General features: G+C 58.9%; 109 protein-coding genes and 1 pseudogene (1 of these 110 cut by a window edge). 56 read left to right on the top strand and 54 right to left on the bottom strand.

The genetic code is table 11. The features are described 5' to 3' along the window. From ACA049_RS22045 to ACA049_RS22020, 6 genes are all read left to right on the top strand, one after another. Positions 1-922, top strand: the 3' portion of a protein-coding gene (locus ACA049_RS22045; RefSeq protein WP_497329828.1) for an MraY family glycosyltransferase. The gene continues 119 nt to the left of window position 1, outside the view; the window shows 922 of its 1,041 coding nt (coding positions 120-1,041); its start codon lies beyond the left edge, outside the window; it ends in the stop codon at positions 920-922. Positions 923-1,468: 546 nt separating this feature from the next. Then, on the top strand, positions 1,469-2,383 hold the full coding sequence (locus tag ACA049_RS22040) for a glycosyltransferase (protein ID WP_497329826.1): 915 nt from the start codon (positions 1,469-1,471) through the stop codon (positions 2,381-2,383). Beyond that, positions 2,380-3,507, top strand: a complete 1,128-nt coding sequence (locus ACA049_RS22035; protein WP_497329824.1) for a hypothetical protein — start codon at positions 2,380-2,382, stop codon at positions 3,505-3,507. The genes ACA049_RS22040 and ACA049_RS22035 overlap by 4 nt, the downstream gene beginning before the upstream one ends. 305 nt (positions 3,508-3,812) lie before the next feature. Further along, complete coding sequence (locus ACA049_RS22030) at positions 3,813-4,610, top strand: Wzz/FepE/Etk N-terminal domain-containing protein (protein WP_497329822.1); 798 nt, start codon at positions 3,813-3,815, stop codon at positions 4,608-4,610. 53 nt (positions 4,611-4,663) lie between these two features. Continuing rightward, positions 4,664-5,602, top strand: coding sequence for an NAD-dependent epimerase/dehydratase family protein (locus ACA049_RS22025; RefSeq protein WP_497329820.1), 939 nt, complete (start codon positions 4,664-4,666; stop codon positions 5,600-5,602). Between the two features lie 426 nt (positions 5,603-6,028). Then, the gene (locus ACA049_RS22020) at positions 6,029-8,023 is read left to right on the top strand and encodes a polysaccharide biosynthesis protein (RefSeq protein ID WP_497336938.1); all 1,995 of its coding nucleotides are present in this window, start codon (positions 6,029-6,031) and stop codon (positions 8,021-8,023) included. A gap of 301 nt (positions 8,024-8,324) precedes the next feature. Here the strand turns inward: ACA049_RS22020 and ACA049_RS22015 are convergent, their stop codons facing one another. From ACA049_RS22015 to ACA049_RS22005, 3 genes are read right to left on the bottom strand one after another with little or no spacing between them, the layout of a single operon-like run. Continuing rightward, on the bottom strand, positions 8,325-8,705 hold the full coding sequence (locus ACA049_RS22015; protein WP_403103744.1) for a GtrA family protein: 381 nt from the start codon (positions 8,703-8,705) through the stop codon (positions 8,325-8,327). Further along, positions 8,677-9,603 carry a glycosyltransferase family 2 protein gene (locus ACA049_RS22010; protein ID WP_497329818.1) on the bottom strand — a complete coding sequence of 309 codons (927 nt, stop codon included), beginning with the start codon at positions 9,601-9,603 and terminating at the stop codon, positions 8,677-8,679. Before ACA049_RS22010 ends, ACA049_RS22015 begins: the two co-directional genes overlap by 29 nt. A gap of 4 nt (positions 9,604-9,607) precedes the next feature. Beyond that, positions 9,608-11,089: a hypothetical protein gene (locus tag ACA049_RS22005; protein ID WP_497329816.1), complete on the bottom strand. Its 1,482-nt coding sequence runs from the start codon at positions 11,087-11,089 to the stop codon at positions 9,608-9,610. Positions 11,090-11,798: 709 nt separating this feature from the next. On the opposite strand from ACA049_RS22005, the gene ACA049_RS22000 reads away from it, so the two are divergent. From ACA049_RS22000 to fabF, 3 genes are all read left to right on the top strand, one after another. Continuing rightward, positions 11,799-12,134 (top strand): ComEA family DNA-binding protein, encoded by a 336-nt coding sequence (locus ACA049_RS22000; protein ID WP_497329814.1) that lies wholly within the window; start codon positions 11,799-11,801, stop codon positions 12,132-12,134. Positions 12,135-12,327: 193 nt separating this feature from the next. Then, positions 12,328-13,122, top strand: a complete 795-nt coding sequence (locus tag ACA049_RS21995; protein WP_497329812.1) for an SDR family NAD(P)-dependent oxidoreductase — start codon at positions 12,328-12,330, stop codon at positions 13,120-13,122. 32 nt (positions 13,123-13,154) lie between these two features. Further along, the gene (fabF, locus tag ACA049_RS21990) at positions 13,155-14,429 is read left to right on the top strand and encodes a beta-ketoacyl-ACP synthase II (RefSeq protein ID WP_497329810.1); all 1,275 of its coding nucleotides are present in this window, start codon (positions 13,155-13,157) and stop codon (positions 14,427-14,429) included. Here fabF and ACA049_RS21985 read toward each other — a convergent pair. Continuing rightward, on the bottom strand, positions 14,426-14,983 hold the full coding sequence (locus tag ACA049_RS21985) for a TetR/AcrR family transcriptional regulator (protein WP_497329808.1): 558 nt from the start codon (positions 14,981-14,983) through the stop codon (positions 14,426-14,428). The genes fabF and ACA049_RS21985 overlap by 4 nt on opposite strands. A gap of 176 nt (positions 14,984-15,159) precedes the next feature. Between ACA049_RS21985 and ACA049_RS21980 the strand changes: the two genes are divergently transcribed. Both ACA049_RS21980 and ACA049_RS21975 read left to right on the top strand, forming a co-directional pair. Beyond that, positions 15,160-15,813: a GntR family transcriptional regulator gene (locus ACA049_RS21980; RefSeq protein WP_497329806.1), complete on the top strand. Its 654-nt coding sequence runs from the start codon at positions 15,160-15,162 to the stop codon at positions 15,811-15,813. Positions 15,814-15,828: 15 nt separating this feature from the next. After that, complete coding sequence (locus ACA049_RS21975; RefSeq protein ID WP_497329804.1) at positions 15,829-16,680, top strand: urea carboxylase-associated family protein; 852 nt, start codon at positions 15,829-15,831, stop codon at positions 16,678-16,680. Between the two features lie 95 nt (positions 16,681-16,775). Here the strand turns inward: ACA049_RS21975 and ACA049_RS21970 are convergent, their stop codons facing one another. The 3 genes from ACA049_RS21970 to rfbC all read right to left on the bottom strand — a co-directional run bounded on the left by ACA049_RS21970 (position 16,776) and on the right by rfbC (position 19,402). After that, the gene (locus tag ACA049_RS21970) at positions 16,776-16,943 is read right to left on the bottom strand and encodes a DUF2897 family protein (RefSeq protein ID WP_094468421.1); all 168 of its coding nucleotides are present in this window, start codon (positions 16,941-16,943) and stop codon (positions 16,776-16,778) included. A 245-nt stretch (positions 16,944-17,188) separates the two neighbouring features. Next, the gene (gene eat, locus ACA049_RS21965) at positions 17,189-18,553 is read right to left on the bottom strand and encodes an ethanolamine permease (RefSeq protein ID WP_497329802.1); all 1,365 of its coding nucleotides are present in this window, start codon (positions 18,551-18,553) and stop codon (positions 17,189-17,191) included. A 303-nt stretch (positions 18,554-18,856) separates the two neighbouring features. After that, entirely contained in the window at positions 18,857-19,402 is a 546-nt protein-coding gene (gene rfbC, locus ACA049_RS21960) for a dTDP-4-dehydrorhamnose 3,5-epimerase (RefSeq protein ID WP_497329800.1), read from the bottom strand. A 352-nt stretch (positions 19,403-19,754) separates the two neighbouring features. On the opposite strand from rfbC, the gene kdpF reads away from it, so the two are divergent. The 6 genes from kdpF (at position 19,755) to ACA049_RS21930 (ending at position 27,845) form a co-directional block, all read left to right on the top strand. Continuing rightward, a complete protein-coding gene (gene kdpF, locus ACA049_RS21955; protein WP_007899818.1) occupies positions 19,755-19,844 on the top strand; it encodes a K(+)-transporting ATPase subunit F in 90 nt (29 codons plus the stop codon). Between the two features lie 8 nt (positions 19,845-19,852). Further along, positions 19,853-21,547 carry a potassium-transporting ATPase subunit KdpA gene (kdpA, locus tag ACA049_RS21950; RefSeq protein ID WP_497329798.1) on the top strand — a complete coding sequence of 565 codons (1,695 nt, stop codon included), beginning with the start codon at positions 19,853-19,855 and terminating at the stop codon, positions 21,545-21,547. A 10-nt stretch (positions 21,548-21,557) separates the two neighbouring features. Then, positions 21,558-23,615: a potassium-transporting ATPase subunit KdpB gene (gene kdpB, locus ACA049_RS21945; protein WP_497329796.1), complete on the top strand. Its 2,058-nt coding sequence runs from the start codon at positions 21,558-21,560 to the stop codon at positions 23,613-23,615. A gap of 156 nt (positions 23,616-23,771) precedes the next feature. Beyond that, positions 23,772-24,317 carry a potassium-transporting ATPase subunit KdpC gene (gene kdpC / locus ACA049_RS21940; RefSeq protein WP_497329794.1) on the top strand — a complete coding sequence of 182 codons (546 nt, stop codon included), beginning with the start codon at positions 23,772-23,774 and terminating at the stop codon, positions 24,315-24,317. Between the two features lie 141 nt (positions 24,318-24,458). Beyond that, positions 24,459-27,110 (top strand): DUF4118 domain-containing protein, encoded by a 2,652-nt coding sequence (locus tag ACA049_RS21935; protein ID WP_497329792.1) that lies wholly within the window; start codon positions 24,459-24,461, stop codon positions 27,108-27,110. Positions 27,111-27,146: 36 nt separating this feature from the next. Next, positions 27,147-27,845 (top strand): response regulator, encoded by a 699-nt coding sequence (locus ACA049_RS21930; RefSeq protein WP_497336936.1) that lies wholly within the window; start codon positions 27,147-27,149, stop codon positions 27,843-27,845. A gap of 141 nt (positions 27,846-27,986) precedes the next feature. Here ACA049_RS21930 and ACA049_RS21925 read toward each other — a convergent pair whose 3' ends face one another. Continuing rightward, positions 27,987-29,033, bottom strand: a complete 1,047-nt coding sequence (locus ACA049_RS21925; protein WP_497329790.1) for a patatin-like phospholipase family protein — start codon at positions 29,031-29,033, stop codon at positions 27,987-27,989. A gap of 221 nt (positions 29,034-29,254) precedes the next feature. Between ACA049_RS21925 and ACA049_RS21920 the strand changes: the two genes are divergently transcribed. The 3 genes from ACA049_RS21920 (at position 29,255) to ACA049_RS21910 (ending at position 31,370) form a co-directional block, all read left to right on the top strand. Then, positions 29,255-29,533, top strand: a complete 279-nt coding sequence (locus ACA049_RS21920; RefSeq protein WP_034150181.1) for a hypothetical protein — start codon at positions 29,255-29,257, stop codon at positions 29,531-29,533. Between the two features lie 43 nt (positions 29,534-29,576). After that, entirely contained in the window at positions 29,577-30,344 is a 768-nt protein-coding gene (locus ACA049_RS21915; RefSeq protein ID WP_497329788.1) for a CHAD domain-containing protein, read from the top strand. Between the two features lie 228 nt (positions 30,345-30,572). Further along, on the top strand, positions 30,573-31,370 hold the full coding sequence (locus ACA049_RS21910; protein WP_497329786.1) for an acyl-CoA thioesterase: 798 nt from the start codon (positions 30,573-30,575) through the stop codon (positions 31,368-31,370). Here the strand turns inward: ACA049_RS21910 and ACA049_RS21905 are convergent, their stop codons facing one another. From ACA049_RS21905 to ACA049_RS21895, 3 genes are all read right to left on the bottom strand, one after another. Further along, positions 31,371-31,736 carry a terminase gene (locus tag ACA049_RS21905; protein WP_497329784.1) on the bottom strand — a complete coding sequence of 122 codons (366 nt, stop codon included), beginning with the start codon at positions 31,734-31,736 and terminating at the stop codon, positions 31,371-31,373. It lies immediately after the preceding gene. 209 nt (positions 31,737-31,945) lie between these two features. Then, complete coding sequence (locus ACA049_RS21900; RefSeq protein WP_497329782.1) at positions 31,946-33,427, bottom strand: methyl-accepting chemotaxis protein; 1,482 nt, start codon at positions 33,425-33,427, stop codon at positions 31,946-31,948. Positions 33,428-33,636: 209 nt separating this feature from the next. Then, entirely contained in the window at positions 33,637-34,446 is an 810-nt protein-coding gene (locus ACA049_RS21895) for a TatD family hydrolase (RefSeq protein WP_497329780.1), read from the bottom strand. A 235-nt stretch (positions 34,447-34,681) separates the two neighbouring features. On the opposite strand from ACA049_RS21895, the gene ACA049_RS21890 reads away from it, so the two are divergent. From ACA049_RS21890 to ACA049_RS21880, 3 genes are all read left to right on the top strand, one after another. Beyond that, positions 34,682-36,103, top strand: coding sequence for an MltF family protein (locus ACA049_RS21890; protein WP_497329778.1), 1,422 nt, complete (start codon positions 34,682-34,684; stop codon positions 36,101-36,103). A 103-nt stretch (positions 36,104-36,206) separates the two neighbouring features. Then, on the top strand, positions 36,207-36,641 hold the full coding sequence (locus ACA049_RS21885) for a DoxX family protein (protein ID WP_497329776.1): 435 nt from the start codon (positions 36,207-36,209) through the stop codon (positions 36,639-36,641). Positions 36,642-36,889: 248 nt separating this feature from the next. Further along, the gene (locus ACA049_RS21880) at positions 36,890-37,198 is read left to right on the top strand and encodes a class I SAM-dependent methyltransferase (protein ID WP_497329774.1); all 309 of its coding nucleotides are present in this window, start codon (positions 36,890-36,892) and stop codon (positions 37,196-37,198) included. 3 nt (positions 37,199-37,201) lie between these two features. On the opposite strand, the gene greB is transcribed toward ACA049_RS21880, so the two are convergent. Genes greB through ACA049_RS21865 form a run of 3 tightly spaced genes read right to left on the bottom strand, consistent with a single transcriptional unit; the run spans position 37,202 to position 40,921 of the window. Next, positions 37,202-37,699, bottom strand: a complete 498-nt coding sequence (gene greB / locus ACA049_RS21875) for a transcription elongation factor GreB (RefSeq protein ID WP_497329772.1) — start codon at positions 37,697-37,699, stop codon at positions 37,202-37,204. 34 nt (positions 37,700-37,733) lie between these two features. Continuing rightward, positions 37,734-40,238 (bottom strand): ABC transporter permease, encoded by a 2,505-nt coding sequence (locus ACA049_RS21870; protein ID WP_497329770.1) that lies wholly within the window; start codon positions 40,236-40,238, stop codon positions 37,734-37,736. After that, a complete protein-coding gene (locus ACA049_RS21865; protein WP_109633656.1) occupies positions 40,238-40,921 on the bottom strand; it encodes an ABC transporter ATP-binding protein in 684 nt (227 codons plus the stop codon). The genes ACA049_RS21870 and ACA049_RS21865 overlap by 1 nt, the downstream gene beginning before the upstream one ends. Positions 40,922-40,931: 10 nt before the next feature. Between ACA049_RS21865 and ACA049_RS21860 the strand changes: the two genes are divergently transcribed. From ACA049_RS21860 to ACA049_RS21850, 3 genes are all read left to right on the top strand, one after another. Next, entirely contained in the window at positions 40,932-41,537 is a 606-nt protein-coding gene (locus tag ACA049_RS21860; RefSeq protein WP_497329768.1) for an arylesterase, read from the top strand. A gap of 56 nt (positions 41,538-41,593) precedes the next feature. Continuing rightward, entirely contained in the window at positions 41,594-41,887 is a 294-nt protein-coding gene (locus tag ACA049_RS21855) for a hypothetical protein (protein WP_003226812.1), read from the top strand. Between the two features lie 102 nt (positions 41,888-41,989). Next, entirely contained in the window at positions 41,990-42,961 is a 972-nt protein-coding gene (locus tag ACA049_RS21850; protein WP_219095320.1) for a L,D-transpeptidase family protein, read from the top strand. Positions 42,962-43,084: 123 nt separating this feature from the next. Here the strand turns inward: ACA049_RS21850 and oprI are convergent, their stop codons facing one another. Beyond that, the gene (gene oprI / locus ACA049_RS21845) at positions 43,085-43,336 is read right to left on the bottom strand and encodes an outer membrane lipoprotei OprI (protein WP_003172710.1); all 252 of its coding nucleotides are present in this window, start codon (positions 43,334-43,336) and stop codon (positions 43,085-43,087) included. A gap of 641 nt (positions 43,337-43,977) precedes the next feature. Between oprI and ACA049_RS21840 the strand changes: the two genes are divergently transcribed. After that, entirely contained in the window at positions 43,978-44,265 is a 288-nt protein-coding gene (locus ACA049_RS21840) for a GNAT family N-acetyltransferase (RefSeq protein ID WP_109633645.1), read from the top strand. Between the two features lie 71 nt (positions 44,266-44,336). Here ACA049_RS21840 and ACA049_RS21835 read toward each other — a convergent pair whose 3' ends face one another. Next, positions 44,337-45,413 (bottom strand): 3-deoxy-7-phosphoheptulonate synthase, encoded by a 1,077-nt coding sequence (locus ACA049_RS21835; RefSeq protein ID WP_017339811.1) that lies wholly within the window; start codon positions 45,411-45,413, stop codon positions 44,337-44,339. A 161-nt stretch (positions 45,414-45,574) separates the two neighbouring features. Further along, positions 45,575-46,018, bottom strand: coding sequence for a PilZ domain-containing protein (locus ACA049_RS21830; protein WP_497304367.1), 444 nt, complete (start codon positions 46,016-46,018; stop codon positions 45,575-45,577). On the opposite strand from ACA049_RS21830, the gene ACA049_RS21825 reads away from it, so the two are divergent. From ACA049_RS21825 to cysB, 5 genes are all read left to right on the top strand, one after another. After that, positions 46,017-46,403: a thioredoxin family protein gene (locus ACA049_RS21825; protein WP_497329766.1), complete on the top strand. Its 387-nt coding sequence runs from the start codon at positions 46,017-46,019 to the stop codon at positions 46,401-46,403. The genes ACA049_RS21830 and ACA049_RS21825 overlap by 2 nt on opposite strands. Beyond that, positions 46,400-47,356 carry a putative 2-dehydropantoate 2-reductase gene (locus tag ACA049_RS21820; protein ID WP_497329764.1) on the top strand — a complete coding sequence of 319 codons (957 nt, stop codon included), beginning with the start codon at positions 46,400-46,402 and terminating at the stop codon, positions 47,354-47,356. The genes ACA049_RS21825 and ACA049_RS21820 overlap by 4 nt, the downstream gene beginning before the upstream one ends. A 25-nt stretch (positions 47,357-47,381) precedes the next feature. Further along, positions 47,382-48,287, top strand: a complete 906-nt coding sequence (locus ACA049_RS21815) for a 5'-nucleotidase (RefSeq protein WP_461975464.1) — start codon at positions 47,382-47,384, stop codon at positions 48,285-48,287. A gap of 95 nt (positions 48,288-48,382) precedes the next feature. Further along, on the top strand, positions 48,383-48,886 hold the full coding sequence (locus ACA049_RS21810; RefSeq protein ID WP_497329762.1) for a universal stress protein: 504 nt from the start codon (positions 48,383-48,385) through the stop codon (positions 48,884-48,886). A 114-nt stretch (positions 48,887-49,000) separates the two neighbouring features. Then, positions 49,001-49,975: an HTH-type transcriptional regulator CysB gene (gene cysB / locus ACA049_RS21805; protein ID WP_008148549.1), complete on the top strand. Its 975-nt coding sequence runs from the start codon at positions 49,001-49,003 to the stop codon at positions 49,973-49,975. A gap of 5 nt (positions 49,976-49,980) precedes the next feature. Here cysB and ACA049_RS21800 read toward each other — a convergent pair whose 3' ends face one another. Beyond that, a complete protein-coding gene (locus ACA049_RS21800; RefSeq protein WP_497329760.1) occupies positions 49,981-50,463 on the bottom strand; it encodes a GreA/GreB family elongation factor in 483 nt (160 codons plus the stop codon). 2 nt (positions 50,464-50,465) lie between these two features. Beyond that, a complete protein-coding gene (locus ACA049_RS21795; RefSeq protein ID WP_462028088.1) occupies positions 50,466-50,876 on the bottom strand; it encodes a hypothetical protein in 411 nt (136 codons plus the stop codon). Positions 50,877-51,000: 124 nt separating this feature from the next. Between ACA049_RS21795 and earP the strand changes: the two genes are divergently transcribed. Next, a complete protein-coding gene (gene earP, locus ACA049_RS21790) occupies positions 51,001-52,167 on the top strand; it encodes an elongation factor P maturation arginine rhamnosyltransferase EarP (protein WP_497329758.1) in 1,167 nt (388 codons plus the stop codon). Between the two features lie 48 nt (positions 52,168-52,215). After that, the gene (locus ACA049_RS21785) at positions 52,216-52,785 is read left to right on the top strand and encodes an elongation factor P (RefSeq protein WP_007943632.1); all 570 of its coding nucleotides are present in this window, start codon (positions 52,216-52,218) and stop codon (positions 52,783-52,785) included. A gap of 174 nt (positions 52,786-52,959) precedes the next feature. Here the strand turns inward: ACA049_RS21785 and ACA049_RS21780 are convergent, their stop codons facing one another. The 4 genes from ACA049_RS21780 to ACA049_RS21765 form a co-directional block, all read right to left on the bottom strand. Next, on the bottom strand, positions 52,960-53,973 hold the full coding sequence (locus tag ACA049_RS21780) for an alpha/beta hydrolase (RefSeq protein WP_497329756.1): 1,014 nt from the start codon (positions 53,971-53,973) through the stop codon (positions 52,960-52,962). A 33-nt stretch (positions 53,974-54,006) separates the two neighbouring features. After that, complete coding sequence (locus ACA049_RS21775) at positions 54,007-54,426, bottom strand: organic hydroperoxide resistance protein (RefSeq protein WP_010461312.1); 420 nt, start codon at positions 54,424-54,426, stop codon at positions 54,007-54,009. A 347-nt stretch (positions 54,427-54,773) separates the two neighbouring features. Then, positions 54,774-55,235, bottom strand: a complete 462-nt coding sequence (locus ACA049_RS21770) for a MarR family winged helix-turn-helix transcriptional regulator (RefSeq protein WP_094468368.1) — start codon at positions 55,233-55,235, stop codon at positions 54,774-54,776. 69 nt (positions 55,236-55,304) lie between these two features. Next, positions 55,305-56,261 carry a LysR family transcriptional regulator gene (locus ACA049_RS21765; protein ID WP_497329754.1) on the bottom strand — a complete coding sequence of 319 codons (957 nt, stop codon included), beginning with the start codon at positions 56,259-56,261 and terminating at the stop codon, positions 55,305-55,307. A gap of 109 nt (positions 56,262-56,370) precedes the next feature. Between ACA049_RS21765 and ACA049_RS21760 the strand changes: the two genes are divergently transcribed. Continuing rightward, entirely contained in the window at positions 56,371-57,120 is a 750-nt protein-coding gene (locus ACA049_RS21760; protein ID WP_497329752.1) for a sulfite exporter TauE/SafE family protein, read from the top strand. Here the strand turns inward: ACA049_RS21760 and ACA049_RS21755 are convergent. Then, complete coding sequence (locus ACA049_RS21755; protein ID WP_497329750.1) at positions 57,110-57,964, bottom strand: LysR substrate-binding domain-containing protein; 855 nt, start codon at positions 57,962-57,964, stop codon at positions 57,110-57,112. The genes ACA049_RS21760 and ACA049_RS21755 overlap by 11 nt on opposite strands. A gap of 96 nt (positions 57,965-58,060) precedes the next feature. Here ACA049_RS21755 and ACA049_RS21750 point away from each other — a divergent pair, with 96 nt between their 5' ends. Then, positions 58,061-58,276 (top strand): DUF1127 domain-containing protein, encoded by a 216-nt coding sequence (locus ACA049_RS21750; protein WP_497329748.1) that lies wholly within the window; start codon positions 58,061-58,063, stop codon positions 58,274-58,276. 64 nt (positions 58,277-58,340) lie between these two features. Then, positions 58,341-59,570 carry a winged helix-turn-helix domain-containing protein gene (locus ACA049_RS21745; protein WP_497329746.1) on the top strand — a complete coding sequence of 410 codons (1,230 nt, stop codon included), beginning with the start codon at positions 58,341-58,343 and terminating at the stop codon, positions 59,568-59,570. Between the two features lie 88 nt (positions 59,571-59,658). On the opposite strand, the gene ACA049_RS21740 is transcribed toward ACA049_RS21745, so the two are convergent. Next, positions 59,659-61,005 (bottom strand): class II 3-deoxy-7-phosphoheptulonate synthase, encoded by a 1,347-nt coding sequence (locus ACA049_RS21740; RefSeq protein WP_109633622.1) that lies wholly within the window; start codon positions 61,003-61,005, stop codon positions 59,659-59,661. A gap of 149 nt (positions 61,006-61,154) precedes the next feature. On the opposite strand from ACA049_RS21740, the gene ACA049_RS21735 reads away from it, so the two are divergent. Continuing rightward, entirely contained in the window at positions 61,155-61,910 is a 756-nt protein-coding gene (locus tag ACA049_RS21735; protein ID WP_497329744.1) for a spermidine synthase, read from the top strand. Between the two features lie 137 nt (positions 61,911-62,047). Here ACA049_RS21735 and ACA049_RS21730 read toward each other — a convergent pair whose 3' ends face one another. After that, positions 62,048-62,839 (bottom strand): crotonase/enoyl-CoA hydratase family protein, encoded by a 792-nt coding sequence (locus tag ACA049_RS21730; protein WP_497329742.1) that lies wholly within the window; start codon positions 62,837-62,839, stop codon positions 62,048-62,050. A gap of 422 nt (positions 62,840-63,261) precedes the next feature. Here ACA049_RS21730 and ACA049_RS21725 point away from each other — a divergent pair, with 422 nt between their 5' ends. Further along, the gene (locus ACA049_RS21725; RefSeq protein WP_497329740.1) at positions 63,262-64,935 is read left to right on the top strand and encodes a DEAD/DEAH box helicase; all 1,674 of its coding nucleotides are present in this window, start codon (positions 63,262-63,264) and stop codon (positions 64,933-64,935) included. A gap of 215 nt (positions 64,936-65,150) precedes the next feature. Here the strand turns inward: ACA049_RS21725 and ACA049_RS21720 are convergent. After that, positions 65,151-65,919: pseudogene (locus ACA049_RS21720) on the bottom strand (DODA-type extradiol aromatic ring-opening family dioxygenase). Between the two features lie 103 nt (positions 65,920-66,022). Here ACA049_RS21720 and ACA049_RS21715 point away from each other — a divergent pair. Beyond that, the gene (locus ACA049_RS21715) at positions 66,023-66,679 is read left to right on the top strand and encodes a thiopurine S-methyltransferase (RefSeq protein WP_497336934.1); all 657 of its coding nucleotides are present in this window, start codon (positions 66,023-66,025) and stop codon (positions 66,677-66,679) included. Between the two features lie 205 nt (positions 66,680-66,884). Here ACA049_RS21715 and htpX read toward each other — a convergent pair whose 3' ends face one another. Then, positions 66,885-67,772, bottom strand: a complete 888-nt coding sequence (gene htpX, locus ACA049_RS21710; RefSeq protein ID WP_109633611.1) for a protease HtpX — start codon at positions 67,770-67,772, stop codon at positions 66,885-66,887. 316 nt (positions 67,773-68,088) lie between these two features. Continuing rightward, entirely contained in the window at positions 68,089-69,300 is a 1,212-nt protein-coding gene (locus tag ACA049_RS21705; RefSeq protein WP_008030363.1) for a pyridoxal phosphate-dependent aminotransferase, read from the bottom strand. Positions 69,301-69,526: 226 nt separating this feature from the next. Here ACA049_RS21705 and msrB point away from each other — a divergent pair, with 226 nt between their 5' ends. From msrB to ACA049_RS21690, 3 genes are all read left to right on the top strand, one after another. Continuing rightward, positions 69,527-69,922: a peptide-methionine (R)-S-oxide reductase MsrB gene (gene msrB / locus ACA049_RS21700; RefSeq protein WP_497329738.1), complete on the top strand. Its 396-nt coding sequence runs from the start codon at positions 69,527-69,529 to the stop codon at positions 69,920-69,922. Between the two features lie 187 nt (positions 69,923-70,109). Then, positions 70,110-70,595, top strand: a complete 486-nt coding sequence (locus tag ACA049_RS21695) for a glutathione peroxidase (RefSeq protein WP_497329736.1) — start codon at positions 70,110-70,112, stop codon at positions 70,593-70,595. After that, complete coding sequence (locus ACA049_RS21690; protein ID WP_497329734.1) at positions 70,592-71,053, top strand: MarR family winged helix-turn-helix transcriptional regulator; 462 nt, start codon at positions 70,592-70,594, stop codon at positions 71,051-71,053. The genes ACA049_RS21695 and ACA049_RS21690 overlap by 4 nt, the downstream gene beginning before the upstream one ends. On the opposite strand, the gene ACA049_RS21685 is transcribed toward ACA049_RS21690, so the two are convergent. Beyond that, positions 71,037-73,358, bottom strand: a complete 2,322-nt coding sequence (locus ACA049_RS21685) for a hybrid sensor histidine kinase/response regulator (protein WP_497329732.1) — start codon at positions 73,356-73,358, stop codon at positions 71,037-71,039. The genes ACA049_RS21690 and ACA049_RS21685 overlap by 17 nt on opposite strands. 168 nt (positions 73,359-73,526) lie before the next feature. Between ACA049_RS21685 and ACA049_RS21680 the strand changes: the two genes are divergently transcribed. Together ACA049_RS21680 and ACA049_RS21675 are read left to right on the top strand one after the other, a co-directional pair. Then, positions 73,527-74,417 (top strand): ATP-binding protein, encoded by an 891-nt coding sequence (locus ACA049_RS21680; RefSeq protein WP_497329730.1) that lies wholly within the window; start codon positions 73,527-73,529, stop codon positions 74,415-74,417. After that, complete coding sequence (locus ACA049_RS21675; protein WP_094468350.1) at positions 74,414-74,896, top strand: GAF domain-containing protein; 483 nt, start codon at positions 74,414-74,416, stop codon at positions 74,894-74,896. The genes ACA049_RS21680 and ACA049_RS21675 overlap by 4 nt, the downstream gene beginning before the upstream one ends. Here the strand turns inward: ACA049_RS21675 and ACA049_RS21670 are convergent, their stop codons facing one another. From ACA049_RS21670 to ACA049_RS21630, 9 genes are all read right to left on the bottom strand, one after another. Then, complete coding sequence (locus ACA049_RS21670; RefSeq protein WP_497329728.1) at positions 74,897-77,845, bottom strand: HD domain-containing phosphohydrolase; 2,949 nt, start codon at positions 77,843-77,845, stop codon at positions 74,897-74,899. 49 nt (positions 77,846-77,894) lie between these two features. Beyond that, positions 77,895-81,539: a transporter substrate-binding domain-containing protein gene (locus ACA049_RS21665; protein WP_497329726.1), complete on the bottom strand. Its 3,645-nt coding sequence runs from the start codon at positions 81,537-81,539 to the stop codon at positions 77,895-77,897. 10 nt (positions 81,540-81,549) lie between these two features. After that, positions 81,550-82,176, bottom strand: a complete 627-nt coding sequence (locus ACA049_RS21660; RefSeq protein WP_497329724.1) for a response regulator — start codon at positions 82,174-82,176, stop codon at positions 81,550-81,552. A 256-nt stretch (positions 82,177-82,432) separates the two neighbouring features. Then, the gene (locus ACA049_RS21655; protein WP_497336932.1) at positions 82,433-82,825 is read right to left on the bottom strand and encodes a response regulator; all 393 of its coding nucleotides are present in this window, start codon (positions 82,823-82,825) and stop codon (positions 82,433-82,435) included. Between the two features lie 171 nt (positions 82,826-82,996). After that, the gene (locus ACA049_RS21650; RefSeq protein WP_497329722.1) at positions 82,997-84,328 is read right to left on the bottom strand and encodes a deoxyguanosinetriphosphate triphosphohydrolase; all 1,332 of its coding nucleotides are present in this window, start codon (positions 84,326-84,328) and stop codon (positions 82,997-82,999) included. Positions 84,329-84,395: 67 nt separating this feature from the next. Beyond that, a complete protein-coding gene (locus tag ACA049_RS21645) occupies positions 84,396-85,559 on the bottom strand; it encodes an EAL domain-containing protein (RefSeq protein ID WP_497329720.1) in 1,164 nt (387 codons plus the stop codon). 126 nt (positions 85,560-85,685) lie between these two features. Then, complete coding sequence (locus ACA049_RS21640) at positions 85,686-86,027, bottom strand: hypothetical protein (protein WP_497329718.1); 342 nt, start codon at positions 86,025-86,027, stop codon at positions 85,686-85,688. Continuing rightward, positions 86,024-86,413 (bottom strand): phage holin family protein, encoded by a 390-nt coding sequence (locus ACA049_RS21635; protein WP_042932237.1) that lies wholly within the window; start codon positions 86,411-86,413, stop codon positions 86,024-86,026. The genes ACA049_RS21640 and ACA049_RS21635 overlap by 4 nt, the downstream gene beginning before the upstream one ends. 1 nt (position 86,414) lies before the next feature. Then, entirely contained in the window at positions 86,415-86,729 is a 315-nt protein-coding gene (locus ACA049_RS21630; protein WP_109633587.1) for an ElaB/YgaM/YqjD family protein, read from the bottom strand. A gap of 303 nt (positions 86,730-87,032) precedes the next feature. Between ACA049_RS21630 and ACA049_RS21625 the strand changes: the two genes are divergently transcribed. Next, on the top strand, positions 87,033-88,241 hold the full coding sequence (locus tag ACA049_RS21625; protein ID WP_497329716.1) for an ammonium transporter: 1,209 nt from the start codon (positions 87,033-87,035) through the stop codon (positions 88,239-88,241). Between the two features lies 1 nt (position 88,242). On the opposite strand, the gene ACA049_RS21620 is transcribed toward ACA049_RS21625, so the two are convergent. Then, the gene (locus ACA049_RS21620) at positions 88,243-89,955 is read right to left on the bottom strand and encodes a cation:proton antiporter (RefSeq protein ID WP_497329714.1); all 1,713 of its coding nucleotides are present in this window, start codon (positions 89,953-89,955) and stop codon (positions 88,243-88,245) included. Between the two features lie 208 nt (positions 89,956-90,163). On the opposite strand from ACA049_RS21620, the gene ACA049_RS21615 reads away from it, so the two are divergent. The 3 genes from ACA049_RS21615 to ACA049_RS21605 all read left to right on the top strand — a co-directional run bounded on the left by ACA049_RS21615 (position 90,164) and on the right by ACA049_RS21605 (position 91,847). After that, entirely contained in the window at positions 90,164-90,400 is a 237-nt protein-coding gene (locus ACA049_RS21615) for a glutaredoxin family protein (RefSeq protein ID WP_497329712.1), read from the top strand. A 167-nt stretch (positions 90,401-90,567) separates the two neighbouring features. Continuing rightward, the gene (locus ACA049_RS21610) at positions 90,568-90,885 is read left to right on the top strand and encodes a transcriptional regulator (protein WP_109633580.1); all 318 of its coding nucleotides are present in this window, start codon (positions 90,568-90,570) and stop codon (positions 90,883-90,885) included. Between the two features lie 71 nt (positions 90,886-90,956). After that, positions 90,957-91,847: a pseudouridine synthase gene (locus ACA049_RS21605; RefSeq protein ID WP_497329710.1), complete on the top strand. Its 891-nt coding sequence runs from the start codon at positions 90,957-90,959 to the stop codon at positions 91,845-91,847. 69 nt (positions 91,848-91,916) lie between these two features. On the opposite strand, the gene ACA049_RS21600 is transcribed toward ACA049_RS21605, so the two are convergent. Both ACA049_RS21600 and mobA read right to left on the bottom strand, forming a co-directional pair. Beyond that, a complete protein-coding gene (locus ACA049_RS21600; protein ID WP_109633577.1) occupies positions 91,917-92,138 on the bottom strand; it encodes a YgdI/YgdR family lipoprotein in 222 nt (73 codons plus the stop codon). A 76-nt stretch (positions 92,139-92,214) separates the two neighbouring features. Beyond that, positions 92,215-92,817 (bottom strand): molybdenum cofactor guanylyltransferase MobA, encoded by a 603-nt coding sequence (mobA, locus tag ACA049_RS21595; RefSeq protein WP_497329708.1) that lies wholly within the window; start codon positions 92,815-92,817, stop codon positions 92,215-92,217. An 81-nt stretch (positions 92,818-92,898) separates the two neighbouring features. Here mobA and moaB point away from each other — a divergent pair, with 81 nt between their 5' ends. Together moaB and ACA049_RS21585 are read left to right on the top strand one after the other, a co-directional pair. After that, on the top strand, positions 92,899-93,438 hold the full coding sequence (gene moaB / locus ACA049_RS21590; protein WP_497329706.1) for a molybdenum cofactor biosynthesis protein B: 540 nt from the start codon (positions 92,899-92,901) through the stop codon (positions 93,436-93,438). Beyond that, entirely contained in the window at positions 93,422-94,648 is a 1,227-nt protein-coding gene (locus ACA049_RS21585; protein ID WP_497329704.1) for a molybdopterin molybdotransferase MoeA, read from the top strand. Before moaB ends, ACA049_RS21585 begins: the two co-directional genes overlap by 17 nt. Positions 94,649-94,715: 67 nt before the next feature. On the opposite strand, the gene ACA049_RS21580 is transcribed toward ACA049_RS21585, so the two are convergent. Then, on the bottom strand, positions 94,716-95,024 hold the full coding sequence (locus tag ACA049_RS21580) for a hypothetical protein (protein ID WP_497329702.1): 309 nt from the start codon (positions 95,022-95,024) through the stop codon (positions 94,716-94,718). A gap of 323 nt (positions 95,025-95,347) precedes the next feature. Here ACA049_RS21580 and yegS point away from each other — a divergent pair, with 323 nt between their 5' ends. Beyond that, a complete protein-coding gene (yegS, locus tag ACA049_RS21575) occupies positions 95,348-96,265 on the top strand; it encodes a lipid kinase YegS (RefSeq protein ID WP_497329700.1) in 918 nt (305 codons plus the stop codon). Here yegS and ACA049_RS21570 read toward each other — a convergent pair. The 3 genes from ACA049_RS21570 to ACA049_RS21560 all read right to left on the bottom strand — a co-directional run bounded on the left by ACA049_RS21570 (position 96,249) and on the right by ACA049_RS21560 (position 98,691). Then, entirely contained in the window at positions 96,249-96,908 is a 660-nt protein-coding gene (locus ACA049_RS21570) for a response regulator (protein WP_497329698.1), read from the bottom strand. The genes yegS and ACA049_RS21570 overlap by 17 nt on opposite strands. Continuing rightward, positions 96,905-97,798 (bottom strand): sensor histidine kinase, encoded by an 894-nt coding sequence (locus ACA049_RS21565; RefSeq protein WP_497336930.1) that lies wholly within the window; start codon positions 97,796-97,798, stop codon positions 96,905-96,907. Before ACA049_RS21565 ends, ACA049_RS21570 begins: the two co-directional genes overlap by 4 nt. 422 nt (positions 97,799-98,220) lie before the next feature. Continuing rightward, positions 98,221-98,691: a hypothetical protein gene (locus ACA049_RS21560; RefSeq protein ID WP_497329696.1), complete on the bottom strand. Its 471-nt coding sequence runs from the start codon at positions 98,689-98,691 to the stop codon at positions 98,221-98,223. A gap of 462 nt (positions 98,692-99,153) precedes the next feature. Between ACA049_RS21560 and ACA049_RS21555 the strand changes: the two genes are divergently transcribed. Both ACA049_RS21555 and ACA049_RS21550 read left to right on the top strand, forming a co-directional pair. Then, a complete protein-coding gene (locus ACA049_RS21555) occupies positions 99,154-100,089 on the top strand; it encodes a chemotaxis protein CheV (protein WP_131060074.1) in 936 nt (311 codons plus the stop codon). 206 nt (positions 100,090-100,295) lie between these two features. Further along, positions 100,296-101,102, top strand: coding sequence for an MOSC domain-containing protein (locus tag ACA049_RS21550; protein ID WP_497329694.1), 807 nt, complete (start codon positions 100,296-100,298; stop codon positions 101,100-101,102). A gap of 73 nt (positions 101,103-101,175) precedes the next feature. Here the strand turns inward: ACA049_RS21550 and ppnP are convergent, their stop codons facing one another. From ppnP to ACA049_RS21510, 8 genes are all read right to left on the bottom strand, one after another. Then, positions 101,176-101,460, bottom strand: coding sequence for a pyrimidine/purine nucleoside phosphorylase (gene ppnP / locus ACA049_RS21545; protein WP_010461229.1), 285 nt, complete (start codon positions 101,458-101,460; stop codon positions 101,176-101,178). A gap of 61 nt (positions 101,461-101,521) precedes the next feature. After that, a complete protein-coding gene (locus tag ACA049_RS21540) occupies positions 101,522-102,070 on the bottom strand; it encodes a 3'-5' exonuclease (protein WP_497329692.1) in 549 nt (182 codons plus the stop codon). Positions 102,071-102,141: 71 nt separating this feature from the next. Next, positions 102,142-104,103 carry an acetyl/propionyl/methylcrotonyl-CoA carboxylase subunit alpha gene (locus ACA049_RS21535; protein WP_497329690.1) on the bottom strand — a complete coding sequence of 654 codons (1,962 nt, stop codon included), beginning with the start codon at positions 104,101-104,103 and terminating at the stop codon, positions 102,142-102,144. 110 nt (positions 104,104-104,213) lie between these two features. Then, on the bottom strand, positions 104,214-105,011 hold the full coding sequence (locus ACA049_RS21530) for an enoyl-CoA hydratase/isomerase family protein (RefSeq protein WP_497329688.1): 798 nt from the start codon (positions 105,009-105,011) through the stop codon (positions 104,214-104,216). After that, positions 105,008-106,165: a citronellyl-CoA dehydrogenase gene (atuD, locus tag ACA049_RS21525; RefSeq protein ID WP_497329686.1), complete on the bottom strand. Its 1,158-nt coding sequence runs from the start codon at positions 106,163-106,165 to the stop codon at positions 105,008-105,010. The genes ACA049_RS21530 and atuD overlap by 4 nt, the downstream gene beginning before the upstream one ends. A 26-nt stretch (positions 106,166-106,191) precedes the next feature. Next, entirely contained in the window at positions 106,192-107,808 is a 1,617-nt protein-coding gene (gene atuC / locus ACA049_RS21520; protein WP_497329684.1) for a geranyl-CoA carboxylase subunit beta, read from the bottom strand. A 3-nt stretch (positions 107,809-107,811) separates the two neighbouring features. Then, a complete protein-coding gene (locus ACA049_RS21515; RefSeq protein WP_497329682.1) occupies positions 107,812-108,681 on the bottom strand; it encodes an SDR family oxidoreductase in 870 nt (289 codons plus the stop codon). A 12-nt stretch (positions 108,682-108,693) separates the two neighbouring features. Beyond that, positions 108,694-110,496 carry an acyclic terpene utilization AtuA family protein gene (locus tag ACA049_RS21510; RefSeq protein WP_497329680.1) on the bottom strand — a complete coding sequence of 601 codons (1,803 nt, stop codon included), beginning with the start codon at positions 110,494-110,496 and terminating at the stop codon, positions 108,694-108,696. 178 nt (positions 110,497-110,674) lie between these two features. On the opposite strand from ACA049_RS21510, the gene ACA049_RS21505 reads away from it, so the two are divergent. Both ACA049_RS21505 and ACA049_RS21500 read left to right on the top strand, forming a co-directional pair. Further along, the gene (locus tag ACA049_RS21505; protein ID WP_497329678.1) at positions 110,675-111,301 is read left to right on the top strand and encodes a TetR/AcrR family transcriptional regulator; all 627 of its coding nucleotides are present in this window, start codon (positions 110,675-110,677) and stop codon (positions 111,299-111,301) included. Positions 111,302-111,393: 92 nt separating this feature from the next. Next, on the top strand, positions 111,394-112,188 hold the full coding sequence (locus ACA049_RS21500) for a substrate-binding periplasmic protein (protein WP_497329676.1): 795 nt from the start codon (positions 111,394-111,396) through the stop codon (positions 112,186-112,188). Positions 112,189-112,214: the final 26 nt, after the last annotated feature.

The following is a 112,214-nucleotide window of genomic DNA, read 5'->3' as shown; positions in this document are numbered from 1 at the left end:
CTCTGTTCCAACGCCTCGTGGTGGGGGAGTGGCGATTGTTTTGGTATTTCTCTTGAGCCTGCCGTTTTTGGCATGGATGCAGTTAGTGCCGGTCACTACGCTGGTCGCGGTGGGCGGAGCTGGAGCATTGATAGCAGTGATCGGATTTATTGACGATCACGGCCATGTCGCCGCTAGATGGCGCTTATTAGGACATTTCGCTGCCGCTGCCTGGGCGTTGCTCTGGCTAGGTGGTTTACCTGCGGTCGTCATCTTCGGGGTGAGTATCGACCTGGGATGGTTTGGTTACGTTCTGTCTGCGCTGTACCTGGTGTGGATGCTGAATTTGTATAATTTTATGGATGGAATCGATGGCATCGCCAGTATCGAGGCTATCTGCGTATGTATAGGGTCTTGTCTGCTTTATTGGGTAAGTGGTTTTGAGAACATGGTTTGGCTTCCCCTCTCACTCGCTAGCGCTACTGCAGGTTTTTTGTTTTGGAATTTCCCACCCGCGCGAATTTTTATGGGCGACGCCGGAAGCGGGTTTTTAGGCGTTGTACTGGGAGTCATTTCCATTAATTCTGCCTGGGCTTCTTCGCAATTGTTTTGGGCGGTGTTGATTTTGCTCGGCGTGTTCGTAGTAGATGCGACGTTTACTTTAATGCGTCGTTGTTTGCGTGGTGATAAGGTATATGAAGCGCATCGCAGTCATGCTTATCAATTCGCATCGCGGCGTTTTGGTAAGCATTTGCCGGTAGTACTGACGGTCGCTGCTATCAATATGTTTTGGTTGTTTCCAATAGCCCTGAGTGTAGTTTTACTAGGGTTGGACGGTGCACTTGGTCTGATTTTGGCTTACGCCCCTTTAGTTGTTCTAGCGGTGAAATTTCACGCTGGAGAATTGGAAAAAGATGATGGCCTCGGTGCTGGTCGGATCTAACGATTTGATTAGATAAGTCGTACTCGGCAAGCTGTAAATATACTGGCGAGGAAAGAAGAGAGGGGTTGTTTTATTCAATATCAATCCTGGTGAGTTGTTGCTTGGGCTGTCGCGCTGTAAAAGCGCGATAGTTTCAAGTTTTCTTTAGCTAATCGCGGTCTCCACCCAGTTGGGGGTTGGAGATCCGAAGCTTGGCGCCTTTACGAGCATCACTAAGTAACTGTCGCTCAGATTGTCTCGAGCTTGGCAGGATCAAAATTATCCGTAGTCGAAATCAGGACGGATGCTCAGGAGGGGAGATCAGTGCCACCTGGCTGCCAGCACAAGGCAGACGCGCAAGGCGCCGCGGAACGACTAAAAGATCAGCTTTTCGCAGGCCTCCTAGCGGCAAAAAGCGCACACATAAGAAGCCTGGACGGACTGAAGCTGGAGCAAGCAATTGTTTCAAAGGGAGGACCTTCGGTTGACTCTCTGCATGCCATAGTATATAAATTGCGATTATTCAATTAGGCCCTATTTCGGTCGCAACAATGTCCGGAGGACGTATTGGTACCTTTAGTATCCTACATCGTACCTGCTTACAATCATGACCAATACGTACAATGTTGCCTTGATAGTATTTTAGCCGATGTTTATGGCAACAAAGAAATTGTGATCATTGATGACGGTTCTACCGATAACACCGCGAAGGTGATCGAGCAATGGTTGTCACTTCATGCAGAGAACATAAACGTTATCTATAAGAGTCGCCCAAACAAAGGCGTAACGGCGACGATAAATGAACTCACAAGCTTGGCAAACGGTGAATTTCTCAGGTTGGGCGCCAGTGATGACTATTTCTTGTCGGGAGGCAGTCAAAAGCTGGTCGACTATTTATTAAACTTCCCTAATAAATTGGCTGTTATTGGCGACTCCATTGTTGTCGACGAACACGGCAACGTGATTCACGACAGTGGCATGACCGGCTTGCACCGAGCGAACAAGCAAAAATACCTTTCGGATGAAGGTATTATAGCGTCGGTTATCAACGACTGGGCGGTTGCGGGTCCTGTCCCGATGGTGCGTAAAGCATTCGTTACTGGTGGTGAAGGCTGGGACGAGAGACTACGGATTGATGATTGGGACTTTTTTCTCCGGATTGCGGCGCAGGGTGGGCTTGGCTTCATCGATGAGCGCGTATGTGCTTACCGGGTACACAGCACCAATACCTGCCGCACTCCCGACGTTACGTCCAGAATCAGGAATCTTCAAGAGTCCGGAAAAGTAGCTAAACGGCACATCGAAAAATTCCACGGCCCTTATAAGAAAATGCTTCAAGCGCAGTGCCACTTGGTCGATGCGAAGGTCGCATTTTTAAACCGCCAATGGATCAAGACTTCAATTTATATGGCGCGATATTTTGTATTTAGAATTGTGGGGGAGTTGGAAAGCATGAGCAACTCTAAAAAGGGCGGCGCGTGAAAAACTTCCATCGGTCTCCCTCTATATTTTTCTCACTGCCCTTGCTGGGCAGTTGCCTTATTGCGCTGCTTACATTTGAACTGCCTAAGGGTTACGGCGTCGGTATTTCGATATTGATGGTGGTTGCCGCATTGGCCATGGTATTTGATGCGTTATTAGGTGTTCGTTTGCCTGCGCGCCACGCACTACAGCTCGTGCCCTTTGACCGTTCGCCCGAATGCTATTGGGTGAAGGTGTTGGCCTGGTTGGTTCTGCTGGCCTGTGTTCTCGACTTGACGTTATTTCCACTGCCATTACTCCATCCGGAGATATATGCCAACTTCGACGGCGGTCGATCGCATGTTCGACATATCTCTAATATGTGCTGGGTACTCCCCATTGTGGGATGGCTCTGCTATACAGATAAACGCATCAGAATTCTTTTCATTGCTGTAGGACTGGCATTTCCAGTTCTAGTGCTGGACCGTAACCGGCTTTTTACCTCGGTCTATGGATTGGCCATAACGATGGTCTTTTTCTCCAAGCGGCAAATTCCCTGGAAAACCCTTATTGTCAGCTTGCTAGGGGCCCTGCTTCTTTTTGCTAAATTGGGGCAATTTCGTTCGGGGCGCCTTGATTGGGTGGCGTTGCCTTTTAGCGAGTTCTACGCCGCTGCATCTCCCGGATTTAAGTGGATTTTACTCTACATTGGCGCGGGAATTTATAACTTTAGTTCAATTATGGCTAAAGGCTACATCGATTCGGAGTTCTTGATTAATCAATTGGTTCCCGGGGCGGGTGGGGTAGAAACATTGGGTTCTACTATCCCCTTTGATGAGCCAGTCATTAACGTTGGAACTGAATACTTCCCTTTTCTAATGGCGTGGGGGTCGGTGGGCGCGGTGGGCGCGGCATTATTCTTGTACCTGTCACTTGTTGCCTCGGTTCATTTTTTTAGAGTGCGCCCGAATATAATCTCATTTTTGATATTTTTGCGCATCAGTTACTCTTGTGTGATGGCGGGCTTCGCCCCGCAAGCCTACACTTGGACCAATCTGGGCTTCATTGCATTGTGTCTACTGATGCAGGTTTTTACATATCGGGTACCCTTAATGGCAATGTCAAAATATGACAGAAAGAGCTAAAAACTTAGTCTGTTTGGTGGCTACAAGTCATGCCGGGACCTGTTGTGCAAATCGCCACTGTTATTAAGGCGGCATACTTTCCAGGCAGGCGTTGCCTACGAGTGCAGACAAAATTTTCATGGGCGGTTTTAGATGACTCGCCTAGGTCCGACAGCTAGGCCAGCTTGCTCCTGCAGATGTGCAAATTATCCGCGAGCTTATGCTGGTTTAGCATTTTTCCTGTATCTTCTCAGCGGCCTTGAGAAGGGGGCGGGTATCGAGTTCGGACCAGATAGCCTAACTTCAATTTACGCGAGTGATGCTTTATGTACGACCCTGAAGTAAAAAATGATGTGGAAGCTTTTACAATCGTGTCATTACTGAAATTTTTGACACAAGGCTGGAAATTCATTGCTGCCGGCGCTGTTTTGGGCTTGCTTGGGGCTGTCGCCTATTTATCGTTTACCCCATCAGAGTACGAAGCCTCTGCGATAATAAAAATGGGTGAAAACCGCGGGTTGGATGAAGACGGCCTGCCGAGACCTAACCAGATTGAGTCTGCAGTTTTGGTCATCGCGCGGCTGAACACCCCCGCTGCTTATTCGGACGAAGTCCTTCGTGAATGTGGCGTCGATGATGTACCAGGGGCTAAACAGCAGATGACCAAGCTAGCTCGGTACACCGCCGAAGGTCAGCCAGCTTTCCTTGCGGTCAACGTCCGAGGTCAAGGCGCGGAGTTTGCTACAAAATGCGCCGAAAGCATTTTCGAAATGGTTCGCCAGCAACAGGATGTCCTGAGCCAACCCGGCCGGGATCGTCTCTCGCAGTTGATTGCCGATCTTCATAAATCGCGACAAGCTCATTTGGACGCGCTAGGGAGTGGGGGTGGATTGGCAGAGGGGATGGCCAACTACCTCGCGCACCGCGATGCCATCAACAAAATTGAAGCGGATTTGCGCAAATACGAATACGCATTGGGTTACGTGCCCACTCAGCTCGTTTCTCTTTATCCTTCTCCTGAAGCCGTATTTCCTCGACAGACACCTGTGATTCTTTTGGGGCTTATTGCCGGGTTGCTGGTGGGGCTTTTGGCGGCTTGCCTGAGGCGGATTGGCAAAAACTGAAAGCATGCTCCAGTTGCAGAGCTGGCGCATGACAGTTTGGCTAAGGAGGGTGTATGAAGATATTTGTGACGGGAGCCTCCGGGTTTATTGGTCGTAACTTATGCGAGCAACTGTTGGCCGAGAGGCATGAGGTTGTGGCGCTGCATCGCAGACCTCCGCAAGTCGCTTGCGGGGAAGTAGTGCTTGGTGAGCTCGACGACATTGGAGCATGGTCAGACCGCCTGAAAACAGTGGACTGTGTCATTCATCTCGCGGGGCGGGCACATGTAAAAACGGCCCATGATCAAAACCCGCTGGAGGCATTTCGCAAAGTCAATCGTGATGCTTGCATTCGACTCGCCGAAGCTTGCTTGCTGAGTGGTGTACGACGGTTTGTTTTCATTAGCTCCATCGGTGTTAATGGAAATGAAACACAGGGTAGGGCGTTCACTGAGCTGTCACCAGTAGCACCTCACGCTCCTTATGCGATTGCCAAGTACGAAGCTGAGATGGGTCTGGCTGCTCTTTTTAAAGATACGCCTACCGAGTTGGTGATTATTCGTCCACCGCTGGTGTACGGGGCTCACGCGCCGGGGAATTTTCGGCGTCTGTTGAAATTGGTCGCCAGCGGCATGCCGATGCCGTTCGCTGAAGTAACCAACAGTCGCAGTGTTATCGGCGTTGAGAGCCTTTGCAATTTCATCTCGCTCGCGGCACAACATCCGAAAGCGGCGGGGGAATTGTTCCTGGTCGCTGATGAACCAGCAATATCGACTGCTGCCATGGTTCGAGCACTGGCGCGGGGGATGGGCAAACGAAGTATACAGTTGCCTGTTCCACCCCTATTGCTGAAGACATTGTTATCACTGGTAGGCAAGCAAGCGCTTTATCAGCAACTTTGTTGCTCGCTGGAAGTGGACAGCACCAATGCCCAGCAGACACTGGGCTGGATTCCAGATCGTAACATCGAGGCAAGCCTTCAGAAAGCGAGCGCCAGTTACCGAAATTTGTAGCACAGATGATCAATCTCTGGTGAATCGGGGCGAGAACCGACACCGTCGAACAGGTTGCAGGTTGCAGGTTGCAGCGATCCGCAAGGTCAAAGCAGCCGTTGATGTCAAGTGCACGCCATCGCTGCTGGCGCTCAGAACGCGGCGAACGACTACGCTCCGCTTGACGGTGTTCAGAAGCAGCATCCGTTTTGGGTGCTTGCTGAATAGTGTCGGTCATGGCGATTTAGCGATCACATTCCTCGTCCTTGGCGGTGAAGGCCGTGTATTTCCTTGCCCGTTAGATAACCCACGTTGGTCTGGGGGGGCGCACAAATCTGTCAGTAGATCCACATACGTCGTTTTTTCCTGTTACGGCGATGCCTACGTACGTACAATGCACTTCAACGAGTTCAAGCGATGGAGTAGGGCACTTTGGGGCAAGGCTATATGGATAGGCTGAGGATGTTTTTGCTGGGACTTCCGCGTCGGCAGAAGCGGTTAATCCAAGTGTTCACGGACGTGATTCTCGTTTGGGTGGCACTGTGGATGGCGTTCATCGTGCGTTTGGGGATTGATGAGATGATCAATCCTTTCAAAATTCATATATGGCTATTTGTCTGTGCGCCAATTATCGCGATTCCTTTGTTCATACGGTTCGGCATGTACCGAGCCGTCATGCGATATTTCGGCAACGATGCACTTGTTGCCATCATCAAAGCGGTCAGCCTTTCCTCGCTTATCCTGGCTTTGATGGTCTACTGGTACAGCAATCACGAGGCAGTTGTTCCCCGGTCCGTCATTTTCAACTACTGGTGGTTGAGCCTCGTCATCATCGGCGGCCTGCGTCTATGCATGCGCCAGTATTTCATGGGTGACTGGTTCACAGCGACCCAGCACGTTCCGTTCACAAATCGTGACGACGGTTTGACCAAGGTTGCTGTCTACGGCGCGGGTGTAGCGGGTAACCAACTGGTAGCAGCATTGCGTATGGGTCGTGTCATGCGACCGGTTGCATTCATCGATGACGACTCCAGCATTGCCGATCGCTCTATTTCGGGCCTGCATGTCTATAAACCCAAACACATCCAGCAGATGATCGATGTCACTGGTGCGCAAGAGATCCTTCTTGCGCTGCCGTCTTCGACACGCGCTCGGCGCCGTGAAATTCTCAATGTGCTGGAAGGGTTTCCGCTACACGTGCGCAGCGTCCCCAACTTTACTGATTTGGCCAGCGGCCGCGTGAAGGTTGAGGATATTCGGGAAGTCGATATCGCCGACTTGCTAGGTCGCGACTCGGTGCCTGCCCAGCCTGAATTGCTGGAGCGCTGTATCCGCGGCAAAACGGTAATGGTAACGGGGGCTGGCGGCTCGATCGGGTCAGAGTTGTGCCGACAGATTTTCGCCCTGAGACCTACTACGCTGCTGCTGTTCGAACACAGTGAATTTAATCTCTACAGCATCCTGTCCGAACTTGAACAGCGCAGTTCTCGAGAGTCGTCTGCGGTGCAATTGTTACCGATTCTTGGGTCCATCCGTCATAAAGACAAACTTCTGGATGTGATGAAAACCTGGCGTGTCGACACGGTCTACCACGCTGCCGCCTACAAGCATGTGCCAATGGTCGAGCACAACATTGCCGAGGGTGTTCTGAATAACGTAATTGGAACGCTCAACACGGCTCAAGCGGCGCTACAAACGGGTGTGTCGAATTTCGTGCTGATATCGACAGACAAGGCGGTCCGTCCAACAAACGTAATGGGCAGCACCAAGCGTCTCGCCGAGTTGACATTGCAAGCGCTCAGTCGCGAGATTGCGCCCGTATTGTTCGGCGATAAGTCGAACATTTCGCGCGTCAACAAGACACGTTTCACGATGGTTCGTTTCGGTAACGTCCTTGGCTCGTCGGGTTCCGTCATCCCGCTTTTCCACAGCCAGATTAAATCCGGCGGGCCGCTGACGGTCACCCATCCGAAGATCACCCGCTATTTCATGACCATTCCTGAAGCGGCGCAACTGGTAATCCAGGCGGGCTCCATGGGGCAGGGCGGCGACGTATTCGTGCTGGACATGGGCGAGCCGGTGAAAATCGTTGAGCTTGCGGAGAAAATGATCCATTTGTCGGGATTGAGCATTCGTTCGGACAAGAACCCGCATGGCGACATTTCCATTGAGTTCACTGGGTTGCGTCCAGGCGAAAAATTGTATGAAGAGCTGCTGATCGGCGAGAACGTTTCAGCTACCCAACACCCGATGATCATGAGTGCGAATGAAGATCACCTCGCCTGGGACGTGCTGAAAGGTCGCTTGACTGAGTTGCTGGCGGCGGTTGAGAAAGACGACTACTCACGTGTTCGCCAGCTTCTGCGCGAAACCGTCAGCGGCTACACCCCTGACGGTGAGATCGTCGACTGGATTTACCAACAACGTCGCCTCGAACCCTGATTGTTTTACATCTCGCTGTAGGTGCTTGGGGTGTGAGAGGATCGGGAAAGCATTTCTGCATAAGCACCGCAAAAAAATCGTGGTGAACCAAGCTTCTCGCTCAACACAAAGGGCCGGTCATTGACCGGCCTTTTTGTATTCTGGTGGAGGTGACGGTACAGCCCAAGGCCGCGCTGGAATTAAAGTTACGAACATGAAGCTCGAATAAATGACCGTTAGCACTTGGGTTCGGCACATCGAGCTCGTTCAGTCCGAAGCCCGATATGCCGACACTATCACTGGTGTTTTCCCCCGCTCCGCGCTATTTCACGATAAACCGAGCAAGTAAGAACGTGATCGGCAGGGTGATAACTACAACCAGGAGCGGCGCCAGGATGACGGGGATAGAGAGTTGTTCTACAGCAATGTATATCAGGCATAAGCCGCTTAGGTATTGCACGATGTAAACAAGCGGGAACGAAAGAAGCTTTTTAAGGGAGAGGGGCTCGTTGAAGACGTAACGCGCATTGAGAACGTACGAAATCACGATACTTAAGGCATACGACAGAGAGTATGCATAGGTGTATACCATCACCTGAATAAACGCCAGATAGAAAATATATCCAGCGCCTGTATTGATGCAGCCAACGATAAGAAATTTGATGAATTCCAGATTAAAGAATTTCTTCTTCAATAACTGCATGAGGGTGTCTGTTGACCTCATCAAATATCCTCCAAATATATTCGCTCATCACACCAAGCATTACTATGATCAGGCCCAGCAGGAAAGAGACGAGGGTGGCCAGCGTCGCAAACCCGGGCACTTCAACTTTGCCGAACAATGCACTCAGCACCACAACGGTGCCATAAGCGAAGCTTCCCAGCGACACTATCAGGCCTATTGCCGAAATCAGTCTGACCGGAGCGAAGGAAAACGAAAAAATGGAGTCGATAAGCAGTTTCCATTTTTTTCCAAACGTCCACCTGGATTTTCCATGCTCACGAGCCACGCGAACGTAAGGTATTTTTTCGGGGGTGAACCCTAGCCAATACGGAAATAGAGGGAAGTTGATGTGCTTGCCACTGTCTTTAAGATAGGGCAGAAGCTGTCCGTCCATGAGCGCGAGGTCAAAACCATTTTTCGGATAGCTTGCCATGACGAACTTGCGCAAAAGCCTGTAATACACGGCTGAGAATATTTTTGACCCCAGTGGATCTTGTCTGTCTGTGCGCTCGCAGATGATGTACTTGGTACCGTTTTTCCAGCGGCTAACCATCTCCGGGATGAGTTCTGGCGGGTCCTGAAGGTCGGCGGCCAAGAATAGAAAGCAATCCCCAGTGATGTAATTCAGTCCGGTTTTTACCGCACTGATAGCTCCGAAATTACGACTCAGCTTGATCACTTTGGTGCCCGGGCGCGTAATCACGAACTGTCTGAGCAAATTCAGTGAGTTGTCCTGGGAGCCATCGTCGACGAAAATCAGTTCCAGCAGCATGTTTTGTTGTTGGAGTAACTGCTCTATGTACAGAAGCTTGCTGAATAGATCCGGCAAGGAGCCTTCGTTAAAATAGACAGGTACCACAATGGATAGCGTTTTCATCGGATCATACTTCCTGTGTCGATGCGCGCGCGGGTGAACTGGACGTCTGACGCAGCAATGTAAGCAGGCTAATGAAGCAGAGCAGCGTCACAGCGAGAAAAACACCATACATCTGGTGAGAGATCCACGGGCCGGAATACATGTAGAGCATTTGGTCCGGAAATGCCTGGAAGTTACCTGTCCAGGGGCCAACATTGATACTCAACCAGAACCTGGACAGGATCAATGCCATGCCGGCGACGGCATAGGTAAACCACCAGTCGACCTTGCGCTCATCGCCCAACTGGTTCAGTGCCTGGCACGTCAGCATTGCAAGAGCTGGCCAGGCATTGAGGAACTGACGTGACTCGGACCCGATCGACAAGAAGGCAAACAAGGCAATGTAGACGCTGAGGCCCAGGCCTTCGGCTTTTGCCAGTGCAGCGATACGCGGCCAGAGCAAGATGGCGATCATGTAAAACGGACCGTAGTGCATAGCGTGCGCAACGACGTTGATCAACGGGTTCGACAGGGATGCCTGCGTAAACAGGCCTAGATAGCTGGTGATAGTGAGTGGGCCAGGCGTCCGGTCGGAAAATTGAAAGACTATTGCTTTGACCGATACGTACAGGAGGATACCCACTACCACTGGCAGCACCTTGATGTGCCTAGATGCCCGCAGGTAGGCAGGCACGTCGATCATCGGCTTGAGGGCCAGGTAAATATAGGTAATGAACAGAATTATGCTGAGTGGAAGAATCTCGTTCTTGAAAAGGGTTGTGCCTTGGGATTGTCGTAGGCCATTGGCGTATAGATAGGCGGCAAGCGCAATCAGGGAGACAGCAATCAGTAAGGCTAACAGGTGGCTATGCAGAGAGGGCGGGCGGTTGGCGACGCTGGCCCTGCCTAGCATGATCATCGGCAGCGCGCCGTAAAGCATCGTGGGCCATACAAAGCAGCAGAGGAAGCTGAGCACCACCAATAGGGCGAAGCGGTTTTTGATGTAGGCATAGAAAATGCCGAGGCCTAAGACGTAGCCAGAAATATCCGTAAGAGTTGGGTTGTATGACAGGTTGGTGAGCACAGGGTAATTAAAGAACAGTGCACTGAAACCCAAGAAGTAAATAGGCGTTCGCCATTTATAATGTCGGCCGATCAGAATAAGTAATCCGGCTGCTATAATAAGTAGGCCGACATTGAATAAGTAGAAAGCGTGTATTACTCGAGGTGTTGAAGTTATATCATAGCCGAGTAACTTGCTGACGTTATGAATGACGATGGAAGGAAGCATGCGTCCAATATAATACTCGGACACTGTGTTGCTGGTAAGTATCTCTATTGAGTCACGTTGCGCCCAGTCAGCGTAGGCGGCGCCATCCCAGCCGAGGCCATTATTGTGCTGAATTCTTTCGCCGTGATTGAAATTAAAAGAGAGCCAGAACACCATGAACAGGACCCCTACACAGCCCATTAGTGCATGGCGGTCAATTCCAGATAGCTTATTCATTTCGATGTGTTTTCTTGTGGTGCACAGCCTGTAGGCTGCGATACGAAGTTTACCCACCAATAGAGGAGGCGTGTATTGTACTCATTGGGTGTATTGTGCTGTTTTGGATATCATCGGATATTGCCCAAAAACACTGCTTGCTTTTTATGGCACAATGCATTTTTTCAAGAACTGATAACATTATCAGATAGGGTATGACCTAATCAAGTGAGGCAGTGATCAGATACTGTATCTAAAATGAATCTTCGAGAAACTGGCGATGCTATTTCGGTCATGCCATTTTCGGCCGCAAACAGATGAGCTCACAAAAGTTAACCAGGGCTCTCCGGCTCTCCGGCTTTCTGTCGATCCAAAACCATCCACCGCGCGAGCTATTCACTGCTACACCTCTCTCTCACATCAATTCTCGCCGAATTCCGATTTCGTCCCTTCCTCATTTAAAAAATCATCGAAAACGACGCATTCCTTATTGGCGGGTCAGTCAGCGATAGGGGTGGGCGTCGCGCGTCGCTAACGCCTGGGCGATAGCTCCAGCGTTAGCAGCCCTGAGGACGAATCGTCGACTGGATCTACCAGCAGCGCCGCCTCGAACCCTGATTGTTTCACATCCTGCAACAGACACACTTTTGACAGCTCCACCACATCGCCTAAGTTTGGAGAGCAGCTTCGGAAAAGCTGCTTTCTCAATCGATGTTATGGAGCTTCATTTATGCGTACTGGCTATTTCTACTCTCTGGTTTTCGCCCTGTTGACCAGCGCCTCTATTGCTGCCGTCGCCGCGCCTGTGGCAAAGCCGGAGACTGGCAACGCACCTATGGTGCTGGAAGTCGCGCCTAAGGCGTTGTCTGGCAAAGTCGACCTTAATGGCGCTGATGCACCGACACTGCAGCGTGAGCTATCCGGTATCGGAGAGGCAAAAGCCAAGGCGATTGTTGCTTATCGTGACAGTAATGGACCGTTTTCGTCCGTAGACGAGTTGCTGGAAGTGAAGGGGATAGGCAAGGCGATCCTGGATAAGAACCGCGAGAAGCTGGAAGTGAACTAAGCTTTAACATCAACGCAGAGGCCGGTCATTGACCGGCCTTTTTGCATTTTGGCGTTAAGGACGGTGCCGTGTCTTCTATCGGTATCTAAAAAATTACGACTATCATATTGCCTTTGGATTATGCCTATAATAATTCCTGAGTCTGCCAAAGCAGGCGCTCACCTTCCAAATGCATCCTCACAGGAGCACGCTCATGAATTCTGTCCAGTCCCAAGGAACCGCACTCGTCACCGGAGCCTCCTCCGGAATCGGCGCCATCTACGCTGAGCGGTTGGCGGCCCGAGGTTTTGATCTGTTGCTGGTCGCTCGCGACGAGGAACGCTTGCAGGCGGCGGCGAGCAAGTTGCGCGCCGAGCATGGCGTCCAGGTCGAGGTACTCAAGGCAGACCTCACACAAAAAGATGACGTTCTGAAGATTGAACAGCGTCTGCGCAGCGACTCGAGTATCAGCCTGCTGCTGAATAACGCCGGTGTTGCCGCCGATGGTCTGTTGGCGAATTCCGACATGGACCAAATGGAAAAACTGATTCAGCTCAACGTCACCACCGTGACGCGCCTGGCATCAGCAGCGGCCGCCAGTTTTGCAAAGGCAGGTCGTGGCTCGATCATTAACATCGCTTCGGTGGTGGCCTTGTTCCCTGAGCGATTTAATGCGACTTACAGCGCCAGCAAGGCTTATGTGTTAAGTCTGACCCAGTCTTTGAACGCAGAACTGGACGGCACCGGGGTCAAGGTCCAGGCCGTGTTGCCTGGTGTAACACGCACCGAGATCTGGGAGCGTTCCGGTATCGACGCAACACAAATCCCGGCAGATATGGTCATGGAGGCGGGGGAGATGGTCGACGCAGCATTGTCCGGGCTGGACCAAGGGGAGCTGATCACCATTCCATCGTTGCCGAACGCCTCTGATTGGGACGACTTTGTAAAAGCCCGCCTGGTCATGGCTCCGAATCTTTCCAAAAGTACGGCCGCCACGCGCTACAAGTGAGGCGCCCTTAATCGGCTTGAGGTAATTGCGGTATGAGTGATCGTCGAGTGGTTGTAACGGGCATGGGCCTGGTGTCTCCGCTGGGGAGTGGTGTCGAGGCGGTCTGGGCGCGTCTGTTGGCCGGCCGCTCCGGGCTGCGTAACCTGCCTGACGACGTGGTCGCCGATCTGCCGGCCAAGGTCGGTGGCGCAGTGCTCACCGTGGCGGAAGATCCCGAGGCGGGTTTTGACCCGGATCGGGCGACGCCGCCCAAAGAGCAGAAAAAAATGGACCGCTTCATTATGTTTGCCATGGAGGCTGCGCGCCAGGCGCTGGAACAGGCCGGATGGCAAGCGTCGGACGCCAAGGCCCAGGAGCGCACCGCGACGATTATCGGCTCGGGCGTGGGTGGTTTCGGCGCGATTGCCGATGCGGTCCGCACCACTGACAGCCGCGGTCCGCGACGCTTGTCGCCCTTCACCATTCCTTCGTTTCTGGTCAACCTCGCGGCAGGTCATGTGTCGATCCAGCATGGTTTCAAAGGCCCGCTGGGTGCGCCGGTGACGGCGTGCGCGGCCGGGGTCCAGGCGATTGGCGACGCAGCGCGGCTGATTCGTTGTGGTGAAGCGGATATCGCCGTGTGTGGCGGCGCCGAGGCAGCGATCGATCGGGTCAGTCTGGCCGGGTTCGCGGCAGCGCGTGCCTTGTCCAGCGGATACAACGACACCCCGGAGCGCGCCTCACGGCCGTTCGACAGTGGTCGCGACGGATTCGTGATGGGCGAGGGCGCTGGCCTTCTGGTGATCGAATCGCTGGAACATGCCCTTGCCCGTGGCGCTCAACCCTTGGCCGAACTGGTCGGGTATGGCACCAGTGCCGATGCCTATCACCTGACTGCCGGCCCCGAAGATGGCAGCGGTGCGCGCCGGGCGATGTCGCTGGCCTTGGCCCAGGCGGGCATTTCTCCCGCACAGGTGCAGCATCTCAACGCTCATGCAACCTCGACTCCGGTCGGGGACCTTGGGGAGTTGGCCGCCATCAAGTCATTGTTCGGTTCCGACAACAAGATTGCGGTAACGTCCACCAAGTCCGCGACCGGGCATTTACTGGGGGCTGCGGGCGGGATTGAGGCGATCTTCACGCTGTTGGCGATCCGTGATCAGATCGTGCCACCCACTCTCAATCTCGAAAACCCGGATCCGGCGGCGCAGGGTGTGGACATCGTCCACGGCAAGGCGCGCTCGACGGCCATCGAGTACGCCCTGTCCAATGGCTTCGGGTTTGGCGGGGTCAATGCCAGCGTGTTGTTCAAGCGCTGGCAGGATTAATCCTGGGGTTGTTTGAGAAACTCGCGTGTCACGTCGAGGATCCGCTGGGCCAGCTCAGGGTTCTCGACACTGCGCGATAGCAGCAACGCCCCGACCAGGGCGGACATAATGAAGATGCTGCGGTCGGCGGCATCTTCGCCTTCAAGTGTGCCCTGCACTTGTTCAAGCCTTGCATTGAGCACCACATCAGAAGTCGGACTGGGCTGGCCCCTAAGGCCCAGTTCCGATGACATGGTGGGCAGCGGGCAACCTTCATCCGGTGTTGTCTGGTGCCACTCGGACAAATAGGTGTCGATGAACGTTTCCAGCGGGCGATCCTGAGCGAACAGCTCGGCACAGGTAGCGTCGCACTGATCGGCGGCAGCCTGCAGGGCCTTTTCCACCAGTTCGTCCTTGGACTTGAAATGCGAGTAAAAGCCGCCGTGTGTCAAACCCAATGCTTTCATCAGAGGTTGCAGGCCGGTCGCGCCAATTCCGTCACGGCGAAATCGCGCTGAGGCTTCCTTAATGATGCGTTGATGGGTCTGGGCTTTATGGTCCTGCGAGTAACGCATCGGGTATCTCCGCAACAATGCGCCATCTTAACCAATGAAAATGGGATGGTGACTGTACTTCTACTTCTAAAAAGCATGCAGATGAGTCCAACTTCGTCCTGCCGCATCGAATTTTCTGGCACGAATAGTGATTACTTGTCAGCTGAAGATTGTTGAACAATCACGAGGCGATGAGCATGAACAGCGGACTGTCCCTGGCCGACCACATCACATTGGAGTTACGCGCCGACATCATTGGCGGTCGTTTACTGCCCGGCATGGCGTTGGTGGAAAACGACCTAGTGTCTGCCTACAACGCTTCCCGCAACACCATTCGTGAAGCGTTGCACCGCCTGGGCCAGGACGGTCTGACCCGTTACGTGCGCAACAAGGGCGTGATGGTACGCAGGCTAAGCGTTGACGATGTGCGGGATCTGTTCAAGGTTCGCCGTACCCTGGAGCTGCAAGCCATCAGCGTGAGCCAATCATTGCGCGATGACCAATCCGGCTGGATGCTCGAGGCGCTGGAGGCCACCGAGCTGGCCCGGGAACGCGAGGACTGGCGCGCCGTCGGCACCCACAGCCTGGCCTTTCATCAACGCATCGTCGGGTTGCTGCGCAGCCCCTTGTTCGATGAGTTTCTCACCAACGTGGTTGCGCAACTGCGCCTGGCGTTCTGCACCGCGCCGGATGAGTCTCGTTTCCAGGCGCCCTGGCTGGCTCGCGACCGGCAGATCCATGACTTCCTTGTCGAGGACGACAAGCGTGCCGCGGCAGACGCGATGAGCGCTTATCTCGATGACTCTGAACACCTTCTGTTGCAAATGCTTGCCCCAACCCCCCATCACTGATCGAGGATTTGAGCCATGTACAAAGACTATCCGGCGGCCTATCAAGTCAGCAAAGGCTCGGCCTTGCAGGTGGACAAAGCCTTTTACGAAGGGATCCGCGACGCGAAGGAGGGCCGTACGCTGATCGAACAGTTCGAAGTGCCGATCCGTACCGGGCGCGCTTGGAACGTGCCGGCCGGGCATGTGTTTCGCGTGACAACGCCAGTCGGCCCGCAAGTCGGCGACTTCAATGTCTGGAATGCCCACGACCCGCGCGAGCGGCTATGGGCGGCGCGCACCCGGCAGCTGCAGGGCGCCCATGTCAGCACCCATGACCGGCTCTGGTCCAACCTGCCTTTTCTGCGGCCGCTGGTGACCATCACCGACGACAGCCTGGCCAGTTACGGCATCGACGAACATGGCGGTCGTTTGCACGATCTGCTCGGCACTCGCTGCGATCCCTATGTGAACAAAATGCTCACCGGCGAGGATTTTCACCATCACTGCCATTCCAACCTGACGCGCGCCGTGTTGCCCCATGGTCTGACCGAGTTCGACGTGCATGACGTGCTGAACATTTTCCAGTGCACCGGCCTGAACCACGACGACATGTATTTCATGAAAGCCTGTCCGGCGCAGAAGGGCGATTACCTGGAGTTCTTCGCCGAGATCGATTTGCTGTGTGCGTTATCGACCTGTCCGGGAGGGGATCTGTCGCTGGCGATGTGGGGCCCGGATGCGCAGGATCCGCTGAGCGTCTGTCGCCCGCTCGGGGTAGAGATTTATCGGTTGGAGGATTCGTTGCTCAAGGGCTGGAGCCAGCCGGAACGTGCCGCGTACAAAGGGCTGCATGGCCTGCACATTGCCAAGGCAGACTGGGAAAAATAATCGGTACGTAGGAGCGAGGCTTGCCCGCGAAGGCGTCCCTGAGATCGCCTTCGCGGGCAAGCCTCGCTCCTACAGAAGCTGATCAGCAGTTTTTTTTAGCGGTCCTGCGCATCCTTGGCATCCGCTTCCGCGTTGCGTTCCGCGACGCGTTTACGTTGCTCTTCGGTCAGATCGACCTTGTTGGCGGTGTCTCGCAGCATCATCAAACCACCAACGATCGAGCCGATTGCAACGACCAGAATCAACCAGGCATACCAGGGCATAGGGCTCTCCTTGAGGGCAGGCCGATTGGCGGGTTTCGCCAATCGATCGTGCATACCACTTTGAGCGATTTCATTTCGCAGTGGTTCCATTCTAGGCCTCATATCCCCAATCTACCCGCCAATCGTGTAGGAGACTTGTAGGAGCTGTCGAGTGAAACGAGGCTGCGATCTTTTGATCTTGATCTTTTTAAAAGCAAGATCAAAAGATCGCAGCCTCGTTTCACTCGACAGCTCCTACAAAGGTCTTACAGCCCGGTCAACATCGCATCCGCCGGTGCATCGGCGCGCAGTTGCGCCGTGAGCATGAAGTACACGAAACCCACCGCCATGAAGCCAACGAAGATCAACCCGATCAGTGTGTTGAACCAGGCCATCGCCACCAGGCACACCACCGCCAGCAGCAACGCAATCATCGGCACCAACGGATAGCACGGCGCGCGGAAGGTGCGCTCCAGGTTCGGCTCGGTTTTACGTAGTTTGAACAGACTGAGCATGCTCATGATGTACATCACGATTGCGCCGAACACCGCCATGGTGATCATCGCCGCAGTCAGTGTCATGCCGCCGAGGTTGATCAGGCCGTCGCTGTAGATCGCCGCGATACCAATCACGCCGCCGGCAATGATTGCCCGGTGTGGCGTCTGGAAGCGCGACAGTTTGGCCAGCGACGCCGGCAGGTAACCGGCGCGGGCGAGGGCGAAGAACTGTCGCGAGTAGCCGAGGATGATCCCGTGAAAACTCGCCACCAGGCCGAACAGGCCGATCCACACCAACATGTGCAACCAGCCCGAGCTTTCGCCGACCACGGCTTTCATGGCCTGTGGCAGCGGGTCGTTGATGTTCGACAAGGTACGCCAGTCGCCAACGCCGCCGGCAAAGAACATCACGCCCATCGCCAGCAATACCAGGGTCAGGATGCCGCTGATGTAGGCCTTCGGGATCGTGCGTTTCGGGTCCTTGGCTTCTTCGGCGGCCATCGCTGCGCCTTCGATGGCCAGAAAAAACCAGATCGCAAACGGGATCGCGGCGAACATCCCGGCAATTGCAGGTGCGCCAAACACATCGGAGCCGGCCCAGCCATTCAGGGCAAAGTTACTGAAGCTGAATGCCGGGGCGACCACGCCCATGAACACCAGAAGTTCCGCCACGGCCAATACGCAGACAATCAACTCGAAGGTGGCGGCCAGTTTCACGCCGAGAATGTTCAGGCCCATGAACACGATGTAAGCGCCGACCGCTGCGTGTTTCGGGTCTAGAGCCGGGAATTGCACATTCAGGTACGCACCAATTGCCAAGGCAATCGCCGGTGGCGCGAAGACGAATTCAATCAGCGTCGCCAGTCCGGCGATCAATCCGCCTTTCTCGCCAAAGGCGCGCCGGCTGTAGGCAAAGGGACCTCCGGCATGGGGAATCGCCGTCGTCAGCTCGGTGAAACTGAAGATGAAGCAGGTGTACATCGTGGCGACCATGAATGAGGTCACCAGAAAACCGAGTGTGCCCGCCACGCCCCAGCCGTAACTCCAGCCGAAGTATTCACCGGAAATCACCAGCCCGACCGCGATGCCCCACAGGTGCAACGTGCCCAGCGTGGGTTTTAGTTGTGTGTTCATGCGTTTGCTCCCTGAACCGTTTGGACAGCTTCGGGGAGGGCGTCTGCAGTGGACGTGCCAGTGTTGTGATAGCAGTCGTAAAGCGTAAAAAGGTGTCGTATCGGGGATGTTCGCTGCTGGAAGGGCAGATTTTGTGCATCAGTTAGGGGCGTTGTTGCCTGTGATGCCGCCTTCGCGAGCAAGCCCGCTCCACAGGGGAAGGGGGTTATCCGGGCTGGCGCGTTTCAACTGTAAGAGCGAGGCTGCTCGCCAAGAAGCAGGCAAACCTTAAATTAAGGCGCCTGACAAACACAGGTCCAAGGTTCAGGAAAAAACCTCGGCATCCTTGAAGAATTCCGCAGCCTGATCCTTCCCGGATAGCCGCGGAGCTTCGTCCAGTTGCCAATCGATGGCCAGGTCCGGGTCATCCCAGCGGATGCTGCGTTCGGCAGACGGGGTGTAGTAGTCAGTGGTTTTGTAGAGAAACTCGGCGAATTCGCTCAACACCACAAAACCATGCGCGAAACCTTCCGGCACCCAGAGCTGGCGATGATTTTCGGCGGACAAGCGCACCGCAACCCATTTGCCGAAGTGCGGCGAGCTGCGACGGATGTCTACGGCGACGTCAAGTACTTCGCCAGCGGTCACGCGAACCAGTTTGCCTTGTGTGTTTTCCAACTGGTAATGCAGCCCGCGCAATACGCCTTTTAGAGAGCGCGAATGGTTGTCCTGAACGAATCGGGTATCCAGACCAGTCGCCAGTTGAAAGGCCTTGGCATTGAAGCTCTCGTAAAAAAAGCCTCGATCGTCACCAAAAACCTTCGGTTCGATAATCAGAACACCGGGTAAATCGGTGGTGACAATATTCATGGTTTTTCCTGCAAAGGATTTCGGGGGCCGACATTCTTGCTCAAACTGCAACCGGATGCGAGCGGCAGAGGTGGTTAGTTGGTCGGGCAGTTGATGCCGCCATTCGGTGATCTCCCATCGTGGGCAAGCCATGCACCTCTATTCATTCCGGGCGCCCAATCAGCCGACAAAATCAGTCAGAGGAAAGTCTTGTCCGCGAAGCCGCTCGTGCAAACACCGCTGTAACAAAGCCATAAACCCACTCTTTACGCTTTCTTTATGCCCAGCCAACCCCCTCGATCTCGTTCCTTTACAGCCTCCCTGCCGACAATGACTCCACACGCGGCAATACGCCGTAACACGGAGAACTTCCATGAGCGTTCTGGACGGGGTGTCACTGCTATTGGCAGTGGGGCTGTTCATTTATCTGTTGGTTGCGCTGTTGCGCGCGGACCGGAACTAGGAGCGGCTATGCACAGTTATGACTATTGGCTGATCCTGGCCTTCTTCGCCGTGGTGCTGATACCGGCACCGTTTCTCGGACGGTTCTACTACAAGGTCATGGAAGGGCAGCGCACTTGGCTGACGCCGATCCTCGGACCGGTCGAGCGTGGCTGTTATCGGGTGGCCGGCGTCGATCCGCAGGTCGAGCAGAGTTGGCAGAAATACACCCTGGCCTTGCTCGCCTTCAACCTTGCGGGCTTCTTGCTGTTGTTCGTGATCCTGTTGTTCCAGGACCACTTGCCGCTGAACCCGCAAAACCTGCCGGGCCAGGAGTGGACGCTGGCGTTCAACACCGCTGTCAGTTTCATGACCAACACCAACTGGCAGGCCTATAGCGGCGAAGCGTCGCTCAGCTACCTGAGTCAGATGGTCGGCCTCACCGTGCAGAACTTCGTCAGCGCCGCCACGGGCCTGGCGGTATTGGTTGCGCTGTGCCGCGGTATCGGTCGCAAATCGACCAAGACCCTCGGCAATTTCTGGGTCGACATGACCCGCGCTACCCTCTACGGCCTGTTGCCGCTGTGCCTGCTGCTGGCGCTGTACCTGGTCTGGCAGGGCGTGCCGCAAACCTTCGCGCAATACGTGAATGCTGTGACCATGCAGGGTGTCGATCAGGTGATTCCGCTCGGCCCGGCTGCCAGCCAGATTGCGATCAAGCAACTGGGCACCAACGGCGGTGGCTTCTTCGGCGTCAACTCGGCGCACCCGTTCGAGAACCCGACGGCGTGGAGCAACCTGTTCGAGATGGCCTCGATCATCTTGATCCCGGTCGCCCTGGTGTTCACCTTCGGCCATTACGTGAAAGACCTGCGTCAGAGCCGCGCGATCATCGCCTGCATGCTGGCGCTGTTCTTGATCGGCGGCGCGACTTCGCTGTGGGCCGAGTACCAACCGAACCCGACTTTGAACAACGTCGCCGTCGAACAGACCGCGCCGCTGGAAGGCAAGGAAGCGCGCTTCGGCACCACCGCCACCGTGCTGTGGTCGGTGACCACCACGGCGGCGTCCAACGGCTCGGTCAATGGGATGCACGACAGCCTCAATCCGCTGAGCGGCATGGTCGCGATGGTCAACATGATGGTCGGTGAAGTGATCTTCGGCGGCGTCGGTGCCGGGCTCTACGGCATGTTGCTCAACGTGTTGATCGCGGTGTTCCTCGCCGGCCTGATGATCGGTCGCACGCCGGAATACCTCGGCAAGAAACTGCAGGCCAAAGAAGTGCAATTGCTGGTGGTGACCTTGCTGGTGATGCCGGTCGGCGTGCTGGTGCTTGGCGCGATTGCTGCGAGCCTGCCCGGTCCGGTCGCGGCGGTGAGTAACCCCGGCGCCCACGGTTTCAGCCAGTTGCTGTACGCCTACACCTCGGCCAGTGCCAACAACGGTTCGGCGTTCGGCGGTTTCGGTGCCAACACCGCGTTCCACAACCTGATGCTCGGTCTGGGCATGTTGATCGGTCGCTTCGGTTACATCCTCCCGGTACTGGCGTTGGCCGGCAGCCTGGCGATGAAGAAGACCGCGCCGATCGGCCAGAACAGCTTCCCGACCCATGGCCCGCTGTTCGTGACCCTGCTGACCGTGACCATTTTGCTGGTGGGTGGCTTGACCTTCTTGCCGACGCTGGCGCTGGGCCCGATTGCTGAACACTTGAGCATGGGCTTCTGAGGATCTGATGATGAATATGCCCGTAACCAAAACCGTCGTCGCCAAGGCGCCGGAACAACCGAAAACCGCGATCTCGGCCCTGTGGCGTCCGGCGCTGGTGCAAGCCTTCGTGAAGCTCGACCCGCGGCAATTGCAGCGTGCGCCGGTGATGCTGGTGGTCGAACTGACCGCGATCCTGACCACCGTGCTGTGCTTCATTCCCGACAGTGCCGTGCCGACCTTCGTCGCTGCGCAAATCGCGTTGTGGCTGTGGTTCACCGTGCTGTTCGCCAACTTCGCCGAAGCGTTGGCCGAAGGTCGCGGCAAGGCCCGCGCCGACAGCCTCAAGGCTGGCAGTGAAGGCCTGAGCGCCCGGCGCAAAACCAGCAACGGCGTGTTCCAGGTGGTGCCCGCCACCAGCCTGCGCAAAGGCGATGTGGTGCGCGTCGAAGCCGGGGAAATGATTCCGGGTGACGGCGAGGTCATCGAAGGCATTGCAGCCGTCAACGAAGCGGCGATTACCGGTGAATCCGCACCGGTGATTCGCGAATCCGGGGGCGACCGTTCGGCCGTCACCGGCAACACCCGCCTGGTCTCTGACTGGCTGCTGGTGCGCATCACCGCCAACCCGGGCGAGTCGACCTTGGACCGCATGATCGCCCTGGTCGAAGGTGCCAAACGGCAGAAAACTCCGAACGAAGTGGCGCTCGACATCCTGCTGATCGGCCTGACTCTGATCTTCCTGCTGGTGGTGGTGACCCTGCAGCCGTTCGCCCACTTCGCCAATGGCAGCCTGCCGCTGGTGTTCCTCGTGGCGTTATTGGTCACGCTGATTCCGACCACCATTGGCGGTCTGTTATCGGCCATCGGTATCGCCGGGATGGACCGTCTGGTGCGCCTGAACGTGATCGCCAAGTCCGGTCGCGCCGTGGAAGCGGCGGGGGACGTGCACGTCCTGCTGCTGGACAAGACCGGCACCATCACCTTCGGTAACCGTCGCTGCACCGCTGTTTATGCAGCGCCCGGCGTCACCGCGAAGGAGCTGGCCGAAGGTGCGTTGTTCGCTTCGCTTGCCGACGACACCGCTGAAGGCAAGTCCATCGTCGAATACCTGCGCGGGATTCACCCGCAACCTGAGCCGTCCGCCGAGGTGTTGACCGCTGTGCCCTTCAGCGCTGAAACCCGTTTGTCCGGCGTCGACTATCAAGGCCGCGTGTACCGTAAAGGCGCGGTGGATTCGCTGCTGGCTTTCGTCGGTCTGAAACGTGCCGATCTTGCACCGGCCCTGTCCCGGGAAATCGACAAGATTGCGCAGAGCGGCGGCACACCGTTGCTGGTCTGCGCCGAGGGTAAATTGCTCGGTGCGATTCATCTCAAGGACGTGGTCAAGCCCGGTATCCGCGAGCGTTTCGCCGAGCTGCGCAAACTGGGGATCCGCACGGTCATGGTGACTGGCGACAACCCGCTGACTGCCGCAGCGATTGCTGCCGAAGCGGGTGTCGATGACGTGCTGGCCGAGGCCACGCCAGAGAAAAAACTGGCACGCATTCGCCACGAGCAGAACGACGGTCGCCTGGTCGCCATGTGCGGCGACGGCGCCAACGACGCCCCGGCTCTGGCCCAGGCAGACGTGGGCATGGCGATGAACGATGGCACGCAAGCCGCGCGCGAGGCGGCGAACATGGTCGACCTCGACAGCGACCCGACCAAGCTGCTGGACGTGGTGCAAATCGGCAAGGAATTGCTGGTGACCCGCGGTGCGCTGACGACGTTCTCCATCGCCAACGACGTGGCCAAATACTTCGCGATCCTGCCGGCGCTGTTTGCTTCGATCTACCCGCAACTGGGCGTGTTGAACGTCATGCAATTGACCAGTCCGCAGAGCGCGATTCTCTCGGCAATCGTGTTCAACGCCTTGATCATTGTGGTGCTGATCCCGCTGGCACTGCGTGGGGTGCGAGTGCAGGCGGCGAGTGCGGCGGCGTTGCTGCGACGCAATTTGCTGATCTATGGGTTGGGCGGGATTCTGGTGCCGTTCGTGGGCATCAAGGCCATCGATATGCTGTTGACGGCGTTGCATCTGGTCTGACCCTGAGCGGTGTGCCAGGCACGCCGCCTTCGCGAGCAAGCCCGCTCCCATAGGGGAATGCATTTCAAATGTGGGAGCGGGCTTGCTCGCGAAGGACTCGACACGGTCCACCAGAATGAACGCGGTACTTGTTTTTTTGAATTCGAGGATTTTGAAATGTCCACAATGATACGTCCGGCACTGAGCCTGCTCGTGCTGATGACCCTGATCACCGGCGTCGCTTACCCTTTGGTCGTCACCGGTGTCGCCCAGGTCGCGTTCCCGGATCAAGCCAATGGCAGCCTGGTGCGCGACGCCGACGGCAAAGTCCGCGGCTCATCGCTGATTGCCCAGGATTTCGTCGGTGATGCCTGGTTCCATCCACGGCCATCGGCCGGCGCGTTTGCCACTGTGTCGAGCGGCGCCAGCAACCTTTCGCCGAGTAATCCGGCGTTGGCGACGCGGGTGATTGACGATGCCAACAAACTGTTGGTGCCGGGCCAGGGGCCAGTGCCTTTGGCGATGGTGACCACCTCCGGCAGCGGGCTTGATCCGCACTTGCCACCGGCAGCGATTGCCTATCAACTGGCGCGTGTCGCGGCGGCGCGTAATTTGCCGGTGTCTACGCTTCAGCAACTGATGGATGCGCATGTCGAGCAACCGCTCGTTGGCCCGCCAGTGGTTAATGTGCTGGCGTTGAACATTGCGCTGGAAAACCTGTAAATCGGTGGTGCCGCCAATCGCCAGCAGGCTGGCTCCCACAGGGGATCTTCAGTGTCCACAAATCCAATGTGGGAGCTAGCCTGCTAGCGATGGCGACAGAACAATCACCACATCAACACCTGAATAAAGTGAGCTTCAAGCATGAGTGACTCCGGCCGCGCCGACGCGCTGTTAGCAGACCTGCCCCGCGATGGCCGTGGCCGGCTCAAGGTTTTCCTCGGCGCCGCGCCCGGTGTCGGCAAGACCTACGCCATGCTGCAAGCGGCCCACACCCAATTGCGCCAAGGCGTGAAAGTCATCGCCGGCGTGGTCGAGACCCACGGTCGCGCCGAGACCGAAGCGCTGCTCGGCGGCTTGCCGCAACAGCCGTTGGTGCGCTCGGAATACCGGGGCGTGATGCTCGAAGAAATGGACCTCGACGGCCTGCTCGCGGCCCAGCCGAAACTGGTGCTGGTGGACGAACTGGCCCACAGCAATGCCCCCGGCAGCCGTCACGCCAAGCGCTGGCAAGACATCCAGGAACTGCTCGCCGCCGGCATCGACGTGTTCACCACGGTCAACGTTCAGCACCTCGAAAGCCTCAACGATCAAGTGCGCGGGATCACCGGCGTACAGGTTCGCGAAACCCTGCCGGACTGGGTGCTGCAAGAAGCCTACGAACTGCTGCTGATCGACCTGCCGCCACGCGAACTGCTTGAGCGTCTGCGCGACGGCAAGGTCTATGTGCCGGAACAGGCGCGGGCGGCCATCGATGCCTTCTTCACCCAGACCAACCTCACGGCCCTGCGCGAACTGGCCATGCAAACCGCCGCGGCGCAGGTCGATAATGACCTGGCCCAGGGTTATCGCCAGCTCGGCCAAGCGGCGCCAGCGGTGCGCGGACGATTGTTGGTCGGCGTCGATGGCGATGCTCAGGCTGAACGCCTGGTTCGTCACGCCAGCCGTGTCGCCCAGCGTCGACATCTGCCATGGAGTCTGGTGCACGTGGACAACGGCAGCGTGCGCGACGAGCAATCGCGCCTGCGCCTGCAAAGCGCCCAGCAACTGGCCGAGCGCCTCGGCGGCGAAGTGGTGTTGCTGCGGGCGGGCGAAGTCGCCAAGACCTTGATTCAGCACGCCGCCGAACGCCGTGCCAGCCTGGTGCTGGTCGGTCAATCGCGCCAACGTCTGCGTCGGCGGTTGTTCGGTGGCGGTCTGGCGTCACGCTTGCTGCGCGATGCGCGTGGGCTGGAAATCAACGTCCTCGACAGCGATCACGAACAGCATCAGCCACGTCAACGATCGTCTCACTCGCTGGTCTGGTTCGACTACGCGTTGGCGGTGGTGGCGACGGTTTTGGCCAGTGCGTTGGCCTGGGCAGTGGCGAGCGTTTTGCCGCTGCCGAACATCTCGCTGGTATTCCTTGCTGCCGTGTTGCTGGTGGCGGTGCGCAGCAGTCTCGGCCCGGCGCTGGCCTGTGCGGCGCTGTCGTTTCTGACCTACGACTTTCTGTTCATTCCGCCAAATTTCTCGTTCAGCATCCAGCGCGAAGAAGACGTGCTGACCTTGCTGTTCTTCCTGCTGATGGCGGCCCTCACCGGTAACCTCGCGGCGCGGCAACGGCGGCAATTGCAGGCGCTGCGCGATACCCAGGAAGAGACCACCGAACTGCTCGACCTGTCACGCAAACTCACCGCTGCCACCGACCGCCAGGCCGTGGTCAGCGCCGCAGCCCAGCACCTCAACGGCTGGAGCGATCTGCAATTGTGCCTGCTCAACCAAGACGGCCAGGGCGGCTGGAAGGTCGAAACCGGTGGTCCGCTGGAGTTTTCCGAAGCCGAACGCGCCGCCGCCGATTGGGCCTGGCAACACGACCAGCCGGCGGGTGCGGGCACGGGCACGCTGCCGTTCGGGCGTTGGTGGTGGTGGCCGTTATCGGTGGAGGACGGACCGTTGGCGCTGCTCGGGGTGTGTGCCAAAGAAGGCCAGACCTTGAGCGGTCAGCGTCGGCGTTTGTTGACGGCGTTGAGTCAGCCGCTGGCTCAGGCGTTGGCACGCGCGCAACTGGCCGAAGACCTGGAAGCGGCGCGCCTGCATGGCGAAACCGAGCAACTGCGCAGCGCCTTGCTGGCGTCGGTGTCCCACGATTTGCGCACGCCGCTGACGTCCATGCGCGGTAGCATCGACAGCTTGCTGGCCCTCGGTGAAGCCATCCCGCTGGAGGATCGCCGCGAATTGCTCGAAGGCACCCGCGATGAAGCCGAGCGCCTCGACCGTTACATCCAAAACCTGCTGGACATGACCCGCCTCGGTCACGGCGCGTTGAAGCTGGCGCGCGACTGGGTGTCGCCGGCTGACATCGTCGGCAGTTCACTCAATCGCCTGCGCGCGGTGCTGGCGCCGTTGCAAGTCAGCACCGAAGTACCGGCCGAGTTGCCGCTGCTGTACGTGCATGCCGCGCTGATCGAGCAGGCGCTGGTCAACGTGCTGGAAAACGCTGCGCGTTTTTCACCGGCTCACGGTCGATTGCAATTGCGCGCCGGGGCCGACGACAGCGAACTGTTTTTCTCGGTCAGCGATGAGGGCCCAGGGATTCCGGAGGAGGAGCGGGCGAAGATTTTCGACATGTTCTACACCGCCGCCCGCGGTGATCGGGGCGGGCAGGGCACGGGGTTGGGGCTGGCGATCTGTCAGGGCATGGTCGGCGCCCATGGCGGTCGGATCAGCGTCGCCGACGGCATCGAGGGGCGCGGCACCTGCATCACACTGCACTTGCCCTTGCAGGAACAGCCGGGCTTTGAAAGTGAAGCCTGATACCCTTTGGACATCTCCATGCCGCGACCGGAAACCATGAGCCAGACCGCGACCATTTTGGTCATCGACGACGAACCGCAGATCCGCAAATTCCTGCGCATCAGCCTCACTTCCCAGGGCTACAAAGTGCTGGAGGCTGGCACTGGCAACGAAGGCCTGGCCCAGGCGGCGCTGAACAAACCCGACTTGCTGGTGCTCGATCTCGGCCTGCCGGACATGGACGGCCAGCAAGTGCTGCGCGAGTTTCGCGAATGGTCGACGGTGCCGGTGCTGGTGCTCTCGGTGCGTGCCAGCGAAGGGCAGAAGGTGCAAGCGCTCGATGGCGGCGCCAACGACTACGTGACGAAGCCGTTTGGTATTCAGGAGTTCCTCGCCCGGGTGCGGGCCTTGTTGCGTCAGGCGCCGGTTGGCGAAGCTCAGCAGGCGGCATTGACGTTCGGCCCGCTGACCGTGGACCTGGCGTATCGCCGAGTGCTGCTCGACGGCACCGAAGTCGCGCTGACCCGCAAGGAGTATGCGGTGCTGGCGCAATTGGCGCGGCATCCCGGGCGGGTGATCACGCAGCAGCAACTGCTGAAAGATATCTGGGGGCCGACGCATACCGAGGACAGTCATTACCTGCGGATTGTGGTGGGGCATTTGCGCCAGAAACTGGCGGATGATCCGACTCAGCCCAGGTTCATCGTGACCGAGGCGGGGGTTGGGTATCGGTTGTTGAGTGAAAGCAGTTTCTAGATTTTTGGTGTCCGGACTATTGTCTTCGCGGGCAAGCCTCGCTCCTACAGGATTTGAGTCGTTCACAAAGCTCGCGAACGATTCAAATCCTGTAGGAGCGAGGCTTGCCCGCGAAGAGGCCGGATCAATCACCCGAGAACTTCAAGAATCCCGAGTCTGCTCATTCTCATACCGATCCAGCGTATCCCGAGCAATCTCCCGTCCCAGCGCGATCAACTCCGGCGCCTTGTAAAACTCGAAAAACCGACACACCCGTTTCGGCACGTTGATCAGGATATCCGGCGGATATCCGGCAATCTTGTACTGCGCCAACGACGTCTGCATCACCTCGAAACTTTGGTTGATCAGGTCCAGCAAGGACGCCGGCCCGACGTTGTCGATGATGAACGAACCTGTGGCGGACTTCGGCGCACCCTCGCGTTCAGGGGCGGCCGCCGGTTGCTGGGCTTCGGGTTCGGCGGATTCGATCCAGGGGTTGATATCGGCCGCTTCGGCCATCAAGGCTTCCTTTTCCAGCAGCAGCAATTGTTCCGCCTGTTTGCGGCGGAACGGCAGTTTCGATCCCAGCGAATTGATCAGGCTGTCGAACCGGGTCTTGAACGCCGCCGGGCGCTGGATCACCGGCAGTTGATAGTGGCGCTGGTTGGTGGAGTTAAGGTTGACTGCGATGATCAGGTCGCAATGACTCGACACCACAGGCACGATCGGCAAAGGGTTGAGGATGCCGCCGTCCACCAGCATGCGATTGCCCTGCATCACCGGGGTGAACAGGCTGGGAATCGCCGCCGACGCACGCATGGCCTGGTGCAGGCAACCTTCCTGGAACCAGATTTCCTGCTGGTTGGTCAGGTCAGTGGCCACCGCCGTGTAGGGAATGCGCAGGTCTTCGATATTGATCTCGCCGACGATCTTGCGGATCTGCCCGAAGACTTTTTCCCCGCGAATCGCGCCCAAGCGGAAACTGACGTCCACCAGACGCAAGACGTCGAGGTAGTCCAGGCTTTCGATCCAGTCGCGATAATCGTCGAGTTTGCCGGCGGCGTAGATTCCGCCGACCACGGCGCCCATCGAGCAACCCGCAATGCAGGCGATGTCGTAGCCGCGCCGTTCGATTTCTTCAATGACACCGATATGGGCATAGCCCCGTGCTCCGCCTGAGCCCAGCACCAGTGCGACACGCTTTTTCATGAATCGCCCTCGTCTGACAAGGTTCAACAATGCACCCATCGAGGGGCGCGCTTCAATCGCTAAGGTCGCTCGGTGGGGCAAACACGTCGTTTTTTCGACACTCTATGGCGGCACATGGGTATTCTCGCAAGCGCCAAAGTTTGCGCGGCGGACCAAGGCACTTTTCACGTGCCAGACCGTCTTACCTGCACGACTGTTTACCTATTCTTGAGGTGTGAGTGATGAAAGCCTGGATCTGTGTGCCTTTGATTGCCCTGGCGCTCGCCGGTTGTGCCGGCAAAACCGCTTACCGTGACAGCTGCGGTAGCAACCTCGATGCGGCATGGCATGAACTGGACCTGGCCAAGGCCGAAGGTTTCGCCGGCACCGTCAGCTACTCCAAGGCCTTGTCGTTGTTGACGGCGGCCAAGACCCAGCAGCAATTCGAAGGCTTCGAGGGCTGCACCAAGAAGGCCGAGAAGGCGCGCTTCTATATTCGTGAGTCACGCGCTGGTCGTTGAGGCATGATCTAGGCTTACGGAAATTCGCTTCAGGGAGCAAACGATGTCTGCCTTGGTTGATCGGTTGGTGGCTCATGTTCTGGGTCTGGAAGTTCGTCTGCTGGCGTGCCAGGCGCGTTTGAGTGCGCGCACCGACCCGGAAGCGCTGCACGACCTGCGCACCACGGTTCGCCGTTTGCGCAGTCTGTTGCGCCCGCTACGCGGGCTCCCCGGGGTCGAGCAGCTGGAAGCGGCGGCGTCCCGGGTGGGCGAGTTGACCACGCCGTTGCGCGATCGCGAGGTGCTGGCGGCGTACTTGCTCAAGCACGATCAACCCGAGGCGGCGCAACGGCGCATGGCGCAGATGTCTGCGGCGTATCCGGTGGTGGCGACCAGCCCCGAAGTGACGCAGTTGTTGATGATCCTCGATGCTTTTCCGCGTTTTATCCGTGCCTCCCAACGCCAGGGTTTGCTCAAGGGCTTGCGCAAACGCATCGAAAAACGCCTCGCCAAACAATGGAAGAAGCTGGATGAGGCCCTGCACGATCCTGCCCACGATCGCCATCGCTTGCGCCTGCTGATCAAGCGTGTGCGCTATGGCATCGACGCCTATCCCGAACTGGATCGATTGCCTGAAGCGGCGATGCCGCGCTTGAAGTCTGCGCAAGGTGCCCTGGGCGAATGGCATGACTGTTTTCAATGGCTGGCCAAGGCTGAACAGGAACCCGATCTGCAACCTTGCGTCGCGGTCTGGAAAACCACCATGGCCAAGGCCGAAGGTCGCGCCGATCGCGTCCTCGACAAACTCAGCGCCACCTGCTTCAAATCCTGACCCCCCTAAATCCCTGTAGGAGCTGTCGAGTGAAACGAGGCTGCGATCTTTTGACTTTGATTTTTTAAAAACAAGATCAAAAGATCGCAGCCTCGTTTCACTCGACAGCTCCTACAGGGGGCCGTGTGTATCCGGCTTATCTGTCAGTCTATTTGGCCGGAATAAGCGCTGTGCCGCTTTCGTCGGCTGGTTAAGATCACAACAACTTTTTTGTGTCTCGAGGTCTTCATGCGCTTTTCCGATCTGCTCGATGCCGTCCGCAGCCAGCCGCTGGAGCTGTCTATCCCGGCCGAATGGGCGCAGGGGCGTGCCAGTTTCGGTGGCCTGGTGGCCGCGTTGCAATACGAAGCCATGCGCGCAAAAGTCCCGGCGGACCGACCGGTGCGTTCGCTGGCGATCACCTTCGTCGGGCCGGTCGAACCCGAAGTGCCGGTCAGTTTTGAGGTCGATGTGCTGCGCGAAGGCAAAGCCGTCAGCCAGGTGCTGGGCCGGGCGATGCAGAAGGGCCAGGTGGTGACGTTGGTCCAGGGCAGCTTCGGTGCCTCACGACCTTCCGAAGTCGCGGTCGCGGCCGAGCCTGCACCTGAAATGAAACACTGGGACGAGTGCCAGGAACTGCCGTACATCAAAGGCGTACTCCCGGAATTCATGCGGCATCTGGCGATGCGCTGGAGTGTCGGCGGTCTGCCGTTCACCGGCAACAAATCCCGCGAGATGGGCGGCTGGGTGCGTTTGCGTGGGGACGTGAAGGAAGAGGCGGTCAGTGAGGCGCATATTCTGGCGCTGGTGGACGCCTGGCCACCGGCCCTGTTGCCGCACCTGAACAAGCCCGCGATGGGCAGCACGCTGACCTGGACCATCGAATTCGTCCAGCCGTTGCTTGAATTGAGCACGCTGGACTGGTGCAAATACCTGGTTGAAATCGAGCATGGCGCCGACGGCTACGGTCACGCAGCGGCGAAACTGTGGCGCGCGGACGGTCAGCTGATCGCCATGAGCCGCCAAACGGTAACGATTTTCGCCTGATCAGTGACGACTGTGGCGCTCACGCCAGGCGCGCCACCAGCCGCCGCTGAGGAAGAATCGCGGGAAGGTCAGGAACTGCTCGACCAGCAAGCGCGAGAGCGCATCTTTGCGATCACTGAACGGCTCGGAGGCTTGCGCCTCCAGGCTGTGGCCATGGCGCTGCAAGCCCAGCGCGGCGATCACGCCAATGACGCCGATGGCGAAGTTCGCAAAACTCAGGCCGAACACCCCCGAGACAATCAGCAAAAACGCCACGATAAACAGCGGCACCGCAATCAGGTGTAGCACCAGGTTAGTCGGGTGCTGGTGATTGCCGGGGTACGCGCGCCATTGCCAGGCGGGAAGGTTGGGGTGACGTTTGCCCATGATGCTGATCCTCGATCCATGTTGAACACATGATTGAAGAATAGGCTTGGCTTATGCGGGCGGCGAATCAAGGTTGGCTATCGGAGTGATAGCGGCCATGGTCGGGATTGATTGGGACCGGTCTGACGCCTTCGCGGGCAAGCCTCGCGCCTACAACATCAAAAGCATCGCCAACCCTTGTAGGAGCGAGGCTTGCCCGCGAAGGGGCCTTACAGCTTGAGCTGCCCTATGGCCTTATTCAATTCCCCAGCCAACGCCGCCAGCTCATTACTGGTAGTCGCCGAATCCACCGTCTGCTGCACCGTGTTCTCGGTCACATCGCGAATACTCACTACCGCCCGGTTCATCTCTTCCGCAACCTGACTTTGCTGCTCGGCCGCCACCGCAATCTGCGTATTGCTTTCGCGCATCTGCGCCACTGCGCTGGTGATATGCGCCAACGCTGCGCCAGCCTCTTGGGCCTGTTGCACGCAATCGTCGGCCTTGAACGAGCTTTCCTGCATGAAGTCCACCGCGTCTCGGGTCCCAGCCTGCAACGCGGAAACCATCAAAGTGATTTCATCGGTGGACGTCTGCACACGCTTGGCCAGGTTGCGCACTTCATCGGCGACCACTGCAAAGCCGCGGCCCATTTCGCCGGCACGCGCCGCTTCAATCGCGGCATTCAGCGCCAGCAGATTGGTCTGCTCGGCAATGCTGTGAATCACGCCGACCACGCCGTTGATTTTCTGACTGTCCTCGGCAAGGCGCTGGATCATTTCGGCCGTCTGCTGCACGCCGCTGGACAACCCGGCGATGGATTTTTGCACCCGACTGACCACTTCCTGCCCGCTGCCGGCCAAGGTGTCGGCGGTTTGCGAGAGGTCGCGGGTCGCGCCGGCGTGCTGGGCGATGTGATAGACGGTGGCGGTCATTTCGTTGATCGCCGTGGCGGCCTGATCGGTTTCACTTTGCTGGCCGAGCATGCCGTGACGTACTTCATTCATGCTCGAGGCCAGCCGCGCCGCGCCGACATCCAGTTGCCGGGCGGTGCTGGCGACGGTGTTGACCACTCGCTGGTAACCGGCCTGCATCGCGTTGAAGGCGTTGGCCATCTGCCCGACTTCGTCCTTGCCGGCCAGCGGCACACGGGCTGACAGGTCGCCGGTTTTCTCAACGTGGAGCATCACATCTTTCAAGGTGTTGAGCTGACTCAGCAGGAAGCGGATCAACAGTTGCGACGCACCGAGCATCGCCAGCATCAGGATGAACACCGCCACCGCGTAATTGGCGAAACGTTCGCTGAACACCTGGCTCAGGCTCGGGCCATAAGCGATTACCGCGACCTGTTGACCGTCGGGACGAGCAAGCACCTCGGCGCCCATCAACGGGTTGTCGCCGAACAGCGGCATGACGTTGATTCCGACCCAGCCATTGGCATCGGCGAGTTCCAGCACCGGCTGCTCATTCAGCAACGGCGCCTGCCCGCGACTGAAGGTCAGCAGGTTCTCGGCCTTGGGCAGCGGTTGTCCTGCAGGCCAGGCATTGAGCAAGCGAGCCTGGGCCTGAGCCGACGCTTGAGCCGCGTGGCTGCGGGCCTGTTGCTCGAGCTGCACGGCGTACAGCACCAGCAAGAGGGTGGTGAAGAAGGCGACCGCATTGACCGCCCAGAATTTGTATTTCAGCGAGATATTGCTAAGCCAGGCACCCATGGAGGTTTTCTCTGATAGCGGAAACAGCATTGGCAAGGTGCCAGCATTGTGCCGCTATGCAGGGATTCTGGACTTGATGTGGATCAAAGGACGACCACACATTCAATGTGGGAGCGGGCTTGCTCGCGAAAGCGGTGAATCAGTCGACATCTACATTGACTGTTCCACCGCCTTCGCGAGCAAGCCCGCTCCCACAGGGGGATTTGTGATTATTGGGAGATGGAGGGCAGGCCGTAGAACGCCCGTGCACAGGCAGTGGTGTGGGCAGCCAGATTCTCTTCCGTTTCGCCTCGATGCAACGCCACCTCGCGCAGCACTTCCGTCAAATACGCCGGTTCATTGCGACCGTTTTTCGGCTTGGGCCGCAAGCTGCGCGGCAGCAGATACGGCGCATCGCTCTCCAGCATCAAGCGTCCGCGCTTGATCTCTTTCACCAGCGGATGCAGGTGCGTGCCCCGGCGCTCGTCGCAGATCCAGCCGGTGATGCCGATGTGCAAATCCAGATCGAGGTAACTGAACAGCGCCTTCTTTTCCCCGGTGAAGCAATGCACCACCGCGGCCGGCAGTTGATCGCGGTAATCACGGAGGATTTCCAGCAGCCGCTGACTGGCATCGCGCTCGTGGAGGAATACCGGCAATTGCAGGTCGACCGCCAGCGCCAGGTGTTCTTCGAGGACTTTTTCCTGCTGTGGGCGCGGCGAGAAATCGCGATTGAAATCCAGCCCGCATTCGCCCACCGCCACCACATTGGGTTCCTTGAGCAAACTGTGCAGTTGCCGAGCGCTATCAGTGTTCCAGTCGCTGGCCGAATGAGGGTGAATGCCCGCGGTGGCGAACAGCCGCTGAGCTGATTCGTCGAGCTGCCGGCACAGTTCCAGCGCCTGCTCGCTGCCTTCGACACTGGTGCCGGTCAGGACCAATTGGCAGACCCCCGCGGCGTACGCGCGATCGAGTACGGCCTGGTGTTTATCCGAAAAACTGGGGTTGGTCAGGTTGACGCCGATATCGATGAGTTGCATGGTGCTACCTCGGACCAAAGGCCGGAAAGCATATCAGAGCTGTAGATTTATAAGAAAAGCCAAGAACTACAACGGGTTAAAGCTGTCTGTTGATGCCGCGAGACAAGCCGGGGTGGTGAATGTGCCATCAGTGTGCCACTCTTTCGCGCTTTGCCAGCGCTCAAGGCGCTCTGTTTCTGTCGTTCGATTTCATGAAAAATCGTGAGGTCGGCCCAGTATTCTTTCCGGAGAGTGGATGACACGTCCCTCGATGTTGCTACTGCTGTGTTGTTCGTTGCTGCTGCCGATGCCGGCGGTCGCACGTCTGGCCGGCCCGCTGCAAGCCGTGCCGGCGGCCAAGGTCCGTGACCTGGCGGAGATTCGCAGCAGCCGTGTATTGCGGGTGCTGGTCAACCAGAGCCGCAACAGCTCCGGCGAAGTCCAGGGGCAGGCCATCGGTGTCGAATACCACCGCCTGCGCGCCTTCGAGCAATACCTCAACGGTCACGCCCGTGACTGTCAGGAAATCACTCTCAAGATCATTCCCAAAGGCAAGGATCAACTGCTCGGTGCCTTGCAGCGCGGGGAGGGTGACCTGGTGGCGCCGGGGGAACTGCTCGATTTGCAACCGGGCCATGCCGTCAGCAGCAGCGAACCGATTGCCAGCAACATCCCGCTGGTGCTGGTGGGGATCAAGGGAGAACGCCGTTACACCCGCGTCGAACAACTCTCGGGTAAAACCCTGGCGCTGCCCACCGGCAGTGCGGCCGGGGACGCGGTCAGTCAGATCAATTCAAAGCTCGCCCTGCACAAACTGGCGCCGGTGAAGATCGAATGGGTCGACCCCAGTCTGGCGGTCGAGGATGTGCTGGAAATGGTCCAGGGCGGGATCTTTCACCTGACCATCGTCGAGCAACCGATTGCCGAGCGCTGGGGCAAGATCCTGCCTAAGTTGCGCTTCGATAAACAAGTGCCGATCAGTGAGCCGGGCGAGGAGTTCTGGTTCGTGCGCCGCGACGCCTCGATGCTGCGCGCGAGCATTGACCGCTTCCTGACCACCTACAAGAAACCGTCGGACCAGGACGCAGCGTTCCTGCGCATCTATCGACGCCTGTATCAAGTGCACTATCCCTTGGCCAAGGCCGACCGGCAGCGTCTGGAAAAACTTCGTCCGGTGCTGCAAAAGCACGCGGATGCCCAAGGCATGGACTGGCTGAACCTGGCGGCGCTGGCCTTTAAAGAGTCGGCCCTGCAACCCAATGCCCGCAGCGGCAGCGGCCCCACTGGACTGATGCAGATCACTCCGTCCGCCGCCCAACGCGTTGGGGTCAACAACATTCAGAACCTCGACGCCAATGTTCAGGCCGGCGCCAAGTACCTGGCGATGATCCGACGCAAGTTTTTCGCCAGCCCCAAACTCAACGAGCGTGAGCGCATGGCGTTTGTGCTGGCGGCCTACAACATGGGGCCGGAACGGGTTCAGGGCATGCGCGCCGAAGCCCGGCGGCGCGGCTTGAATCCCAATCAGTGGTTCTTCCAGGTCGAGCGCATCGCCATGGAGCAGGTGGGAATGGGCGCCGTCAGCTATGTTAATAGCGTGAACAAGTATTACTTGGCGTTCGATCGTGAAAGGGAGTCGTTGGAGCCCCAGGGGCAGAAAGTCGCCTCACGCAAATGATCGACTAAACTGATCGTTATGTCGCAAAAAATGCGCTTTTAACATTTGGTTTATCGATTAATATAGCGGCCAACCAACACACAATCACAATGGATGACACAGCATGAGCTCACTGATCAACAAGGTACTGTTTACCCGCGCTGGCTACGGCTTGACGGTTCTGCGGATCTTCGTCGGCATCATCTTCGCTGCTCACGGCGCGCAGAAACTCTTTGGCATGTTCGGTGGTTACGGCATTGCCGGCACCGCGCAGTACATGGAAAGCCTGGGTCTGGCACCGGGTCACCTGATGGCGATTCTGTCCGGTGGTACCGAGTTCTTCGGCGGTCTGGCACTGATCATCGGTCTGCTGGCACGTCCGGCAGCGCTGGGTCTGACCTTTCTGTCGCTGGTCGCCATTTTCACCGTGCACATCAGCCATGGCCTGTTCATGTCCAACAACGGTTATGAATTCGCCCTGGCCTTGCTCGGCGGCAGCATCGCGGTACTGATCGAGGGCGCCGGCAAACTGTCGGTAGACCGCGCGATCGCTGACTGACCGCTCTGGCTCAACGAAAAGGCCCGCATTGCGCGGGCCTTTTTTGTTGCGCGTCATTCTTGACACTGTCCGGTCAGCTTCTCTAGGATGCTGCTCATGCGCCGATTTAAACAGCTACTTGCGGGGCGCCAGGTGACTTATCCAGTTGCCGATAGAAGCTTGAAACAGGCTTCGAAATACCGCTAAAGCGCTGGTTCGGTGTTGCCTCTCACCTGCCATGCAGACTTTTGAGGCAGAGACACGACCCAATGAATGCACTAAGCCCCGTTGTACGCCCCGCGCCGATCACGGCACACCTCACCCAGCGCAATCCAAAAATCCTGCTTGGCGGAAAACATCAGCCGACGCTCCTGCGTTATCTCGATGGCTGGCCACGTCGTACCGGCGGCCCCGCAGCGTTCCTGATCCAGTTTGTCGAAGACGGTGAATCACTGGCGCGATTTGCCAGCGACAGTTTTGATCTGGCGGTGATTCAATCGCCCAGCATTGAAGACGCGCCGCAAGTGATCAAGCAACTGACCCGGGTTGCCCGGCAAGGTCTGATTACACGCCGCTGAGGCTTAGAGATACTCGATCGCAACGATGTACACGCACTGCTCACCGGTCGGTGTCTGGACCCGAACCTCGGCGTCCAGCGCCTTGCCAATGAGCGCACGAGCGAGCGGCGAGTCGATGCTGATCAGGCCCAGTTTCAAATCCAGCTCATCCGGCCCGACAATGCGGTAGCGTGATTCTTTGCCGTCTTCATCCTCGATGGTGACCCAGGCGCCGAAGTAAACCTTGTTCGGGTCGCTGGGCTTCTCGCTGACAACCTTCAGTGCTTCGAGCCGTTTGGTGAGAAAGCGCACGCGACTGTCGATTTCGCGCAGCATCTTTTTGCCGTAGGTGTATTCGGCGTTCTCCGAGCGATCACCCTGGGCCGCCGCCTCGCTGACCGATTGCGTCACCTGAGGCCGACGGACATGCCAGAGATCATGGAACTCGGCCCGCATCCGCGCTTCACCTTCGGGGGTGATCAGCGCGGTGCCAGCGGTGCGGGGAGGGCGATAACGGCTCATGGCAACTTCTTGTGAGGGAAAGGCCTTGAGTCTATCAACCCTCGCGCAACACTGTCAGGGGGCTGGCGTTCAGCGCACGACGGGTACCGAACACACCGGCGGCGCCGATCAGCACCGCGCCAATCAACGGCAACACCAACAGCCACGGATGCGGATGCCACGGCAGGTCGAAGGCATAGCGGTAGAGCACCAGGCTCACCAATTCCGAACCGAGTGCCGCCAACAATCCGCTGACTGCGCCGAGCAAACCGAACTCGATCCGCCGCGCCTTGACCAGCAACTGCCGTTCGGCCCCCAGCGCTCGCAGCAACGCACCCTGGCGAATGCGTTCATCGAGGGTCGCCTGCAAGCCCGAGAACAACACCGCCATCCCCGCCGCCAAGACAAACAACAGCACATACTCCACCGCCAGCGTCACCTGAGCGAGGATGCTGCGCAGCTGCTCCAGCAAGGCTTCGACTTGCAGGATGGTCACCGCCGGGAACGCGCGGGACAGGTCGACAATTTGCTGATCGTGACCCGCCGCCAGATAGAAACTGGTCAGGTAGGTCGCCGGCAAATCCTTCAACGTGCCGGGCTGGAAAATCATGAAGAAGTTCGGCTGGAAATTGTCCCAGTTGATCTCCCGCAGACTGGTGACCTTCGCTTCGCGATTGACCCCGCCGACGGTAAAGACCATGTGATCGCCGAGTTTGAGCTTCAGGCTCTCGGCAACCTTGCCTTCCACCGACACGCCAGGAATGTCATCGGCTGGCTGTTCGCTCCACCAGTTGCCCGCCGTGAGTTTGTTGCCCGCCGGCAGGTCCGCCGCCCAGGTCAGGCTCAAGTCGCGCTGGATCGCCCGGTCACCCGCCGAATCCTTGCTGACGATCTCCTGAACTGGCTCGCCGTTAATGCTGATCAGTCGTCCTGGCACCACCGGGTACAGCGGCGCCGATTGGGCGGACAGTTCGATCAGGCGATCGGTGAAGGCCTGTTTGTCGGCGGGCAGAATGTTCAGGGCGAAATAGTTCGGCGCATTTTTCGGCAGCTGGTTCTGCCAAGTGTCGAGCAATTCGCCACGCAGCAATGCGATCAGCGCCATGGACAACAGGATCAAGCCGAAGGCCAGGGCTTGCCCCGCTGCCGCCAGGGGATGACGCAGCAATTGACCCAGCCCGAGGCGCCAGGGCAATGAAGCGCGCGCCAGCATCCGCCGCAGGCTTTTGAGCAGCAGCAACAGCAGGCCGCCGAGGATGACCGCCGCGATCACGCCGCCACCGAGTAGGGCGAAGGTCAGCACCAGGTCGAGGCTCAGACGCCACATGATCAGACCGAGGGCGCCCAAGGCGGCGCCATAGACCATCCAGGTGCTGGACGGAATCGGCAGCATGTCCCGACGCAAAACCCGCAGCGGTGGCACTCGACCGAGAGCGGCCAGGGGTGGCAGGGCAAAACCGGCCAAGGCCACCAGTCCGGTGCCGATCCCGGCGATGGCGGGAAACAGGCCGCCCGGAGGCACATCGGTCGGCAACAAATCATGCAGCAACGCGAACAATCCCAGCTGTGCGAGCCAGCCGAGGAGGGCGCCGCCGAGGCTGGCGAGCAGGCCGAGCACCGTCAGTTGCAAACTGAACAGCACCATGGTTTCCCGGCGCGACAGGCCCAGGCAACGCAGCAAGGCACTGGCATCGAAGCGGCGGGTGGCGAAGCGCGTCGCCGACAGCGCCACAGCCACGCCGGACAGCAGAACCGCCACCAGACTGGCCATGTTCAAGTAACGCTCGGCCTTGCCCAGGGCGCCGCCGATCTGCCGGTTACCGTCGCGAGCATCCTGTATGCGCTGGTTGGCAGCCAGGCCGGGTTTGATCAGTTGACGGTAGGTTTCCAGCGCCTCGGCTTTGCCGCGCCAAAGTTCGCGGTAACTGACCCGGCTGCCCGGTTGCACCACGCCGGTCGCAGCGAGGTCGCTGAGGTTGATCAGCACCCGCGGTGTCAAGCTGTAGAAATTGCCGGCACGGTCCGGTTCGTAGGTCAGGACGCGCGCCAGTTTCAGAGTGCGCAGGCCGACATCGATGCTGTCGCCGATCTTCAGGTCGAGCGCGGTCAGCAGTCGCGCTTCGACCCAGGCTTCACCCGGTTTTGGTCCACCACCCGTTTCCTCCGGGGCGAAGGGGGCCGGCGCGCTTTTCAGTTCGCCTCGCAGTGGATAAACGTCGTCGGCTGCCTTGATGCTGGACAGCTGAATGCCGTTGTCGGTGGCGATGACACTGGAGAACTCCACCACTTGAGCGTGTTCGAGTCCCAGTTCCGTGCCGCTTTTGATCTGTTCCGGCCGCGCGGGAGAGCTGCCTTCAAGCAACAGGTCGGCGCCGAGAAACTCAGTGGCGCGCAACATCATGGCGCCATTCAGACGGGCGCCGAAGTAGCCGATGGCGGTACTCGCCGCCACGGCGACCACCAGGGCGAAGAACAACACGCGCAGCTCACCGGCACGGGCATCGCGCAGGAGTTGGCGGATGGCAAGGCTGAACAGGCGCAACAGCGGCAGGCGTGCCATCAAGGCTCCAGAGGGGCGACCAGCAGGCCGGCTTCAAGGCGGATCAGGCGCCGGCAGCGATGTGCCAGGCGTTCGTCGTGGGTCACCAGCACCAGGGTCGTGCCGCGTTCCTGGTTGAGTTCGAACAGCAAGTCGCTGATGCGCTCGCCGGTGTGGCTGTCGAGGTTGCCGGTGGGTTCGTCGGCGAACAGCACATCGGGTTCGGCGGCAAACGCACGGGCAATCGCCACGCGCTGTTGTTCGCCACCGGAGAGCTGGCGCGGCGAGTGGGTCAGGCGCTGGCCGAGGCCGACGCGCTGGAGCAATTGAGTCGCACGCTCGCGGGCGTCTTTGCGGCCATCAAGTTCCAGCGGCAGCATGACGTTTTCCAGCGCGTTGAGGCTGTCGAGCAGTTGAAAGGACTGAAACACAAAACCCACATGCTCGGCCCGAATGCGCGCGCGCTGGTCTTCATCGAGATTGCTCAGGCCCTGGCCGGCGAGGGTGACTTCACCGCTGCTCGGCAGGTCGAGGCCGGCGAGCAGGCCCAGGAGGGTGGATTTGCCGGAACCGGAGGCGCCGACGATGGCCAGGCTGTCACCCTTGTTCAGTTCCAGGCTGAGTTCGTGCAGGATAGTCAGTTCACCTTCCGCGCTGGGAACCACTTTGCTGAGGTTCTTCGCGGTGAGAATGCTTGCGCCCATGGAGAATCCGATGCGAGTGTGGTTTTTGAGTGCTGGCCTGGCCTTGATGTGCATGGCCCAGAACGCAGCGGCGGGTACAGTCCTGATCGTTGGCGATAGTATCAGCGCCGGTTTCGGCCTGGATACCCGCTTGGGGTGGGTCTCGTTGCTTGAGCAACGGCTCAAGCGCGAAGGTTTCGACGATAAGGTGGTCAACGCCTCCATCAGTGGCGACACCAGTGCCGGAGGCCAGGCGCGCCTGCCCGCGCTGCTTGCAGAGCATAAGCCTGAGCTGGTGATCCTCGAGTTGGGAGGCAATGACGGCCTGCGCGGAATGCCCCCAGCTAATTTGCAACAAAACCTTGCGTCGATGATCGACAGCTCCAGGAACAGTGGCGCCAAGGTGCTTTTGCTCGGCATGCAGTTGCCACCCAACTACGGCGTTCGTTACACCGAGGCCTTTGCGAAGGTCTATAGCGCGCTGGCCGAGGAGAAAAACATCCCGCTGGTGCCGTTTTTTCTCGACGGCGTGGGCGGCCATCCTGACCTGATGCAGGCCGACGGATTGCACCCGGCTGCGGGCGCTCAGGACAAGTTGCTGGAAAATGTCTGGCCGACACTGAAACCGCTGCTTTGACGCTTTTCTAGCGGCGGTGTTTCGGCTAAGGTGGCGCCCCCGATTTGGAGCCCCCGATGCCGCGTCCTGCCTGGTCCCTTTTTGCCTACCAACTGATCGAGCCTGACGAACAGCTGGATCTGTTCGCCTGCCAGGAAGTGCGGGTGCATCTGGTGACTCGTCAGCTGGAACTGGGCGGTTCGGCCGATCGAACCTTGTGCGGCAGCCTGCTGCCCGCGCAACCGCGCTGGTCGAGTGTCGACCGCCGGGTATTCCAGGACCAGCGCCTGTGTTCGCTGTGCCGGGCCATCCTCGAATCGCAGAAACGCGGCACCTCGCCGATCTGGCCAGAATTGCGATTCGAGCTGTAAAGCGTCAAAGATAGCTTGCTATCGGCCAACTCCCCGAAATTCCGGAGGCCGGTGTACAATCGCGTTTTTATACCCTTGTCGATCATGCGAAGGATTTTCCGGATGTTGCCGCGTTTTCCTGCCGTCACCCGCTGCCTGTCTCTTGCCGCCCTTTGTGTGGCGGGCCCCGTAGCCGCATTGGAGCTGCCCCTGCCACCGCCCGGTGAAGACATCGTCGGCCAGGTGCAAGTGATCAAGGCCAAGTACGAAGACACCTTCGCCGACCTCGGCACCACTTACGATCTGGGTTACTCGGAGATGGTTGCGGCCAACCCTGGCGTCGATCCATGGTTGCCGGGCGCAGGCACCGAGATCGTCCTGCCGACGCGCTTCATCCTGCCGCCGGGCCCGCGTGAAGGTATTGTCATCAACCTGGCCGAGTACCGCCTCTACTACTACCCGAAAGGCCGGAACGTGGTGTACACCTTCCCGCTGGGTATCGGTCGTGAAGGCTGGGGCTCGCCGATTGCCCACACCAGCATCATTGCCAAGACGCCGAACCCGACCTGGACCCCTCCAGCGTCGATCAAGGCCGAACACGCCGCTGATGGCGATCCGCTGCCGAACGTTGTGCCGGCCGGCCCGGATAACCCGCTGGGGCCGTTCAAGTTCACACTCGGCACGCCGGGCTACCTGATCCACGGTTCGAACAAGAAGTTCGGCATCGGCATGCGCACCAGCCACGGCTGCTTCCGCATGTTCAACAACAACGTGCTGGAAATGGCGGGCATGGTGCCGGTCGGTACGTCGGTACGCATCCTCAGCGATCCGTACAAATTCGGCGTCAGTGGCGGCAAGGTGTATCTGGAAGCGCACACCCCACTGGACGACAAGGGCAACCCTTCTGTGGTCGACAAGCACACAGCGGTGATCAACGCGATGCTCAAGCGTGAGGACATCACCAATAACCTGCGCATGAACTGGGACGTGGTCCGCGACGTCGTTGCCGCCGAAGATGGCCTGCCGGTGGAAATCGGCGTGCCGAACACTTCCGCGCCGATGGTGACGAGTGCGCCGATCGACCCACTGCAGTAAGGCTTGAAAAGAACCCGCCGACGCAGGCCGCGCCGGCGGGTTTTTTATTGCCGGCAGGAAACACCAGGCAATAAAAAAGCCGACCCATAAATGGGTCGGCTTGATAACAATCCCGAAGGACTATTACTTGCGGCTAGCTTTTTCCAGCATGCGCAGAGCACGCTCGTTAGCTTCGTCAGCAGTCTGTTGTGCTTTTTGAGCAGCAGCCAGAGCTTCATCAGCTTTACGGTAAGCTTCGTCTGCACGAGCCTGGGAGCGAGCAGCTGCGTCTTCAGTAGCAGTCAGACGTGCTTCGGTTTCTTTCGATACGCTGCTGCAACCGGTAGCCAGAACTGCGGCCAGAGCCAGAGCAGAGAATTTCAGAACGTTGTTCATCGTGTTCCCCTTCAAGGACTTTCTATTAAGTAGCTGTCTCCTCAGAGTGAGGAAATAGCCGGCGTACATACTACCCATTACTTCTAGTAAGTAAACTGACGTGTAGCAAGAAGCAAAAAAATTGTAGGCGTTGATTCTTTTTCGAGCAACTTTTAACTGCATTGTTTAAAAAATATCCAGCTGGGAGGCCCGAGCTGAGCGAGCCGCCGAAAAAAAGTTCCGTGCACTCACCGCTGTTTTTCTCAATCTTGGCTAAAGTCTGTCTATATGGATTCGTCCATACTTTTGTTCGGATTCTGCGCCGTGGCTCTCATAATCTTTATCCATCTTGATGGTGACTTTAAGAGCGCGCGTTCGTCTTAAGTCTCAACATCCGGCAATGTTCAGGCTATCGACCCGCGGATATCTTCGGTCGAGCCGTCCCTGCGTCACCCGGAGCAGCACCCGCCACCTGAGCGCAATGACGAGCGTACCTTGAGCATTTCTGCCAATGGTGCCTACTATTTGATACGTGCCAGGTTGCGCGAGATCGGTGCAGCTCTTCTCGTTGTCCATTCAGGCACGGGGTGGCGTAGATGTTCCTTCGCCGGAAAAACATCGGTAAGGTAGGGGTCAGAATTCAAGACCCGCGAGGAGTAGTGATGAGCGAGGCGTTGTCCATCCACCATGACCAGGCTGGTCATCAGTTCGAGACCAGTGTGGACGGTCATCGTGCCTACCTGACCTATATGGATCTGGGGAAACAGACCCTGGATATCTATCGCACCTTCGTGCCCAACGCGTTGCGTGGTCGCGGCATCGCGGCGGCATTGACCGAGCAGGCGCTGCAGTACGCTGAAGAAATGGGTTACACCGTCATTCCATCGTGCTCCTACGTCGAGCGCTACATGGAGCGCCACCAGCGGCATGCTGCCAAGCTGAGCCAGTAACGCTCGAAGAAACGAACGCATAAAAAAACGCCGGGTTTAAGCCCGGCGTTTTTTTGTCTGGCAAAACGTGATCAGGTGCGAGCGCGTTTCGGCAGTACATCCTTGAGCTTGGCGTGCATGCTGCGCAAGGTGTTTTCGGTCGCAGACCAGTCGATGCAGGCATCGGTGATCGACACGCCGTATTGCAGGTCGGCGAGGTCTTTCGGGATAGCCTGGCAGCCCCAGTTCAGGTGACTCTCGACCATCAGGCCGATGATCGACTGGTTGCCTTCGAGGATCTGGTTGGCGACGTTCTCCATCACCAGCGGTTGCAGGGCCGGGTCCTTGTTGGAGTTGGCGTGGCTGCAATCGACCATGATGTTCGGCTTGATCTTCGCCTTGTTCAGCGCTTGCTCGCAGAGCGCGACGCTGACCGAATCGTAGTTCGGCTTGCCGTTGCCGCCGCGCAATACCACGTGACCGTAGGCGTTGCCCTTGGTGGTGACGATCGACACGCCACCTTCCTGGTTGATGCCCAGGAAACGGTGCGGGCTGGAAACCGACTGCAGGGCGTTGATCGCCACCGTCAGGCCGCCATCGGTGCCGTTCTTGAAGCCGACGGCCGAGGACAGGCCGGAGGCCATTTCACGGTGAGTCTGGGATTCGGTGGTGCGCGCGCCGATGGCCGACCAGCTGATCAGGTCCTGCAAGTATTGCGGGGAGATCGGATCGAGGGCTTCGGTGGCGGTCGGCAGGCCCATCTCGGCCAGGTCCAGCAGCAACTGACGACCGATGTGCAGACCGTCCTGAATCTTGAAGGAGTCGTCCAGGTACGGGTCGTTGATCAAGCCTTTCCAGCCGACCGTGGTGCGTGGCTTCTCGAAATACACGCGCATGACCAGATACAGGGTATCGGACACTTCGGCGGCGAGCACTTTCAGGCGCTCGGCGTATTCGTGGGCCGCCTTGATGTCGTGGATCGAGCAAGGCCCGATCACGACGAACAGGCGGTGGTCGGTGCCATCAAGAATGTTGCGAATGACTTCGCGACCCTTGGTGACGGTGCGCAGGGCAGCATCGCTCAGAGGGATATCACGCTTGAGCTGATCGGGAGTGATCAGGGTCTCGTTGGAGGCGACGTTTAGGTCGTTGATCGGTAAATCAGCCATCGTTTACTCGTCAGGTCACGGGTGCCGGCCGCCAGCGAACCCGCGCGGCGGAGCACAGCAAATTAAGCGCGTCGGGGAGCCGAACCTTAGCGCGTTACGCGCCTGCTCGACAATGGGCAGACACCGGTTTTAGAGGCATTCTCACTAATTGGGAACGTCGCCTAACCCAGCGCAGGCTGTGCAAATGCCTTGCGAACCGTGTCGTGAGAGAACTCGTCGGCATGCTGTTGGACCCAGTCGAGGGCCAGGGCCTGAATATCTTGCAGGTCTTCGTGTGCGTCACGCAGGCGGCAATAACGTTCGATCTGGCAAACCTGCTCGCCCATTCGCGCACTGAACAGCATCTGTTCGTCGACGAAGGCAATGCCCACCAGATAGCCGCGCTTGCGTCGCAGGCACCAGGCCACATAGCCCAGATAGCGCAAATCCGGATTCAAGGTTGGCATGCGCACTTCCAGCGCCGTACCGTGGCGCCAGGCGCGGTGGTAATTGCAAGCCATGCCGCCGAGGCTGATAGTGTGCAGCCGTTGCCGCGAAATGCACTCATGCTTGAGCAACGTTAATTCGACGGGCACATCGTCAGGGTGAGGTAGAAAACGTCCCATGAACACAGACTCCATGTGTCGGCCATTTGACATTGTTTCCCCCAGTATAGTGGTCGAATTGGAACTGACCGATTTCGACGCCGACCAACGGCTGCTGACGATGAGCGGTGTGTCGCTGGTGATTTTCACCAGTGTCGGCTGTGCCAGTTGCCGATTTGCCCGTGAGCAATTGCCACGGCTCGAACTGGCGATCGACCGGCTGTGCTGGATCGATGCCGGGGACAATGGCGGTGTGGTCGAGCGTTATCAGGTTTTTCATTTGCCGGCGCTGTTTGTGGTGCGCGACGGCGAATTTTTCGGGCCAGTACAGTCGCGCCTGACCAGCACCGGGCTCAACGAAGCCGTGCGCCAGGCGCTCAGTCGACATGCAGAGGAGTTGCCATGATGGGGGCAGTTGCCAAACCGACCATCGGTATTATCGGAACCGGCGCGATCGGCGGGTTCTACGGGGTGATGCTGGCGCGAGCCTGTTTTGATGTGCACTTTTTGTTGCGCAGTGAATTTGCAGCGGTGGCCGAACGCGGGTTGCAAGTCGACAGCGCGGTGCACGGTGCGCTGACATTGAATCCGGTCCAGGCCTATTCGTCGGCCGAAGACATGCCGCCTTGTGACTGGTTGCTGGTCGGTGCGAAAACCACCAGCAACGCGGACCTGGCGCCCGCCATCATCCAGGCCGCCGCGCCGAATGCCAAAGTCCTGCTCCTGCAAAATGGCCTGGACGTCGAAGACAGCTTGCGTGAGTTGCTTCCCGATTCCCTGCACTTGCTCGGCGGGCTGTGTTTTATCTGCGTCCATCGCGAAGGGCCTGGCGTCATTACCCATCAAGCACTCGGTGCGGTGAATGTCGGCTACCACAGCGGTCCGGCAGCCGATCAACCGACGCGAATGGCGATTGTCGAGGAGGGCGCCGGATTGTTCCGCGCGGCCGGCATCGACTCCCAGGCCATGCCGAACCTGCACCAGGCACGCTGGCAAAAACTGGTTTGGAATATCCCTTACAACGGCCTCTCGGTTCTGCTCGGGGCCAGCACCACGCCGTTAATGGCCGATGTCGACAGCCGGGAACTGATACAGGCGCTGATGGCCGAAGTGGTTCAGGGGGGCATCGCCTGCGGTCACGACATTCCGGCCGGGTATGCCGAACATCTGTTCAAGGTGACCGAGAAAATGCCCGACTATTGGCCGAGCATGTACCACGATTTCCTGCACAAACGACCGCTGGAATTGCAGGCGATTTATGCGCGGCCTCTGGCGGCGGCCAAAGCGGCGGGGTGTGAATTGCCGCGAATCGAAGCCTTGTATCGCAGCTTGAGTTTTATCGATCGACGCAACACATAAGTCGATCAACCTGAGGGGGAAGGGCATGGCAAAGACGATTGACGACAAACTGGTGCTGGCGATTTCGTCGCGAGCGCTGTTCGACCTGAGCGAAAGTCACAAGGTCTATCTGTCGAGCGGCGTCGAGGCCTACCGGCAATATCAGATTGAACACGAAGACGAAATCCTCGAGCCCGGGGATGCGTTTCCCTTGGTGGAAAAACTCCTGAACCTGAACGCGAGCCTCGGTCGCGCCCGGGTCGAGGTGATCCTGGTGTCGCGCAACAGCGCTGACACCGGCCTGCGCGTATTCAACTCGATTGATCATTACGGCCTGGCGATTTCCCGTGCGGCGTTTGTCGGCGGACGCAGTCCCTATCCGTACCTCAAGGCCTTTGGCTGCGATCTGTTTCTCTCCACCCACGCCGAAGACGTGCGCAGCGCGCTGGACGCCGGGTTCGCCGCAGCCACCATTTTGTCGGGCGGTGCCAGCCGTGCAGCCAGCGATGAATTGCGCATTGCGTTCGACGGTGATGCGGTGCTGTTTTCCGACGAGTCCGAGCGTATCTATCAGTCCGGCGGCCTGGAAGCGTTTCAGGCCAGCGAGCGTGAATCGGCCCGGGAGCCTTTGCGCGGAGGGCCGTTCAAAGGCTTCCTCGCCGCCCTGAATCTGTTGCAACGCGAGTTTCCCGATGACGCTTGTCCGATCCGCACCGCCCTGGTGACGGCACGGTCGGCGCCGGCCCATGAGCGGGTGATCCGTACGCTGCGCGAGTGGGATATTCGACTGGACGAGTCGCTGTTTCTGGGCGGCCTGACCAAGTCGGCGTTTCTCGAAGCGTTTGCCGCCGACGTGTTTTTCGACGATCAGGCCGGCCATTGCGAGCTGGCTCGCGAAGTGGTCGCCACCGGTCACGTGCCGCATGGCATAAGCAACGAGCAAAAGGTTTAAGCCCACGGTTCAACGCGTTACGCGGGCCGTCGTACTCGCCTAGGCACTGCTAAGCTGAATCAAATCTCCGCCATGTTGGCACGCGAGGAGGTCATATGATTCGTTCGATGCTGTATGCCACTGACCTCGGTCTGTATGCACCGTTGGTGATGCAGCATGCCCTGGCGTTGGCGCGGACATTCAATGCCGACTTGTATGTGGTGCACGCGGTTGAACCGATGGGCCTGTTTGCCGAATCGGTGCTTCAGAGTTATCTCGACGAGCAGGCCTTGAACGAGTTTCACAGTCAGGGCCTGAGTACGGTGATCGCCAATATCGAGCAGCGGGTACTCGACAGCTTTCGTGAAGAGTTGGGGGATGAAGGGGAGCAGGACCTGGAGCGGATTCAAGCGGTGCGGGTGCTGCAAGGCGACCCGTCGCAGGTGATTCTCGACCAGGCGCAGAAACTCTCCGTGGATTTGTTGATCGTAGGTAGTCATAGCCATGGTGCTGGCGCGGAAACGCCTCTGGGCAGGACCGCTGCGCGGGTGTTGCAACTGTCTCGGGTACCGGTTTATCTGGTGCCACTAGTTGAACGTCGTCGCCAAGGGGATCGCTAGAACACGAATAGTGGCAATTTGACAAAAAAGTTCTAGATTTATTCTTCAAACCATTAATATAGTTATATACCGTCGCTGATGCCCGTGGCGTCTACCTTGCTTTGAGGGATTCATATGAAGCTTCAACAACTGCGCTACATCTGGGAAGTGGCGCACCACGACCTCAACGTTTCCGCTACAGCCCAAAGCCTTTACACCTCGCAACCGGGCATCAGTAAACAGATCCGCCTGCTGGAAGACGAATTGGGCGTCGAGGTTTTTGCCCGCAGCGGCAAGCACCTGACCCGCGTCACTCCGGCCGGCGAGCGCATCATCACCACCGCCGGTGAGATCCTGCGCAAGGTTGAAAGCATCAAGCAGATCGCCCAGGAATTCTCCAACGAGAAGAAAGGCACCCTGTCGATCGCCACCACGCACACTCAGGCACGTTATGCCTTGCCGCCGGTGATCAGCAATTTCATCAAGCAGTACCCGGATGTTGCCCTGCACATGCACCAGGGTTCGCCGATGCAAATCGCCGAAATGGCCGCTGACGGCACCGTGGATTTCGCCATCGCCACCGAAGCGCTGGAATTGTTCGGTGACCTGGTGATGATGCCGTGCTACCGCTGGAACCGCTGCGTGGTCGTGCCCCAGGGTCATCCGCTGACCAAGCTGTCAAAGCTGACCCTCGAAGCCTTGGCCGAATACCCGATCGTGACCTACGTGTTCGGTTTCACCGGCCGTTCAAAACTCGACGAAGCCTTCAGCCATCGTGGCCTGACACCGAAAGTGGTGTTCACCGCCGCCGACGCCGACGTGATCAAGACTTATGTTCGCCTGGGACTGGGCGTGGGCATCGTGGCGAAAATGGCGGTCGATGCCAAACTCGACAGCGACCTGGTCATGCTCGATGCCAGCGACTTGTTCGAATCCAGCATCACCAAAATCGGTTTCCGTCGCGGCACCTTCCTGCGTGGTTTCATGTGCGACTTCATCGAGAAGTTCGCGCCGCACCTGACCCGTGAAGTCATGGCCAAGGCCATTCAGTGCCACAACAAGCAGGAACTGGAAGAGCTGTTCGACGGCGTCGAACTGCCGGTCCATTAATCCGCTTAAATCACCTCGGTGACAGCAAACTGTTGCCGAGCGCCCGCCACCAGAATCTCCACTTCGTCCCCTTCGAACTTGCCCAGCAGGCTTTTGCCCAGCGGCGAGCGAGGGGTGATGACGGTGATCATTTGACCCACCATGTCGACTTTCAGACCCGCCGCGTCCGGGGCCAGAAATAGCCATTGCTCACGACCCTTTTCGTCCTCCAGACCGAGCAGGGCGCCGACTTCGATGCCGCGTTGTTCGTCATAAGGACGCAAGGTCAGGTTCTGGCACAGCGTCAGTGACTGCCTGATTTCTTCCACGCGTTTGGCCTGTCCGGCCGCGAGATAAGACGCCTCCAGGCCCAGGGTGTCGTACTTGTTTTCGGCGATGTTTTCTTCGTGGGTCGCGGTTTCGTAAGCGGTCTGCGCGGCACGCTCGGCGATGTCGAGATCGATCCGAAGCTTGTCGATAATCAACTGGTGGACGGTTTGCTTATTCATGATCAGTCGCAGAATTGCAGGACGTTGGCGCGGCTTTTTTCGCTCGGCGCGGTCTGGTCCTGTTGCAGCCAGAACTGGCATTTCGGATTGGACAGATTGCGGCTGGTGCTGCGAGCCTGATCCATTCGTTGTTGCTGCTCGTTCTTGCGCAGGTTCTCTTCGTACTGTTCGAACAGCGGGCTCTGCGGCGGGATGTCCGGCACCGGTTGCACCACCACCGGCGGCTTGGCCAGTTGCTCCACCGCGGCGGCGACGGGCGCGAGTTGCTCGCTGAACAGCAGGCGCGAGGCGAGCCAGCAAGTCAGCGCGATTGCGAGGAATCCAAGCCACAGACCGAGGGCAATGCTGCCGGTCAATTGCAGCGCATTGAGCTGAATCGGCAACGGGCGGCGCGGGTTGGGACGGTAGGGCATGGCTGCCTCCTGGCGGGTGGTCGCGGGCGAGTGGCGATTGTCGCACGAAGATTAATCGCCGTCGGCTCTTCTGCGCGAGGTAATTTATGCGGACAATCGGCGCCTTTGCCAACGGGAGCCTGGAATGCCTGAATTGCCTCAAGTGCCTCAAGTGAAAAACCGCTGGCGCTGGGATATTTTTTGCACCGTGGTCGACAACTTTGGCGACATCGGCGTGACCTGGCGCCTGGCCCGACAGCTGGTGGCCGAACATGCCGTGACGGTGCGCTTGTGGGTCGATGACCTGCGGGCCTTCGAACGTATCTGTCCTGAGATCGACATCAGCGCCGCGCAGCAATGGCAGCAGGGTGTCGAGGTGCGTCAGTGGGCCGCTGAATGGCAACCCGCTGAAGCTGCCGATGTCGTGATCGCTGCGTTCGCCTGCCAGTTGCCGAGCGCCTACATGGACGCCATGGCCTCGCGGGAAAAGCCGCCGCTGTGGATGAACCTCGACTACTTGAGCGCCGAAGACTGGGTGATCGGCTGTCACGGTTTGCCGTCGGTGAAGTACAAGAGCGTGCAGAAGTACTTCTTCTTTCCGGGATTTCAGAAAGGCACGGGTGGCTTGCTGCGTGAAAGTGGATTGCTTGACCGTCGCAGGCAGTTTCAGCAAAACCCCGAAGCCCAGCGAGAATTCCTGCAAGGCCTGGGGATTGATCGTGCACCGAACGCTCAACTGATCTCGTTGTTTGCTTACGAAAATAGCGGATTGGCCAGTTGGCTGGACGTGATGGCCGCCGATTCGAATCCCACGCATCTACTGGTGCCCGAAAGCCGGATTCTCGGGGATGTCGAGCGCTGGCTCGGCGTCGGTCAACTGACGGCCGGCGCGTTACACGTGCGCGGCGAACTGACCGTGCAAGTCCTGCCGTTCGTCCGACAGGATCAGTACGACCACCTGCTCTGGTGCTGCGATTTCAACGCCGTGCGCGGCGAAGATTCCTTTGTCCGCGCGCAATGGGCAGGGCGGCCGCTGCTCTGGCACATCTATCAGCAGGACGAAGATATCCATCTGGACAAGCTCGACGCCTTCCTCACGCTGTACACCCAAGGCCTGTCCGAGCCTGCCCGAGAGGCGATCAGCGGTCTTTGGCGTGCGTGGAATGCAGGCCTTAATATGTCCGACCACTGGCTGGCCACCCGCAAACACTGGCCGGAGCTGCAAAAACACGCCGAGGCGTGGTGTCTGGAACAGGCCTTGCAGGCCGATCTTGCCGCAGCGCTGGTACAGTTTTATGTAAATTGGATATGATACGCGGCCTAGATTTTTGTAAATCCCATCCAAATTCGGATATTCGCAATGAAAACTGGTAAAGAACTGAAACCCGGTACCGTGATCCGTCTCGAAAACGATCCTTGGCTGGTTCAGAAAGCTGAATTCACCAAATCCGGTCGTAACAGCGCGATCATGAAGACCAAGCTGAAAAACCTGCTGACCGGTTACAAGACCGAGATCGTTTACAGCGCCGACGACAAACTGGACGACGTAATCCTCGACCGCAAAGAAGCGACCCTGTCCTTCATCAGCGGCGACACCTACACGTTCATGGACACCACCGACTACACCATGTACGAGCTGAACGCTGAAGACATCGAAGCCGTTCTGCCTTTCGTTGAAGAAGGCATGACCGATGTTTGCGAAGCGATCTTCTTCGAAGAGCGTCTGGTTTCCGTAGAGCTGCCGACCACCATCGTGCGTCAGGTTGACTACACCGAAGGTTCCGCTCGCGGCGACACTTCCGGCAAGGTGATGAAGCCTGCCAAACTGAAGAACGGTACCGAGCTGTCGGTTGCTGATTTCATCGAAATCGGCGACATGATCGAGATCGATACCCGCGAAGGCGGTTCCTACAAAGGCCGTGCTAAATAAGCACCGCTTGAGGAATGAAAAAGCCCGACCATTGAGTCGGGCTTTTTTGTGGCTGTCTGAAACACACTGTCCCTGTAGGAGCGAGGCTTGCCCGCGAAGGCGTCGTGTCAGTCGACAATGATGTTGAATGACAGGCCGCCTTCGCGGCAAGCCTCGCTCCTACAGGGGGCGGTGTTATTTCAAATACTGCTTCAATTCTTCAGAGGCCTGCAGCATCGCGGAGCGTACTGCTGGAACCTGGCTCACCACGTTGAGCAAACCGTAGTCATGGATCATGCCGTTGTAACGAACCGACGTAACCGGCACGCCAGCCTCATCCAGCTTGCGCGCATAAGCTTCACCCTCATCGCGCAACACATCGGCACCGGCCGTCTGCACCAGCGCAGGCGGCAAGCCTTTCAATTGCGCGGTGGTGGCCCGCAGCGGTGAGGCGTAGATCTCGTTACGCTGCTTGGCGTCGGTGGTGTAGTTGTCCCAGAACCACTTCATCATGTTTCTGGTGAGGAAGTGCCCCTCGGCAAACTGGTTATACGACGCTGTTTCGAAGTTCGCATCGGTCACCGGCCACAGCAATACCTGGAACTTGATCGCCGGCGTGCCCTTGTCTTTAGCCATCAGCGCAACCACGGCCGCCATGTTGCCACCGACGCTGTTGCCGGCCACGGCCAGGCGTTTACCGTCGACGTTGATCTCTTTACCGTGCTCGGCCACCCATTTCGTCGCCGCGTATGCCTGATTGATCGCCACCGGGTAATGCGCTTCCGGCGACGGGGTGTAATTGACGAACACCGCCGCCGCACCCGAGCCCGTCACCAGGTCGCGAACCAGACGTTCGTGGGTCGGGAAGTCTCCCAGCACCCAGCCTCCGCCGTGGAAGAACATGAACACCGGCAGCTCGCCTTTGACCCCGGCCGGCCGGACGATGGTCAGGCTGAGCGGTTGGCCGTCGACTTGAATGGTCTTCTCGCTGACATCGGCTTTTGGCAGTGTCAGTTTCACCCCGGCTTGAGCACCCACCAATACGGCGCGGGCTTCTTTGGGAGTGAGTTGCTCCATCGGTTTGCCAGTGCCGGCATTCAGCACATCGAGGAACGCCTGGGTGTTGTGTTCAACCCCATCGCCTGCAAACGCGTTGCTGATGGATAAAGCGAGAAGGGTACCGGTCAAGACTTTGCTGAAAGTGTTCATGTTCGTTTCCTGTTCGGGCCGGGTAGTCAGCGGTTAGACGGTCACGTGCAGACGCACATCGACGTTGCCACGGGTCGCGTTCGAGTACGGGCAGACTTGGTGGGCCGCCTCGACCAGGCTTTGCGCGTCGGCTTGTTCAAGGCCCGGTAGGCTGATGTGCAAGTCGATGTCCAGACCGAAGCCGCCAGGGATTTGGCCGATGCCGACATGGGCGGTGATCGACGCGTCGTTCGGGATGCTGCGTTTGGTCTGGCTGGCGACGAATTTCAGCGCGCCGATGAAGCAGGCGGAGTAGCCGGCTGCAAACAGTTGCTCAGGGTTGGTCGCTGCGCCGCCGGCACCACCGAGTTCTTTCGGGGTAGCGAGTTTGACGTCGAGGATGTTGTCACTGGAAACCGCACGACCGTCACGGCCGCCAGTGGAGGTTGCGATTGCGGTGTAGAGAGTTTGCATGGTGTTAGCCTCGTTCGGGTCTGATTTGTTTGCGCTAAATGTTTGCGCGCTAAGTAAGTGCGAGATGAATGTATCGCGCGAATATTTAGCGCGCAAGATAAATTTTTGAAAAAGTTTTGGATTGGAAGGAAGCGCGGGTTGGAGGTATTGATTTAGAGCAGTCGCGGCAGGATTTTTCAGCGGAAATTTTTTTCGAAGGAAGAAACGGGGGTCGGCAGTAACACTGCAAAATAAATGTGGGAGCGGGCTTGCTCGCGAAAGCGATGGATCAGGCAACATTTTTGTCGACTGACGCACCGCCTTCGCGAGCAAGCCCGCTCCCACAGGGGATCTAAGTGGTTTGAAGGTTAAAGGCTGTCTTGGAGATGGCTGCGCAGCGCTTGCAGCTCCGCTTGAAGTTTCTGCAGCCGCTCAAGTGTCATTCCGCTTGCACCGAGGATGCATTGGGGAATACCACGCGCCTTCTCCCGCAATGCGCGCCCCTGTTCGGTCAGCTCGACAATCACCACCCGTTCATCCTCACGGCTGCGAGTGCGGCTGAGCAATCCCTCGGCCTCCAGGCGTTTGAGCAAGGGTGTCAGTGAGCCGGGGTCTGTCAGCAGTCGCGTGCTGATTTCGCCTACAGTCAGCCCGTCACGCTCCCACAACACCATCATCGCCAGATACTGCGGGTAGGTCAGGCCCAGCGCTTGCAGCAGCGGCTTGTACACCTTGGTCATCAGCAGCGAGGTGGAATGCAGGGCGAAGCAAGCCTGATTATCCAGCAGCAGGTCATCGCAGTTATCCGGGGTGTTGCGCTCGGTGGTCATTTCAAAGCCTTGGTCAGTGATCGTCATGAATCTAGCGGACGAATCTTTAATGCACCAGACAATTCTGGACTAGTGCCGGTCCAGGGTGTTTTGCAGCGCCAGGTCCCACGGTGGAATGGGGCTGAAGCGGGTTTTCAGGTATTCCAGAAGCAGGCGGCTGCGCGAATTGGGTTGTTGCGACAGTCGCAACGCATAGATGCCGGTGGATTCCGCGGGGGGCAGGCCGTTTTCACAAAACAGCGGCAGTAGCTCGCCGCGTAACAGGTACTCGCTGGCCAGCCAGGACGGCAAATGCGCGATGCCCAGTCCGGCCAATGCACCGCAGGCCAGTGCCTCGGCATTGTTGGCACTCATGCGGATGCGCGCCGGGCGATGCAAGTGCATGTGCCCGTCGCGTTCAAAGCGCCAGGCGAAAGGTGGCGCCAGGCCGTCCCAGTCGAGGCCGTCATGTTCGATCAACTGCGCGGGTTCGGTCGGGACGCCACGACGTTTCAGGTACTCGGGGCTGGCGCAGGCAATGCGCACCATACTCGCCAGCGGCGTGGCCACCAGCCTTGTGTCGGCCATTTGCCCGGCGCGCAGCACCAGGTCAACCTTGCCCAGATTCAACCCCTGCATGTCGACAAAACTGTCGATCAAATGCAATTGCACGTCGAGGCCGGGGTAGAGCATCAGGAAGTCGGCAATCACCGGCGCCAGATGCCGTCGGCCGAACGCCGCTGGCGCATCGATGCGGATCAAGCCTTCCGGCGCGCTGCTCAGGGACACCGCTTCAGCCCGAGCCAAGCGCAATTCCGTCACAATCCGCCGCGCCCGCTCGGCAAACGCAAGGCCTGCGGGCGTCGCGCGCACGGCGTGGGTGCTGCGGATGAAGAGCTGGCTACCGACCGCACTTTCCAGGCTGTCGATGCGCCGCGCCACGGCCGAAGGCGTCAGCGGATGCCGGCGGGACGCAGCGGAAAAGCTTCCGGTTTCCAGCACATCGAGGAACAGTCCGAGTTGTTCGGTCAATTGATTGGGGTTCATGGTGTGTCAGCGCTTATGCGAAGTTGGCATAGCCATTGTGCGTTGCTGTGCGTTTCCCCGCCAGCGTCGACTGCGTAGGATGATCAGCCTGACAAAAGGAAAATCACCTGTGATTGAGTTCTTGATGTATCTGGTCTTCGGCGCAGCCCTGGGAACACTCGGCGGGCTGTTCGGTATTGGCGGTGGCTTGATCGCGATTCCGTTGCTGGGTGTGCTGTTCGGTCTCGATCAGCAAATTGCCCAAGGCACGGCGTTGGTCATGGTCGTGCCTAACGTAATGCTGGCGCTGTGGCGGTACCACCAACGCAATCGCATCGAAATGCGTCATGCGCTGCCCTTGGCGGCGATGGGGTTTTGCTTCGCCTGGATCGGATCGATCTGGGCGGTGGGCATCGACGCGCAAACCATGCGCGTGGGCTTTGTCGCGTTCCTGATTGCCCTGACGGCCTACAACCTGGTGCGCATGTTTACCGCCAACGCGCCGGCCTCTGCTCAGATGCGTTATTCCTGGCCATGGCTGGGTGTGCTGGGCGCGGCATCCGGAACCATGGGCGGGCTGTTCGGAGTGGGCGGGGCAGTAGTGGCGACGCCGGTGCTGACCAGCGTGTTCGGCACCACCCAAGTAGTAGCCCAAGGCTTGTCGCTGGCCCTGGCACTGCCCAGCACCGGCGTCACACTGGTGACGTACGCGGTGCATCATCAAGTGGACTGGATGATCGGTTTGCCATTGGCCGTCGGCGGTTTGATGAGCATCAGCTGGGGCGTGAAGATCGCCCACGCCATGCCGGAGCGGCTATTGCGCGGGTTGTTCTGCGGCTTCCTGGTACTGTGCGCGGTGATGCTTGCTTTTAAAGTTTGAAGCCTTCGACGATGTGTTCGGCCAGGCACTCGGTGATCGGTGACGGGTTGTGCAGGTTGCGCACCAGCATGATGCTGGCTTCCGGCAGCAGCGGCAGGTCCTCGGCAGCACCGAGGATGCGCATGTCCGGTGTGATCAGGCTTTCCAGTTGCGCAGTCACCGCGAGGCCCGCACTGACCACGGCCATCAACGCCGACAGGCTGGAACTGTTGTAGGCAATGCGGTAATCGCGGCCCATCGCGTCCAGCGCATTGCACGCCCACAGCCTGCAGAAACAATCACTGTTGAACATCGCCAGGGGCAGCGGCGTCTGCTCATGGGCGCTGAAGCATTGCGCTTCGGCCCAGACGAAACGTTCCTTGCGCAGCAACTGGCCGATCTCGCTGCCCGGCTCACGGGTGACGATGGACAAGTCCAGGTCCTGGCGTTGCAACAATTGTTTTGATGATTCGCAGTGAACCTCGATCTGGATCAGCGGATAGAACTTGGCGAAGCGCGACAGGATCCCCGGCAGAAAACGCATCACGTAGTCGTCAGGCGTGCCGATGCGCACGGTGCCGACCATGTGCGGCTCGCGCAGGGTATTGAAGACTTCGCTGTGGAGTTTGAGGATGCGCCGCGCGTAACCCAGCAATACCTGGCCTTCGGCGGTCAGTTTGACCTGTCGTCCGTCTCGTTCGAACAGTTGGCGCTGCAACACGTCTTCTTCCAGACGCTTCATCTGCATGCTCACCGCAGACTGCGTGCGGTTGACTATTTCACCGGCGCGGGTAAAACCGCCTTGGTCGGCGATGGCGACAAAGGTGCGCAGCACGTCAGTATCGATACTTGGGTACGCCGACATCCATCAATCTCCGAGATGGTTACCATCAGAAACATTCGTTGGATTGATCTTAGCGCTGAGGCGAGACTTGAGCCATCCCTAAAGGAGGGCAACAAGATGAAAGGTAATAACGAACATATAACGGAAGAAAAATTCTCAATCCACGCGGTATCCGATCTGCTGCACAAGTTTAGTCGCTGGTACGAACTTCACCGTGAACGTGAACTGCTGGCAAGCTTGAGCGACGAAGCACTGAAAGACATCGGCGTGAGTCGTGCAGATGTGGAACATGAATCGGTTCGGCCGTTCTGGGATGATCCGATGCATAAATGATGAGGCCATCGCTACACAACTCCCTTCCCGGTGAGGTAGGTTGCGAGCAGACAAGGAGATGCTCATGCCCGCAACAGTGTCCTTTACCCTCAAACAGGCTCGACGTCTGGCGCTGGCCGCCCAAGGGTTCAACGGGCGGCAACCGCCAGCGGCGATCAAACCGGTTCAGCTCAACCGGCTGATCGAACGCCTGGGCATTCTGCAGATCGATTCGGTCAATGCGTTGGTGCGTTCGCACTACCTTCCCTTGTTTTCCCGTCTTGGTAACTACTCATCCGATTTGCTCGATCAGGCCGCCTGGAGTCAGGGCCGTCGGCGCACGTTGTTCGAGTATTGGGGCCATGAAGCGTCGTTGCTGCCCCTGTCGATGTACCCCTTGATGCGTTGGCGCATGCAGCGTGCGACGCGCGGCGAAGACATCTATCAGCAATTGGCGCGTTTCGGTCGTGAGCAACAGGACACGATTCGCCGGGTGCTGGCCTCGGTTCAGGAACTCGGTGCACTGGGGGCCGGAAGCCTGTCGACCCGTCAGGAGCGGGCCGGGCCATGGTGGGACTGGAGCGCTGAAAAACATGCGCTGGAATGGTTGTTCGCCGCCGGTGAAGTGACCGTCGCCGGCCGCCGTGGATTCGAGCGGCTTTACGATCTGCCGGAACGGGTGATTCCTTCGGCCATCCTGCAACAGCCATTGCTCAGTGAGGCCGAGGCCCAGCGTGGGCTATTGCTGCATGCCGCGACGGCGTTGGGTGTCGGCACGGAAAAGGATCTGCGCGATTATTTTCGTCTGAACCCGGCAGACAGCCGGCCGCGTCTGGCGGAATTGGTAGAGGCGGGTGAACTGCTGACCTGCGAGGTTCAGGGCTGGCGGCGACCGGCCTATTGCTTGCCCGAGCCAAAAGTGCCGCGCAAGGTCGGGTCCAGTGCGCTGTTGTCGCCGTTTGATTCGCTGATCTGGGAGCGCAGCCGTACCGAGCGATTGTTCGATTTCCGTTATCGATTGGAGATCTACACGCCGCAAGATAAACGGGTGTACGGCTATTACGTTTTGCCGTTTTTGCACAATGAACGGATTGCCGCGCGTGTTGATTTGCGCGCCGAGCGAGCGCTGGGACGGCTGGCGGTGCACGCCGTGCATGAGGAAGAGCCGGGGCTGGACGAGGCGGGGATGCTGGCGCTGGCGCTCAATCTGCGGCAGATGGCGGATTGGCTGGGGCTTGATCAGGTCCAGTTGAATTGCCCGCGGGCGAGTGCGGTGCGGTTGCGGGTGGCATTGGCGCAGATTGGCGGTGATTGAGCTGGCCTCATCGCGGGCAAACCTCGCTCCTACAGACACAACGCAATTCTGTAGGAGCGAGGCTTGCCCGCGAAGGGCGCGAAGCGATTTACCGGCGGACTTGTTTCAAGGTCTCGGCAATCAAAAACGCCAACTCCAGCGACTGATCCGCATTCATCCGCGGGTCGCAATGGGTGTGGTATCGATCCGACAACCCGTCTTCAGTAATCGGCCGCGCGCCGCCGATGCACTCGGTCACGTTCTGCCCGGTCATCTCGATGTGGATACCGCCGGCGTAACTGCCTTCCGCTTCGTGAACCTGGAAGAACTGCTTCACTTCACCGAGGATCTGCGCGAAGTCGCGGGTCTTGTAGCCGCTGCTGGCCTTGATGGTGTTGCCGTGCATCGGGTCGGAGCTCCAGAGCACTTGCTTGCCTTCACGCTGCACCGCGCGGATCAACGCCGGCAAGTGATCGCCGACCTTGTTCGCGCCCATGCGTGCGATCAGGTTCAAGCGGCCCGGATCGTTGTCCGGGTTGAGCACGTCGATCAGGCGAATCAGGTCTTCGGGGTTCATGCTCGGGCCGACCTTGACCCCGATCGGGTTGTTCACGCCCCGAAGGAATTCGACGTGAGCGCCGTCGAGCTGACGGGTGCGATCACCGATCCACAGCATGTGCGCCGAGCAATCGTAGTAATCGTTGGTCAGGCTGTCGCGGCGCACGAAGGCTTCTTCGTAGTTCAGCAGCAAGGCTTCGTGGGCGGTGAAGAAACTGGTCTCGCGCAGTTGCGGCGAACTGTCCATGCCACAGGCGCGCATGAAGGCCAGGGTTTCATCGATGCGATCGGCCAGGTGGCTGTATTTTTCCGCCAGTGCCGAGTTGGCGATGAAATCCAGGTTCCACTTGTGCACCTGATGCAGGTCGGCAAAACCGCCCTGGGCGAAAGCACGCAGCAGGTTCAGGGTGGCGGTGGACTGGTGATAGGACTGGAGCAAGCGCTCCGGGTCCGGCACGCGGCTTTTTTCGTCGAAGCCGATGCCGTTGACGATGTCGCCACGGTAGGCCGGCAGGGTCACACCATCGATGGTTTCGTCGTTGGCCGAGCGCGGCTTGGCGAACTGGCCGGCCATGCGCCCGACCTTGACCACCGGGCAACCGGCGGCGAAGGTCATGACGATCGCCATTTGCAGCAGGACTTTAAAGGTGTCGCGAATTTTTGCGGCGGAGAACTCGGCAAAGCTTTCGGCGCAGTCGCCGCCTTGCAACAGAAACGCACGGCCCTGGGTGACCTGGGCAAACTGACGGCGCAACTCCCGGGCCTCACCGGCAAACACCAGCGGCGGATAGCTGGCCAGTGTTTGCTCGACCTGCAGCAAATGCGCCGCGTCGGGGTAGTGGGGTTGTTGCTGGATCGGCAGGGCGCGCCAGCTGTCAGGGCTCCAGGGTTGGCTCATCACGGTCTCGGTTGTTTTACGCTCGGGCGTTCATGTTATCAGCAAATTAGTGCGTGACCTGTTCCGCTTGCTTCGCGGACAATCGCGCCTTTGCCGCTTCATGTTGCGGTTTATCGCGTTGCCGGGCCTGGCGACGATCAGGAGACGAAATGACTGAGGAGCGCGTCGAGCATCTGCTCGCCGAGGTACAGGATGAGTTCGGCGTGATTCGCGTGCTGGAAGTGGCCGATTACCGTTTTCTCGAGTTCGGTGATGCCATCGAACAGAGCTGCGTGTTCACGGCTGACCCAAGCTGGCTCGAGTACGATTACACCCGGGCGATGCTGATTGGCGCGCTGTGCCACGAACAGCCGGAAAGCGCGCTGTTTCTCGGCCTCGGCGCCGGCACGCTGACCCAGGCGTGCCTGGAGTTTCTGCCGCTTGAAGATGTCGAAGCCATCGAGCTGCGCCCCGACGTACCGCGTCTCGCCATCGAATACCTGGGGCTGGATGACGATCCGCGGCTGTACATTCGCGTCGGCGATGCGCTGGAATTGCTCGAAACCGCTGAACCGGCAGACCTGATTTTCGTCGACCTTTATACCGATGTCGGTCCGGGTGTCGGGCATCTGGCCTGGAGCTTCCTGGAAAACTGTCAGAAACGCTTGAATCCGGGCGGCTGGCTGGTGATCAATCAGTGGGCCACCGACGACGGCAAGCCATTGGGCGCGGCGTTGTTGCGCGGGCTCTATCACCGGCATTACTGGGAGCTGCCGGTGAAGGAGGGCAACGTGATTTTGATCGTGCCTTCGGAGCTGGATCAGGAGCTGGACATGGACGGATTGACCGCCCGGGCCGAAGGGCTGGCGCCGCGGCTGGGGTATTCGTTGCAGTCGCTGATCAAGGCGATTCGCCCCGCAACATAAGTCGTTGTCTGTGCGGGCCTCTTCGCGGGCAAGCCTCGCTCCTAAAGGTTTTGTGTTGTTCACATTGCCGACGAACGGCACAAAACCTGTAGGAGCGTGGCTTGCCCGCGAAAGCGATATCGCTCACGACATACCTCTCAAACTCCTTTGAACACGCCCGGTCGCTTCTCGACCATCGACCGCACACCTTCCCGGGCATCCTCACTCGCCAGCAACTTCTTCACCAACGGCGGCAACCCCAGCGCCGCCGCCGTTTCTCCTTCGTAACGCGCCTGTCGGGCCGACATCAACGTCGCCTGAACCCCCAGCGGCGCCTGCCGGGCAATCCGTTCTGCCAATTCAATCGCCCGCGGCAGCAGATCCTCGCTGGCCATGACTTCCTGCACCAACCCCAGGTGCAACGCGTCATGCGCATCGAATTCATCGCCGGTCAGCAGCCAGCGCATCGCATTGCCCCAGCCGGCGACTTGATGCAGGCGCAACGTGGCGCCACCGAAGGGGAAGATCCCGCGCTGCACTTCCTTCTGGGCAAATCGGGTATTACTGGCGCAAAGGTTGATGTCGGCGGCCAGCATCAGCTCGATGCCGATGGTCAGGCAGTAGCCTTGGGCGGCGACAATCACCGGTTTGCTCACCCGGGGCCCGGCAAACACGCCCCACGGATCGCAACCGCCGGGCGGTGCCTGCCAGCCATCAGCCAGGGCGGCGCTGGCATTGATCAGGTCGAGCCCGGCGGTGAAATGCTCACCGTGTCCGAACACCACTGCCACGCGCGCCTCGCTGTCGGCCTCGAACTCGCCATAGGCCAGGCTGAGCGCGTTGAGCAGGTCGAGGTCAAAGGCATTGCGCTTGGCCACCCGATCCAGGCCGATCAACAGGACATGACCGCGTTGTTCACGGGTGACACGACTGGAGCCGGGCTGATTCATGGAGCATTTCCTCGGGCGGGAAGGGAAGTGTCAGACCGCGGGTCTGCGTCACATCGGTGAACCGTTTTAGCGCCATCGCCAGCAGGGCCGGGCCTTTGAAAAATAGACCGTTGCACGATTATCCGCAAAGCCTGTGACACAACGGTGTATACGTCAGTTTTCCGACAAATAATGCTCCCTTTTTGGGCGAATTCCGGTATAGTGCGCGCCGGCCTTTAACCGGGCCGCGTTTAGGTAGCGCAATTTCCCGAAGTCAGCTTCGGCTGCACGTCCGCACAGCGGACTCTCCCTTGACGAATCTTTTTCATTCATTCGTTTTCGCAAATCCCCGCCGACAAAGCAGCCAGGGCGACTCTTGAGTCTTACACGGCATGCGCAGCTTTGGAGCATGGGTCTTTGCGGATGCACTTAGAGGCAGACCCATGACCCAGGAAACCGGCGGCTTCGCCGCTTTTAATCTTAATCCGAATATTCTTGCAGCCGTCATCGCGACTGGCTACGAAGAGCCTTCGGCTATTCAGCAGCAATCGATCCCGATCATCATGGCCGGCCACGACATGATTGGCCAGGCGCAAACCGGTACCGGTAAAACCGCCGCGTTCGCCCTGCCTATCCTGCATTGCATCGATCCTGCCAAGCGCGAGCCGCAAGCCCTGATCCTGGCGCCAACCCGTGAGTTGGCGCTGCAAGTAGCAACCGCTTTCGAAACCTACGCCAAGCAAATGCCAGGCGTTACCGTTGTGGCCGTTTACGGCGGCGCCCCGATGGGCCCACAACTGAAAGCAATCCGTAATGGCGCGCAGATCGTTGTCGCCACCCCGGGCCGTCTGTGCGACCACCTGCGTCGTGACGAAAAAGTCCTGTCGACCGTGAACCACCTGGTTCTCGACGAAGCGGACGAGATGCTCAAGCTGGGCTTCATGGACGACCTCGAAGTTATCTTCAAGGCTCTGCCAGCGACCCGTCAGACCGTACTGTTCTCGGCCACCCTGCCACAGTCGATCCGTGCCATTGCCGAACGCCACCTGCGCGATCCGCAACACGTGAAGATCCAGACCAAGACTCAGACCGTTACCGCGATCGAACAGGCTCACCTGTTGGTTCACGCTGACCAGAAGACCTCGGCTGTATTGAGCCTGCTGGAAGTCGAAGACTTCGACGCCCTGATCATGTTCGTGCGCACCAAGCAAGCGACCCTGGACCTGGCCAGCGCCCTGGAAGCCAAAGGCTACAAAGCCGCTGCGCTGAACGGTGACATTGCTCAGAACCAGCGTGAGCGCGTGATCGACTCCCTCAAGGATGGCCGTCTGGACATCGTTGTGGCGACCGACGTTGCTGCTCGTGGCCTGGACGTTCCGCGCATCACTCACGTGTTCAACGTTGACATGCCGTACGATCCAGAGTCCTACGTTCACCGTATCGGCCGTACTGGCCGTGCCGGTCGCGAAGGTCGTGCACTGCTGTTGGTGACTCCGCGTGAGCGCCGCATGCTGCAAGTGATCGAGCGTGTAACCGGTCAGAAAGTTGCTGAAGTCCGCCTGCCGGATGCTCAGGCTGTTCTCGATGCCCGCATCAAGAAACTGACCAACAGCCTGTCGCCACTGGTCGGTGATGCCGAATCGACTCACGGTGAACTGCTGGATCGCCTGACTGCCGACATCGGTTGCACCCCGCGTGCATTGGCCGCTGCTCTGCTGCGCAAGGCAACCAACGCTCAGGCGTTGACCCTGGCCGCGATCGAGAAAGAACGTCCACTGGTGCCGAACAACGCACCGCGTGGCGATCGTCCAGAGCGTACCGGTGATCGTCCGGACCGTGGTGATCGTGAGCGTCGTGCTCCGGTTCCATTGGCTGAAGGTCGTGCTCGTTGCCGTACCGCGCTGGGTGCCCGTGATGGTATCGCTGCCAAGAACCTGCTGGGCGCTATCCTCAACGAAGGTGGTCTGGCTCGCGAAGCAATCGGTCGCATCCAGGTCCGTGACAGCTTTAGCCTCGTCGAGCTGCCGGAAGATGGTCTGGAGCGTCTGCTGACCAAGCTGAAGGACACTCGCGTTGCCGGTAAGCAGTTGAAGCTGCGTCGCTATCGCGAAGATTGATCCGCTTTCGGGCTGATTGATCGAACATAAAAAATCCCCGACTGGTTCGGGGATTTTTTTGGTCTGCTGTTTGTGCCTGGCCCGGGGACCGAGTTGCGCCCTTCGCGAGCAAGCCCGCTCCCACAGGGGATCTCTGTCAATCACAGATAGTGTGTTCACTGAAGATCTACTGTGGGAGCGGGCTTGCTCGCGAAGGGCACGACTCGGTCTGTCTGTCAGCCGAAGCGGTAAATGTCCATCCCCAGCGCACCCATTGTAAAACCCTGATGGGCAACGCTGAACTCCCCCCCCAGCCCCGCGAGCAAAGTACAACGGCAGCAAATGCTCATCGCTGGGATGGTTGCGCACGGCGTTCGGCGCCTGCTGACGATAATCGTGCAGCGCGGCTTCATCGTTGGCCGCGAGTTTTTCAATCATCCAGTCGCGAAATGTTTTGGCCCACGGCTCGACGCTTTCCGGGCCGGCGTGCCAGTCCAGTTCGCGCAGGTTGTGGGTGATGCTGCCAGAGCCGATCAGCAACACGCCGTGTTCGCGCAGGCTGGCGAGGGCATGGCCGACCCGGGTTTGCAGGGCAGGGCCGCCACGGGTGGGTAGCGAGACTTGCACCACCGGGATGTCAGCCTGCGGGTACATCAATGACAACGGCACCCACACCCCGTGATCGAACGGCCGCTTGGTATCGATGCGCGCAGGCAGGTTGTCGGCCTGCAGCAACTCGACCACCTCGCCAGCCAGTTGCGGATCGCCGGGCGCCGGGTATTGCACCTCGAACAAGGCCTTTGGAAAGCCACCGAAGTCATGCCACGTGTCAGGCTGGGGGTTGCCGCTGACCAGCAGCTCATTGCTTTCCCAATGTGCAGACACAATCACAATGGCTTTCGGTTTCGGCAATTCTGCAGCGAGCCGCGCGAGGGCGGGCCCGCTGGCACCCGGTTCCAGTGCCAACATGGGCGAGCCATGGGATATGTACAGGCTGGGGAACATGAATGAGCTCCTGAGGGGTAAGATGGCAGCATCTTCAGTCAGATCATTGATCTAAATCTAATATAAGTTTTAGGGTCTTTTGATCGAATTTTCGGGATTAATTATGCAGCCGGAGTTTTGGCACAAGCGGTGGACGTCGAATCAGATCGGCTTTCACCTGCCGGAAGTGAATCCATATCTGCAACGGTACTGGCCGCAGCTGGGCCTGGAGGAGGGCGCGCGCGTACTGGTGCCGTTATGTGGGAAAAGCCTGGACCTGCTGTGGCTGGCGAAATGTGGTCACGAGGTGTTGGGCATCGAGCTGTCGGAAAAGGCCGTGGAAGATTTCTTTCACGAACACCAATTTGACCCGGATGTCAGCGACCAAGGGCCCTTCACGGTCTATCGTGCGGGTTCGATCGAGATCTGGTGTGGTGATTTCTTCGCATTGACCGCCGGCGATGTCGCCGATTGCAGCGCGCTGTACGACCGCGCTGCCTTGATCGCCCTGCCGCCAACCATGCGCGAGCAATACGCCGAGCACCTGAAGCGGATTGTGCCGAAGGATTCGCTGGGAATTTTGATTACCCTGGATTACGACCAGGCGCAAATGGATGGCCCGCCGTTTGCCGTGCTGGATGACGAAGTACAACGGCTGTTCGGGGCGACCTGGGCACTGAAGATACTGGAAGACCAGGACGTGCTGGGCGAGAGCTGGAAGTTTGTCGAGAACGGTGTCACGCGGCTTGAAGAGCGGGTGTATCGGGTTTCCAGTCATTAAGGTGTGTTGAGTTTGCTGGCTCTTCGCGGGCAAGCCTAGCTCCTACAGATATTGTGTCGTTCACATAATTGGCGAGTGACACAAGACCCGTAGGAGCGAGGCTTGCCCGCGAAGAGTCCCTGATGAACACCACGCCAACTAGAAGCTAAAAAAAAGGCCCGCATTCACTGCGGGCCTTTTCTTTTAATGCGTAGTGCGAGAGCTATCAGCCCCGACGACGCAACGCGTCAATACGCTCTTCCAGCGGCGGGTGGCTCATGAACATGCGAGCGAACCCTTGTTTGATGCCACCGTTGATGCCAAAGGCATTCAGCGTATCCGGCATGTGCACCGGCAGACCCTGTTCTGCACGAAGGCGTTGCAAGGCGCCAATCATTGCACTGGTGCCTGCCAGGCGTGCACCGGCTTCGTCTGCGCGGAACTCACGTTTGCGCGAGAACCACATGACGATGGAGCTGGCCAGGATACCCAGGACCAGTTCGGCGACGATGGTCGCCACGTAGTAGGCGATGCCCTGGCCTTCTTCGTTCTTGAAGATCACCTTGTCGACAAAGTTGCCGATGATCCGTGCGAAGAACATCACGAAGGTGTTCACCACGCCCTGGATCAACGCCAGGGTGACCATGTCGCCATTGGCCACGTGGCCGATTTCGTGGGCCAGGACAGCCTTCACTTCATCCGGCGAAAAACGCTCGAGCAGACCCTGGCTAACCGCGACCAGCGCGTCGTTCTTGTTCCAGCCCGTGGCGAACGCGTTGGCCTCGTAGGCCGGGAAAATCCCGACTTCGGGCATCTTGATCCCGGCTTCGCGGGACAGTTGCTCAACGGTTTGCAACAGCCATTGCTCGTGGCGTGTGCGCGGCTGGCTGATGATTTGGGTGCTGGTGCTCATCTTCGCCATCCATTTGGAGATGAACAGCGAGAACAGGGAACCGGCGAAACCAAAGACCGCACAGAAAATCAGCAGCTGATTGAGGTTGAGATCAACCCCGTTGGCCGCCATGAACCCGTTGAAGCCGAAAAGGCTCAGGGTGATGCTGGCAATCAGCACGACCGCCAGGTTAGTGGCCAAAAACAGCAGGATGCGCATCATGGTTGTAGAAATCTCCTCATGCTAAAGATGTAGCGTACTGCGGGGTATATAAGGTGCTGCACCGGGCTATTCAACCGAGTGACTATTTCAAACTGTGTCCTACGGCAACAGTCTAGCTGCTTGCAGGGCATTTCCGACGGGGACGCCGGACGCGTTTGACAGCCGATTCGCGTCACAGGCCCCGTCTTTGTTAGACGCGGCCACGAAACGAAGCATGAGTCAGCGATGCAGGCAGCGAAGTCTGACGGGGTGCAAAGATGTGTTGCTGAATTAATCACCGTGCGACAGATACGCGCGTCGCACGGTGAAGTTCAGTTTACTGGCGGTAGGATTTGAGGAAGTTGCCGATACGGCCGATGGCCATGTCCAGGTCGTCGACCCGTGGCAACGTCACGACACGGAAGTGATCCGGCCACGGCCAGTTGAAGGCCGTGCCTTGCACCACCAGCAGCTTCTCCGAGAGCAGCAGGTCGAGTACGAACTTCTCGTCGTTGTGGATCGGGCAGACTTTCGGGTCGATCCGCGGGAACGCATACAACGCCCCCATCGGCTTGACGCAGCTCACGCCGGGAATGTCGTTGAGCAGTTCCCAGGTGCGATTGCGCTGTTCCAGCAAGCGACCTTGCGGCAGCACCAGGTCATTGATGCTCTGATAACCGCCGAGTGCGGTCTGGATCGCGTGCTGGCTCGGCACGTTGGCGCACAGGCGCATGTTGGCCAGCATGTCGATGCCTTCGATGTAGCTCTGGGCGTGGTGTTTCGGGCCGGAAATGGCGATCCAGCCGGAACGGAAACCGGCAACGCGATAGGACTTGGACAGACCGTTGAAGGTCAGGCACAGCAGGTCTGGTGCCAGGGACGCGGTGCAGATGTGCACGGCATCGTCGTAGAGGATCTTGTCGTAGATCTCGTCGGAGAACACCACCAGGTTGTGCTGGCGAGCCAGTTCGAGCATGCCCAGCAGCACTTCTTTCGAGTACACGGCGCCGGTCGGGTTGTTCGGGTTGATGATCACCAGCGCCTTGGTGTTCGGGGTGATCTTGGCCTTGATGTCGGCCAGGTCCGGCCACCAGTTGGCTTGCTCGTCGCACAGGTAATGCACCGGGTTGCCGCCGGACAGGCTCACGGCGGCGGTCCACAGCGGATAGTCCGGGGCCGGCACCAGCACTTCGTCGCCATTGTTGAGCAGGGCCTGCATCGACATCACGATCAGCTCGGAAACGCCGTTGCCTAGGTAGATGTCTTCAATGCCGACGCCTTCCACCTGCTTTTGCTGGTAGTACTGCATGACGGCCTTGCGCGCGCTGAACAGGCCTTTGGAGTCGCTATAGCCTTGAGCGGTCGGCAGGTTGCGGATCACGTCCTGGAGGATTTCGTCCGGCGCTTCGAAACCAAAGGGCGCCGGGTTGCCGATGTTCAGCTTGAGGATGCGATGGCCTTCCTCTTCCAGGCGTTTGGCGTGCTTGAGCACTGGGCCGCGAATGTCGTAGCAGACGTTGGCGAGCTTGTTCGATTTGCTGACCTGCATGGCGATGTGTTCCCGAAAATGAACGATCCAGGCGGCGTATGAACGACCGCACTGGGAATCCTGCGTATTCACACAGGCCTGACGCCTTGAGAGGCAGCACTCATAAATCCGTTTGAATGCGCGTGGTCTGGCTGCCAGACTGGCGTTTGACGAGGCGCAATCATACGTGCCGCCCGATCCGTGGAAAAGGTTCAGATCGGGCTTTTTCAGCTGCTGAGGTGTGACGATGGAAAAGTTGGATAAAACCCTGGAAGAATGGAAGGCGATGCTCGATCCAGAGCAGTACAACGTTTGCCGTCTCAAGGGCACCGAACGGCCGTTCTCCGGCAAATACAACGACACCAAGACTGACGGCGTCTACCACTGCATCTGCTGCAGCGAGCCGCTGTTCGACTCCAAGACAAAGTTCGACTCTGGTTGCGGCTGGCCAAGCTTCTATGCGCCGATCGGCGACAGTGCGATGGTCGAGATCCGTGACGTCAGCCACGGCATGATCCGCACCGAAGTGGTCTGCGCCAAATGCGACGCGCACCTGGGGCACGTGTTCCCGGATGGCCCGCCACCGACCGGCTTGCGCTATTGCATCAACTCGGTATGCCTGGACCTCGTTCCGCGCGAGTAATGCGAGCCCTGTAGGAGCGAAGCTTGCTCGCGAAGGCGTCTTAACATGCAACACAGATGTTGACCGACCTGACGCCTTCGCGAGCAAGCTTCGCTCCTACAGATGTTCGGCGTTCAATAATTTAAATTGCACACAATTCAATTGCTCGCTATGTTCGTTGCTCGTTCCTTCCTATCGAGCCCGACCCATGAGCGACAATCTGCTGACCATCCCGGTAACCACCATCAAAGGTGAACAAAAAAACCTGGCCGATTACGCCGGCAAAGCCATCCTGGTGGTCAACACCGCCAGCAAATGCGGTTTCACCCCGCAATACAAAGGCCTCGAAGAGTTGTGGCAGACCTACAAGGACCAGGGCCTTGTGGTACTCGGTTTCCCCTGCAATCAGTTCGGCAAGCAGGAACCGGGTAACGAAGGGGCAATTTCCGAGTTCTGCGAGTTGAACTTCGGTGTCAGCTTTCCGCTGTTCAAGAAGATTGACGTCAATGGTGCCGGCGCCCATCCGCTGTTCGTGCAGTTGAAAAAACGTGCACCGGGCGTGCTGGGTTCCCAAGGCATCAAGTGGAACTTCACCAAGTTCCTGATCGGCAAGGACGGCCAGTTGGTCAAGCGCTTCGCTCCGGCCACCAAGCCGCAGGACTTGAGCCGCGAGATCGAAGCCCTGCTCAAATGATCACCTTGTCAGTCGATTCCCTGAAGCTCGACAGCCAGCTCTGCTTCAAGCTGTACGCGGCCTCGCGAGCGGTGATTCGTGCCTACAAGCCGATGCTCGATCAGCTTGGCCTGACCTATCCGCAATACCTGGCGATGCTGGTGTTGTGGGAGTGGCAGGAAGCGGCGCCGGAGCAGCCGACGGTCAAGGCACTGGGCGAGCGTCTGGCGCTGGACTCCGGCACCCTGACGCCGTTGCTCAAGCGTCTTGAGCAGCTGCAACTGGTGCAGCGCCAGCGTTCGGCGCGTGATGAGCGAGAGGTGCATCTGAGTCTTTCGCCAACCGGCAAGGCCTTGCGTGATCAGGTCGGTCCGCTCAAGGCCCGATTGCTGTGCGACAGCGGCGTGGACCTGGATCGCCTGAATGATCTGCGCGACGGTCTCGATCACCTGCTGGGGCAAATCAAGGGACTGTCGTAGTCGGTATCCACAGGTCGAGCAGGGCGGCCAGTTCTTCTCGGCGAAAGGGTTTGGCCAGATAGTCGCTCATGCCCGCCACACGACAGCGTTCGCGTTCCTCGGACATGGCGTTGGCGGTCAAGGCAACGATGGGCAACTGTGGCCAGCGCCCGCTGCGACGGATTTGCCGACTCGCTTCATAGCCATCCATCACCGGCATGTTGCAGTCCATCAGTACCAGATCGAATTCGCTGTGCTCAAGCTGATCCAGGGCTTCGGCACCGTGAGCGGCGACGATCACCTCGCAACCGAGTTTGCCGAGCATGCCCTTGGCCACCAATTGATTGACCGGGTTGTCCTCGACCAGCAGGACACGTCCGCGCCGTTGCGGCGTGAGAGCTTCGACCCGGGCACCGTTGATCAGGTTGGTTTCCGGCTGCAAGACCCGGCGCAATGTCTGGTAAAGCGCATTACGCGCCAAAGGGCGTGCCTGTTGTTGCAGGGGCGCCAGGGCGCTCGCCTCCTCGCTGGGCATGAAGCTGCCATAGGCGGTCACCAGCAGGATCGGGGCGTCGAGGGTAGGGCGCAGGCCGAACAGGCATTCGGGACAGTCGGTAATCAGCACGTCCGGGTCGAGGCCGATGAACGAGTCATCGATGGAGCGCTGTTGATAGTCGAGGCCCCAGCCGGGCAACAGGTTTTTCAACAGTTCCGCCAGGCCGCTGTTGGCAGCAGTGATCGCGATGACCTTGCCCGGTAAAGGCTGTGGGGGCATGGCCCGGGTATGGCAGGGTAACGGCAGGTCGGCGCAGAACTGGCTGCCGAAACCCGCTTCCGAACTGATGGTCAGCCGCCCCTGCATGGCTTCGCAGAGGTTATAAGTCAGCGCCAGCCCCAACCCGGTGCCGCCAAACTGCCGGGTGATGCCGGCACCGGCCTGCGTAAAGGGCTGGAAGATTTTGACCTGAGCATCCTGGGCAATCCCGATGCCGGTGTCGCAGACTTCGATTCTGACGCCATCTTCAAACGTTGAAAGACGCACATCGACCCGACCGAAACGGGTGAACTTGAGGGCGTTGGACAACAGGTTGCTGACGATCTGCCGGACCCGGGTCGGGTCCCCCAGCACCAACGCCGGAAAGTGCGGATCGATCAGGCAAGTCAACTCGACGCTGGGCGCGGCGTTCTGCGAGAGCAGGTTGGCGGTGTCTTCGATCAGCGACCCGAGGTCGAACGGAATGTGTTCGAGTTCGAGCTGGCCGGCATCGAATTTCGACAGGTCGAGAATATCGTTGAGCAGTTCCACCAGGACTTTGCCCGAGTCATGGGCGATGGACAGCTGTTGCTGTTGTTCGGCATTGAGCGGGCCGTCCAGCGAGAGCGCGATCATGCCCAGCAGGCCGTTGAGCGGCGTGCGGATTTCATGGCTCATGTTGGCGAGGAACACCGAGCGGGCCTCGGCCATATCGAGGGCGGTACTGCGTGCGACTTCCAGCTCCTGGTTGGATTGACTCAGCCTGGCATTGATCGCCTTGAGCTCTGCGGTACGGGCCGAGACGATGTTTTCCAGTTGCCCGAGATAGTCGGTCAAGCGGTTTTCAGCGTTGCGTCGCTGCTGGATTTCGGTGGCGATGTTTTCAAACTGCTGGTTGGCTACTTTGACCAGGACACCGATTTCATCGTTTTCATGCCCGCTCGGGTATTCCAGCCACGTCGGTTCCACACTGCGCGGATCACGTCCGCTGAGTTCGCGGATGACCCGCACCAGCGGTTTCGTCAGCATCACGTAGAACAGCGCCAGCAGGATGCCGGTCAGAATCAGGCTGCGCGCGAAGCCGTTGAGCAGCGTCACCTCGGCCCGGCGCAGGAAGCGGCTGCCGAAGGCATAGGTATCGACTTCCAGGCGCAAGGTGCCGAGGGATTCGTCCGGCAAGTGGTCGAGGTAGAGGCGGTCTTCGAACTGGCGGTTGGCCCCGAACAGGAAGTCGCTGATCATCCGGTAGCTGTTTTGCTGGGTCGGGCGTTTGACGTTGGCCAAAACGGTTCCGTTGTTGTCAATCAGTTGCGCACCGACGATCGCTGGTGAGCGCAACAGGCCCATGGTCAGTTCCTTGGCGAGTTCGGCGTCGATGTTATAGGCGATGCGGGACGCGGGGTTATGGCTGATTTCCAGCAAAGACATGATTTCGCGGTTGATGGAGGCGTCTTCGCTGGCATAATCGATGCCGATTTGCAGCAGACTGAGCAGCGTGCCCAGAATAAAACCGACCAGCACAGTCAACCTGGCTTGCTTGTACGACAGCCGGTGGGTGAATTTGATATCCATGGGGTGTTGAACCACTTCCGTTTCCCTTCGCTGCTCAAGCATAGTCGATCATGCATGGATACCGATGTTCGCGCGAGCCCTTGTGCAACAAGGGATAAACCGGATACCGAACGCTGTGCCGCGTCGCTGTAATGCCATCATCACTGTGAACGAGCCCGAGGAGAAGACGTGGATTCCCGATTGAATGCTTTTCTTGAACGCGCCGATGCCGTCCTGGCCCGTATCGAACCGCTCTTGCCTGCACATCGGCAAGCCATCGACTGGACTCAATGCCTGGCTGCACGCTGGCAACGCGAGGGCCGTAGCGGTTTTCTGCTGCCGCTGCACGTCAGCCTCGACACACGGTTGTCCGACCTGATCGGTGTCGACCGACAAGTGGAGCAGCTGGGGCGCAATACCCAGCAGTTCCTCGACGGTATGCCTGCCAACCACGCGTTGCTCTGGGGTTCGCGCGGCACCGGCAAATCGTCGCTGGTGCGCGCCTTGCTGGCCGAACACGCCAAGGCCGGCCTGCGGCTGATCGAGATCGAGCGCGATCACCTGGCGGACCTGCCGCGGGTGGTCGAACAGATCGCCAGGCTGCCTCAACGGTTCGTGCTGTTCTGCGATGACCTGTCGTTTGAGTCGGGCGAAGGCGACTATCGCGTGCTCAAGAGCGTGCTCGACGGTTCTCTCGAACAGGCGCCGGATAACGTTTTGCTGTACGCCACCTCCAACCGTCGCCACCTGGTGCCGGAGAAGGAAAGCGATAACGAAAACTGGAAACGGGTCGATGGCGAACTGCATCCCAGCGAGGCGGTGGAAGACAAGATCGCGCTGTCGGACCGTTTTGGATTGTGGCTGTCGTTCTATCCGTTTACTCAAGAGCACTTCCTTGATGTCGTCGAGCACTGGATCGGTCAATTGGCCGAAAAATCCGGCCTTGAGTGGCAGCGCGACGAAGAACTGGACATCCTCGCCGTGCGCTGGGCAACCGGCCGTGGCAATCGCAATGGACGCTGCGCGTATCAATTTGCCCGCTATTGGGTGGGGCTGAAGCTGTTGGAGCACAAAGCATGATCGATTTACAGAAGAGCGGCCAAGGCCTGGACGGTTACGGCATGTTATGGGCGCAGCTGGAGTCGTTGCTGGCGGACGAGCGCGACTTCATCGCCAACGCCGCGCAATTTTCGGCGTTCCTGTACAGCCAGCTCGACGACCTGAACTGGGCCGGGTTCTACCTCAATCGCAACGAAGAACTGGTGCTCGGCCCGTTTCAGGGACAGATCGCCTGTGTGCGCATTCCGTTCGGTCGCGGTGTGTGCGGGACGGCGGCGGCGACCTTGCAGACCCAACTGGTCGAAGACGTACATGCGTTCCCCGGGCACATTGCTTGCGACAGCGCATCGAACAGCGAGCTGGTCGTGCCGCTGGTCAAGGACGGTCGCCTGATCGGCGTGCTGGACCTCGACAGCCCGAGCCTGGCGCGGTTTACCGCTGACGATCAGGCCGGTATCGAGCAACTGGCGGCGATTTTCCTGCGTCTGACCGATTGCTGATCACGCCGTCAAGCCGGCCTTGACCAGCAGGCTTGACGGGTCGACTGCATCGATTTGTCGAGGGTCGAGGAATCGGTCGGCGTACTCCAGATAGATTCCGGCGTTGATGAACAGGCCAAACAACTCCGGATCGATATGGGCGTCACGGCACATGGTGGCCATGATGCCCAGCGCTTCGCTCAAGGTTTTAGCTTTCTTGTAGGGGCGGTCGGCGGCGGTCAGCGCCTCGAAAATATCGGCAATCGCCATCATCCGCGCCGGCAGGCTCATTTCTTCGCGCTTCAACTGTTTGGGATAACCAGTGCCGTCCATTTTCTCGTGATGGCCGCCGGCGATTTCCGCGACGTTGTTGAGGTGGCCGGGGAAGGGCAGGTGGCTGAGCATCAGGATCGTCTGCACCATGTGATGATTGATGATGTAACGCTCCTCGCGGGTCAACGTGCCTCGGGCGATGCACAGGTTGTAAAGCTCACCCCGGTTGTATTTGTAGCGCGGCACATCGAGCTTGAAACCCCAGGGATTGTCTTCCGGGATCAACTCGCTTTCGGCGCGTTCGAACAAGTGCTCGGGCTTGTCTGCCAACAGCGGCTCGCTGACCGGCAAGGTCGGTGCCGGGGTTCGTGCCTGGCGGCGATTCTCTTCCCAGGACACGCCGAGTCGATCATCCAGGGTTCGGGTCCAGGTGCGCTGGGCGATGCTGCGCAGACGTTGCAGGTCGGCCTCGGCCATGGCCTCTGCGCCCAGATTGCAGCGGGCGACGAAGGTGAAATCATCATCCAGCCCGGCCAGGTTGGCATTGCGCAACTCGGCCAGGTGCTGCTCGTCACCGCCCAGGGCGATGGCCTGCCAATAGTTGATCCAGGCATCGCGTTTGAGGACTTCGAAACGGGTGCGGATTTCGTGGATGCGGTCGTTCAGGGTCTCAAGCTTGGTAGCTTTATCGACCACGTACTCAGGCGTCGTGACCTTTCCGCAGTCGTGCAGCCAGGCCGCAATGTGCAGTGCTTCCCACTCATCTTCGGTGGGTTGGTAATCGCTGAAGGCCGGGGCCTGACTGGCCGCCGCCGCGTGGGCAAGCATCAGGGTCAGCTCCGGTACTCGCTGGCAGTGACCGCCGGTGTAAGGGCTCTTGGCATCGATCGCGCCGGCCAACAGCTGAATGAAGGCGTCCAGCAGTTGTTTCTGTTTGGCTTGCAGACGCTGGCTCTCAATGCACACGGCGGCCGCGCCGGAAACAGCCTGGAGAAACGCGATACGGTCCGGGCGCAGTTTTTCCAGGTCGCGTTGTGTACCGCTGTCGGCCAATAACAGGGTCAGCAGGCCCACGGTTTCGTTGTGACGATTGTGCAGCCGTATGCCGATCAGGTGCACTCGGGGGCATTCCAGCGCGAGCATCACCTTCTGCAAATCCCCGGCCTGTTCGAAACCCAGGTTGGTGACGACATTGTCGGCATTCGACAACTGCTGCAACCACTGCGGACTCTGCGGATCCTGAAGTTCGTGCCCCTGAACACCGAACGGGGGCAATGCCTGTGTCGCGCCATTGATGACCAGGCCTTGGGGCTCCATGCGATCGCTGTCTCGTTCGCGCAGGTAAATCAGACCCGCCTGGGCTTGCCCGATCTTCACGGTTTCAAACAACACCCGTTGCAGCAACGGCGCGAAGCGGGTCTCGGCGCTCAAGCTATCGGTGATCTGGAAAAAACTGCCCAGGGTGTCTTTCATCCGCGCCATCGACACGCTCAATTGATCAATCTCAAGCACCGGCGAACTGTGGCCGGTCGGAAAGTTGAAATCGAAACTGCGCACCGCATCGGCTTCTTGCACCAGCGAGCGCAGCGGCTTGACCAGGACTCTGGAGGTTAACCATCCCACGGGCAGGCACAGCAACAATGTCGCCAGGGTAATCAATGCACCTTGCCAACGCATGCGGTAGGCATCGGCGAGCAATTCGTCCTCTGGCACCAGCAACGCCAGTTGCAGCCCCTGGGGTCCGCCCTCCGAAATGCTGCTGCGTGCCACGATCCATTGCCGACCGGCGGCGTCCAGGCGATTGCCGGCGGGAGGGGTGGTGAGCAGGGCAGCGAGGCCGGGGCTCAGGTCGGCAACCTTGTTCAAGTGCGCGGTCTGGTCGTCGACGATCAGTTTGCTGCTATCGGGGTAGGCAATGGCATTGCCCTGGGCATCGAACAGCACGATTTCGGTATGCGGCGTCACCACATGCTTGGCCAGGGTCGCCGACAGTTCGGCCAGCGTCAGGTCGGCACCCATCACCGCGTTTTCACCACTGCGCCGGGCCAGGGTGGTGCCGACGTTGTGAGTGGAGAAGAAAACGTAGGGTTCGGTGGTGATCTGGTCCACGTCAACCCGCGCGCTGGTGAACCAGGCGCGGGTACGCGGATCGTAGGTTTCGTCAGGATTGTCCTGGCGGCTGATGAGTGCCAGGGACTGATCAAAAAACAGTGATTGAGAGCGGATCTGACCACTGCTGCCGTCGTGTTCGATGCTCCAGACTTGAAACGCCGCTGCCTCCGGGGCTTTCAATCCGGTTCTCAGGGCAGCGGTCCGCAGGGGGCGAACCATGAAAAAGTCGCCGTTGCCGTACCCCAGGTATAACGATGCCAGGTTGGGGTTGTCATTGAGGGACTGGCTAAAGGGCTGGAGCAACGCCAGGCGTTGCTCCAGGTCCGGTGCCCGGGTCGCCGGGTAGTCCGCCAGCAGGCTCAGCAGATGGCGAATCGGTTCATACGTGCCTTGCAGGTCCAGGCGGACATCCTGCTCGATGCGGTTGAAGAGCTTTTCACTGCTGGACAGAATGATCTGCGTGGTCTGTCCGTAATTGAAAATGCCCAGCACCACACCGGTCAGCAGTAACAGGAAGGTAAACATCACACTGATATGGATGTGCAGGGGGAACCGGCGTTGATCCGGGCGCAGTGGGTTGGGCATTGCGGGTCTCTCCATGATGTTTAACACACTGCTCAGCGTCCAAGCATAGTTAAGGCTCCATCATTCTGCTTCTGTCGTTGTGACCAATCTGTTGCTCCAACGCCTGCTCCAGTTCGAGCATCGCGCGTTCCATGGCTTTGGTGCGTTTGACGACTTCGTCAGGGTGGAACACTTCATGGCAGGCGTTTTCCAGCGCTTCGCAGCTGTCGATCAATCGGCCTGCCTGGACGATTCGCGCAGCACCCTTGATTTTGTGGGCCACGTCGATGAATGACTGTGGGTCCTGTGAGGGGGATAACGCCAGCAACTCCTGACGGTCCAGACGGTTGCTGTTCAGTAGTTCGGACAACAAACGCTGGTCCAGCGTCGGGTTGCCGCCCGTCAACAGATGCAGCCCTTCAAGGCTGAAGGCCGGGGCGCAGACCGTCGGCGCAATGCCTGCAACCCATTGGCTCAGGGCTGTCAGGCTGAGGGGTTTAAACAGGCAATCGTCCATTCCGGCTTGTTTGCAGCGTTGAATTTCTTCGGGCTGTGCGTTGGCGGTGAACCCCAGCACGGTACAAGGCTGGCGCTGCGTTTGCTGTTCATGTTGGCGAATGGAGCGAGCCAGTTCGTAGCCATCCATGATCGGCATGTTGCAATCGACGATCACCAAATCGAAAAACCCGTCCTTCCAGGCCTTCAATCCCGCTTGGCCATCCGCTGCGGCACTGAAGCGATGCCCCAGGAATTCCAGTTGCTGGCACATCAGCAGGCGATTGGCGGGGTGGTCGTCCACCACCAGGACGTTCAGCGCAAGCGCGGTTGCGGGCAGGGGCGGTTCAACATTCTTCGTCACCCGCTCGGGTAGCAGCGTTGCAAGGTTCAGCGAGACCTGGACCTGAGTGCCGACACCGGCCTGGCTGCTCAATTGCAGACTGCCGCCCATCATCTCGCACAGATTGCGGCTGATCACCAGGCCCAGCCCCGCACCGCCTCTGGCGGACTGCCCGGAATGTTCGGCCTGGGCGAAAGGCTCAAACAAGCGACGTTGATCCTGCTCACTGATCCCGACACCGCTGTCCTGAACCTGCAACTGCAACAGGACCCGCTCGGGTTCGTCGGTCGGATGCAGTTCGACCACAATTCTGACCTGACCCTGTTCGGTGAACTTGATGGCGTTGCTGACGAGGTTGGACAGCACCTGCTTGAAGCGCATCGGGTCCAGGAGGACATCGGTGGGCGGTTCTGCAGGATTGAAGTCCAGCCGCAGGCGAAGATTTTTCTGACGCGCCAGTCCGTCGAAGATCCGCACCACCGAGGCCACGGTTTCTCTCAGGTTGACGCGTTCCGGGCTCAGGCTCAGGCGACCGGATTCAATACGCGCAATATCAAGAATGTCGCCGATCAGGTTCAGCAGGTCTTTCGCCGAGTGGTAGGCCACGTCAATGGCGGGGCGATCCGGGTGGCGGTGATCGATACGCTTGAGGGTCAGTTCGAGCATGCCGATGATGGCGTTCATCGGAGTACGGATTTCATGGCTCATGGTCGCCAGAAAGGTGCTTTTCGCTCGGTTGGCTTCATCCGCCCGCTCTTTCGCGGCACGCAGGTCATCGAACAGCTGTCGCCGCTCGCTGATGTCGATCCAGCCCCCAATGATGCCTTGCACTTCACCGCTGGAATCCCGGTAGGGCAGTATCCAGTGATAAATCGTCAGCATGCGGCCACCGATATGCAATGGCCGGTCGAGAATCAACGGCGTACCTTCGGCCACGACGCGCTGGTAGTCCGCCTGATATTCCTGAGCCTCAAATGAGTTGCTCATGCTGCCCTGCACGACGTTTTTACCAATTACGTCTTCGCGTCTGGCGCTGAAGGCCTCCAGGTAACTGTCATTGCAGCTTTGCAACAAACCCTGGCGGTCACGCACGTAGATGGGATGAGGCGTTCCGTTGACCAGCGATCGCATGAATTCGAGTTGGTCGTTCAAGGCGAGCTCGGCGGCCAGCCGCTGATTGATCTGGCGACGCATGTAGGCGTTCCAGGTCACGGAAATCAACAGCAGCAAACCGATACCGAGAACAATCTGATAGAACACCCGGTGAAAGTTGCGCCAGGTACTTTGCGAGGCCGATGAGTAGCCTCGCCAGCGGCTGTTGATGATGCCCAGTTCTTCCGGCGCGATGCTCAGCAGAGCCTTGTCGAGGATCGAACCCAGCTCTTTGGCATCGCGCCCGGTCGCCAGAGAGAACGCGGCTTGCCGGGTGCCGATGGTGGTGCTGATTTGCAGGGAGTGTTCGAAAATTCGCGATGAGATGAAATAGTTGGCAATCACCAGTGAGCCCACGGCACCTTCGGCTTGACCCTCGGCAAGCAATTCCACGGCACTGAAAGTGTCCGGCGTTTCGATCAGATGGATGAGCGGGAACTCGCGGCGCAGATAGTCCGCCATGGGATTGCCTTGGGCGATGGCCAAACGCTTGTCCGTCAGCTGCGTCAGGTTTGACGGGCTGTCGGCCGCTTTGCGAGTCAACAGGACAACCGAGTTTTCCAGATAAGGGCGGCTGAAGTTCAGCAGCGTTTCACGTTGTGCACTGGGGAGCAGCGCGGCGATCAGGTCGGCCTGATTACGGTTGACCTGCTCGATCATCTCGTCATCGTTGCGGCTGCGGTGGATCTCGAAACGCAAACCGGTGCGCAATCTGATCAGCTCGAGCAAGTCGGCGGAGACACCGCGAAAGTTGCCGTCGCTGTCGAAAAACGTCAGCGGCGCCAACGCTTCGTTGACCACGACGCGTACCACCGGATGAAGCGCCAGCCAGCGTTCTTCACGGTCGGTGAGTTGCAGTTTCTGATCGGTGAGAAGAATGTCACTGCCCGCACTCCAGCGTTTGGCGATGTTTTCGCGCTCGCTGCCAGGGGTCGCCTTGAGGATGGCGTTGATGATACCGAGCAGATCCGGGTTGTCCTTATGCACGGCAAAGCTGAAGCCGTGGGCCTCGTGTTTGCCGAAGTTGGCCATGCGAATGTTGTTCAGGTAGCCCTTGTTGATCATGTAATGGGTGGAAATGGTATCGCCAAGAAAAACATCGGCCTGGTCGAACGCCACCGCATTGATTGCGTTCTGGTAGGAAGGAAAGGAGGTGATGATCGCTTTCGGGTACAGGGCTCTGACTTCGTCCAGCGGTAGATAGTGATACACCATGCTCAGCCGCAGGCCGGCGAGGCCATCGCTCAGGGATCTGGTTTCGCCTTCTCGTGTCACCAGGACCGGCTGGTCCACGGCATAGGGGGTGGACAGCACGATGTCGGCGTTGCGCGCTTCAAAACCATTGGCGCTGCCGAGCATGTCCACTTCGCCTGATTCCAGTGCTTCGATCGCGTCTCCCCGGGAAGCGTAGCGCTGAACCTTCACCGGCAATCCGGTGGCCTTGCCAAGGATGCCCGCATAATCAGCGGTGAAGCCTTCGTAGTCGCGGCCGCTGAGGGTCAGGTCGAAAGGCGGATAGTCGGGGGCCGAGGTGCCCAGTATCAGTTCACGCTTGTTGTTGAGCCATTGTTGTTGTGATTTATCCAGTTGGACTTCCATGTGTCCGGTCGTTGAACGACTGAGCAGGGTGTACTGCTCGCTCGCCGTCTGTGCCGCGTGCACTGAAGTGTTCAGGCATGCACCCGCGGTCAGCAGTATCAAATAATCCTTAATGCAACTGGGCATCCTGTCTCTCTCACACTAACGCGTTGCGTTTTGCCATATCGATGAGTTCAACCAGTGATTTGGCTTTGAGTTTTTGCATAAGGCGTTTTTTATAAGTGCTGACTGTCTTGTTGCTCAGGAACATGCCTTTAGCAATTTCCTTGTTAGTGCGACCTTGGGCGAAAAGTTGCAATACCATCAACTCTCGGTCGTTGACTGACTTGAATAATTCCAGGTCGGCGTATCGCTCATCGTCGGCGCGAACAGGATTCAAGGCCTGGCTGGGGAAATAGTTGTAACCTGAAAGTACTGCCTTGATTGCGCTTACCAGCTCGCTAAGATCTTCCTGTTTGCAGACATACCCTGACGCGCCGGATTGCATGCAGCGAATACCGAAAAGTGTCGGACACTGGGCAGTCAAAACCAGTGTTTTCAGGGGGGTACTCATTGCGTTGAAGCGGGAGAGAACTTCCAGCCCATCCAGTTTGGGGATGCTGATGTCGAGAATGACCAGGTCGGGCATGCATTCACGAACCATCTGCATGGCGTCGACCCCATTATCAGTTTCGCCGGCGACTTTGTAACCCTCATGTTCAAGCAACATTCGGACGGCAAGACGGATGACGGGGTGATCGTCGACAATAAAAACGGAGTTCATAATCAAATCCCATACGCGCTCAGATAAAGCGCGCACCTTAGCTCAGATAGTTAAGAGGGGCATGAACTGACAGGGCTGTAGTGGCAATATAGGACAAATCCTACGGCGGAAGAAGAATCGGACTACGGATCAACTAGGTTTTGCATGAGGACCTGAGAAAGTGTTGTATGTGTGTCTGGAGGGCCATAGAGGTTGGTTTATGGTTTTTTACTTCTGTTTTAAATGATTAGGTTAGTGTGTGGTTGTTGCGGTGTTTCTATAATGAAGCCAAGGTCAATAATTTTCTAAAGTCTGATTGTTTCAGGGGCTTTATCAAGTAACCCAACAAGGGCAACCCGTGTTCGCCGGCCATTCTTGCAAGACCGTCCAGTTCAATGGGCGTCAGACTGCTTAGCAATATTGCTTGCCGGATCATTCCCCGCTCGCTGGCGAATTCGATCAAATCAAGGCCGGGAAGGTCGGGCAGGCATTGGTCGCACAGAAGGATGTCGAAGGGTTGCGATGCATTGAGCATTTGCTTCAAGGCGGCTTCGGCACTGTCAGAGGCGGTGAGTTGCGTGAAGCCGTAACTCTCAAGCAGGTATTGGGTTGCCCTGAGCTGAAAGGGATGGTCTTCCACCAGCAGGATGCGCCAATCGTTTACAGACATAGGATTTTTCATGCTTCATCTGTGGAGCAGAGGGAGCGTGATTATTTCGCGATCAGACGGTTCAATCGATCAGTCGGCTCTGCACAAGGTGTAGGGCGATTCTGTTGACGCTGTGATTGAAACGAAAAAGGCGCAGAAATCGATCAGCCGGTGAGGCTGATCGATGCGTTTTCATCCGAGGCTTGAACGACCGGTCATTTCCAGGGCCATTTGACTGGCATAGCTGTCAGTCATCCCGGCGATGAAGTCGATCATCCTCAGGAACGAGGTGTGCAAGGGGCCGTGTGGATCGGGCGCATTGTTGCCCAGCAGGTCGAGGATGCGCCGGCTCTTGAAGGACGGCGTTCGCCCGTTGTGTTGTTCCAGTGCGGCGCCACAGAACGCGTTGAGCAGGATCTCGAGCGTGGTGTAGGCGCCGATTTCGTGCAGCGTCTTGCGCTTGTCCTGGAAAATCTTTTTGCGCGCCATGTCTTTGGCATTCAACACGCAGCGTTTGGCCGGACCATGCATGTGCTCCACCAGATCGCCGGGCAGTGTGCCCGCCAGCAGCGAGTCCTGCTGCTCGACGAAGGCCCGGGCGGCGGCATTGGTCAGGTGTTCGATGGCCTTGCCCCGCAGGATCGCCAGTTTGCGCCGACGCGAATCCAGTGGGCCCAGCTGGCGATAGGTTTCCGGAAGATCATCGCCTACAAGGTCGAGTAACAGAGACTCGACCTCGGCGTATTCCAGCAGGTCCATTTCCAGGCCATCTTCCAGGTCGATCAGCGCGTAACAGATGTCGTCGGCGGCCTCCATCAGGTACACCAGCGGGTGACGCGCCCAGCGCTGGTCCTCCAGTTGCGGCAGGCCGAGTTTCAGGGCGATCTGCTCCAACAGCGGGAGTTCGCTCTGATAGCAACCGAACTTGTGCTTCTTGTAGCCCAATGAATCAGCGTGCTTCGCCGTCCACGGATACTTCAGATAGGTGCCCAGCGTGGCGTAGGTCAGTCGGGTGCCGCCGTCGAATTGATGGTACTCAAGCTGGGTGAGTACCCGGAAGCCTTGAGCATTGCCTTCGAAATTCAGGAAGTCATTGCGTTCGACCTCGCTCATGGCGTCCAGCCAGCCACGACCGGCAGCCTGCTGGAACCAGTGACGGATCGCGTCTTCACCGGAATGCCCGAAGGGTGGATTGCCGATGTCGTGGGCCAGGCAAGCCGATTGCACCACCATCCCCAGGTCGCTCGGTTCGCACCAGTCGGGCAGGGCGCCGCGAATGGTTTCACCGACGCGCATGCCCAATGAACGGCCCACGCAGCTGACTTCCAGCGAGTGGGTCAGGCGCGTGTGAATGTGATCGTTGCTGGATACCGGATGAACCTGAGTCTTGCGCCCGAGGCGGCGAAAAGCACCCGAGAAAATGATGCGGTCGTGGTCTTTGTGAAAAGGGCTGCGGCCGAGTTCTTCCGGGCTGTGCAGAGGCTTTCCGAGGCGTTCGCGGGTAAGCAGGGTTTGCCAATCCAAGGCTGGACTCTCCGTCAGGTGACTGAGCCTCTAGCTTCCGGGTTCAGGCCTGCGCCTGCAAGCGGAACTAGAGCCCGGCAGCGTCGATGTCGATGAGCAACAGTCGCTCGCCGTTGTCGAAAAATTGCCCGGCGGTGAGGCAGTACTGATTGCTGGTGGCATCGCGGTAGGTCGTGGACAGTGTCAGGCGTCGCTCGTCCCAGCCCTCTGCCAACAAGTGATAGAAGTAGGGCCGCCACGACCAGTTATGACCCAGGTAGCGGTTATCGGCTTCCCAGCCGTTGTTGCGCCATTCCAGATTGGGCGTCAACTGGGTGCCGTGCCGATCGCATTGATAGAAGCGCAACAGCCAGGGAAACGCCTGCAGTTGTGGCAACGCGCTCAGTGGCGCACGCGCCAGGGCCCAGGCTTGCAGGATGGTCATCAGTTCGCAGAGTTGCTGGCGCATGATCATCAGTCGACTGCGTTCGGCCAGTTTCTGCTGAACATAGCGCTGGCGCAGTTGCGCGAAACGTTCGATAAAAGCGTCGGTGGCAAAGAAATCCGCCTGCGCCCGGGCAAACAGAAACCCCTGTACATAACGCGAACCGCACTCCAGGGCGAAATTCAGTTGAGCTTCGGTTTCCACCCCTTCGGCAATGATCCAGCATCCGGTTTTCTCGGCCATTTGCGCCAGGGCTTTCACCACGTCGCTACTGGGACCGCCCAACGCCGCGGCCTGGAACAATCGCATATCGAGCTTGAGAATGTCCGGTTGCAGGGCCAGCACGCGATCAAGTTGCGAATAACCGGCACCGAAATCATCGATGGCGATCCGTGCCCCGGCGTGTCGATAGCGTGCCACGACTTCGGCCAGGCGCTGGATATCGCCCCCCAGTTCGGTGATCTCGAAAACGATGCGTTGTGGATCGACATGGTGCCGGAGCAATTGCTTGAGGCTCGGCAGCGCCTGATTCGGGCGCAAGCGATTGATCCAGCGCGGCGATATGTTCAGGCTCAGAAACCAGTCCGAAGGCGCTTCATGCAGACGGCTCAGGGCGTTGTCGCGAATCTGGCGATCAAGACGACGAAGGGCGATGGCGGGCGTTCGCGAGTCGGCGAACAGCGGCCCGACAGAGGCCAGTTGACCGTCGGCCTGACGCAGTCGACCCAGCGCTTCCACCCCCGCAATACGGCCCGTGGCGGTATCGATAAACGGCTGAAAGCAGGCGAGCGGTTGCCCGTCGATCACGAGGCCTCCTTAGTAAGGTCTTGTTTTTGGATTAACCTGCATTCCGGGTAGGCGCACAGGATTGAACCTCTCGATAAAGAGGTTAATCCCGGTGGTGTTGCAAGAATGCAGCCAGATAGTGGCTATTCAGTCTTTGCGCGAAGTGCCCTGCATGACCAGTTTGATCAGGGGCCCGAGCGTTGTGCCCAGGCGAACCAGTCGAGTCAGGCTGCTGGTACCGCCGCTCTTGGCGCCTTTACCGGTCAGAAAACCGAGCAGCGTCACAGCCGCCATGCCCCAGAGCGGGGCGTGCTTGATGCCAAAGCCATTGTGCAGGTTTTGCGTCATCCCGCGGACTCGCTGCAAGGGTTGCAGCAGTTGCGCGGACTCGTGACGAATTTCCTGGCGATGCATTTCCATGCGCAGGCGAATCAGTGCCTTGCGCATTTCGGTGCGCGAGCTGTTATGGGGCAGTTCAGGCAGGCTCATGGCAGCAGACGCTCCCTATCGTTGGCCAATTCTTCCAGCGTGCCGTGGAAGGGCGAGGACTCATCGAAAATCGCCGCTTTGAGGCGCATGGCACAGAAAACTGCAGCCAGGGTGTAGAACACGCAAAGCCCGATGATTGCTGGCAGACGGTAGGTGTCCCAAAACAGGATCAGCACCAGTGTCGACAACCCCACCAGCAACAACAACGCAAAGACCAGCGCCAGGCCTGCAAACAGCAACAGGCTTACGGTGCGCGCTTTTTGTTCCTGCAACTCGATGCCGAACAGTTCGACATGGCTGTGCAACAGTCCAAGAAAAGCGGCACCCAGGCGCCGCGATGAAGAGCTTGTGCCCGTCGCGGACGAGCTGGATTCACCGATAGACATATCAGCGCCGAGTGGCCAGCAGGCCAATCAGAAAGCCGACGCCCGCCGCGATCCCGACCGATTGCCATGGATTGGTCTGAACATAATCTTCGGCAGCGGTAACGGCGGCCTGGCCGCGTTCGCGCAGGGAATCTTCGGTCAGTTTCAGGGTTTCGCGGGCACGCAGCAGACTGTCGTGGATCTGGCTGCGCAGCTCATCAGCCTGATCGCCCGCCAGGGTGGCGGTGTGTTCCAGCAACCGCTCGGTGTCGCTGACCAATGTCTGAAAATCGTTCATCAGGATTTCTTGAGCAGTCTTTGCTTTGATGCTGGCCATTAGTGATCTCCGTAAGTGGCTTCTGAAGCGTTCGAGTATGAGCCTTGTGTGAAGGTTCAGTACAAATGACTGGTACAACTTTTGCTACGTCATGGTGCATCAGCCCGCGCCGTTGCGCTGTTGCCGGGCATGATTTCAGGAAAATCCTGATTCAAACAATTAAAACTCGCGTCAGGGTTTCGACCTTGTGCGCCAAAGCGGTTCATCGGGATCAATGCCCTGATCCTGACGAGCCGCAACTTGGTGCGTAAACGGCCTGCGCGAACCGCTTTGGTGCTTTTTAGCCTTCAGGTCTGCCACCCCATGGAAAATCTGCAAAGCGCTGTGGATAGTCTGGTCCATAGCTCCAATACGTTGTTCATCCTTATCGGTGCGGTCATGGTCCTGGCCATGCACGCCGGTTTTGCCTTTCTCGAAGTCGGTACGGTTCGACAAAAGAACCAGGTCAACGCCTTGTCGAAGATCCTCAGCGACTTCGCCATTTCGGCCTTGGCCTACTTCTTTATAGGCTATTGGATTTCCTACGGGGTCACCTTCATGCAACCGGCGGCGGTGATCAACGCCGATCATGGCTACGGGCTGGTGAAGTTTTTCTTCCTGCTGACTTTTGCTGCGGCGATTCCGGCGATCATTTCCGGAGGCATTGCCGAGCGGGCCAGGTTCGTCCCGCAGTTGTGTGCGACGGCGCTGATCGTCGCGTTCATTTATCCCTTCTTCGAAGGCATGATCTGGAACGGCAACTATGGGCTGCAAGCCTGGTTGCTGGAACAATTTGGTGCCAGCTTCCATGACTTCGCGGGCTCGGTCGTGGTCCATGCCATGGGCGGATGGCTGGCGCTTGCGGCGGTGTTGTTGCTCGGGCCAAGGCAGGGGCGTTATCGCGAAGGGCGCCTGGTGGCGTTCGCTCCGTCGAGCATTCCCTTTTTGGCATTGGGTTCGTGGATCCTGATCGTCGGCTGGTTCGGCTTCAACGTCATGAGCGCACAAACGCTGCAAGGCGTCAGCGGATTGGTCGCGGTGAACTCGCTGATGGCCATGGTCGGCGGCACCGTGGCAGCGCTGATCGTCGGGCGCAACGACCCGGGGTTTCTGCATAACGGCCCGCTGGCCGGGTTGGTGGCGATCTGCGCCGGTTCCGACCTGATGCACCCGGTGGGCGCCCTGATTACCGGCGTGATCGCCGGGACCTTGTTTGTCTGGTGCTTCACCGCGGCTCAGGTCAAATGGCGCATCGACGATGTGCTGGGTGTCTGGCCGTTGCATGGCTTGTGCGGTGTCTGGGGTGGAATCGCCTGCGGCATATTCGGTCAGAGCGCATTGGGTGGTTTGGGTGGGGTGAGCCTGATCAGCCAGTTGATCGGCACCTCGTTGGGGGTGATCGTGGCGCTGCTCGGCGGTTTTGTGGTGTATGGCGCGATCAAGGCGTTGCACGGTCTGCGCCTCAGCCAGGAAGAGGAGTATTACGGAGCGGACTTGTCGGTGCACAAGATCGGCGCCGTAAGCCAGGACTGACTCACTTTTCTTCATCGTCGCTCCCGGGATAAAAACCGTGCAGCAGGCGATAGCGGTCATGTCGTATCTGGTCGGCCCGCTCCTGTACCTGATGCGCGGGTAAACCCAGCATGATCAGGGCGTGGGAGGCGAGCATCAGGCTCGACTCCAGCAGTTCGGGCACGACTTCGCTGGCGCCGGCCGCTTTCAACTCGGCCAGTTGGCTGTCGTCCCGAGTCCGTACCAGGATCGGAATGGTTGAGTTCAATCGGCGCGCCTCCTGGAGAATCAGGAGCGCGATGTCGGTCTGGTCCACGGCAATCACCAACAGCTTGGCGCGCGCCAGGCCTACCGCCATCAGCAGTTCACCGCGCCGAGAGTCACCGTAATGCACACAGCTTTCACCCACGGCGGCTTCCTGGACCCGCACCGGGTCGGTGTCCAGTGCCAGGTAAGGTTGCAACGCGTTGCGTAGCGCGCGGCCGATGGACTGACCCACGCGACCGTACCCACAGATCACGACGTGGTTGTGCAAGTCGGCGTTGAGCGCGCTGATTTCTGCCAGTTTGACTTCTTCGTTGGGGTTGCGATGTAGCCGTGTTGCAAGGTGGGGCGCCGCGCGCAGCAGCAAAGGGGTTACCAGCATCGAGCAGAATGTCGCGGCCAGCAAAAGACCTCCAAAGTCCGCGGGCATCAGCTTGTTTTGTTGCATCAGCGCCATCAGCGCAAAGCAGAACTCGCCACCTTGAGCCAATGCCAGGCCGCTGCGCCACGCGGTTTCGCCATCGCTGCCGCGCCATTTGACCAGCAGCGCGACCACGGTGCCCTTGATCAGCAGTAGCCCAAGCGTCAGGCCGAGGATCATCAGGCCGTGGCTGGCAAACAGCTGCAAGTCGATCAGCATGCCGATGCTGACGAAAAACAGCCCGAGCAGGATGTCGCGGAACGGGCGAATGTCCGCCTCGATCTGATGCCGATAGTGGCTTTCCCCCAGCAGCATGCCGGCGAGAAATGCACCCAGGGCAGGGGAGAGGCCGAGCAGGTGAGTCAGCCACGCTGTCAGCAAAACAATGACCAACGCCAGCAGCACGAACAGCTCCGGGGAGCGGGCGGCGGCCACCTCATGAAACAGACGGGGCAGCAACCAGCGACTGGCCAGCAGCAGGCCGCCGAACAGCACCAGGGTCTTGCCCAGCGTCAACGGCAATGCCCAATACCAGGCTTGATCGCTATTACCGGCGAACACCGGCACCAAGGTCAGCAGCAGCACCGCCACCACATCCTGGAACAGCAGCACGGCGATGGCATTCTGGCCGTGGCTGCTGAAAATCTCGCCGAGGCTGCTCAGCTCTTTGCTGACAATGGCTGTGGAAGACAGTGAAAGACCGGCACCGAGTAACAACGCAGGCGTTGTCGCCATGCCGAGCAACATCAACAAGCCGCCCAGCACTATCCCGGTACCCAGGACTTGCAGACTGCCAAGACCGAACACCACCTGACGCAATGCAATCATTTTCGAGAGGGAAAACTCCAGCCCAAGGGAGAACAGCAGGAACACCACGCCCAGCTCGGCAAGGTCTGGCAACTCTTCGCTTTCATTCACCCAGTTGAACGCGGTCGGCCCGATCATCAGCCCTACGCACAGATAGCCCAGCACCGGTGGTAAACGCAGGCGCTGGAACAGTGCAATCACCACCAGGGAGGAGGCAAGGATGATCAAGAGGTTGGCGAACACGAATAACTCCGGAGATGGGGGCTGGCTACTCAAGCGTAGAGGTAAAAATAAACCGAGCATCGCGTAAATGGCGTCTGAAGCGACTGATATGCATCAGGGTTTTGCCGCCGCTACCGCGAATTGTGTTCCAGGGCAGAAAATTCAACGGCTCGACGGCTTTTCGGGGCAGGCCTAGAATAGGTTCTTAAATTTTTTAGGTTGAGCGCTCATGCTTCCTGAATGTCAGCTGTTCGGCACCCTGGGGTGCCATCTCTGTGAAGTGGCCGAAGCCATGCTGATGGAGTTTGTCGAACGTGGTCTGCTGGTGGAACTGGTGGATATCGCTGACGATGAAATGTGGTTTGAAGCTTACAGTTTGCGTATTCCGGTGCTACGGCGGCGTGATACCGGCGCTGAGCTGGGCTGGCCCTTCAGTGCCGACCAGGTGGTAGCGTTCCTGCGTTAATCAGTTTTTCGGTAGCGATGTCCCGTCTGTCGATCTTTGCGATTTATCCCCTTGGCTTAACCAATGCTCTTCGGATACTGTATGCGCATACAGTTATTCGTAATGTTGCCGTTTTCTTCTGGTTTTCAGGTTTGAGCAGGCAGTTCCGGGCGTAAGAGGGATACATCGTGGTCAATGTCGAACAATTGAAAAACAGCGTGAACCGGATGTCGGTCGATGTTGTGCGCGAGGCGGTCCTCGAATTGCGTCTGGATGGTCTGGTCCTGGAAGGGAAAACCCCTTTCAACAAACTGCATTTCAATACCTGTTTTGCCGAAATCGAAGCGTTGTTCCAGCGCGCGGGTTATCACCGGCAGCTGGATGTCGTGGGCTATCAGGGCTTGCTGTATGCGCTTTATGATCCGGGTCGCTGGGAAGCGGTCGATGTGTTGCGCTGGCTCAAGGAGTTCACCGAGGCGGCGGCGCGCGCGCAGATACCGGCTTGAGGATTCTCTTCTAGGTTCGTTCCGGCCACTGTTGGATAATGCTGCCCTGTACTGAGGGTCAGAGCTTTCGAATGTCCACTTCATCTTTTTCTGCTGCACACAATCAGGCCAGCACGCTCTACTTGCCGCCGGGTTCGTGGCAGACCGTACTCGATTGCCTGTGCGAACACTTCAGCGCGATCGGTCGTGAGCAATGGCTGGACAGAATTGCTCGCGGTCGCGTGCTTGACGGGCAAGGTCAACCGATTGCCATGGACCTGCGTTACAAGGAAGGCCTGCGGATTCATTACTTTCGTGAGGTGCCGGACGAGAAACCGATCCCGGTGGTCGAGTCGATCCTGTACGCAGACGACCACCTGGTGGTGGCAGACAAGCCGCATTTCCTGCCCGTGACGCCTGCTGGCGAATACGTGGAGCAGACGTTGTTAAGACGGTTGATCCGTCGACTGGATAACCCGCATCTGGTGCCATTACACCGCATCGACCGGCATACCGCGGGACTGGTGCTGTTTTCCGCGAACCCTGAGAGTCGCTCGGCTTACCAGTCATTATTTCCTACACGCCAAATCGAAAAACGCTACGAAGCAATCGCCCGCGCATTGCCTGAACTCACCTTCCCACTGGTTCATAAAAGTCGGCTGGTCGATGGCGAGCCGTTCTTTCGCATGCAGGAAGGTCCAGGCGTCAGCAACACCGAGACGGCCATCGAGGTTCGTGAGAAAAACGGCGATCTCTGGCGTTATGGACTTTATCCGGTGACCGGCAAAAAACATCAGTTGCGGGTGCACATGACCGCTTTGGGCGCCAGTATCTGCAACGACCCGTTCTACCCGCAGGTGCTCAAGGATGTCGAAGACGACTATGCCAATCCCTTGAAGCTGCTGGCTCAGGGTTTGCGGTTTGTCGATCCCGTCACAGGCCAGCAACGTGAATTCGAGAGCACCATCACCCTGCAATGGTGATCACTGTGCCTCAGACACGAAAAAGCCCGCTATAAGCGGGCTTTTCTGTATCCGGTAGTGCCGTAAAGATTACAACTCTTTAACGGTACGAACCTGATCCTTGTTGATGCGGGTTTGCTTGCCGTCCAGCTGTTCGAACTCGTAGAAACCCGATTCGTCATCGTATTTTGGCGCGTCGACGGCCTGGATTTCGCGACCGTCATTCAAGGTGATCACTGTAGGCGATGCGCAACCGGCGAGGGTCGCGAGGCCCAGTGCGAGCATGAAAGTGGCGAGGGTCCGTTGAGTCATGAGTGTGTCTCCGAATATGAATTCTTTTGGTTACTGTGCTTGAGACGTATACAACGCGCGCAAGTTCCTTCTCGTGTCAGTCTGACACAGTGTGGTGTGTGCTTAACAGCTCTGGCGTGTTGAGGTTGGCCAGCCGAGGGTCGTTGTCGGGGCATTGCAGGGCGGTTGCGCCCAGTTTGCGCATGAGTCGACCCGGGCTGCGCTCGCCGTCGTGCCATGCCTGTTCGAAATCCGCCAAGAGTGCTACGGGGATGATGCACAGCAGCGGTTCCCAATGCTCGTCATGGCGCAGCATCAACGGTTTGTCCGGATGCTGGCGGGCAGTTTCGCGCATGCTGTGGAGCAGGGCTGCATCGATGCGCGGCACGTCGCACGGCAACACCAGCAGATAGGGGTGGCGGGCGGCCTTGAGGCCTGCGCGAATACCGGCCAAGGGTCCCGGGAAGTCGCCTTCATCGTCATGGACCAGTTGATCGGCGTAAGGCGCGTATTTTTCCAGGTTCCTGTTGCAGGAGATGATCAGGTCATCGCTCAGCTCGCGGGTCTTGCGATGCAGGTGCGCGATCAGCGGCTCGCCATGCCACTCCAGCAAACCCTTGTCCTGACCGCCCATGCGTTGGCCGCGGCCACCTGCCAGGAGCAGAATGGAGCAGGGCGGCAATTGTGTATTCAAGGTCATGGCAAGTCTCCATGGGGGCGGCGAAAAAACGAGGCGCTGTGATATAACACCGGGCTGTTTATCCTACAACTGGACGAGCCTATGAAAGCCAAGGCTGATGTACCTTTCGCGCCGCTCAATATTGCGGTGTTGACGGTCAGCGATACCCGAACCCTGGAAACCGATACGTCAGGACAGATGTTCGTCGACCGTTTGAGCGCTGCCGGTCATAACCTGGCCGCTCGGGTTTTGCTTAAAGATGATCTCTACAAAATTCGTGCGCAAGTCGCCAACTGGATCGCCGAAGATGTCGTGCAGGTCGTGTTGATCACTGGCGGTACCGGCTTCACAGGGCGCGACAGCACGCCGGAAGCGGTGAGTTGCCTGCTGGACAAGCAAGTCGATGGTTTTGGGGAGTTGTTCCGACAGATTTCGGTCGCGGACATCGGCACGTCGACTGTTCAGTCCCGGGCCCTGGCAGGATTGGCCAATGGCACGCTGGTCTGCTGCTTGCCAGGTTCGACCAACGCTGTGCGCACCGGCTGGGATGGCATCCTCGCCGAACAACTGGATTCGCGGCACCGTCCGTGCAATTTCGTCGCCCACCTGAAACAGGCGGCACCCTGTGAATCCCGTGGGTAAGCCCGGCAAAACCGGCAGCCTGATGGCTGTCGAGGTGGCGCTGGCACGTTTGCTGGAAATGGCTGAGGCATCCACGATACGTGAGCGTGAGTGCTTGCCGTTGGCGCAGGTTCAAGGTCGCATACTGGCCGATGACCTGGTCTCGACGCTTGATCTGCCGCCTTGGCCGAACAGTGCCATGGACGGTTATGCCTTGCGTATCGGTGACTGGACGGGAGAGCCGTTGCTGGTCAGCCAGAAAATTTTTGCTGGCCAGGCGCCCGAACCGTTGAAGCCAGGTACCTGCGCCCGGATCTTTACCGGCGCGCCCGTGCCGGCGGGTGCCGATGGCGTCGAGATGCAGGAGAACGCCGAGGTCCTGGCGGATGAACGCGTCCGTTTTACCGAGACGATGACCTCGGGTCAAAATATTCGCCCTCAAGGCCAGGAAACCACTATCGGCGAGCTTGTTTTGCCGGCTGGCACGCGCCTCGGACCTATCGAGCAGGGCCTGGCGGCGTCGCTGGGATGCGCTGAGCTGAACGTGGTTCGCAAGATTTGTGTTGCGGTCCTGTCAACCGGAGATGAGTTGATAGAGCCGGGCCAGCCCCTTGGGCCGGGACAGATATACAACAGTAATCGTGTGTTGCTGTGCAGTTGGTTGCAGCGCTTGGGCTGTGAAGTGATCGATGCCGGAATTCTTCCAGATGATTTACCGACCACTCGTGCCCGTCTTGGCGAATTGAAGGATGTCGACTTGATCCTTTCTACCGGCGGCGTGTCTGTGGGAGAGGCCGATTTCCTGGGCATTGCCTTGCGCGAAGAGGGCGAGTTGACCTTGTGGAAACTCGCCATCAAACCGGGTAAGCCGCTGACGTTCGGGCATTTTCGCGGCGTCCCTGTGATCGGCTTGCCCGGCAACCCGGCATCGACGCTGGTTACGTTCGCCTTGTTGGCCAGACCCTATCTCTTGCGCCGCCAAGGTGTGAAAGAGGTTGAGCCGTTGAAGTTCCAGGTGCCGGCAGGGTTCGACTGGCCCAAGGCCGGTAATCGCCGAGAGTATTTGCGTGGGCGCCTGGAGAATGGTCGGGCAATCATCTACAAGAACCAGAGTTCTGGGGTGCTTCGCAGTGCCGCCTGGGCTGATGGCCTGGTTGAAGTGCTGGAAGACCGCACGCTGATCGAAGGTGATTACGTTAACTTCATTCCGTTGAGTGAAGTCCTGAGCTGATCCCGTCGACAGTCTTGCCACGCAAGCCCGGGCGATCGCGCCGGGGGCTTGCGTGCATGGCTAGCGTTTAACGCGCCAGAAGTGAAACGACCTGATCGAAGCGGCTGTTGGCGACCCAGCCCAACAGCCCCAGGACAACGGCTGTTCCACCTGCGGAATAGGCCAGCCGGTGTTTGATGGATTTAACATCACCACGGACCTCTTCCATGTCTCTTCGGATGTATTTGAGGTGTGTCTCGAGTTCAATGACGCGAGGTTCCATATCAACTCCTGCGGCGGGTTTTGCGCTGTTATTGAATTCAGCCTGATGAGTGGCGCGACTTTCTGCCAATGGCGCGACCTGACTGACCGGTAACCTCATGTCATGACTTTGCATGGACTAAAACGCTCCTTGCACTGAAGCCCTTTGGGTGGTCAGCACTATCGTTGATTGCGCTTTGTGTGGCCCTTGAAGAGGGTCTACTCATGGTTTGCACATCCCTGTGTGTTTAATGTTGATGACTGATGCTGCGGACACCAAGGTGTACCAATCGCCAAGGTTGGTCAATTGAGCCGATTCCGCACATCTTGTAAGAAAATATCCCGCCCTGTAGGACCGCAAGGCATCGCGCCTCAAAAAAATTCAAATCCATGCGACTTTTATAGGGGCTGGTGAGGTCAACATCTCCCATACGGATTCCAAACACGGGAGCGACAATAATGAGTGAGCGCAAGGCGCTGTTGATTCTGCATGGCAAGCAGGCACTCAACGAGGAGGTCCGTGCGGCCGTCGACGTCAAACGCCAGCAGGGCTGGGAGTTGGCGGTCCGAGTGACCTGGGAGGCAGGGGACGCGCAGCGGCTGGTGGAAGAAGCGCTGAGCGCTGGCTATACGCAACTCATTGCCGGTGGCGGTGATGGCACCTTGCGCGATATCGCCGAAGCCATGGCTGCACAGTCGACGCAGGCCAGTCTGGTGCTGATGCCGCTGGGCACCGCCAATGATTTTGCCCGCGCCGCCGGTGTGCCGCTGGAACCCGCTCTGGCGCTGGACCTTCTGGAAGCAACCCCGCACGCGATTGATCTGGGGGAAGTGGGCGGACAGGTCTTTTTGAACATGGCCACCGGCGGCTTTGGTAGCCAGGTCACGGCGAACACCTCGGAAGACTTGAAAAAAGTCCTCGGCGGCGCAGCTTATCTGTTCACCGGCCTATCGCGCTTCAGCGAGTTGCACGCTGCCTACGGCGAGTTGCAGGGGCCGGACTTTCATTGGAGCGGTGAGCTGTTGGCCTTGGGGATCGGCAACGGTCGGCAGGCGGGCGGTGGTCATGTGCTGTGCCCGGAGGCGCTGGCTGACGATGGTCTGCTGGATATCAGCATTTTGCCTGCGCCGCAGGAAGTGGTCAGTACCTTGAAAACGCTGCTGGCCGATGGCTTCGGCATCGACAACATGTTTGTGCGAGCGCGCCTGCCCTGGGTCGAGATCAAGGTCTCGGAGGGCCTCTATATCAATCTGGATGGCGAGCCTATTGAGGGTGAGAGCCTGCGATTCTCGGCGCGTCCAGCGGCATTGCGCGTGCATTTGCCGCAGGACTCGCCGCTGCTGAGCGCTTCGAAAACGGCTAGTCGTCCAGACTGATGATTTGCTCGCGCACGGCAAACAGAACCAGGCCTGCCACGTCGTAGATCTGCAAGCGCTTCATGATCTGCGAGCGGTGGGTTTCAACGGTTTTGATACTGAGACCCAGGCCATTGGCGATTTCCCGGGTGGATTTGCCACGAACAATCAGTCGCAGGATTTCCAGCTGACGGGCCGTCAGGTTGTGCGAATCTGGAGGCTCTGGCTGGTGTTTCTGGTTGCGGATAAGCGCCTGGTTGATGACGGTGTGGGCAATGGCCGGGCTCAGGTAGCGTTCATTGTTGCGCAAGGCATCCAGGGCATGTTCCAGCTCGGTGGCCGTGGTGTCCTTGAGCAAATAGCCATGAGCACCGGACTCAAGCGCCTGCATGATGAGGGCAGGGTCGGTGTGCATCGACAGGATCAGCACCTTGCTTTGCGGGCGTACCCGCTTGAGCCGTTGCAAGGCTTCAAGGCCGCCGGTCTCCTTCATGGAGATATCCAGCAGAACAATGTCAGGCGCCAGCTTCTCGACCATCTCGAGTAACTGCGAGCCGTCATTGGCCTCGCCAATGACCGCGTAGCCGGGAATATCCAGCACCAGAGCGCGCACGCCTGCCCTGATAAGCGAGTGGTCATCCACCAGAAGTAAGTTACAAGTCAATGCAAAACCTTATTCGTACTGGCCCGTTCGAGCGCACGGGGCGCCCACGGAAAGAGTGCTTCGATTTGAGTGCCTTTGCCCGGCTCGCTGGTCACGGCCAGGGTACCGCCCAGCTGATCGACCCGTTCCACCATTCCGGCCATCCCGCGCTGGCCCTCGCGACCGGGGTCGGCTGCCGGCGCGAACCCCAGGCCATCATCGCTGATCAACAGCGTCAAACCCTGGGGCATGCGTTGCAGCCGGATCAACAAGTTATTGGCTTCGGCGTGGCGCAAAATATTAGTCACCGCTTCCTGGGTAATTCGAAAGGCCGCCACTGCCATTTCTTCCGGTATGCCGGTCAAGCGTTGATGGCATTCCAGGCTCCAGTGTATCGAGGTATTGGCCAGGGTCTTGAGCAAATGTGCACGCAAACTGGCCTCCAGTCCGAGACTGGCCAACTGCCTGGGATTGAGAATGGCGGAGACATCACGAACCTTGTTCAGGGTTTCATCCAGTGTGTCGCAGAGTACCGAACACTGGCCTTGCATGTCTTCAGGCATCCGGCGTCTGAGCCATTCACTTTGAAGTTTTGCAGCGGTCAGTAATTGGCCGATGTCGTCATGCAATTCTCGACTGAGTCGGTGACGTTCATTTTCCTGCACTTCCAGCAAACGGTCGGCCAGCTCTTGCGGCTGAAATTTTATCGACTTGCGAGAGAGGCAATGTTGCACCCAGATGCAGGCGAGTGCCGCCAGATTGAGTACCAGCAGGCTCACCGGCAGTGGAACAGACAGGCTGAAGGCCAGCAAGCTGCCCAAGGCCGAACTGGTGCACAGCACAAGCGTGAACCGTCGCGCGTTTTTTTGGGAGGGTGGCCACACGGTAATTGACTTGAGACTGGCGTACATAGCGGATGGAGCCAATGGATGTTCGCTGCGGGCAGACCGGCCATAGAGGTTGACGGGTCTCTGTCTGAAAATCTGTAGTGACTCGTCTCAAGCAGTGCGGTCCAGGGTTGAAACTACAGCCTTTCAACTTATTGGGCTGTGTTCATCTGAAATCACTTTGCCATTAATTGGCGTCAACTAATGGTCGGCATAATACCACTTAAGATACCGTTGGTCGCGTTTGCTATATATGTCTATTCGGTCAGGAATTAAAGCTCTGGACGATAGTTCCACAATGGAAAAAGTTTTACGAAGTGGATTGTTATTTGAATCGAACTGTCGTTGACAGGTATGAAATATTCAATTGCGACATGAGCGCACTCAAGTTAATGAGCGGCATCATGGCAATAAGAATACGCAACACGGCAGTGCTATCTGGCGAATTAAGCCTGGTGCTCCGAATAGGAAACGAGCGTGAACGGTTTGGAATTAACCGGCAGCTGAAAATGACTTTGTCCAACCTGGAACGCAAAAGCTTCGATCAGGGAAGTCTGTTCACTGTCATCCAGGCTGAGTTGGCCGGTGGTCTGATCGATGAGCTCGAGTTGCCAGGCCATCAGCGTAAAGCAGTCTTTCAGTGCACCCAAGGCTTGATCGTGCAGTTCCATGTGGCTTTGGGCGTGGTTCAGCAAACCATGAATGTGCAGCGAAAATTCAGACACCGCTTCCAGTGCCAGGGCGTCGGCTTTGCTGGCCAGTTTGAGCAGGCTGCTGAGCATGCAATCGATTGCGTCTCTGTCATTGCTGATCAACTGCAGGTGGCTAAGGCACTCCTCCGATTTGGCCAGAAGTGTTTCAGCCTCGACGAGGAACTCCGGGAAGCGCTGAGCCCACTGTTTAGGGTCGTTCGCCATGCTTATCTCCACAACGTCATGTCAAATGAGGGGATGTCGTGTGTGTCGACGAAGATTCCCAACGTCCAGACGCTGCCGTGCCGGCATGAGATCGCGCTCCGGCAGGCCTGGGCGCAGGCTGGGGAACTCGAGAGGGTGGATGGCCACTTACCTGCGATCGCACACAAAAGCCTGACTCCGTTCATGCAATGAGAATGGCGTCACATTAATGGCTATTGGATATTGCGAATATCAGGTTGGGCCTGATTGTTACTAGGGGAATCCCTTACACAGGGGAACCTTACGTGCAAACCGAGGTCGCGCCGCAGGTGATGGAGCAGATGAAATCACGGCGCCAGTAAAGCATGATGTTAATGTGACATCAATGCCTGATCGTGGCATTTTGTCTCAGGGTCAAGGTCTGGCAAAAACAGCCGATAACCCTCTTTAGTGAATTCATCAGTACAAGCCCAGGAGTCATTAATGGCCGGCATTCTCGACACGGTAGACCAACGCACGCAACTGGTGGGTGAGAATCGCCTGGAAATTCTCATGTTCCGGCTGGCCGGTCGTCAATTGTTCGCGATCAACGTCTTCAAAGTGCAGGAAGTGTTGCAACTGCCGAAGCTGACCCTGATGCCCCAGCGCCATCCGTTTGTCTGCGGCGTGGTCAACCTGCGTGGCCAGACCTTGCCGGTGATCGACCTGTCCCAGGCAATCGGCATGCGTCCGCTGGTGCCAAGCCCTACCAGCACGATCATTGTCACCGAGTACAACCGTTCGGTGCAGGCGTTCCTGGTCGGCGGCGTGGACCGCATCGTCAACATGAACTGGGAAGCCATTCTGCCGCCGCCGACCAGCGCCGGCCGCCAGCATTACCTGACTGCCATCAGCAAGGTCGACGATCAGTTGGTGGAAATCATCGACGTCGAAAAAGTCCTGGCCGAAATCGTGCCTTACAACGCCAAGGTCTCGCGTGAAAAACTCGACGACCCGGTGCTTGAACGCGCCCGTGGCCGTGAAGTGCTGCTCGTGGACGACTCCAACGTAGCCCTTTCGCAATTACGCGACACCCTGGGCCAGCTGGGCGTGAAGATGCACATCGCCAGCGACGGCTTGAAGGCACTGAACATGCTCAAGGCCTGGGCCGATACGGGCGTGTCGATGACCGACAAACTGCTGATGGTCTTTACCGACGCGGAAATGCCGGAAATGGACGGCTATCGCCTGACCACCGAAATCCGTAACGACCCGCGCCTGCGCGGCCTCTACGTGGTGCTGCACACGTCGCTGTCGGGCAGCTTCAACGACTCGATGGTCAAGAAAGTCGGCTGCGACAATTTCCTCTCCAAGTTCCAGCCGGACAAACTCGTCGACGTCGTGCGCCAGCGCCTGATGCTTGACGAAGTGCCCGCCTGATAAAGATGTAAAGGCTGCACGCGATCTACCTGTGGGAGCGGGCTTGCTCGCGAATGCGATTTAACATTCAGCATTCATGTCGACTGTCCCGCCGCCTTCGCGAGCAAGCCCGCTCCCACAATGTATGCAGTGTCCAATGCTCAGCCCTTTGATTCGGCGATCAAGCTCGTATAGGGTGGCGTTTTTTGCCCATCAGGGAGCTGGCCATGTTGCGTCTGAGCGCGCTTTACCGTTATCCGTTGAAATCCGGCAAGGGCGAGCCCCTGCAACAGGTCAGCCTCGACAAACTGGGTCTGGACGGTGATCGACGCTGGATGCTCGTGGACGAGGCCAGCGGGCGTTTCCTGACCCAGCGTGCGGTGGGGCAGATGAGTCAGTTGTCGGCGTTGTGGAATGCCGACGGCGGCTTGACCCTCAGTGCGCCCGGGCGCTCACCCATCGACATTGCCTTGCCAGGCAGCGCCGCTGAACTGCGCGGTGTGACGATCTTCAAAGACAGTCTGCGCGTGCCCGATGCCGGTGATGAGGCCGGCGCCTGGGTAAGCGAGTTCATCGGAAAGCCCACGCGACTGGTACAAATTCCTCTGGATCGCGCGCGCACCACGCAAGCGGGCTACGGCCGTGACGACGATCAAGTGGCGTTCGCCGATGGCTTTCCGCTGCTGCTGATCGGGCAGGCGTCGCTGGAAGACCTCTCGCAAAAGGTCGGGCGTCCGCTGGAAATGCTGCGCTTTCGACCGAATCTGGTGATCGAGGGCAGCGAGGCGTTTGCCGAAGACAGCTGGAAGCGTATCCGCATCGGCGATGTCGAGTTCCGCGTGGTCAAGTCCTGTTCGCGCTGCATCCTGACCACCATCGACCCGCAAACCGGTCAGCGCAGCGATGATCGCGAACCTCTGGCCACGTTGCAGAAATACCGTTCCGAAGCCGACGGTGCGATGTTCGGGCAGAACCTGGTCAACGACAGCAACGGCCAACTTGAAGTCGGTATGCCGGTGACGATCCTGGAATAAAACACCCTGAACGAAAAATGCCCGCGTCCCAAAAGGACGCGGGCATTTTTTTGTCCCTGTGAAGTCCGGGGGTTTAGCCGCGGTATTCGCACAGGTAAGCGGTGTCGACGGCCACTTTCAGCTGGAACTTGCTGTTGGCAGGCACATTGAACTGGCTGCCGGCGGCGAAGGTTTCCCAATCGGTGCTGTCAGGCAGCTTGACGGTCAGGGCGCCGGTTACCACGTGCATGATTTCACGTTGGCTGGTGCCGAATTCGTATTCGCCCGGAGCCATGACGCCGATGGTCGCAGGACCTTCAGCGGTGCCAAAGGCGATCGACTTGACGGTGCCGTCGAAGTACTCGTTGACTTTAAACATGGGCGATTCCTCGAAAAGGGCTAAAAAGGGCCGGCCAGTATGCACAAGGCCTTGAACGCCGTCACCTCTCCAGGGGCAGAACCTGTGGCAACAGACGCGCCGTATTACGCGCATCTTCCAGCGCCCGATGCTGTTGGCCATTGAACTGCATGCCCGCCAGTTGCAGCGCGCCGTTGAGCCCCAGCGGGCGTTCCAGGCGTCGGGCCTTGGCAAAGCGCTGTTTGAGATTCATGTGCGGCACGCTGGCAAGAATGCTGTCCAGTTGCAGCCGCTGCCATTCCTGAAGCAGTTGCTTGCGATCGTAATCGCCCCAACTGGCCCAGCCCTCCAGCTCCGATTGATGGCGCCCGAGCCATTGCTCGAACGACGGCCAGACTTCGTTTAGCGTCTGCGCGTTGTCGACGTTGGCCTGGGTGATGTGCGTCAGTTCCCGGCAAAACGGCGTCAGCAGCGGGCGCCGCAACGGCTGTACGAAGCACTGGAAAAAATCCACTTCGCGTCCTTTGCGGTCCACGAGGGTGGCACCGATTTCGATGATTTCCATTTCCGTTACTGGCCAGCCACCGTCATCGGTGGTGGCTTCCAGATCGATCACCAGCCAGTGAGGCATTGCAGGGTTCCTGGTATCCGCGTCCTGATAGGGCTTGAGCGTAGCCAAAGCCGGCGGATCCGCCTAGCAGCTTATTCGACCTCCAATAAAATCTGACGATTCTTGACCTGATCGCCGACCCGGACCTGCAAGCGTTTCAACACCCCGTCGATACCTGATTTAAGTGGATGTTCCATTTTCATCGCTTCGAGCACCACCAGCAGCTGACCTTTGCTGACCGGGCTGCCCTCGCTGACCAGTACGTCGACGATTGCCCCGTCCATGGGCGCCTTGAGGGTGCCGGAGCTGACGCTGGCCTGGCTGCTGACCAGCGCTTGAGTTCGATCGACCAGGCGCAGACTGCCGGGGCGGGTGAACAGCCAGAGTTGCCCGGCCGCGAGGCGGTAGGCATGGCGTTGGCGAATGCCATCGATTATCAGTGTGGCCCAGTGCCCGTCGCACTGGATGACCTTCAATTCGACGGTTCGGTCGCCGATGTGCAAACGGTACGGTGCATCAGGCGCTGCGTTCAATGCCACCGGCCAGTCCCGATCCTCCAAGCCGATGCGGTAATGCAGAGGCACGCTGGCGTTGTTCCGCCAGCCAGCCAGCGGAGCGGGATGAGCCTGCGCTGACGCGTGATAGAACAATGCAGCGGCAATCGCCAGTTCTTCAGCGCTTGGAACCGGCGGATGCAGACAAGGATGGTCGGCGAAACAGTTCGGGATGAACCCGGTGCTGAATTCGCCGCTGATGAATTGCGGGTGTTGCAGCAGGCTGGCGAGCAAGCGTTGATTGCTTTGTACGCCCAGCAGCACGCTGTCCTGCACAGCCCGCAGCAGCTTGCGCCGAGCCTCTTCACGGGTCGCGCCATGGGCGATGATCTTGCCCAGCAGCGGATCGTAGAACGGGCTGATGTCCTGGCCTTCGATCAAGCCATGATCGATCCGTACACCCTCCTGCAACGCAGGTTCCCACGCCTCGATTCGCCCGGTTTGCGGCAGAAAGCCCTGTGCCGGATCTTCTGCGTACAAACGCACTTCCATGGCATGCCCGTTGAGCTGCACGTCTTCCTGTTTCAAAGGCAGCGGCAGGCCCTCGGCGACGTGCAACTGCCAAGCCACCAGGTCGAGACCGGTGATCAATTCGGTCACCGGGTGTTCCACTTGCAGGCGGGTGTTCATCTCCAGAAAGTAGAACTGCCCGCGCGCATCCAGCAGGAATTCCACGGTGCCGGCACCCACGTAATTCACGGCGCGCCCGGCCTTGAGCGCCGCTTCGCCCATGGCCTGGCGCAACTCGCTGGTCATCACCGGGCAGGGCGCTTCTTCGATGACTTTCTGGTGGCGGCGCTGGATCGAACAGTCGCGCTCGCCGAGGTAGATCAGGTTGCCATGCTGGTCGCCGAACACCTGAACCTCGACGTGACGCGGATCGATCAGCGCTTGTTCGAGGATCAATTCATCGCTGCCAAACCCGTGCAAGGCTTCGGAGCGTGCGGTTCGTAGTTGTTCCAGCAAATCGTCGGCGCTGTGCACCAGGCGCATGCCGCGTCCGCCCCCGCCGGCGCTGGCCTTGATCATCAGCGGGTAGCCGATGCGTGCGGCTTCGCGGCTCAGGGTCGCGTCGTCCTGTTCGGCGCCCTGATAGCCTTTGATGCACGGCACACCGGCCGCGAGCATGGCGAGTTTCGACAGGCGTTTGCTGCCCATCAACTCGATCGCTTCGGGGCTCGGGCCGATGAAGGTGATGCCGGCGTGTTGGCAGGCGAGGGCGAACTCGGCGTTTTCCGAGAGGAAACCGTAGCCGGGATGGATCGCGTCGGCACCGCTGCGCCGGGCGGCGTCGATGATTGCCGGGATATTCAGGTAGGACTGCTGCACCGGGGCCGGGCCGATGTTGACGGCTTCGTCGGCCATTTGGACGTGCAGGGCATCGGCGTCGGCATCGCTGAACACGGCAACGGTGCGGTAGCCCAGAGCGTGGGCGGTGCGCTGGATGCGGCAGGCGATTTCGCCGCGGTTGGCGATGAGGATTTTGCTGAGTCCGGGCATGGGTTGTTCCCTGAATTTTGCGGTGAAAGTGATGGCCTCATCGCGGGCAAGCCTCGCTCCTACAAGGGCATCATCAACCTCTGTAGGAGCGAGGCTTGCCCGCGAAGCTTTTAAGAGGCCCACCCCGGTTTACGTTTTTGCACGAAAGCCATCGTCCCCTCGACCCCTTCCGCCCCGGTCACCGCTTCGCTGAACCACTCGGCCGCTTCATCCAGCAACGCGTCCGAGGGCTGTCCTGCACTCGCCAGCAACAGTTTTTTCGTCGTGGCATTTGCCCCCGGCGCGCAGCACAACACATGGGCGAGGATTTCATCGAGGCGCTCGGCCAAGGCCTGCGCGTCATGCTCGACAAAATGCACCAGGCCCATGCGCCGCGCCTGGGTGCCATCGAACCGCGCGGCCGTCAGTGCCAGTCGACGTGCCTGGGTCAGGCCGATGCGCTGGACCACAAACGGCGCGATCTGCGCGGGCAGCAGGCCAAGGCTGGTTTCCGGCAGACCGAACTGCGCGTTGTGATCGGCCAGGGCCACATCGCTGACGCAGGCCAGCCCCAATCCGCCGCCGAGCACCGCGCCTTGCAGTACGGTAATCACCACTTGCGGCGCGTGTTGCACTTCTTGCAGCAAAGCGCCGAACGCCCGGTTCAAGTCGCGATAGGCCTGCGAGCCTTGAGCGCGGGCATTGGCCATGTCCTTGATGTCGCCGCCGGCACAAAAATGTCCACCGGCACCACCGATCACCAGTGCACGAACGGCTCGATCATCACGCACCGCGGCCAGCACCGCACGCAGTTCGGCGACCATCTGCAAGCTCATGGCGTTGCGGCTTTCCGGACGATTGAGGGTGATGTGCAGCACACCATTATGGGATTCGAGCAGCAAGGTCTGGCACACCGGCAGGGCGCTCATTTCTTTTTCCCCGGCAGGATGCCCATGAGCTTGCAGATGATCCCCAGCATGATTTCGTCGGCGCCGCCGCCAATCGAGACCAGCCGCACATCGCGGTACGCGCGGGCCACCGGGTTGTCCCACATGAAGCCCATGCCGCCCCAATATTGCAGGCAGCTGTCGCTGACTTCGCGGCCCAGGCGCCCGGCCTTGAGTTTGGCCATCGACGCCAGGCGCGTGACGTCCTGACCTTTGATGTATTGCTCGGTGGCCTGATAGACCAGCGCTCGCAAGCATTCGATTTCGGTTTGCAGTTCGGCCAGGCGGAAGTGAATGACCTGGTTGTCGATCAGCGCGCTGCCAAAGGTTTTGCGCTCCTTGCAGTACTCGATGGTGCTGTCGACGCAGTATTCCAGGCCCTTGATCATGTTCGCCGCGCCGAACAGTCGTTCCTCCTGGAACTGCAGCATCTGCATCATGAAGCCCGCGCCTTCGTGGCCGATGCGGTTGCGTTGCGGCACGCGCACATTGTCGAAAAACACTTGGGCGGTTTCCGAGCTGCGCATGCCGAGCTTGTCCAGGTGCGAGCTGAGGCTGATGCCCGGGGTGTTCATCGGCACCATGATCAGCGACTTGTTGACGTGCGGTTTGTCGTCCGAGGTGTTGGCCAGCAGGCAGATGAAATCGGCGCTCGGCGAGTTGGTGATCCACATTTTGCTGCCGTTGATCACGTAGTCGTCGCCGTCCTTGCGGGCGGTGGTTTTCAACCCGGCGACGTCGGAACCGGCGCCGACTTCCGAGACGCCGATGCAGCCGACCTGTTCACCGGTAATGGCCGGACGGAGGAATTCTTCGCGCAGTTCATCTGAGCCGAAACGGGCGAGGGCTGGGGTGCACATGTCGGTCTGCACGCCGATGGACATCGGAATCCCGCCGCAGTGAATGGTGCCGAATTCTTCGGCCGCGACGATCGAGTAGCTGTAGTCGAGGCCCATCCCCCCGAATTTTTCCGGTTTGGAAATCCCCAGCAAACCGAGATCGCCGGCCTTGCGGAAGATCTCGTGGATCGGAAAGCGCCCGGCCTTCTCCCATTCCTCGACGTGCGGATTGATCTCGTGCTCGACGAATTGGCGGACCGTGCGACGCAGTGCTTCGTGTTCCTGGGTGAAGATCATTTTTATTGTTCTCCTGTGATCCGCGATCAGAATCTCGCGACGCCAAAACTGTTGGTTTGCAGCGGCCGCACATCGGCCTCGTGACAGATGTCCAGCAAGTAACCGAGCAAGGTCCGGGTATCCCGCGGATCGATCAGCCCGTCGTCCCACAGGTTGGCGCTGCCGTACAGCGCAGTGGACTGGCTGTCGAGTTTCTGCGCGGTGACCTGTTCCAGCATGTCGAGCATCTTTGGATCGGGCACCAAGCCGTCCTTGAGCTGCTTGGCTTCGGTGACGATTCGCAGCACCTTGCCGGCCTGTGCGCCGCCCATGACGGCGGTGCGGCTGTTAGGCCAGGCGAAGATGAAACGCGGGTCGAGGCCGCGCCCGCACATCGCGTAGTTGCCGGCGCCATAGGAGCCGCCGACGACGATGGTCAGTTTGGGCACCCGGGCGTTGGCCACCGCCTGGATCATCTTCGCGCCGTGCTTGATCACGCCTTGCTGTTCCGATTCGGTGCCGACCATGAACCCGGTGGTGTTGTGGAAAAACAGCAGCGGCGTCCGGCTCTGGTCACACAGCTGAATGAACTGCGCCGCTTTGCTCGCACCTTTGGGGGTGATCGGGCCGTTGTTGCCAATGAATCCGCAGGCGCGACCCTGAATGTGTAAATGGCCGCAAATGGTCTGCTGATCGAACTCACCCTTGAACTCAAGGAAGCTCGAACCGTCGGCAATCCTCGCGATGATTTCGCGCACGTCATAGGGTTTTTTCGGGTCGTCGGGAATCAGCCCGAGCAACTCGTCGATCGAGTAGAGCGGGTCTTCCCAGTACCGGGCAGGTGCTGCCGGCAACCGTGCATTCCACGACAGCAGGCTGACGATCTCGCGCACCTGGCGCACGCCATCGGCATCGTTCTCGGCCAGGTATTCGGCGGTGCCGGCGGTTTGCGCGTGCATCTCGGCGCCGCCCAGTTCTTCATCGGTGGCGACTTCACCGGTAGCGGCTTTGAGCAGCGGCGGGCCGGCCAGAAACAGCTTCGCCTTGCCACGCACCACCACCACATAATCCGAGAGCCCCGGCTGATAAGCGCCGCCCGCCGTGGCCGAGCCGTGGACCACGGTGATCTGCGGCAGGCCCATGGCCGACATCCGCGCCTGATTTGCAAAGCTGCGTGCACCTTCGACGAAAATCTCGGCGGCGTAATTGAGGTTGGCGCCGCCGCTCTCGGCGAGGGTGATCACCGGCAGTTTGTTCTCCATGGCGATCTGTTGCAGGCGCAGGGACTTTTTCAGGCCGCTGGGGGAAATGGTCCCGCCCTTGATTGCGCTGTTGTTCGCCACCACCAGCACCCGCACGCCGGACACGTAGCCGATGCCGGCGATCAAGCCACCACCGGCCGAGCTGCCGTCCTTGTCGTCGTGCAGTTTGTAGCCGGCCAGGCTCGCCAGTTCGAGGAATGGCGCACCGGGGTCGAGCAGCAGATTGAGGCGTTCACGGGGCAGCAACTGGCCGCGCTTGTCGAATTTGGGCTTGGCTTCAGCGGCCTTGTTCAGCAGGTTGTGTTCGAGCTGGCGCACCTGCTCGATGCCGACCAGCATGGCCGTACGGTTCTGCGCGAATGGTTCGCTGAACGGGTCGACTTGGGACTGGATCACCGGCATGGCTTATTCCTTGTCCTTGAGTACGTCAGGTAAATAGGCGCGATGGAAACCGTTGTACGACTCACTGTTCGTAGCCTTGTGAATCGGCCACGCCCGCCCGCCAAGGCTCGCCGCACCGTCGATGCGCAGGGTGCTGCCGCTGATGAATCCCGCCGCCGGGCTGAGCAGGAACACAATCGCCGCGCTGACTTCCGATTCAGTGCCGATGCGCTTGAGCGGCACGTGCTCGCGCAAGGTTGGAATCACCGCTTTGAACGCGCCTTCGTAGGTGTCCATGCCGCTCGACGCCACCCAGCCCGGCGCCACCGCGTTGACCCGCACCCCGGCATAACCCCATTCGAAAGCGGCGGTCTTGGTGAGATTGTCCATGCCCGAACGCGCCGCGCCCGAGTGGCCCATGCCGGGCATGCCGCCCCACATGTCGGCGAGCATGTTGACGATGGCGCCACCGTGTTTGCTCATCGACTGATTGAACACTTCCCGGGCCATCAGGAAACCGCCCACCAGATTGGTGCGCATCACCGTTTCGAAACCCTTTTGATTGATCGAGGCCAGCGGCGACGGGTATTGCCCGCCGGCATTGTTGACCAGCCCGTGAATCGGCCCGTGCTTGCGGATCAACTCGCTGACCAGATGCGTGACCGCTTCTTCTTCACGAATATCGCAGGTGGCCCAATCTGCCTTGCCGCCGTCTTCGGTAATCTCGGCGGCGACGCTTTTCAGCTTGTCAGCCTTGCGCCCGACCAGCAGCACATGGGCACCGAGGGCCGCCAGTTCGTGTGCGGTGCAGCGACCGATGCCGCTGCCGCCACCGGTGACGATGATGTTTTGGCCTGCAAACAAGTCGGCTTTGAAAATCGAATCGTACGCCATGGCGACAGTCCTCTAGTTGACTTGGTCGGCGATGCGCTGGGGCACCGGAATCTGGATGTCCAGCAACTGCTGGGCGAAGGCCTTGCCTTGCGGATCGATCCGCAGGCTGGCCACGCCGCCACCGCCGAGGGCGTTTTCCAGGAGAAAATTGAAGCTGTGGGTGCCGGGCAAATACCAGCGTTCGACACGCCCGTGAACCGGGTCGAGTACGTGGCTCATCCAGTCGACCATCACCTCGGGCGTCAGGGCTTCGGCGATCCATGGCAGGTATTCGGATTCGCGGGCCATGACGCCGATGTTGCTGTGATTGCCCTTGTCGCCGGAGCGCGCCACAGCGAGTTTGATCAGGGCCACGCTGGCATCGGCGCGTTCTGCCGGTTGCGGTGGGTCGAACGGGACGGGCAAGTCATCCGGGTTGATCACATCGACGGCGGGCAGGGCGCACGGATGGCGCTGGCCCTGGAGATCAATTTCCAGCGTGCAGGCGGTTTTGTCGATGAGGAACGAGAACAGCCGGATCAGCGGATACACCGTCGGCCGTCCGCCGACAATTCCGGTCAGCCCCGGTGCCATACCGGTGGCGGCCTGGGCGATTTCCCGGGAGAACACGATCAATGCCTGTTTGCTCGGATGGCGCACCGCGAGTTTGATCACCACTTCACGGCTGTCCTGTCGTTGGCCGTGGGGGCCGTACGTGGCTTCGCTGCCGAGCAGTTCGATGTTCACTTCGCTGTAGGGCGCCCAGCCGCGCTGGCTGAAAATGTCCGAGGTCTTGTTGATGATCGCCTGACTGACCCGTTCAGCCTTGGCCACCGCGTCGATCCCGGCGATCAGGCAACTGGCGGTGCAGCGGAAACCATCCGGGTACGTGGCGCTGACCTTGTACTGATCGGTCGGTGGCAAGCCTTTGGCGCCATGCACCTGAACCGCGTTTTTACCCTGTTGCACGAGTTTGACCCGGGTGAAATCGCAGACCACGTCAGGCAGCAGATAGGCCTGCGGGTTGCCGATCTCATAGAGCATTTGTTCGCCGACGGTCAGTGGCGTGACCAGGCCGCCGGAGCCCTCGGGCTTGCTGATGATGAACTGGCTGTCGGCGCTGACTTCGACGATGGGAAAACCGATGTGTTCGTAATCGGGCACGTCGCGCCAATCGGTGAAATTGCCGCCGGTGCACTGCGCGCCACATTCGATGATGTGCCCGGCCAATGCGGCCTGGGCCAATTTGTCGTAGTCATGCCAGGACCAGCCGAATTCATGCACCAGCGCGGCACTGACCACCGCGCTGTCGACCACGCGCCCGGTGATGACGATGTCGGCCCCCAGGCGAAGGGCTTCGACAATGCCCGGTGCGCCGAGGTAGGCGTTGGTCGAGACGCACATCGGTGGCAGGGGCGCGCCGCTGAACATTTCATGGAGACCGCGGCTGCTCAGCTGTTTGAACTGCGGTTGCAGGTCGTCGCCCAGCAGCACGGCGATTTTCAGCGAGACGCCAGCCTTGTCGCACGCCGCTTGCAGGGCGGCGGCGCAGGCCTGTGGATTGACCCCGCCAGCGTTGCTGATGACGCGGATTTTCTGTTCGGCGAGTTGCCCCAGCAACGGGCTGAGGACTTCGATGAAGTCGCCGGCATAGCCCGCCTGCGGATCTTTCATCCGTGCGCCGGCCATGATCGACATGGTGATCTCGGCCAAATAATCGAACACCAGATAGTCCAGACGCCCACCGTCCACCAGTTGCGCGGCGGCGGTCGAGGTATCGCCCCAGAACGCGCTGGCGCATCCGATGCGAATTGTTTCAGGCGCAACCCATTCCATAACCACCTCCGACAGAAGTGTGTCGAGACTACCAAGCAAGCGCTTGGTTTGTAAACGGCTGAAATATCTTCTGCCCGAGCGCTTGCTTGGTTGCCGTCGCCAGCTTAAATTGCCCGCGCAAGCCCGCTGTTTTAGCGGTGGGCGGCGCATTTGATTGAACGACTGTAGGAGAGAACGGGTGGACGAGCAAAAAGCCCTGGGGGTCATGCGCGAATTGGTCGACAGCGGCCAATTGACCGACCCTGACAGCGCCCGCGGCAAACTGCTGCAAGTGGCGGCTCACCTGTTCCGCAACAAAGGGTATGAGCGCACCACGGTGCGCGATCTGGCCGGTGCCGTGGGCATTCAGTCGGGCAGCATCTTTCATCACTTCAAAAGCAAGGATGAGATCCTGCGGGCGGTGATGGAGGAGACCATTCGCTACAACACGGCGTTGATGCACGCCGCCTTGGCCGAGGCCGGCAACGTCCGCGAGCGAGTGCTGGCACTGATTCGCTGTGAATTGCAGTCGATCATGGGCGGCAGCGGCGAGGCCATGGCAGTGCTGGTGTATGAATGGCGTTCGCTGTCCGAAGACGGGCAGGCGCAGGTGCTGGCGCTGCGCGATATCTATGAAGCGCTGTGGCTGCAAGTGCTGGGTGAAGCCAAGGATGCCGGTTTCATCCGCGGTGATGTGTTCATCACGCGACGTTTTCTGACGGGCGCGTTGTCCTGGACCACCACGTGGTTTCGTGCCGGCGGCAGCATGAGCCTCGATCAATTGGCCGATGAAGCCTTGATTCTTGTGCTCGAAGAGAAGCAATAAGTTGTCATCAGCCGGCAGGAAACTGGCTAAGTGGCCGAAACCGCCTAGCTTGAATGCATTGATGCGTATTTTTTGGGGAGTGGGTTGTTTTGATGTCTTCGCCAATTAGGACGGCCACGCGGCTTTTGCTGGCGTCGCTCGTGGCAGGCTGGGTGTTGCCGTCCCAGGCTGCGCAACTGGTGCGGGTCGGTGCCGCACATTTCCCTCCTTATACCGTGCGCCCAGAGTCCGGTGCCGACACCGGCCTGTTGCCGCAATTGGTAGAAGCCTTGAATCAATTGCAGAGCGACTATCAGTTTGTCCTGGTACCGACTTCGATTCCCCGGCGGTTCGGTGATTTCAAGCAAGGACGGGTCGACATGGCTATTTTCGAGAACCCGAACTGGGGCTGGAAGGACATCCCCCACACCAGCGTCGACATGGGGCTTGAAGACGCCGAGATTTTCGTTGCGCAACGTGTGCCCGATCGCCAGCAAAGCTATTTTGCCGACCTCACCGGCAAGCGCCTGGCCCTGTTCAGCGGCTATCACTATGAGTTCGCCAACTTCAATGCCGATCCGAAATTCCTCGCGCAGAACTACAACGCCACGCTGACCTATTCCCATGACAGCAACCTGCTGATGGTGCTGCGCGGGCGGGCCGACATTGCCTTGGTGACGCGCTCCTACCTGAGCGATTACCTGCTGCGCAACGAGCAAGTGGCCGATCAGCTGCTGGTGTCGCAGCGCATCGATCAGGTGTATCACCACTACGCGATCCTGCGTCCGGCCGCGCCCATCAGCGGCGAGGTGTTCGGCAAGTTGCTGCAAGGGTTGCGGGACAATGGCCAGATGCTGAAGATTTTCGATCCGTACAAGATTGCGGTGGTGCCGGTGCCCAAACCCTGAAAGGCGCCGCAGGTCGCGTCATTCGC

The sequence above is a fragment of the Pseudomonas sp. LBUM1662 genome (assembly GCF_059695915.1).
This window is presented reverse-complemented; position numbering and strand designations above follow the sequence as displayed.

What these genes read in the sequence shown, in the direction of transcription:
- ACA049_RS22030 (WP_497329822.1), top strand. Translation starts at nt 3,813, where the DNA reads ATGTACGACCCTGAAGTAAAAAATGATGTGGAAGCTTTTACAATCGTG.
- ACA049_RS22025 (WP_497329820.1), top strand. Translation starts at nt 4,664, where the DNA reads ATGAAGATATTTGTGACGGGAGCCTCCGGGTTTATTGGTCGTAACTTA.
- ACA049_RS22020 (WP_497336938.1), top strand. Translation starts at nt 6,029, where the DNA reads ATGGATAGGCTGAGGATGTTTTTGCTGGGACTTCCGCGTCGGCAGAAG.
- ACA049_RS22015 (WP_403103744.1), bottom strand. Translation starts at nt 8,705, where the DNA reads ATGCAGTTATTGAAGAAGAAATTCTTTAATCTGGAATTCATCAAATTT.
- ACA049_RS22010 (WP_497329818.1), bottom strand. Translation starts at nt 9,603, where the DNA reads ATGAAAACGCTATCCATTGTGGTACCTGTCTATTTTAACGAAGGCTCC.
- ACA049_RS22005 (WP_497329816.1), bottom strand. Translation starts at nt 11,089, where the DNA reads ATGAATAAGCTATCTGGAATTGACCGCCATGCACTAATGGGCTGTGTA.
- ACA049_RS22000 (WP_497329814.1), top strand. Translation starts at nt 11,799, where the DNA reads ATGCGTACTGGCTATTTCTACTCTCTGGTTTTCGCCCTGTTGACCAGC.
- ACA049_RS21995 (WP_497329812.1), top strand. Translation starts at nt 12,328, where the DNA reads ATGAATTCTGTCCAGTCCCAAGGAACCGCACTCGTCACCGGAGCCTCC.
- fabF (WP_497329810.1), top strand. Translation starts at nt 13,155, where the DNA reads ATGAGTGATCGTCGAGTGGTTGTAACGGGCATGGGCCTGGTGTCTCCG.
- ACA049_RS21985 (WP_497329808.1), bottom strand. Translation starts at nt 14,983, where the DNA reads ATGCGTTACTCGCAGGACCATAAAGCCCAGACCCATCAACGCATCATT.
- ACA049_RS21980 (WP_497329806.1), top strand. Translation starts at nt 15,160, where the DNA reads ATGAACAGCGGACTGTCCCTGGCCGACCACATCACATTGGAGTTACGC.
- ACA049_RS21975 (WP_497329804.1), top strand. Translation starts at nt 15,829, where the DNA reads ATGTACAAAGACTATCCGGCGGCCTATCAAGTCAGCAAAGGCTCGGCC.
- ACA049_RS21970 (WP_094468421.1), bottom strand. Translation starts at nt 16,943, where the DNA reads ATGCCCTGGTATGCCTGGTTGATTCTGGTCGTTGCAATCGGCTCGATC.
- eat (WP_497329802.1), bottom strand. Translation starts at nt 18,553, where the DNA reads ATGAACACACAACTAAAACCCACGCTGGGCACGTTGCACCTGTGGGGC.
- rfbC (WP_497329800.1), bottom strand. Translation starts at nt 19,402, where the DNA reads ATGAATATTGTCACCACCGATTTACCCGGTGTTCTGATTATCGAACCG.
- kdpF (WP_007899818.1), top strand. Translation starts at nt 19,755, where the DNA reads ATGAGCGTTCTGGACGGGGTGTCACTGCTATTGGCAGTGGGGCTGTTC.
- kdpA (WP_497329798.1), top strand. Translation starts at nt 19,853, where the DNA reads ATGCACAGTTATGACTATTGGCTGATCCTGGCCTTCTTCGCCGTGGTG.
- kdpB (WP_497329796.1), top strand. Translation starts at nt 21,558, where the DNA reads ATGAATATGCCCGTAACCAAAACCGTCGTCGCCAAGGCGCCGGAACAA.
- kdpC (WP_497329794.1), top strand. Translation starts at nt 23,772, where the DNA reads ATGTCCACAATGATACGTCCGGCACTGAGCCTGCTCGTGCTGATGACC.
- ACA049_RS21935 (WP_497329792.1), top strand. Translation starts at nt 24,459, where the DNA reads ATGAGTGACTCCGGCCGCGCCGACGCGCTGTTAGCAGACCTGCCCCGC.
- ACA049_RS21930 (WP_497336936.1), top strand. Translation starts at nt 27,147, where the DNA reads ATGAGCCAGACCGCGACCATTTTGGTCATCGACGACGAACCGCAGATC.
- ACA049_RS21925 (WP_497329790.1), bottom strand. Translation starts at nt 29,033, where the DNA reads ATGAAAAAGCGTGTCGCACTGGTGCTGGGCTCAGGCGGAGCACGGGGC.
- ACA049_RS21920 (WP_034150181.1), top strand. Translation starts at nt 29,255, where the DNA reads ATGAAAGCCTGGATCTGTGTGCCTTTGATTGCCCTGGCGCTCGCCGGT.
- ACA049_RS21915 (WP_497329788.1), top strand. Translation starts at nt 29,577, where the DNA reads ATGTCTGCCTTGGTTGATCGGTTGGTGGCTCATGTTCTGGGTCTGGAA.
- ACA049_RS21910 (WP_497329786.1), top strand. Translation starts at nt 30,573, where the DNA reads ATGCGCTTTTCCGATCTGCTCGATGCCGTCCGCAGCCAGCCGCTGGAG.
- ACA049_RS21905 (WP_497329784.1), bottom strand. Translation starts at nt 31,736, where the DNA reads ATGGGCAAACGTCACCCCAACCTTCCCGCCTGGCAATGGCGCGCGTAC.
- ACA049_RS21900 (WP_497329782.1), bottom strand. Translation starts at nt 33,427, where the DNA reads ATGGGTGCCTGGCTTAGCAATATCTCGCTGAAATACAAATTCTGGGCG.
- ACA049_RS21895 (WP_497329780.1), bottom strand. Translation starts at nt 34,446, where the DNA reads ATGCAACTCATCGATATCGGCGTCAACCTGACCAACCCCAGTTTTTCG.
- ACA049_RS21890 (WP_497329778.1), top strand. Translation starts at nt 34,682, where the DNA reads ATGACACGTCCCTCGATGTTGCTACTGCTGTGTTGTTCGTTGCTGCTG.
- ACA049_RS21885 (WP_497329776.1), top strand. Translation starts at nt 36,207, where the DNA reads ATGAGCTCACTGATCAACAAGGTACTGTTTACCCGCGCTGGCTACGGC.
- ACA049_RS21880 (WP_497329774.1), top strand. Translation starts at nt 36,890, where the DNA reads ATGAATGCACTAAGCCCCGTTGTACGCCCCGCGCCGATCACGGCACAC.
- greB (WP_497329772.1), bottom strand. Translation starts at nt 37,699, where the DNA reads ATGAGCCGTTATCGCCCTCCCCGCACCGCTGGCACCGCGCTGATCACC.
- ACA049_RS21870 (WP_497329770.1), bottom strand. Translation starts at nt 40,238, where the DNA reads ATGGCACGCCTGCCGCTGTTGCGCCTGTTCAGCCTTGCCATCCGCCAA.
- ACA049_RS21865 (WP_109633656.1), bottom strand. Translation starts at nt 40,921, where the DNA reads ATGGGCGCAAGCATTCTCACCGCGAAGAACCTCAGCAAAGTGGTTCCC.
- ACA049_RS21860 (WP_497329768.1), top strand. Translation starts at nt 40,932, where the DNA reads ATGCGAGTGTGGTTTTTGAGTGCTGGCCTGGCCTTGATGTGCATGGCC.
- ACA049_RS21855 (WP_003226812.1), top strand. Translation starts at nt 41,594, where the DNA reads ATGCCGCGTCCTGCCTGGTCCCTTTTTGCCTACCAACTGATCGAGCCT.
- ACA049_RS21850 (WP_219095320.1), top strand. Translation starts at nt 41,990, where the DNA reads ATGTTGCCGCGTTTTCCTGCCGTCACCCGCTGCCTGTCTCTTGCCGCC.
- oprI (WP_003172710.1), bottom strand. Translation starts at nt 43,336, where the DNA reads ATGAACAACGTTCTGAAATTCTCTGCTCTGGCTCTGGCCGCAGTTCTG.
- ACA049_RS21840 (WP_109633645.1), top strand. Translation starts at nt 43,978, where the DNA reads ATGAGCGAGGCGTTGTCCATCCACCATGACCAGGCTGGTCATCAGTTC.
- ACA049_RS21835 (WP_017339811.1), bottom strand. Translation starts at nt 45,413, where the DNA reads ATGGCTGATTTACCGATCAACGACCTAAACGTCGCCTCCAACGAGACC.
- ACA049_RS21825 (WP_497329766.1), top strand. Translation starts at nt 46,017, where the DNA reads ATGAACACAGACTCCATGTGTCGGCCATTTGACATTGTTTCCCCCAGT.
- ACA049_RS21830 (WP_497304367.1), bottom strand. Translation starts at nt 46,018, where the DNA reads ATGGGACGTTTTCTACCTCACCCTGACGATGTGCCCGTCGAATTAACG.
- ACA049_RS21820 (WP_497329764.1), top strand. Translation starts at nt 46,400, where the DNA reads ATGATGGGGGCAGTTGCCAAACCGACCATCGGTATTATCGGAACCGGC.
- ACA049_RS21815 (WP_461975464.1), top strand. Translation starts at nt 47,382, where the DNA reads ATGGCAAAGACGATTGACGACAAACTGGTGCTGGCGATTTCGTCGCGA.
- ACA049_RS21810 (WP_497329762.1), top strand. Translation starts at nt 48,383, where the DNA reads ATGATTCGTTCGATGCTGTATGCCACTGACCTCGGTCTGTATGCACCG.
- cysB (WP_008148549.1), top strand. Translation starts at nt 49,001, where the DNA reads ATGAAGCTTCAACAACTGCGCTACATCTGGGAAGTGGCGCACCACGAC.
- ACA049_RS21800 (WP_497329760.1), bottom strand. Translation starts at nt 50,463, where the DNA reads ATGAATAAGCAAACCGTCCACCAGTTGATTATCGACAAGCTTCGGATC.
- ACA049_RS21795 (WP_462028088.1), bottom strand. Translation starts at nt 50,876, where the DNA reads ATGCCCTACCGTCCCAACCCGCGCCGCCCGTTGCCGATTCAGCTCAAT.
- earP (WP_497329758.1), top strand. Translation starts at nt 51,001, where the DNA reads ATGCCTGAATTGCCTCAAGTGCCTCAAGTGAAAAACCGCTGGCGCTGG.
- ACA049_RS21785 (WP_007943632.1), top strand. Translation starts at nt 52,216, where the DNA reads ATGAAAACTGGTAAAGAACTGAAACCCGGTACCGTGATCCGTCTCGAA.
- ACA049_RS21780 (WP_497329756.1), bottom strand. Translation starts at nt 53,973, where the DNA reads ATGAACACTTTCAGCAAAGTCTTGACCGGTACCCTTCTCGCTTTATCC.
- ACA049_RS21775 (WP_010461312.1), bottom strand. Translation starts at nt 54,426, where the DNA reads ATGCAAACTCTCTACACCGCAATCGCAACCTCCACTGGCGGCCGTGAC.
- ACA049_RS21770 (WP_094468368.1), bottom strand. Translation starts at nt 55,235, where the DNA reads ATGACCACCGAGCGCAACACCCCGGATAACTGCGATGACCTGCTGCTG.
- ACA049_RS21765 (WP_497329754.1), bottom strand. Translation starts at nt 56,261, where the DNA reads ATGAACCCCAATCAATTGACCGAACAACTCGGACTGTTCCTCGATGTG.
- ACA049_RS21755 (WP_497329750.1), bottom strand. Translation starts at nt 57,964, where the DNA reads ATGTCGGCGTACCCAAGTATCGATACTGACGTGCTGCGCACCTTTGTC.
- ACA049_RS21750 (WP_497329748.1), top strand. Translation starts at nt 58,061, where the DNA reads ATGAAAGGTAATAACGAACATATAACGGAAGAAAAATTCTCAATCCAC.
- ACA049_RS21745 (WP_497329746.1), top strand. Translation starts at nt 58,341, where the DNA reads ATGCCCGCAACAGTGTCCTTTACCCTCAAACAGGCTCGACGTCTGGCG.
- ACA049_RS21740 (WP_109633622.1), bottom strand. Translation starts at nt 61,005, where the DNA reads ATGAGCCAACCCTGGAGCCCTGACAGCTGGCGCGCCCTGCCGATCCAG.
- ACA049_RS21735 (WP_497329744.1), top strand. Translation starts at nt 61,155, where the DNA reads ATGACTGAGGAGCGCGTCGAGCATCTGCTCGCCGAGGTACAGGATGAG.
- ACA049_RS21730 (WP_497329742.1), bottom strand. Translation starts at nt 62,839, where the DNA reads ATGAATCAGCCCGGCTCCAGTCGTGTCACCCGTGAACAACGCGGTCAT.
- ACA049_RS21725 (WP_497329740.1), top strand. Translation starts at nt 63,262, where the DNA reads ATGACCCAGGAAACCGGCGGCTTCGCCGCTTTTAATCTTAATCCGAAT.
- ACA049_RS21715 (WP_497336934.1), top strand. Translation starts at nt 66,023, where the DNA reads ATGCAGCCGGAGTTTTGGCACAAGCGGTGGACGTCGAATCAGATCGGC.
- htpX (WP_109633611.1), bottom strand. Translation starts at nt 67,772, where the DNA reads ATGATGCGCATCCTGCTGTTTTTGGCCACTAACCTGGCGGTCGTGCTG.
- ACA049_RS21705 (WP_008030363.1), bottom strand. Translation starts at nt 69,300, where the DNA reads ATGCAGGTCAGCAAATCGAACAAGCTCGCCAACGTCTGCTACGACATT.
- msrB (WP_497329738.1), top strand. Translation starts at nt 69,527, where the DNA reads ATGGAAAAGTTGGATAAAACCCTGGAAGAATGGAAGGCGATGCTCGAT.
- ACA049_RS21695 (WP_497329736.1), top strand. Translation starts at nt 70,110, where the DNA reads ATGAGCGACAATCTGCTGACCATCCCGGTAACCACCATCAAAGGTGAA.
- ACA049_RS21690 (WP_497329734.1), top strand. Translation starts at nt 70,592, where the DNA reads ATGATCACCTTGTCAGTCGATTCCCTGAAGCTCGACAGCCAGCTCTGC.
- ACA049_RS21685 (WP_497329732.1), bottom strand. Translation starts at nt 73,358, where the DNA reads ATGGATATCAAATTCACCCACCGGCTGTCGTACAAGCAAGCCAGGTTG.
- ACA049_RS21675 (WP_094468350.1), top strand. Translation starts at nt 74,414, where the DNA reads ATGATCGATTTACAGAAGAGCGGCCAAGGCCTGGACGGTTACGGCATG.
- ACA049_RS21670 (WP_497329728.1), bottom strand. Translation starts at nt 77,845, where the DNA reads ATGCCCAACCCACTGCGCCCGGATCAACGCCGGTTCCCCCTGCACATC.
- ACA049_RS21665 (WP_497329726.1), bottom strand. Translation starts at nt 81,539, where the DNA reads ATGCCCAGTTGCATTAAGGATTATTTGATACTGCTGACCGCGGGTGCA.
- ACA049_RS21660 (WP_497329724.1), bottom strand. Translation starts at nt 82,176, where the DNA reads ATGAACTCCGTTTTTATTGTCGACGATCACCCCGTCATCCGTCTTGCC.
- ACA049_RS21655 (WP_497336932.1), bottom strand. Translation starts at nt 82,825, where the DNA reads ATGTCTGTAAACGATTGGCGCATCCTGCTGGTGGAAGACCATCCCTTT.
- ACA049_RS21640 (WP_497329718.1), bottom strand. Translation starts at nt 86,027, where the DNA reads ATGAGCCTGCCTGAACTGCCCCATAACAGCTCGCGCACCGAAATGCGC.
- ACA049_RS21635 (WP_042932237.1), bottom strand. Translation starts at nt 86,413, where the DNA reads ATGTCTATCGGTGAATCCAGCTCGTCCGCGACGGGCACAAGCTCTTCA.
- ACA049_RS21630 (WP_109633587.1), bottom strand. Translation starts at nt 86,729, where the DNA reads ATGGCCAGCATCAAAGCAAAGACTGCTCAAGAAATCCTGATGAACGAT.
- ACA049_RS21625 (WP_497329716.1), top strand. Translation starts at nt 87,033, where the DNA reads ATGGAAAATCTGCAAAGCGCTGTGGATAGTCTGGTCCATAGCTCCAAT.
- ACA049_RS21615 (WP_497329712.1), top strand. Translation starts at nt 90,164, where the DNA reads ATGCTTCCTGAATGTCAGCTGTTCGGCACCCTGGGGTGCCATCTCTGT.
- ACA049_RS21605 (WP_497329710.1), top strand. Translation starts at nt 90,957, where the DNA reads ATGTCCACTTCATCTTTTTCTGCTGCACACAATCAGGCCAGCACGCTC.
- ACA049_RS21600 (WP_109633577.1), bottom strand. Translation starts at nt 92,138, where the DNA reads ATGACTCAACGGACCCTCGCCACTTTCATGCTCGCACTGGGCCTCGCG.
- mobA (WP_497329708.1), bottom strand. Translation starts at nt 92,817, where the DNA reads ATGACCTTGAATACACAATTGCCGCCCTGCTCCATTCTGCTCCTGGCA.
- moaB (WP_497329706.1), top strand. Translation starts at nt 92,899, where the DNA reads ATGAAAGCCAAGGCTGATGTACCTTTCGCGCCGCTCAATATTGCGGTG.
- ACA049_RS21580 (WP_497329702.1), bottom strand. Translation starts at nt 95,024, where the DNA reads ATGCAAAGTCATGACATGAGGTTACCGGTCAGTCAGGTCGCGCCATTG.
- yegS (WP_497329700.1), top strand. Translation starts at nt 95,348, where the DNA reads ATGAGTGAGCGCAAGGCGCTGTTGATTCTGCATGGCAAGCAGGCACTC.
- ACA049_RS21565 (WP_497336930.1), bottom strand. Translation starts at nt 97,798, where the DNA reads ATGTACGCCAGTCTCAAGTCAATTACCGTGTGGCCACCCTCCCAAAAA.
- ACA049_RS21560 (WP_497329696.1), bottom strand. Translation starts at nt 98,691, where the DNA reads ATGGCGAACGACCCTAAACAGTGGGCTCAGCGCTTCCCGGAGTTCCTC.
- ACA049_RS21555 (WP_131060074.1), top strand. Translation starts at nt 99,154, where the DNA reads ATGGCCGGCATTCTCGACACGGTAGACCAACGCACGCAACTGGTGGGT.
- ACA049_RS21550 (WP_497329694.1), top strand. Translation starts at nt 100,296, where the DNA reads ATGTTGCGTCTGAGCGCGCTTTACCGTTATCCGTTGAAATCCGGCAAG.
- ppnP (WP_010461229.1), bottom strand. Translation starts at nt 101,460, where the DNA reads ATGTTTAAAGTCAACGAGTACTTCGACGGCACCGTCAAGTCGATCGCC.
- ACA049_RS21540 (WP_497329692.1), bottom strand. Translation starts at nt 102,070, where the DNA reads ATGCCTCACTGGCTGGTGATCGATCTGGAAGCCACCACCGATGACGGT.
- ACA049_RS21535 (WP_497329690.1), bottom strand. Translation starts at nt 104,103, where the DNA reads ATGCCCGGACTCAGCAAAATCCTCATCGCCAACCGCGGCGAAATCGCC.
- ACA049_RS21530 (WP_497329688.1), bottom strand. Translation starts at nt 105,011, where the DNA reads ATGAGCGCCCTGCCGGTGTGCCAGACCTTGCTGCTCGAATCCCATAAT.
- atuD (WP_497329686.1), bottom strand. Translation starts at nt 106,165, where the DNA reads ATGATCTTCACCCAGGAACACGAAGCACTGCGTCGCACGGTCCGCCAA.
- atuC (WP_497329684.1), bottom strand. Translation starts at nt 107,808, where the DNA reads ATGCCGGTGATCCAGTCCCAAGTCGACCCGTTCAGCGAACCATTCGCG.
- ACA049_RS21515 (WP_497329682.1), bottom strand. Translation starts at nt 108,681, where the DNA reads ATGGCGTACGATTCGATTTTCAAAGCCGACTTGTTTGCAGGCCAAAAC.
- ACA049_RS21510 (WP_497329680.1), bottom strand. Translation starts at nt 110,496, where the DNA reads ATGGAATGGGTTGCGCCTGAAACAATTCGCATCGGATGCGCCAGCGCG.
- ACA049_RS21500 (WP_497329676.1), top strand. Translation starts at nt 111,394, where the DNA reads ATGTCTTCGCCAATTAGGACGGCCACGCGGCTTTTGCTGGCGTCGCTC.